This is a genomic window from Catenuloplanes sp. NPDC051500 (assembly GCF_044454585.1).
Lineage (GTDB): Bacteria > Actinomycetota > Actinomycetes > Mycobacteriales > Micromonosporaceae > Catenuloplanes.
Genome location: NZ_JBITDX010000002.1, coordinates 230,686 through 346,028, shown reverse-complemented (window position 1 = coordinate 346,028; position 115,343 = coordinate 230,686). Strand labels below are relative to the sequence as shown.

The 115,343-nt window shown below is 70.8% G+C and carries 98 protein-coding genes and 2 pseudogenes (2 of these 100 only partly in view); 66 read left to right on the top strand and 34 right to left on the bottom strand.

Annotated elements, in window-relative coordinates; all coding sequences use genetic code 11:
* Positions 1 to 671 carry the 5' portion of an elongation factor G-like protein EF-G2 gene (locus ACIA8K_RS04530; RefSeq protein WP_396054904.1) on the bottom strand. 1,474 nt of this gene lie to the left of the window's left edge, so only the first 671 of its 2,145 coding nucleotides appear in the window; it begins with the start codon at positions 669 to 671; its stop codon lies beyond the left edge, outside the window.
* 234 nt (positions 672 to 905) lie between these two features.
* Here ACIA8K_RS04530 and pgsA point away from each other — a divergent pair, with 234 nt between their 5' ends.
* The 21 genes and pseudogenes from pgsA (at position 906) to ACIA8K_RS04425 (ending at position 24,274) form a co-directional block, all read left to right on the top strand.
* Positions 906 to 1,538 (top strand): phosphatidylinositol phosphate synthase, encoded by a 633-nt coding sequence (pgsA, locus tag ACIA8K_RS04525; protein WP_396054902.1) that lies wholly within the window; start codon positions 906 to 908, stop codon positions 1,536 to 1,538.
* A complete protein-coding gene (locus ACIA8K_RS04520; RefSeq protein WP_396054900.1) occupies positions 1,535 to 2,434 on the top strand; it encodes a phosphatidylinositol mannoside acyltransferase in 900 nt (299 codons plus the stop codon). Before pgsA ends, ACIA8K_RS04520 begins: the two co-directional genes overlap by 4 nt.
* A gap of 10 nt (positions 2,435 to 2,444) precedes the next feature.
* Positions 2,445 to 3,587 carry a glycosyltransferase family 4 protein gene (locus ACIA8K_RS04515; RefSeq protein ID WP_396054898.1) on the top strand — a complete coding sequence of 381 codons (1,143 nt, stop codon included), beginning with the start codon at positions 2,445 to 2,447 and terminating at the stop codon, positions 3,585 to 3,587.
* 5 nt (positions 3,588 to 3,592) lie between these two features.
* Complete coding sequence (locus ACIA8K_RS04510; RefSeq protein ID WP_396055638.1) at positions 3,593 to 4,195, top strand: hypothetical protein; 603 nt, start codon at positions 3,593 to 3,595, stop codon at positions 4,193 to 4,195.
* Between the two features lie 190 nt (positions 4,196 to 4,385).
* The gene (gene pdxS / locus ACIA8K_RS04505; protein WP_396054896.1) at positions 4,386 to 5,294 is read left to right on the top strand and encodes a pyridoxal 5'-phosphate synthase lyase subunit PdxS; all 909 of its coding nucleotides are present in this window, start codon (positions 4,386 to 4,388) and stop codon (positions 5,292 to 5,294) included.
* On the top strand, positions 5,291 to 5,899 hold the full coding sequence (gene pdxT / locus ACIA8K_RS04500; RefSeq protein ID WP_396054894.1) for a pyridoxal 5'-phosphate synthase glutaminase subunit PdxT: 609 nt from the start codon (positions 5,291 to 5,293) through the stop codon (positions 5,897 to 5,899). Before pdxS ends, pdxT begins: the two co-directional genes overlap by 4 nt.
* Before the next feature lie 230 nt (positions 5,900 to 6,129).
* On the top strand, positions 6,130 to 6,888 hold the full coding sequence (locus tag ACIA8K_RS04495; protein ID WP_396054892.1) for a YebC/PmpR family DNA-binding transcriptional regulator: 759 nt from the start codon (positions 6,130 to 6,132) through the stop codon (positions 6,886 to 6,888).
* A gap of 1,028 nt (positions 6,889 to 7,916) precedes the next feature.
* On the top strand, positions 7,917 to 8,651 hold the full coding sequence (locus ACIA8K_RS04490) for a hypothetical protein (protein WP_396054890.1): 735 nt from the start codon (positions 7,917 to 7,919) through the stop codon (positions 8,649 to 8,651).
* 436 nt (positions 8,652 to 9,087) lie between these two features.
* The gene (locus tag ACIA8K_RS04485) at positions 9,088 to 10,269 is read left to right on the top strand and encodes a sensor histidine kinase (protein ID WP_396054888.1); all 1,182 of its coding nucleotides are present in this window, start codon (positions 9,088 to 9,090) and stop codon (positions 10,267 to 10,269) included.
* The gene (locus ACIA8K_RS04480; protein WP_396054886.1) at positions 10,266 to 10,931 is read left to right on the top strand and encodes a LuxR C-terminal-related transcriptional regulator; all 666 of its coding nucleotides are present in this window, start codon (positions 10,266 to 10,268) and stop codon (positions 10,929 to 10,931) included. The genes ACIA8K_RS04485 and ACIA8K_RS04480 overlap by 4 nt, the downstream gene beginning before the upstream one ends.
* 268 nt (positions 10,932 to 11,199) lie before the next feature.
* A complete protein-coding gene (locus tag ACIA8K_RS04475) occupies positions 11,200 to 12,279 on the top strand; it encodes a DUF1996 domain-containing protein (protein WP_396054884.1) in 1,080 nt (359 codons plus the stop codon).
* Positions 12,280 to 12,389: 110 nt separating this feature from the next.
* On the top strand, positions 12,390 to 13,991 hold the full coding sequence (locus tag ACIA8K_RS04470) for an MFS transporter (RefSeq protein ID WP_396054882.1): 1,602 nt from the start codon (positions 12,390 to 12,392) through the stop codon (positions 13,989 to 13,991).
* A 101-nt stretch (positions 13,992 to 14,092) separates the two neighbouring features.
* Positions 14,093 to 14,710: a TetR-like C-terminal domain-containing protein gene (locus ACIA8K_RS04465; RefSeq protein ID WP_396054880.1), complete on the top strand. Its 618-nt coding sequence runs from the start codon at positions 14,093 to 14,095 to the stop codon at positions 14,708 to 14,710.
* Between the two features lie 86 nt (positions 14,711 to 14,796).
* The gene (ruvC, locus tag ACIA8K_RS04460; RefSeq protein ID WP_396054878.1) at positions 14,797 to 15,372 is read left to right on the top strand and encodes a crossover junction endodeoxyribonuclease RuvC; all 576 of its coding nucleotides are present in this window, start codon (positions 14,797 to 14,799) and stop codon (positions 15,370 to 15,372) included.
* Positions 15,369 to 15,971 carry a Holliday junction branch migration protein RuvA gene (gene ruvA, locus ACIA8K_RS04455; protein ID WP_396054876.1) on the top strand — a complete coding sequence of 201 codons (603 nt, stop codon included), beginning with the start codon at positions 15,369 to 15,371 and terminating at the stop codon, positions 15,969 to 15,971. The genes ruvC and ruvA overlap by 4 nt, the downstream gene beginning before the upstream one ends.
* Positions 15,968 to 17,017, top strand: coding sequence for a Holliday junction branch migration DNA helicase RuvB (gene ruvB, locus ACIA8K_RS04450; RefSeq protein ID WP_396054874.1), 1,050 nt, complete (start codon positions 15,968 to 15,970; stop codon positions 17,015 to 17,017). Before ruvA ends, ruvB begins: the two co-directional genes overlap by 4 nt.
* 239 nt (positions 17,018 to 17,256) lie before the next feature.
* Positions 17,257 to 17,550: pseudogene (yajC, locus tag ACIA8K_RS04445) on the top strand (preprotein translocase subunit YajC); the annotation flags it as partial.
* Positions 17,551 to 17,790: 240 nt separating this feature from the next.
* The gene (secD, locus tag ACIA8K_RS04440; RefSeq protein ID WP_396054872.1) at positions 17,791 to 19,737 is read left to right on the top strand and encodes a protein translocase subunit SecD; all 1,947 of its coding nucleotides are present in this window, start codon (positions 17,791 to 17,793) and stop codon (positions 19,735 to 19,737) included.
* Between the two features lies 1 nt (position 19,738).
* Positions 19,739 to 20,896 (top strand): protein translocase subunit SecF, encoded by a 1,158-nt coding sequence (gene secF, locus ACIA8K_RS04435; RefSeq protein WP_396054870.1) that lies wholly within the window; start codon positions 19,739 to 19,741, stop codon positions 20,894 to 20,896.
* A 103-nt stretch (positions 20,897 to 20,999) separates the two neighbouring features.
* On the top strand, positions 21,000 to 21,557 hold the full coding sequence (locus ACIA8K_RS04430; RefSeq protein ID WP_396054868.1) for an adenine phosphoribosyltransferase: 558 nt from the start codon (positions 21,000 to 21,002) through the stop codon (positions 21,555 to 21,557).
* Positions 21,558 to 21,868: 311 nt separating this feature from the next.
* Complete coding sequence (locus ACIA8K_RS04425) at positions 21,869 to 24,274, top strand: RelA/SpoT family protein (RefSeq protein ID WP_396055636.1); 2,406 nt, start codon at positions 21,869 to 21,871, stop codon at positions 24,272 to 24,274.
* Between the two features lie 1,135 nt (positions 24,275 to 25,409).
* On the opposite strand, the gene ACIA8K_RS04420 is transcribed toward ACIA8K_RS04425, so the two are convergent.
* Together ACIA8K_RS04420 and ACIA8K_RS04415 are read right to left on the bottom strand one after the other, a co-directional pair.
* Complete coding sequence (locus tag ACIA8K_RS04420; RefSeq protein WP_396054866.1) at positions 25,410 to 26,237, bottom strand: peptidylprolyl isomerase; 828 nt, start codon at positions 26,235 to 26,237, stop codon at positions 25,410 to 25,412.
* Positions 26,238 to 26,289: 52 nt separating this feature from the next.
* A complete protein-coding gene (locus tag ACIA8K_RS04415; protein ID WP_396054864.1) occupies positions 26,290 to 27,150 on the bottom strand; it encodes a peptidylprolyl isomerase in 861 nt (286 codons plus the stop codon).
* A 248-nt stretch (positions 27,151 to 27,398) separates the two neighbouring features.
* On the opposite strand from ACIA8K_RS04415, the gene ACIA8K_RS04410 reads away from it, so the two are divergent.
* The 7 genes from ACIA8K_RS04410 (at position 27,399) to urtE (ending at position 34,220) form a co-directional block, all read left to right on the top strand.
* Complete coding sequence (locus tag ACIA8K_RS04410; protein WP_396054862.1) at positions 27,399 to 28,085, top strand: MBL fold metallo-hydrolase; 687 nt, start codon at positions 27,399 to 27,401, stop codon at positions 28,083 to 28,085.
* 39 nt (positions 28,086 to 28,124) lie between these two features.
* Positions 28,125 to 29,435 (top strand): histidine--tRNA ligase, encoded by a 1,311-nt coding sequence (gene hisS, locus ACIA8K_RS04405; RefSeq protein ID WP_396055634.1) that lies wholly within the window; start codon positions 28,125 to 28,127, stop codon positions 29,433 to 29,435.
* 184 nt (positions 29,436 to 29,619) lie between these two features.
* Positions 29,620 to 30,840 (top strand): urea ABC transporter substrate-binding protein, encoded by a 1,221-nt coding sequence (urtA, locus tag ACIA8K_RS04400; protein WP_396054860.1) that lies wholly within the window; start codon positions 29,620 to 29,622, stop codon positions 30,838 to 30,840.
* Positions 30,840 to 31,685, top strand: a complete 846-nt coding sequence (urtB, locus tag ACIA8K_RS04395; RefSeq protein ID WP_396054858.1) for an urea ABC transporter permease subunit UrtB — start codon at positions 30,840 to 30,842, stop codon at positions 31,683 to 31,685. The genes urtA and urtB overlap by 1 nt, the downstream gene beginning before the upstream one ends.
* Complete coding sequence (gene urtC / locus ACIA8K_RS04390) at positions 31,682 to 32,776, top strand: urea ABC transporter permease subunit UrtC (RefSeq protein WP_396054856.1); 1,095 nt, start codon at positions 31,682 to 31,684, stop codon at positions 32,774 to 32,776. Before urtB ends, urtC begins: the two co-directional genes overlap by 4 nt.
* Positions 32,773 to 33,525, top strand: a complete 753-nt coding sequence (urtD, locus tag ACIA8K_RS04385) for an urea ABC transporter ATP-binding protein UrtD (protein ID WP_396054854.1) — start codon at positions 32,773 to 32,775, stop codon at positions 33,523 to 33,525. The genes urtC and urtD overlap by 4 nt, the downstream gene beginning before the upstream one ends.
* Positions 33,522 to 34,220, top strand: a complete 699-nt coding sequence (gene urtE / locus ACIA8K_RS04380; RefSeq protein WP_396054853.1) for an urea ABC transporter ATP-binding subunit UrtE — start codon at positions 33,522 to 33,524, stop codon at positions 34,218 to 34,220. Before urtD ends, urtE begins: the two co-directional genes overlap by 4 nt.
* A 291-nt stretch (positions 34,221 to 34,511) precedes the next feature.
* Here urtE and ACIA8K_RS04375 read toward each other — a convergent pair whose 3' ends face one another.
* From ACIA8K_RS04375 to ACIA8K_RS04365, 3 genes are all read right to left on the bottom strand, one after another.
* The gene (locus tag ACIA8K_RS04375) at positions 34,512 to 36,131 is read right to left on the bottom strand and encodes a methyl-accepting chemotaxis protein (RefSeq protein WP_396054851.1); all 1,620 of its coding nucleotides are present in this window, start codon (positions 36,129 to 36,131) and stop codon (positions 34,512 to 34,514) included.
* A 91-nt stretch (positions 36,132 to 36,222) separates the two neighbouring features.
* Positions 36,223 to 38,514, bottom strand: coding sequence for a putative bifunctional diguanylate cyclase/phosphodiesterase (locus ACIA8K_RS04370; RefSeq protein ID WP_396054849.1), 2,292 nt, complete (start codon positions 38,512 to 38,514; stop codon positions 36,223 to 36,225).
* Between the two features lie 67 nt (positions 38,515 to 38,581).
* Complete coding sequence (locus ACIA8K_RS04365) at positions 38,582 to 39,082, bottom strand: PaaI family thioesterase (RefSeq protein WP_396054847.1); 501 nt, start codon at positions 39,080 to 39,082, stop codon at positions 38,582 to 38,584.
* Between the two features lie 62 nt (positions 39,083 to 39,144).
* Here ACIA8K_RS04365 and ACIA8K_RS04360 point away from each other — a divergent pair, with 62 nt between their 5' ends.
* Positions 39,145 to 40,899, top strand: a complete 1,755-nt coding sequence (locus ACIA8K_RS04360; protein ID WP_396054845.1) for an MFS transporter — start codon at positions 39,145 to 39,147, stop codon at positions 40,897 to 40,899.
* Between the two features lie 181 nt (positions 40,900 to 41,080).
* Here the strand turns inward: ACIA8K_RS04360 and ACIA8K_RS04355 are convergent, their stop codons facing one another.
* Complete coding sequence (locus tag ACIA8K_RS04355) at positions 41,081 to 41,917, bottom strand: SDR family oxidoreductase (RefSeq protein ID WP_396054843.1); 837 nt, start codon at positions 41,915 to 41,917, stop codon at positions 41,081 to 41,083.
* 12 nt (positions 41,918 to 41,929) lie between these two features.
* On the bottom strand, positions 41,930 to 42,409 hold the full coding sequence (locus ACIA8K_RS04350) for a hypothetical protein (protein WP_396054841.1): 480 nt from the start codon (positions 42,407 to 42,409) through the stop codon (positions 41,930 to 41,932).
* 162 nt (positions 42,410 to 42,571) lie between these two features.
* Between ACIA8K_RS04350 and ACIA8K_RS04345 the strand changes: the two genes are divergently transcribed.
* On the top strand, positions 42,572 to 43,384 hold the full coding sequence (locus tag ACIA8K_RS04345) for a hypothetical protein (protein ID WP_396054839.1): 813 nt from the start codon (positions 42,572 to 42,574) through the stop codon (positions 43,382 to 43,384).
* Between the two features lie 32 nt (positions 43,385 to 43,416).
* Here the strand turns inward: ACIA8K_RS04345 and ACIA8K_RS04340 are convergent, their stop codons facing one another.
* The 3 genes from ACIA8K_RS04340 to ACIA8K_RS04330 all read right to left on the bottom strand — a co-directional run bounded on the left by ACIA8K_RS04340 (position 43,417) and on the right by ACIA8K_RS04330 (position 45,668).
* On the bottom strand, positions 43,417 to 43,806 hold the full coding sequence (locus ACIA8K_RS04340) for a DUF6069 family protein (RefSeq protein WP_396054837.1): 390 nt from the start codon (positions 43,804 to 43,806) through the stop codon (positions 43,417 to 43,419).
* Entirely contained in the window at positions 43,803 to 44,561 is a 759-nt protein-coding gene (locus ACIA8K_RS04335; protein ID WP_396054835.1) for a TetR/AcrR family transcriptional regulator, read from the bottom strand. Before ACIA8K_RS04335 ends, ACIA8K_RS04340 begins: the two co-directional genes overlap by 4 nt.
* 84 nt (positions 44,562 to 44,645) lie before the next feature.
* Positions 44,646 to 45,668, bottom strand: a complete 1,023-nt coding sequence (locus tag ACIA8K_RS04330) for a 2-dehydropantoate 2-reductase (protein ID WP_396054834.1) — start codon at positions 45,666 to 45,668, stop codon at positions 44,646 to 44,648.
* Positions 45,669 to 45,779: 111 nt separating this feature from the next.
* Here ACIA8K_RS04330 and ACIA8K_RS04325 point away from each other — a divergent pair, with 111 nt between their 5' ends.
* Positions 45,780 to 46,451, top strand: a complete 672-nt coding sequence (locus ACIA8K_RS04325) for a TetR/AcrR family transcriptional regulator (RefSeq protein ID WP_396054832.1) — start codon at positions 45,780 to 45,782, stop codon at positions 46,449 to 46,451.
* Positions 46,452 to 46,520: 69 nt separating this feature from the next.
* Here the strand turns inward: ACIA8K_RS04325 and ACIA8K_RS04320 are convergent, their stop codons facing one another.
* The 9 genes from ACIA8K_RS04320 to ACIA8K_RS04280 form a co-directional block, all read right to left on the bottom strand.
* Positions 46,521 to 50,318, bottom strand: coding sequence for a hypothetical protein (locus tag ACIA8K_RS04320; RefSeq protein ID WP_396054830.1), 3,798 nt, complete (start codon positions 50,316 to 50,318; stop codon positions 46,521 to 46,523).
* Positions 50,319 to 50,631: 313 nt separating this feature from the next.
* Positions 50,632 to 51,402 carry an urease accessory protein UreD gene (locus tag ACIA8K_RS04315; RefSeq protein WP_396054828.1) on the bottom strand — a complete coding sequence of 257 codons (771 nt, stop codon included), beginning with the start codon at positions 51,400 to 51,402 and terminating at the stop codon, positions 50,632 to 50,634.
* A gap of 45 nt (positions 51,403 to 51,447) precedes the next feature.
* A complete protein-coding gene (ureG, locus tag ACIA8K_RS04310; RefSeq protein WP_396054826.1) occupies positions 51,448 to 52,152 on the bottom strand; it encodes an urease accessory protein UreG in 705 nt (234 codons plus the stop codon).
* Positions 52,142 to 52,990: an urease accessory protein UreF gene (locus tag ACIA8K_RS04305; protein WP_396054824.1), complete on the bottom strand. Its 849-nt coding sequence runs from the start codon at positions 52,988 to 52,990 to the stop codon at positions 52,142 to 52,144. The genes ureG and ACIA8K_RS04305 overlap by 11 nt, the downstream gene beginning before the upstream one ends.
* Before the next feature lie 9 nt (positions 52,991 to 52,999).
* A complete protein-coding gene (locus ACIA8K_RS04300) occupies positions 53,000 to 54,709 on the bottom strand; it encodes an urease subunit alpha (RefSeq protein ID WP_396054822.1) in 1,710 nt (569 codons plus the stop codon).
* The gene (locus ACIA8K_RS04295; RefSeq protein WP_396054820.1) at positions 54,706 to 55,029 is read right to left on the bottom strand and encodes an urease subunit beta; all 324 of its coding nucleotides are present in this window, start codon (positions 55,027 to 55,029) and stop codon (positions 54,706 to 54,708) included. Before ACIA8K_RS04295 ends, ACIA8K_RS04300 begins: the two co-directional genes overlap by 4 nt.
* An 8-nt stretch (positions 55,030 to 55,037) precedes the next feature.
* A complete protein-coding gene (locus ACIA8K_RS04290) occupies positions 55,038 to 55,340 on the bottom strand; it encodes an urease subunit gamma (protein WP_396054818.1) in 303 nt (100 codons plus the stop codon).
* 546 nt (positions 55,341 to 55,886) lie between these two features.
* On the bottom strand, positions 55,887 to 57,194 hold the full coding sequence (locus tag ACIA8K_RS04285; RefSeq protein ID WP_396054816.1) for an amidohydrolase family protein: 1,308 nt from the start codon (positions 57,192 to 57,194) through the stop codon (positions 55,887 to 55,889).
* A gap of 2 nt (positions 57,195 to 57,196) precedes the next feature.
* The gene (locus tag ACIA8K_RS04280; protein WP_396054814.1) at positions 57,197 to 57,748 is read right to left on the bottom strand and encodes an Atu4866 domain-containing protein; all 552 of its coding nucleotides are present in this window, start codon (positions 57,746 to 57,748) and stop codon (positions 57,197 to 57,199) included.
* A gap of 111 nt (positions 57,749 to 57,859) precedes the next feature.
* Here ACIA8K_RS04280 and ACIA8K_RS04275 point away from each other — a divergent pair, with 111 nt between their 5' ends.
* Positions 57,860 to 58,432 (top strand): TetR/AcrR family transcriptional regulator, encoded by a 573-nt coding sequence (locus tag ACIA8K_RS04275; RefSeq protein ID WP_396054812.1) that lies wholly within the window; start codon positions 57,860 to 57,862, stop codon positions 58,430 to 58,432.
* Positions 58,433 to 58,603: 171 nt separating this feature from the next.
* Here ACIA8K_RS04275 and ACIA8K_RS04270 read toward each other — a convergent pair whose 3' ends face one another.
* Positions 58,604 to 59,560 carry a LysR family transcriptional regulator gene (locus tag ACIA8K_RS04270; protein ID WP_396054810.1) on the bottom strand — a complete coding sequence of 319 codons (957 nt, stop codon included), beginning with the start codon at positions 59,558 to 59,560 and terminating at the stop codon, positions 58,604 to 58,606.
* A 149-nt stretch (positions 59,561 to 59,709) separates the two neighbouring features.
* Between ACIA8K_RS04270 and aspS the strand changes: the two genes are divergently transcribed.
* The 4 genes and pseudogenes from aspS to ACIA8K_RS04250 all read left to right on the top strand — a co-directional run.
* Entirely contained in the window at positions 59,710 to 61,512 is a 1,803-nt protein-coding gene (gene aspS / locus ACIA8K_RS04265) for an aspartate--tRNA ligase (protein WP_396054808.1), read from the top strand.
* A 104-nt stretch (positions 61,513 to 61,616) separates the two neighbouring features.
* Positions 61,617 to 62,957, top strand: a complete 1,341-nt coding sequence (locus ACIA8K_RS04260) for a sulfatase-like hydrolase/transferase (protein ID WP_396054806.1) — start codon at positions 61,617 to 61,619, stop codon at positions 62,955 to 62,957.
* 67 nt (positions 62,958 to 63,024) lie between these two features.
* The gene (locus ACIA8K_RS04255) at positions 63,025 to 63,246 is read left to right on the top strand and encodes a hypothetical protein (RefSeq protein ID WP_396054804.1); all 222 of its coding nucleotides are present in this window, start codon (positions 63,025 to 63,027) and stop codon (positions 63,244 to 63,246) included.
* A gap of 191 nt (positions 63,247 to 63,437) precedes the next feature.
* Positions 63,438 to 64,895 (top strand): annotated as a pseudogene (locus tag ACIA8K_RS04250) (replication-associated recombination protein A); the annotation flags it as partial.
* 949 nt (positions 64,896 to 65,844) lie between these two features.
* Here ACIA8K_RS04250 and ACIA8K_RS04245 read toward each other — a convergent pair.
* Together ACIA8K_RS04245 and ACIA8K_RS04240 are read right to left on the bottom strand one after the other, a co-directional pair.
* Positions 65,845 to 67,677 (bottom strand): hypothetical protein, encoded by a 1,833-nt coding sequence (locus ACIA8K_RS04245; protein WP_396054802.1) that lies wholly within the window; start codon positions 67,675 to 67,677, stop codon positions 65,845 to 65,847.
* An 18-nt stretch (positions 67,678 to 67,695) separates the two neighbouring features.
* Positions 67,696 to 69,510, bottom strand: coding sequence for a hypothetical protein (locus tag ACIA8K_RS04240; RefSeq protein ID WP_396054800.1), 1,815 nt, complete (start codon positions 69,508 to 69,510; stop codon positions 67,696 to 67,698).
* Between the two features lie 693 nt (positions 69,511 to 70,203).
* On the opposite strand from ACIA8K_RS04240, the gene ACIA8K_RS04235 reads away from it, so the two are divergent.
* From ACIA8K_RS04235 to ACIA8K_RS04205, 7 genes are all read left to right on the top strand, one after another.
* On the top strand, positions 70,204 to 71,151 hold the full coding sequence (locus ACIA8K_RS04235) for a hypothetical protein (protein WP_396054798.1): 948 nt from the start codon (positions 70,204 to 70,206) through the stop codon (positions 71,149 to 71,151).
* A 123-nt stretch (positions 71,152 to 71,274) separates the two neighbouring features.
* A complete protein-coding gene (locus ACIA8K_RS04230; protein ID WP_396054796.1) occupies positions 71,275 to 71,727 on the top strand; it encodes a DUF948 domain-containing protein in 453 nt (150 codons plus the stop codon).
* A gap of 42 nt (positions 71,728 to 71,769) precedes the next feature.
* Positions 71,770 to 72,066, top strand: coding sequence for a hypothetical protein (locus ACIA8K_RS04225; RefSeq protein WP_396054794.1), 297 nt, complete (start codon positions 71,770 to 71,772; stop codon positions 72,064 to 72,066).
* Positions 72,063 to 74,744, top strand: coding sequence for an alanine--tRNA ligase (gene alaS / locus ACIA8K_RS04220; protein WP_396054792.1), 2,682 nt, complete (start codon positions 72,063 to 72,065; stop codon positions 74,742 to 74,744). Before ACIA8K_RS04225 ends, alaS begins: the two co-directional genes overlap by 4 nt.
* Positions 74,745 to 74,833: 89 nt before the next feature.
* Positions 74,834 to 75,289: a Holliday junction resolvase RuvX gene (gene ruvX, locus ACIA8K_RS04215; protein ID WP_396054790.1), complete on the top strand. Its 456-nt coding sequence runs from the start codon at positions 74,834 to 74,836 to the stop codon at positions 75,287 to 75,289.
* Positions 75,289 to 76,482, top strand: a complete 1,194-nt coding sequence (mltG, locus tag ACIA8K_RS04210) for an endolytic transglycosylase MltG (RefSeq protein ID WP_396054788.1) — start codon at positions 75,289 to 75,291, stop codon at positions 76,480 to 76,482. Before ruvX ends, mltG begins: the two co-directional genes overlap by 1 nt.
* A complete protein-coding gene (locus tag ACIA8K_RS04205) occupies positions 76,479 to 77,300 on the top strand; it encodes a shikimate dehydrogenase (RefSeq protein ID WP_396054786.1) in 822 nt (273 codons plus the stop codon). The genes mltG and ACIA8K_RS04205 overlap by 4 nt, the downstream gene beginning before the upstream one ends.
* Positions 77,301 to 77,455: 155 nt before the next feature.
* Here the strand turns inward: ACIA8K_RS04205 and ACIA8K_RS04200 are convergent, their stop codons facing one another.
* The gene (locus tag ACIA8K_RS04200) at positions 77,456 to 78,295 is read right to left on the bottom strand and encodes an NAD(P)H-binding protein (RefSeq protein ID WP_396054784.1); all 840 of its coding nucleotides are present in this window, start codon (positions 78,293 to 78,295) and stop codon (positions 77,456 to 77,458) included.
* 89 nt (positions 78,296 to 78,384) lie between these two features.
* Between ACIA8K_RS04200 and ACIA8K_RS04195 the strand changes: the two genes are divergently transcribed.
* A complete protein-coding gene (locus ACIA8K_RS04195; protein ID WP_396054782.1) occupies positions 78,385 to 78,756 on the top strand; it encodes a winged helix-turn-helix transcriptional regulator in 372 nt (123 codons plus the stop codon).
* 677 nt (positions 78,757 to 79,433) lie between these two features.
* Positions 79,434 to 80,081, top strand: a complete 648-nt coding sequence (locus ACIA8K_RS04190; RefSeq protein ID WP_396054780.1) for an IS5/IS1182 family transposase — start codon at positions 79,434 to 79,436, stop codon at positions 80,079 to 80,081.
* 873 nt (positions 80,082 to 80,954) lie between these two features.
* On the opposite strand, the gene ACIA8K_RS04185 is transcribed toward ACIA8K_RS04190, so the two are convergent.
* Positions 80,955 to 82,004 carry a multidrug effflux MFS transporter gene (locus ACIA8K_RS04185; protein WP_396054778.1) on the bottom strand — a complete coding sequence of 350 codons (1,050 nt, stop codon included), beginning with the start codon at positions 82,002 to 82,004 and terminating at the stop codon, positions 80,955 to 80,957.
* A 69-nt stretch (positions 82,005 to 82,073) separates the two neighbouring features.
* On the opposite strand from ACIA8K_RS04185, the gene ACIA8K_RS04180 reads away from it, so the two are divergent.
* The 6 genes from ACIA8K_RS04180 to aroQ all read left to right on the top strand — a co-directional run bounded on the left by ACIA8K_RS04180 (position 82,074) and on the right by aroQ (position 86,742).
* The gene (locus tag ACIA8K_RS04180; RefSeq protein WP_396054776.1) at positions 82,074 to 82,727 is read left to right on the top strand and encodes a MarR family winged helix-turn-helix transcriptional regulator; all 654 of its coding nucleotides are present in this window, start codon (positions 82,074 to 82,076) and stop codon (positions 82,725 to 82,727) included.
* A gap of 13 nt (positions 82,728 to 82,740) precedes the next feature.
* Positions 82,741 to 83,919 carry a chorismate synthase gene (gene aroC / locus ACIA8K_RS04175; protein ID WP_396054774.1) on the top strand — a complete coding sequence of 393 codons (1,179 nt, stop codon included), beginning with the start codon at positions 82,741 to 82,743 and terminating at the stop codon, positions 83,917 to 83,919.
* Positions 83,916 to 84,419 carry a shikimate kinase gene (locus tag ACIA8K_RS04170; protein ID WP_396054772.1) on the top strand — a complete coding sequence of 168 codons (504 nt, stop codon included), beginning with the start codon at positions 83,916 to 83,918 and terminating at the stop codon, positions 84,417 to 84,419. The genes aroC and ACIA8K_RS04170 overlap by 4 nt, the downstream gene beginning before the upstream one ends.
* 139 nt (positions 84,420 to 84,558) lie before the next feature.
* The gene (locus ACIA8K_RS04165; RefSeq protein WP_396054770.1) at positions 84,559 to 85,131 is read left to right on the top strand and encodes a DUF3455 domain-containing protein; all 573 of its coding nucleotides are present in this window, start codon (positions 84,559 to 84,561) and stop codon (positions 85,129 to 85,131) included.
* Positions 85,132 to 85,240: 109 nt separating this feature from the next.
* Positions 85,241 to 86,317: a 3-dehydroquinate synthase gene (gene aroB, locus ACIA8K_RS04160; RefSeq protein ID WP_396055632.1), complete on the top strand. Its 1,077-nt coding sequence runs from the start codon at positions 85,241 to 85,243 to the stop codon at positions 86,315 to 86,317.
* Positions 86,317 to 86,742, top strand: coding sequence for a type II 3-dehydroquinate dehydratase (gene aroQ / locus ACIA8K_RS04155; RefSeq protein ID WP_396055630.1), 426 nt, complete (start codon positions 86,317 to 86,319; stop codon positions 86,740 to 86,742). Before aroB ends, aroQ begins: the two co-directional genes overlap by 1 nt.
* Positions 86,743 to 86,837: 95 nt before the next feature.
* Here the strand turns inward: aroQ and mptB are convergent, their stop codons facing one another.
* Complete coding sequence (gene mptB, locus ACIA8K_RS04150; RefSeq protein WP_396054768.1) at positions 86,838 to 88,349, bottom strand: polyprenol phosphomannose-dependent alpha 1,6 mannosyltransferase MptB; 1,512 nt, start codon at positions 88,347 to 88,349, stop codon at positions 86,838 to 86,840.
* 311 nt (positions 88,350 to 88,660) lie between these two features.
* On the opposite strand from mptB, the gene efp reads away from it, so the two are divergent.
* Positions 88,661 to 89,218, top strand: a complete 558-nt coding sequence (gene efp, locus ACIA8K_RS04145; RefSeq protein ID WP_396054766.1) for an elongation factor P — start codon at positions 88,661 to 88,663, stop codon at positions 89,216 to 89,218.
* A 23-nt stretch (positions 89,219 to 89,241) separates the two neighbouring features.
* A complete protein-coding gene (gene nusB, locus ACIA8K_RS04140; RefSeq protein ID WP_396054764.1) occupies positions 89,242 to 89,652 on the top strand; it encodes a transcription antitermination factor NusB in 411 nt (136 codons plus the stop codon).
* Positions 89,653 to 90,093: 441 nt separating this feature from the next.
* Here the strand turns inward: nusB and ACIA8K_RS04135 are convergent, their stop codons facing one another.
* Complete coding sequence (locus ACIA8K_RS04135; RefSeq protein WP_396054762.1) at positions 90,094 to 90,582, bottom strand: transcriptional regulator; 489 nt, start codon at positions 90,580 to 90,582, stop codon at positions 90,094 to 90,096.
* A 293-nt stretch (positions 90,583 to 90,875) separates the two neighbouring features.
* Between ACIA8K_RS04135 and pyrR the strand changes: the two genes are divergently transcribed.
* From pyrR to metK, 13 genes are all read left to right on the top strand, one after another.
* Complete coding sequence (gene pyrR / locus ACIA8K_RS04130; RefSeq protein WP_396055628.1) at positions 90,876 to 91,466, top strand: bifunctional pyr operon transcriptional regulator/uracil phosphoribosyltransferase PyrR; 591 nt, start codon at positions 90,876 to 90,878, stop codon at positions 91,464 to 91,466.
* The gene (locus tag ACIA8K_RS04125) at positions 91,463 to 92,374 is read left to right on the top strand and encodes an aspartate carbamoyltransferase catalytic subunit (protein WP_396054760.1); all 912 of its coding nucleotides are present in this window, start codon (positions 91,463 to 91,465) and stop codon (positions 92,372 to 92,374) included. Before pyrR ends, ACIA8K_RS04125 begins: the two co-directional genes overlap by 4 nt.
* A 2-nt stretch (positions 92,375 to 92,376) precedes the next feature.
* Positions 92,377 to 93,660 carry a dihydroorotase gene (locus ACIA8K_RS04120; protein WP_396054758.1) on the top strand — a complete coding sequence of 428 codons (1,284 nt, stop codon included), beginning with the start codon at positions 92,377 to 92,379 and terminating at the stop codon, positions 93,658 to 93,660.
* Complete coding sequence (carA, locus tag ACIA8K_RS04115; protein ID WP_396054756.1) at positions 93,657 to 94,775, top strand: glutamine-hydrolyzing carbamoyl-phosphate synthase small subunit; 1,119 nt, start codon at positions 93,657 to 93,659, stop codon at positions 94,773 to 94,775. The genes ACIA8K_RS04120 and carA overlap by 4 nt, the downstream gene beginning before the upstream one ends.
* Positions 94,768 to 98,103: a carbamoyl-phosphate synthase large subunit gene (gene carB, locus ACIA8K_RS04110; protein ID WP_396054754.1), complete on the top strand. Its 3,336-nt coding sequence runs from the start codon at positions 94,768 to 94,770 to the stop codon at positions 98,101 to 98,103. Before carA ends, carB begins: the two co-directional genes overlap by 8 nt.
* A 91-nt stretch (positions 98,104 to 98,194) precedes the next feature.
* A complete protein-coding gene (locus ACIA8K_RS04105) occupies positions 98,195 to 99,205 on the top strand; it encodes a quinone-dependent dihydroorotate dehydrogenase (RefSeq protein ID WP_396054752.1) in 1,011 nt (336 codons plus the stop codon).
* Positions 99,202 to 100,485 (top strand): adenosylmethionine--8-amino-7-oxononanoate transaminase, encoded by a 1,284-nt coding sequence (locus ACIA8K_RS04100; RefSeq protein WP_396054750.1) that lies wholly within the window; start codon positions 99,202 to 99,204, stop codon positions 100,483 to 100,485. Before ACIA8K_RS04105 ends, ACIA8K_RS04100 begins: the two co-directional genes overlap by 4 nt.
* Positions 100,486 to 100,681: 196 nt before the next feature.
* Positions 100,682 to 101,521 carry an orotidine-5'-phosphate decarboxylase gene (gene pyrF, locus ACIA8K_RS04095; protein WP_396054748.1) on the top strand — a complete coding sequence of 280 codons (840 nt, stop codon included), beginning with the start codon at positions 100,682 to 100,684 and terminating at the stop codon, positions 101,519 to 101,521.
* A gap of 173 nt (positions 101,522 to 101,694) precedes the next feature.
* The gene (gene mihF, locus ACIA8K_RS04090; protein ID WP_033341759.1) at positions 101,695 to 102,012 is read left to right on the top strand and encodes an integration host factor, actinobacterial type; all 318 of its coding nucleotides are present in this window, start codon (positions 101,695 to 101,697) and stop codon (positions 102,010 to 102,012) included.
* A gap of 119 nt (positions 102,013 to 102,131) precedes the next feature.
* Entirely contained in the window at positions 102,132 to 102,734 is a 603-nt protein-coding gene (gene gmk, locus ACIA8K_RS04085; protein WP_396054746.1) for a guanylate kinase, read from the top strand.
* Positions 102,735 to 102,823: 89 nt separating this feature from the next.
* Positions 102,824 to 103,087 (top strand): DNA-directed RNA polymerase subunit omega, encoded by a 264-nt coding sequence (gene rpoZ, locus ACIA8K_RS04080; RefSeq protein WP_033341757.1) that lies wholly within the window; start codon positions 102,824 to 102,826, stop codon positions 103,085 to 103,087.
* Between the two features lie 7 nt (positions 103,088 to 103,094).
* Positions 103,095 to 104,309, top strand: coding sequence for a bifunctional phosphopantothenoylcysteine decarboxylase/phosphopantothenate--cysteine ligase CoaBC (gene coaBC, locus ACIA8K_RS04075; RefSeq protein WP_396054744.1), 1,215 nt, complete (start codon positions 103,095 to 103,097; stop codon positions 104,307 to 104,309).
* Positions 104,310 to 104,389: 80 nt separating this feature from the next.
* Positions 104,390 to 105,583, top strand: coding sequence for a methionine adenosyltransferase (gene metK / locus ACIA8K_RS04070; protein ID WP_396054742.1), 1,194 nt, complete (start codon positions 104,390 to 104,392; stop codon positions 105,581 to 105,583).
* 155 nt (positions 105,584 to 105,738) lie between these two features.
* Here metK and ACIA8K_RS04065 read toward each other — a convergent pair whose 3' ends face one another.
* From ACIA8K_RS04065 to ACIA8K_RS04035, 7 genes are all read right to left on the bottom strand, one after another.
* Positions 105,739 to 106,593, bottom strand: coding sequence for an NAD(P)-dependent oxidoreductase (locus ACIA8K_RS04065; RefSeq protein WP_396054740.1), 855 nt, complete (start codon positions 106,591 to 106,593; stop codon positions 105,739 to 105,741).
* A gap of 74 nt (positions 106,594 to 106,667) precedes the next feature.
* Complete coding sequence (locus tag ACIA8K_RS04060) at positions 106,668 to 107,087, bottom strand: VOC family protein (RefSeq protein ID WP_396054738.1); 420 nt, start codon at positions 107,085 to 107,087, stop codon at positions 106,668 to 106,670.
* Between the two features lie 55 nt (positions 107,088 to 107,142).
* Entirely contained in the window at positions 107,143 to 109,869 is a 2,727-nt protein-coding gene (locus tag ACIA8K_RS04055; RefSeq protein WP_396054736.1) for an FtsX-like permease family protein, read from the bottom strand.
* Positions 109,866 to 110,585 (bottom strand): ABC transporter ATP-binding protein, encoded by a 720-nt coding sequence (locus ACIA8K_RS04050; protein WP_396054734.1) that lies wholly within the window; start codon positions 110,583 to 110,585, stop codon positions 109,866 to 109,868. Before ACIA8K_RS04050 ends, ACIA8K_RS04055 begins: the two co-directional genes overlap by 4 nt.
* Positions 110,582 to 111,226, bottom strand: a complete 645-nt coding sequence (locus ACIA8K_RS04045; RefSeq protein ID WP_396054733.1) for a PadR family transcriptional regulator — start codon at positions 111,224 to 111,226, stop codon at positions 110,582 to 110,584. The genes ACIA8K_RS04050 and ACIA8K_RS04045 overlap by 4 nt, the downstream gene beginning before the upstream one ends.
* A 2,181-nt stretch (positions 111,227 to 113,407) precedes the next feature.
* Entirely contained in the window at positions 113,408 to 114,124 is a 717-nt protein-coding gene (locus ACIA8K_RS04040; protein ID WP_396054731.1) for an aspartate/glutamate racemase family protein, read from the bottom strand.
* A 2-nt stretch (positions 114,125 to 114,126) separates the two neighbouring features.
* Positions 114,127 to 115,343, bottom strand: partial view of an NCS1 family nucleobase:cation symporter-1 gene (locus tag ACIA8K_RS04035; protein WP_396054730.1) — the 3' portion only. It continues 295 nt past the right edge of the window; only the last 1,217 of its 1,512 coding nucleotides appear in the window; the start codon falls outside the window, past its right edge — the gene reads right to left on this strand; it ends in the stop codon at positions 114,127 to 114,129.

Genomic DNA, 115,343 nt, shown 5'->3' with positions numbered 1-115,343 from the left:
ATCAACTCGTTCCGGGCCTCCTCGATCGCGCCGAAGTGCTCTGGGTCCGGCGCGCGGACCTCGGCCGGATACCCGTTCGTGTAGTCGTAGATCCGCTGGGTGATCAGGCCCATCAGGCCCGTCACGTTCTCGCCGTCGTCGTCGAGCATCGGCAGGTAGAGCGGCAGCACGTTGTCGCTGAAGACCCGCTGGCAGAGCGCCACGGTCTCGTCGAGGTCGGCGCGCGGGTGGTCGAGCCGGGTGACCGCGACCGCCCGGGGCATGCCGACGGCGGCGCACTCCGCCCACAGCGCGGCAGTGGCCGCGTCCATGCCGTCGACCGAGGAGACCACGAAGAGCGCGGCGTCGGCGGCGCGCAGCCCGGCGCGCAGCTCACCGACGAAGTCCGCGTACCCGGGCGTGTCGAGCAGGTTCACCTTGATGCCGTCGTGGATCAGCGGCGCGCAGGCGAGCGTGACGGAACGCTGCTGCCGTATCGCGGCCGGGTCCTGATCGCAGACCGTGGTGCCGTCGGTCACACTGCCGGTGCGGGTCACCGTGCCGGTCGCGGCAAGCAGCGCCTCGACAAGCGTGGTCTTGCCGGCGCCGGAGTGTCCGACGAGCACCACGTTGCGTACCCTGCCGGGCTCGTCCACCACCGGCGCAGTGCTTTCCTGTGTCTTCTGCGCCATGATCGGCGCACCTCCCTAGGGTCGTTTCGTGCCCCGTCGCGTAGAGGCGACGGCGATGATCCCCTAACAGGCATCCGTGCCGCCGCTAACAGCCTGCAGTTTCGCAAGGTGATACGGGTCACGTTGCCTGATGTGACAGGCCGGTGGCAACCCGTAGGCAAACGTCCGTCCATGCGTCGGCTATCCGCGCGTGCAGTGTCGCGCTGAGCGACGTGTCGCTATGGTGGGACGGCCATGGCAAAGATCCTCTCGGTCTCGGCGCGCGCCGGGATGGCTCACATCATCGAACCGATCAGTCGCGTCCTGCTGCGCGTGGGCGTCACGCCCAACGCGGTGACGGTCGCGGGCACGATCGGCGTGGTCTTCGGCTCCGTCTTCTTCGGCACCCGAGGCCACTTCATCATCGGTGGCATCTTCGTCACCGTCGCCTGCCTCACCGACATGATCGACGGCACGATGGCCCGGCTGCGCCCGGGGCCGAACGGGAAGTTCGGCGCCTTGCTCGACTCGAGCATGGACCGGGTCGCGGACGCCGCGATCTTCGGTTCGCTCGTCTACTGGTTCGGCGTGCACGACGACTGGACCACCGCGACGGTTGCGCTTGTCTGCCTTGTCGCGAGCGTCCTGGTCTCGTACGTGAAGGCGCGGGCCGAGGGCCTCGGTTTCACCTGCAACGTCGGCCTGGTGGAGCGGTCCGAGCGCCTGATCGGCATCGGCCTCGGCGCGGCGACCACAGGCTTCGGCGTGCTCTGGGGCCTGCAGGCGGTGATCTGGATCCTCGCGGTCCTGTCGATCGTCACGGCCTGGCAGCGCCTCCGCCATGTCTACAAGCAGGACCAAGCGGCGTTGAGCGAGACAGTCGCATGAGCGGTTTCGCCGAGTTCGGCTTCCGCGCCGGGTGGAAGGTCGTCTCCTGGCTGCCGGAGCGGGTCGCCGTCGCGGTCTTCCACGCGGGCGCGGATCGGGCCACCCGCAAACGCGGCAAGGGCGTCGAGCGGCTGCGCGCCAATCTGCGCCGGGTCAAGCCCGACATATCCGATTCAGAACTCGACGCGCTGGTCAAGCAGGGCATGCGGTCCTACGCCCGCTACTGGATGGACACGTTCCGGCTGCACACCTTCTCCCGGGCGGACCACCTGCGCCGATTCCGCTTCGACGGTGAGGACGTGCTGGCCCGGATCGCCGAGCAGGGCGGCGGCGTGATCCTGGCGCTGCCGCACGGCGGCAACTGGGAGGCGGCCGGCGCCTGGGCTGCCAACGGCCACGGCTGGAAGCTGATAACCGTCGCCGAGCGGCTCAAACCGGAGGGCGTCTACCAGCAGTTCCTGGCGTTCCGCCGTGCGCTCGGCATGGAGATCATCCCGACCAGCGGCGCCGAGCGGGCCCCGCTCGACCTGCTCGCCGAGAAGCTCCGCGACGGCTACATCGTGCCGCTGCTCGCCGACCGTGACCTCTCCAAGCGCGGCGTGGACGTGGAGTTCTTCGGCGGGCGTGCCCGCATGCCCGGCGGCCCCGCGCTGCTCGCGCTGCGCACCGGCGCCCCGCTCTACGCGGTGCCGATGTGGAACGATCCGGACGGCGTCGCCCACGGCCGGTTGGTCGGCCCGATCCCGGTGCCCGCGGAGGGCACCACTGAGGAGCGGGTGCGGCACCTGACCCAGGAGATCGCGGACCGGCTCGCGGCAGGCATCGCGGAGCACCCGGAAGACTGGCACATGCTGCAACGCGTGTGGGTCGACGAACCCGCGCAAGCGTCGGTCTGAGGGGGTACGAGTGCGGATCGGCATCGTGTGCCCGTACTCCTTCGACGTACCCGGCGGCGTGCAGAACCACGTGATGGACCTGGCCGAGGCGTTGATCAGCCTCGGGCACGAGGTGAGCGTGCTGGCCCCGGCGGACGAGGACTCCGCGCTGCCGCCCTACGTGGTGGCGGCCGGGCGGGCGGTGCCGTTGCCGTACAACGGGTCGGTCGCGCGCATCTCGTTCGGGCCGGTCTCCACGGCCCGGGTCCGGCGCTGGCTGGCCCGCGGCCACTTCGACGTGCTGCACGTGCACGAGCCGCTCACGCCGAGCCTGTCGCTGCTGGCCGTGCTCTCCGCGACCGGCCCGGTGGTGGCCACGTTCCATACCGCGATGACCAGGTCCCGCGCGCTCGCGGCCGTACAGAACGTGTTGCAGATCGTGCTTGAGCGGGTCACCGCGCGGATCGCGGTGAGCGCGCTGGCCCGCCGTGTGCAGGTCGAGCACCTGGACGGCGGCGCGGTCGAGATCCCGAACGGCGTGGCCGTGGCCAAGTTCGCCGACGCACGGCCGCTTGACGGCTGGCCCGGCGAGGGCGGCGCGATAGGTTTCCTGGGCCGGTTCACCGAGTCGCGCAAGGGGTTCCCGATCCTGCGCGAGGCGTGGGTGGCGCTGGCCCGCACGCGTCCCGGGCTGCGGCTACTCGTGGCCGGACCGGGCGACATGTCAGATTTAACAGCCGATATTCCGGCGGACCTACGAGACCGGGTCACGTTCCTCGGGCTGATCTCCGAGCAGGACAAACCTCGCATGTTACGCAGCGTGGATGTCTACGTGGCGCCGAACACCGGCGGCGAGTCGTTCGGCATGATCCTCACCGAGGCGATGGCCGCCGGCGCCGCAATCGTCGCCAGCGACCTCGACGCGTTCCGCCGGGTGGTCGACAACGGCCGGGCCGCGGTGCTCTTCCCGGTCGGCGACGCGACCGCGCTGGAGCACGCGCTGGCCGGCCTGCTCGACGACCCCGCCCGCCGCGCCGAGCTATCCGCGCACGCCCGCCGCGCGGTCGACGCGTTCGACTGGCCGTCCGTCGCCCGCCGCGTCCTCGAGGTCTACGAGACCGCGATCGAAGCCACCGGCGGACGCGTGCTGGAAGTCCCGCCGGTGATCGAGTGACCACGATGCCAAGCATGTGGTGGTGGGCCGGCCTCGCCACCTCGGTCATGCTCCTCGCCGTCTATCTCATCTGGACCGAGCGCCGGGTCGAGCGCCTGCACGCGCGCGCCGAGTCGGCCGCCGCCGCGCTCGACGCCCACCTGCTCCGCCGGGCCGCGGCCGCCGCCGTGCTCGCCGAGCAGCTCGACATGGTCGAGCTGTACGCGGCCGCGCACATCGCGATCGACGCCGGCTCCACGATCAAGGGCGCCGTCCAGGATCGGGACGCGGCCGCCGAGCTGGACGCGGACACCGGCGACCGGGAAGCCGCGGAGAACGACCTCACCCGCCAGCTCCGCCGCCTCCCGCCGGCCGCGGAGCTCGCGGTCCTCGAGCCGGTCATCGCGGCCAGCCGCCGCGTCGCGCTCGCCCGCCAGGTCTACACGGACTCGGTCCGCGACGCCCTGATCAACCGCGACCGCCCGCTGGTCCGGGTGCTCGGCATGGCCCGCGCCCACGAACGGCCGCGCTACTTCGACATCGACGAGCCGACGCTGACGCCGTCGCTGACCGAGCCGCCGCGCCAGCTCGCGCCGCAGGACACACCGACCCCGCGCGTGACTTTCTAAAAGGCAGATCTACCCACCTGGGCGGTTGGTGGCGACCCGCACGCTCCCGCGGGCCGCCGGTTCCGCCGCTGGTCGCGATCAGAGCCCTGGCGGTCTTGGCGCAGGCCACCGGGGGTCGAATTGGCCGTCGGTTCGGCAACCACTCGCGCGTACGCTTCCCGTGGTCAACCCGACTCCCGAGGAGCGTCCCGTGTCCGACACAGAAACCCCAGGTCAGCCCGGCACCGGCAGCGCCCGCGTGAAGCGCGGCATGGCCGAGATGCTCAAGGGCGGCGTGATCATGGACGTGGTCACGGCGGAGCAGGCCAAGATCGCGGAGGACGCCGGGGCCGTGGCGGTCATGGCACTGGAACGCGTGCCGGCCGACATCCGCGCCCAGGGCGGCGTGTCCCGGATGAGCGACCCTGACATGATCGAGAGCATCATCGCGACCGTGTCGATCCCGGTCATGGCGAAGGTGCGGATCGGCCACTTCGTCGAGGCGCAGGTGCTGCAGTCGCTCGGCGTCGACTACATCGACGAGTCCGAGGTGCTCACCCCGGCCGACTACGCGAACCACATCGACAAGTGGGCGTACACGGTGCCGTTCGTCTGCGGCGCGACAAACCTGGGCGAGGCGCTGCGCCGAATCACCGAGGGCGCCGCCATGATCCGCTCCAAGGGCGAGGCCGGCACCGGCGACGTCTCCAACGCGACCACGCACATGCGGAAGATCCGTGGCGAGATCAAGCGGCTCACCTCGCTGCCCGAGGACGAGCTCTACGTCGCCGCGAAGGAACTGCAGGCGCCGTACGACCTGGTCAAAGAGGTCGCCGAGACCGGCAAACTCCCGGTCGTGCTGTTCACCGCGGGCGGCATCGCCACGCCCGCCGACGCCGCGATGATGATGCAGCTCGGCGCGGAGGGCGTCTTCGTCGGCTCCGGCATCTTCAAGTCCGGCAACCCCGCACAACGCGCCGCCGCAGTGGTCAAGGCGACCACGTTCTACGACGACCCGGACGTGATCGCGAAGGTCTCCCGCGGCCTCGGCGAGGCAATGGTCGGCATCAACGTCGACGACATCCCGGTGCCGCACCGCCTCCAGGAGCGGGGCTGGTGAGCAGCGACCTGACGATCGGCGTCCTCGCCCTGCAGGGCGACGTCCGGGAGCACCTGTCCGCGCTCGCCGAGTGCGACGCGCTCGCCCGCCCGGTCCGCCGCCCCGCGGAACTCGACTCGGTCGACGCCCTGGTCATCCCGGGCGGCGAGTCCACCACCATCTCCAACCTGGCCGCCGAGTTCGGCCTCTTCAAGCCGCTGCAAAAAAGGATCAACGGCGGCATGCCGGTGTACGGGTCCTGCGCCGGCATGATCCTGCTGGCCGGGACCGTGCTCGACGGGCGCCCCGACCGCCCCTCGTTCGGCGGCATCGACATGACGGTGCGGCGCAACGCGTTCGGCAGGCAGATCGACTCGTTCGAGGCCGCGGTTCAGCTCGACGGCATCGACGGCGACCCGTTCCACGCGGTCTTCATCCGCGCGCCGTGGGTCGAGGAGGTCGGCCCGGACGCGCAGGTGCTGGGCCGCGTCACGTCCGGTGCGGCCGCCGGTAGGATTGTTGCGGTTCAGCAGGGGCACCTGCTCGCCACCGCCTTCCACCCTGAACTCACGGGTGATCTCCGGGTGCACAGGTACTTCGTTGAGCTTGCGAGACGGAGCGGCTAGCGCATCGTCGAGCTTGCTAGACGGGAGCGGCTAGCGCGGCGTCGGGCTTGCGAGACGGAGCGGCTAGCGCGGCGTCGGGCTTGCCAGACGAAGCGGCTAACTGCATCGTCGGGCTTGCTAGACGGAGCAGCTAGCGCAGCGTCGGGCTTGCGCGACGATGCGGCTGGCACGACGTCGAGATGGCGTGGGGCGGGCATTAGTTAGACAGACGCGACTACGGGAGGCATGTGATGTCCGGCCACTCCAAGTGGGCAACCACCAAGCACAAGAAGGCCGTCGTCGATGCCAAGCGTGGCAAGATGTTCGCCAAGCTAATCAAGAACGTGGAGGTCGCGGCCCGCACCGGCGGCGGCGACCCGGCCGGCAACCCGACGCTCTTCGACGCCATCCAGAAGGCGAAGAAGAGCTCGGTGCCGAACGACAACATCGACCGCGCGGTCAAGCGCGGCTCCGGCCTGGAGGCCGGCGGCGCCGACTGGCAGACGCTCATGTACGAGGGCTACGGCCCGAGCGGCGTCGCCCTCCTGATCGAGTGCCTGACCGACAACCGCAACCGCGCCGCGACAGAGGTGCGTACCGCGCTGACCCGCAACGGCGGCAACCTCGCCGACGCCGGCTCGGTGGCCTACATGTTCTCCCGCAAGGGCGTGGTCATCGTCCCGAAGACCGACGGTCTCACCGAGGACGACCTGCTCATGTACGTGATCGACGCCGGCGCCGAAGAGGTCAACGACATCGGCGAGGCCTTCGAGATCGTTTCCGAGCCCACCGACATGCCCGCCGTGCGCTCCGCCCTCCAGGACAACACAATCGAGTACGACTCGGCCGACTCCAACTTCGTCGCCTCGGTCAACGTCCCCCTCGACGAGGAGGGCGCCCGCAAGATCTTCAAACTGATCGACGTCCTCGAGGACTGTGACGACGTCCAGAACGTCTTCGGCAACTTCGACATCCCCGACGACGTCATGGCCGCCCTCGACGAGGAGTGACCGCCCGCCCCGCACGTAGCTGATCCCTCGGCCCACACGCCGGGGGATCATCCACATCCGGGCCCAGGCACATTCGCCCACTTCCCGCTTCCCGCTTCCCGCTTCCCGCTCGTGCGATTGAGTGATGCTGCGGCTGGCCGCTTCATCCGAGACCGGCGATCCGCGTGGCAGCCGCCAGATTCCGGGAGCTGAAGTCCACCTGATAGGACTCAAGATCCTTGCGGCTCTGGTGGCCCTTTCCGACTCCTTCAAAGGGCCACCATAGCCGCAAGGATCTTCAATCACTCCTGGCGATCTTGTGGTCATGAAGATTCATGCGGCAGCCGCCCGGACACAGTTTCCGCTGCCACACCTTTCGTGATGGTGTCTTGTCCGCGGTTCCGCCACGTGGTCTTGTCCGCGGCTTCGCCAGGGAGTCTTGTTCCGCGTTTCCGTCACGGGGTCTTGTTCCGCGGCTTCGCCAGGGGTTCTTGTTCCGGGTTTCCGCCAGGCGGCTCTTGCTCCGCGGCTCCGCCGGGCGGCTCTTGTTCTGCGGTTCCGTCGCGCGGCTCTTGTTCCGGGTTTCCGCCGGGCGGCTCTTGTTCCGGGTTTCCGCCGGGCGGCTCTTGTTCCGGGTTTCCGCCGGGCGGCTCTTGCTCCGCGGCTCCGCCGGGCGGCTCTTGCTCCGCGGCTCCGCCGGGCGGCTCTTGCTCCGCGGCTCCGCCGGGCCGCTCTTGTTCTGCGGTTCCGTCGCGCGGCTCTTGTTCCGCGGTTCCGCCAGGCGGCCCCTTGCTCTGCGGCTCCGCCAGGGGTTCTCGTTTCGCGTTTCCGTCACGTGGCCTTGCTCGGCGGTTCCGTCACGCGGCTTCCGGTGATGCGGCGGGTGGCGTTTGCACCGGAGTTCTTCGCCCGCGTGTGGAGGGCTGCGGGCCCAGCGCGCTGAGCTGCTGGAGAAGGCTCTCTCGGTGTGCCGGACGTAGGGTCGTTAAGATCCCGCTTTGACCCGGCGGGCTCGCGCCGGTGGCAACCCAGCGGTGAGGCGGCACAGCGTGCAGGCAGCAGCGGAGACGACCCGGCCCCGGTGGGGGCGCTATGCCGCGCTCGCCGTCGCGGTCGGCGTGGTCACCGTGGCCGTGCCGCCGCTGATCGCCCCACCCGACGAGCCGGCGCTCCCGGCCGCCGCGTCCCAGCCGCCATCGGTGGTCACGTCGCAGCCCGCGAGTCCCGGTCCGGTTCTGAGTTCGAGTCCCAGTCCCAGCCCGAGTGCGAGTGCACCCGCGTCGCCGAGTACGAGTTCCGGTCCGGCCGGATGCGTGGCGGCGGGTTCCTCCCCGCGGCCCGCGTGTGCCGCCTACACCACCGCACTCGGCTCCGGCTGGACGGCCGAGGGCGTCGGCGTCAAGGTGGTCCCGGCCGGCCTGGTACCTGGCACCGAGATCGTGGCGCTCCGGGTCGAACCCAAGGAGAAGACCGCGTCGGTTTCGCTGATTGCGTCCGAGCCGTTCACCGTCGCCGACGGCACCGTGCTTAAGCTGCGGATCTACGGCGGGCGCCTGCACGGTACGGTCGCCCGGCTCGCGCTCTCCCCGACGACGGCGTTTTCCCACGACCGCCCTGCCACGCTGAACGCGCCGGTCGACGAGTGGGTCTCGTTCACTGTCCCGGTCGCGGACCTGCTTCCCACCGGCGGCCCGATCCGGCGCATCGACCTGGAGATCGCCACCGAGGCCGTGCCCAACGCCTACCGCTTCTTCATCGACGATGTCGCCTTCACATCGCCATGACCAGGGCCGTCCTACGAAAGCGGCCAGGGCCGCGCCACGAAAACGGTCGGACCCGTGCGCACCGGTCGGCCCATGGGCCTGGACCGCGCTGCGAACGGGCCGGGTCGTGCAGCAGGGTCGCGTTGTATGGCGGGCCGCGCTGCGAACGGGCCGTGTCGTGCAGCGGGATCGCGTTGTATGGCGGGCCGCGCTGCGAACGGGCCGTGTCGTGCAGCAGGATCGCGTTGCATGGCGGGCCGCGTCGTGAATGGGCCACGTCGATCACGCGGCCGTGGCCGGCCGGTGGGCAGGATCGTGTCGTGAACGGGGCCACGTCGAAAGGGCTGCGGCGTGGCCTGGGCGCGCCGTGGGACGCAGGGTCGAACCGTGAACAGGGCTGCGCCGTGATCAGGGGCTGCGCCCTGATCAGGGGCTGCGCCGTGATCAGGACAGCGCCGTGAACAGGAACGACGGCCAGCTTGTCGCTCCCGCCGCGATCGCCCGCGCGGTGCTGCTCGGCCGCGCGGTCGTGACGGTGACCGCGGCCGCCGCCGGCGTGCTGCTGGTCGCGGAGCGCTGGCGGGTGGCTGCCGTGATCGTGCTGGTCGTGGTGTCGACCGCGGCGCAGGTCGCGGTGCTCACCCGGCGGCCTGGTGCGCTGGTCCGGCATCCGTGGCCGGCCCTGCTCGCCGACCTGCTGGTAGCCGGCGGCGTCCTCGCGCTGAGTCGTGGCGGCATGGCGTTCTTCTGCTACTCGGCGGGTGCGGCCGCGCTTGGCGGCGCGCTGCTCGGGATGCGGGCGCTGCCGCTCTGGGTGGGGCAGGCCGCGCTCGGGTTCGGGGCCGCCGCGGTCCTGCTGCGGCAGAGCCGCCCGTCGCCGGAGGTTACCGCGTTCGTGGCCGCGTTCCCGGTGCTCGGTCTGCTGGCCGGCGTCGGTGCGACAGTGGCGACCGCCGCCCTGGTCCGCTACGTGGAGTTGACCGTCGCGGTGGTCGCCTCCGCGCAGCGTTCCGCCGCCGCGTCCGAGCGGGCCCGGCTGGCCCGTGAGCTGCACGACTCGGTGGCGAAGACGTTGCGTGGCGTCTCGTTCGCCGCGGTCGCGCTGCCGCAGTCGCTGCGCCGCCACCCCGCGCTGGCCGAGCAGTTGGCCGACACGGTGTCCCGCGGTGCCGAGGTTGCGGCCCGGGAGGCGCGCGAGCTGATGGAGGGTCTGCGTGCCGACGATCCGGGCCAGGATTTCGGGTTCGGCGTGGCGCGTGCCTGCCGGGACTGGGAGCTTCGCACCGGCGTCCGGACCCAGGTCCGGATCGATGACGTCGACCCGCCGTTGGAGACCCGCTATGAGCTGCTTCGCATTCTGCGTGAGGGCCTGGTCAACGTGGAGCGTCACGCGCGGGCGTCCCGGGTGTGGGTGCAGGTCACCGCACATCCGGGCGAGGTCGAGCTGACTGTGGCCGACGACGGCATCGGATTCGCCGCCGGAGATCTGGACGCGCTGCGGGCCGCCGGACATCTCGGCCTGGTCGGCGTGCACGAGCGGGCCGGCGGCGTGGGTGGCGCGGCCGAGATGCTCTCGGCACCTGGCGAGGGCTCTCTTCTCCGCGTCCGTGCACCGCTGCCCACCGGGTTCACCGCATGATCCGGGTACTTGTGGTGGACGACAATCCGATCATCCGGGATGCGCTCCGGGCGCACCTGGATGCGTCAGGCGTCGCGCTTGTGGTGGGCGAGGCCGGTGATGGCAGGTCCGCGCTCGACGCGGCGCGCCGGTTGCGCCCGCATGTGACGTTGCTTGATTACCGCATGCCGATCGCCGACGGGCTGTCGATCGTGGCTGAGCTGGCCCGGCTGACCGCGGTCCTGACGCTGACGAGCGACGACAGCGACGTGGTGGTCCGGGAGATGTTGCGTGGCGGCGCCCGCGGCTATCTGGTGCACGGCGATTTCGACCCGGCCGAGCTGGTGCGGGCGGTGAGCGTGGTGGCGTCCGGGCGCAGTTGGCTGTCGCCGACCGCTGCCACAGTGGCCGCCGAGTCGCTGCGCCGGGCGCAGGAGGCGGCCGAGGCCGGGGCGCGCGCAGATCAACGGCATCAGGCGACCCGGCGGGGGTACGGGTTGACCCGCCGCGAACAGGACGTGCTGCACCTGGTCGCCGAGGGCCTGGCGAACGTGGTGATCGCGGAGCGTCTGGGCCTCACCGAGAAAACCGTCAAGAACCACCTGCACGCCGTCTTCGCCAAGCTCGGCGTCCGCAACCGCACCGAGGCCGTCCTTCGCTGGCAGGGCCGTCAGCACACCTGACGCCGCGCGAACTGTCAGTGGGTTTCGCTCTGGGCCGGCGCCGCGCGGGAGTGGAAGGGAGGAGCCCCTGGGCGACGACCGGTGCCCGCGGGAGCGTGCGGGCCGCAACCACCCGCAGAGCGGGAAAGCCGCTTTAAAGCCTGTGAACTTTCCTTGATTCTCGTCTGGGACTTTCGGCTCAGGAAATGGGGCTTCGCCGGATCTAGCGTGCTGGTGGCTGGATCCGTTGCCGGGTGCGGCCTCGATGCCCGTCTGCCGGAAGGAAGCCGTGATATCCCAACGCCTGAGCCGCCTGGTGCCGGTCGTGGCGCTTGCGCTGGCGGTGAGTGCCTGTGGCGTGACCACAGTTCCGACCGCGGGTGGATCGTCGGCGCCCGCGCTGGTGCTGCCGACCTGCGTGCCCGCGGGCTATGAGACGCCTGCGGCAGATGTCGGGTTCACGGCGCCGCCGTGTGTGCCGGCGACGACCGCCGCGCCGTCCGCGCCTGCCTCGACGACTCCTGGGGCGACCACTCCGGCGGCGCCCGCACCAGGGGGGACCGCGCCGACGGCGACCACTCCGGTGAGTGTGCCGACGTTCGCCGGTAAGCCGCCGCAGGCGCAGTATCGGGAGGTGGCGGCGAACTGCACGATGACGCATCGGCGCAGTGACGATCCGATCGTCTTCCCGGGGCTGCCGGGGGCGTCGCATGAGCACACGTTCGTCGGGAATCCCAGCACTGACGCGTCGTCCACGCCGGAGAAGCTGATCGGCGGGAAGACGTCGTGTCAGGATCCGAAGGACGCGTCGTCCTACTGGTTCCCGACGCTGCTGCTCAACGGCGCGCCGGTGACGCCGCAGCAGGTGACGGTCTACTACAAGTCGGGCGTCGACGACTACCGGACCGTGCAGCCGTTCCCGGCCGGGTTCCGGCTGCTTGTCGGCAACGCGAAGGCGCCGGCCGGTGAGCAGTTCGGCGGCACGTGGAGCTGTGGTGGGGAGACCGGGACGCAGATCCCGGCGTCGTGCCCGGACGGGTCGTCGCTGATCGTCAGGTACAAGGCGCCGAGCTGCTGGGACGGCGTGCATCTGGACACGGCGGACCACAAGTCGCACATGGCGTGGCCGGTGAAGGGGGTCTGCCCGGCGGACCACCCGGTGCCGCTGCCGATGTTCGAGATGAAGGTTCCCTACAAGCTGCCGGGTGGTGTGACGAAGGGGCTTGTGTACGCGTCCGGCGCGGCGAACACGTTCCACTTCGACTTCATGAACGGGTGGGATCCGGCGCGGCAGGCCGAGGTCATCAAGCATTGCGTGAACGGCGGCCGGCAGTGCAACGGGACGGGGTACGACCAGCACAAGCCGTGACCGGGACCACTTATGATACGGAACGGTTCCGTATCGCAAAGGGGCGGCGTAGTCTCCTCGTTGGGATACGGGACCGTTCCGTATCGTATTTAGTCCTTGGGGGGACGCGGATGGATCCGCAGACCAATACCGGTCACCCGCGGCGCTGGGCCATTCTCGGCGTCCTCGTGGTCAGCCTGCTCGTGGTCGTGCTCGACAACACGATCCTCAACGTGGCGATCCGGGTGCTCGCCGACCCGAATGAGGGCCTCGGCGCCACTCAGGCCCAGCTCGAGTGGGCCGTCAACTCGTACACCCTGGTCTTCGCCGCGCTGCTGTTCAGCTTCGGCATCCTCGGCGACAGGTGGGGGCGCAAGCGCTTCCTGCTGTTCGGCCTGGCGATCTTCGGCCTCAGCTCGCTTGCCTCCGCTTACGCGCAGAGCCCGGAGCAGCTGATCGCGATGCGCGCGCTGATGGGTCTCGGCGGCGCGGCGATCATGCCGGTCACGCTCTCCATCATCTCGGTCGTCTTCGACCCGCGTGAGCGCGCCAAGGCGATCGGTCTCTGGGCCGGCTCGGTCGGCCTCGCGGTCGCGATCGGCCCGATCCTCGGCGGCTTCCTGCTCGAGCACTTCTGGTGGGGCTCGGTCTTCCTGATCAACGTCCCGATCGTCGTGCTCGGCATGGTGCTGATCGCGGTGCTGGTCCCGGAGTCGCGCAACCCGCACCCCGGCAAGATCGACCTGGTCGGCGTGCTGCTCTCCGTGGTCGGCCTGACCTCGCTCGTCTACGGCATCATCGACGGCGGCGAGAACGGCTTCGACCAGCCCGAGGTGTGGGCGTTCATCGTGGCCGGCGTGGCGGTACTGACCGGGTTCATCTTCTGGGAGCGGCACTACGAGTTCCCCTCGCTCGACGTGAAGCTGTTCCGCAACGGCCAGTTCTCCGCCTCGATCGCGTCCATCGGCCTGACGTTCTTCGCAAGCATGGGAACGTTCTTCTTCATGGCCTTCTACCTGCAGCTGGTGCGCGGCTACACGCCGCTGCAGACCGGCCTGCTGCTTCTGCCGTTCGCGGTGGCGCAGCTGGCGTTCGCCCCGCGCAGCGCCGCGATGGTGCACCGCTTCGGCGGCAAGGCCGTCTCCGTCACCGGCCTGGTGCTTGTCGGCCTGTCGCTGGTCGGCTTCATGACCGTCGGCGTGGACACCCCGATCTGGGTGGTCGCGGTGCTCTTCTTCGTCCAGGGCGCCGGCATGGCCAACATCATGCCGCCGGCCATGGAGGCGATCATGTCGACGCTGCCGCGTGAGCGGGCCGGTGTCGGCTCCGCGATCAGCAACACGATCCGGCAGGTCGCGGCCGCGCTCGGCATCGCGGTGCTCGGCTCAGTCCTGGCCGCGGTCTACCGCGCCCAGGTCGACGACGCACTCACCGGGCTGCCGGACGCCGCTCGCGAGGCGGCCTCCGAGTCGATCGCCGGCGCGTACGCGGTGGCTGCCCAGGCCGGTCCGCAGGGCGGCGCGCTCATCACGGCCGCGAACAGCGCGTTCGTGAACGCGATGCACACCTCCGCGCTCGGTGCGGCAGTGATCGTGCTGATCGGCGCGCTGGTCTCGCTCACCTGGCTGCCCGGCCGCCCGACCCGCGCGCCGGAGTCCACGGTCGAGCGGGTCCGCGAAGAGGTCGCCGAGGCCGGGGGAGACCCGGCCCTGGTGGACGCCGACAACCGCTGATGTCGCAGTGCCGGCGCCCGGACCTCTCAGGAGATCCGGGCGCCGGCCGCATCCGCAGAGTGGCGCTGGCCGATGGAAACAAGATCAAGGAGAATGGGTCCATGACACTCACCGCGCCGGACGTGCCGCGATCTCCCGAGCCACGCGCGCCGGGCCGTCCGCGGAGCAACCGGGCGGACGAGGCGATCATCGAGGCCACGCTCGACCTGCTGGCCGAGGGCGGCAGCATCGAGGCGCTCGCGATCGAGGCGATCGCCGCGCGGGCCGGCGTCGGCAAGGCGACCATCTACCGGCGCTGGGCCGGCAAGGAGGCGCTGTTGCACGACGCGCTCGTCCGGCTGAAGGCGCCGCCGGCGATGCCGGACACCGGTGACGTCCGCGAGGACCTGCTGGTGCTCGCGCGCGCGATCGGCCACAGCCGGGACCCGCGGGCCGCGAAGATCATGCCCTGCCTGATGCCCGAGGCGATGCGCAGCCCGGAGCAGTACGCGGCGTACCAGCAGATAGTGGAACCCCGCCGCCAGGTGATGCGCGACGTGCTGAACCGGGGCGTCGCACGCGGGCAGCTCCGCGCCGACCTGGACGTCGAGCTGACGATGAGCGCGATCACCGGCCCGCTGCTGATGCAGAAGCTGTTGCGCTGGAGCCCTCGCTTCGACGGCGACGAGACCTACCCCGAGAAGATCGTCGACCACGTGATGCGGTCGATCAAGGCCTGAGCGAGGCGTGTCGCCGTCGGCCCCGACGCACCGCCCCGCTAAGGTGTCGAACGTATGTGCGGCCAAGCTCGGGGAGGGGTGGGCGCGTGCGTGTGCTCGGCATCGACCCGGGACTGACGCGGTGTGGTGTGGGCGTGGTCGAGGGCGTGCCCGGCCGGCCGTGCACGCTCGTGGCGTACCACGTGGTCCGCACCGACCCCGACGACGCCCTGCCGCTGCGGCTGCTGCGCCTGGAGACCGAGCTGAACGCGCTGGTCGGGCGGTATGAGCCGGAGAGCGTCGCGGTCGAGCGGGTCTTCGCCCAGCACAACGTGCGCACCGTGATGGGCACCGCGCAGGCCAGTGCCGTCGCCGTGCTCTCCGGCGCCCGCCGCGGGATAGCCGTCGAGACGTACACGCCGAGCGAGGTCAAGGCCGCCATCACCGGCTCCGGAACCGCCGACAAGGCCCAGATGATCACCATGGTCCAGCGCCTGCTCCGGCTGGACGCGCCGCCGAAGCCCGCGGACGCCGCGGACGCGCTCGCGCTCGCCATCTGCCACGTCTGGCGAGGTGGTACCCGGGCCCGGGTGGCCGCCGCCGCGGCGAAGGTGGAGGCCGCGGTGCAGAAGAGCAAGACCGAGCAAGCCGCACGGGTACGCCAACGAGGAGGGCCCCGATGATCGCCAGCGTCCGCGGGAAGGTGCTGGCCGTCGCGCCGCAGACCGCCGTGATCGAGGTCGGCGGCGTCGGCATGGCCGTCCAGTGCAGCCCGAACACGCTTGCCGGCCTGCGCGTCGGCGAGGAGGCCCGGCTCGCCACCTCGCTCGTGGTCCGGGAGGACTCGCTCACGCTCTTCGGTTTCGCCGACGACGACGAGAAGCACCTGTTCGAGCTGCTGCAGACCGCGACCGGCGTGGGACCGCGCCTGGCGCAGGCCGCGCTCGCGGTGCACACGCCGGAAGTGCTGCGCCGGGCGATCGGCGGAGGCGACACCGCCACGCTCACCCGGGTGCCAGGGGTCGGCAAGAAGGGCGCGGAACGCCTGGTCCTGGAGCTGCGCGACAAGATCGGGCCGCTGCCGATCGGCGCGGACGGCGTCACCGGCCCGGACTCCGGCGCCTGGCAGGGGCAGGTCGGGCAGGCGCTGACCGGCCTCGGCTGGACGCAGAGCCAGGCCGACCAGGCCGTGGCCATGGTCGCGGAGACCGTCGAGGGGCCGACGCCGCCGGTGCCGCAGCTGCTCAAGCAGGCGATCCGGCTACTCGGTAAGACCCGATGACCGACGACGACGCGGTCGTCTCGGCCTACGCGTTGCCGGCCGAGCGGGAGGCCGAGGTAAGCGTCCGGCCGAAGCGGCTGGACGAGTTCATCGCGCAGCACCGGGTGCGCGACCAGCTCGACCTGCTGCTGAAGGGCGCGCTCGGCCGCGGCGCCCCGCCGGACCACATCCTGCTCTCCGGGCCGCCCGGCCTCGGCAAGACAACGCTTGCCAACATCGTCGCGGCGGAGCTCGGTGTCGGCATCCGTACCACGAGCGGCCCGGTGATCGAGCGGTCCGGCGACCTGGCCGCGATCCTCACCAGCCTCTCCGAGGGCGACGTACTGTTCATCGACGAGATCCACCGCATCGCGCGCCCGGCCGAGGAACTGCTCTACAGCGCGATGGAGGACTTCCGGGTCGACGTGATCGTCGGCAAGGGACCGGGCGCCACCGCGATCCCGCTTGACGTGGAGCCGTTCACGCTTGTCGGCGCCACCACCCGGTCCGGCCTGCTGACCGGCCCGATGCGCGACAGGTTCGGCTTCGTCGCGCACCTGGACTTCTACGACCCGGCCGACCTGGAGGCGCTGATCCGCCGCTCGGCCGGCATCTTCGGCGTCCCGATCACGGACGACGGCGCCGCCGAGATCTCCCGCCGCTCCCGGGGCACACCCCGCATCGCGAACCGGCTGCTGCGCCGGGTGCGCGACTTCGCTGAGGTGCGCGCGGACGGCGTGGTCACCCGCGACGTGGCCCGGGCCGCGCTCAAGGTCTACGACGTCGACGAGCTGGGCCTGGACCGGCTGGACAAGGCAGTCGTGCACGCGCTTGTGACGTCGTTCCGCGGCGGGCCGGTCGGCCTGTCGACGCTTGCAGTGGCCGTGGGTGAGCAGCCGGACACGGTCGAGGAGGTGTGCGAGCCGTTCCTGGTCAGGGCCGGGCTGCTTGCACGCACGCCGCGCGGCCGGGTCGCGACCGAGGCTGCCTGGCGCCACCTCGGCAAGACGCCGCCGGGCCCGATATCGCCGGGTCAGCCGGATCTGTTCTCCCGGGGCGGAGAGTGAGTCCGTCCACCCGTCCCTGCTCGCCGGATCGAGAATTGCTCAGTAATCATGGATCAACAGAGTGCACGCCCCTACACCGAGTTTTCAGTCACAGGGGCTACACTCGCCGCGATCCGATAGACATTAATCTGCCTCCCCGCCTGCGCTAGGCGACGTGCGGGGCGGACCAGCTGGAAGGTCTCAGCGTGTTAGAAAACTACGCACAAGCCGCGAGCGGCGGCTCCGGCGGCGGCCTCACGATGATCCTGATGATGGCCGGTCTCATGGGCCTCATGTACTTCATGATGATCCGCCCGCAGCAGAAGCGCCGCAAAGAGGCCGAGCGGATGCAGAGTGAGATCGCGGTCGGCGACGAGGTCGTCACGATCGGCGGACTGCACGGCGTCGTGGCCGGTTACGACGACGACACCGTCACGATCGAGGCGCACCCGGAGGTCTTCCTGCGCTTCGCGCGCCCGGCGATCGCCCGCGTCGTCACGAAGACCGACACCGCCGAGACCATCGCGACCGCGGACACCACCACGGTGGACGACGCTGTCGTGCCGGCCGGCGACACGGTTGTCGACTCAAAGCGTGCCTCACTGGACAGCAAGGACGTTGTCAAGGAGTGACCCCTTCACAAGGGCTCATTGAAGTTGTTGGATAATCGCGCGAGGTGCTCCCGTTCGCGGGCGTGTCTCGTTGCACCATCACGCTCCTCGCCGGTTCGCGTCGGCGCTCCACCCAAGCCGCCCCACCGGCGGCCACCAGGCCCGTAAAGGAACTCAACAGCCGTGGCACCACCTCAGGGACAGATGCGCCCCGGGCGGCAACTCGCCGTGCTCGGCCTGATCTTCGTCGTCCTCTTCCTCATGGTCTTCTTCGTCGGCGTTCCCGGCAAGTCGAGCTTCGCCGATCGTCTGGAGCCCAAGCTGGGCCTGGACCTGATCGGCGGCACCCGGGTCACGTACACCGCCACCACCATGGACGGATCGGATCCGCCGGCGGAGCAGCTCGAAGAGGCCCGAGAGATCATCCAGAGCCGGGTCAACGCGCTCGGCGTCTCCGAGGCCGAGGTGGTGGTGGAGGGCAACCGGAACATCGTCATCTCGCTGGCCGGTGAGAACCGCGACGATCTCAAGCAGGTCGGCGACGCCGCCCAGCTGCGCTTCCGGAAGGTGCTGAAGGCCGCGGACGGCAGCGGTGTCGCGCCGCAGGCAAGCGTCTCGGCCGAGCCGGCACCGTCCGGGTCGCCCGGCGCCAGCCCGTCCGCGGGCGCGAGCCCGACCGGCGCCGCGGTGACCTCCAGCCCGTCCGCAAGCGGCGGCACCGGCGGCGGCACGGGTGGCCAGGGCGGCGGCGCACAGGCGTCGGCCACGCCCACCCCGTCCGCGTCCGCCGCGCCGTCCGCGACCGCGACGCCTGCCGCAAGCGCCTCCGCGGCCCCGGCACCTGTCAGCACGGACGTGGCCGCGGTCCGCACCGAGATCCAGAAGAAGGTCGGTGACGCCGCCTGGGCGGCCGCCACCGGCCTGACCGCTGTCGCGGACCTCACCACCGATCCGACGCTTGCCGAGACGCTGGCGCCGTTCAGCACGCTGAACCCGGAGACCGAGGTCTGGGCGCTCGATCCGGCCATGCAGTTCAACGTCCCGCAGATCACCTGCGCGATGCTTGACGGCCGCCGGCCCGGCTCGATCGTCGACGAGACCAAGCAGGCCGTGGCGTGCGAGTCCGGCGCGAAGTACCTGCTTGACGTGGCGAAGGTGCTCGGCACCGACGTCGGCAGCGCCAGCGGCGTGCTCGACCAGCAGCGCGGCGACTGGGTGGTCAGCCTCGACTTCACCGGCGAGGGCCAGGCGAAGTGGACCGCGCTCACCCGCGAGGCCTACAACAACGAGGGCTCGGCGTGTGACCAGACCGCGCTCGGTGACGGCAGCCGCTGCCGCGTCGCGGTGGTGCTCGACAACCAGGTCATCTCCTCGCCGGAGATCCAGGCTGTGCTCACCGGTGACTCGCAGATCACCGGCAGCTTCACAAGCGCCTCGGCGAACGAGCTGGCTTCGAAGCTGCGCTACGGCGCGCTGCCGCTGACCTTCGTGGCCGACGAGGCGCAGAACGTGTCTGCCACGCTCGGCGCGGAGCAGCTGCGCGCCGGTCTGCTGGCGGCCGGCCTTGGCATGCTGCTGGTCGCGATCTACGCGTTCTTCTACTACCGCCTGCTCGGCACCGTGATCTTCCTGAGCCTGATCCTCTCGGCGCTGCTCACCTACGGCGCCCTGGTCGTGCTCGGCCGGCAGATCGGCTTCACGCTGACGCTCGCCGGCATCGCGGGCTTCATCGTGTCACTCGGCGTCGCGGCCGACTCGTTCATCATCTACTTCGAGCGGTTGAAGGACGAGATCCGCGAGGGCCGCAGCCCGCGCAGTGCGGTCGGCCGGGCCTGGACCCGTGCCCGCCGCACGATCATCTCGGCCAACGCGATCTCGCTGATGGCCGCGGTCGTGCTCTACATCGTCTCGGTCGGCCAGGTGAAGGGCTTCGCGTTCGCGCTGGGTCTGGCCACGGTGCTCGACCTCGTGGTCGTGTTCCTGTTCCGGCACCCGGTGATGACCATGTTCGCCCGGACCCGGGCGTTCCTGTCGCCGCGGGTCAGCGGTCTGGGCCGGGTCCTGTCCCAGAAGCCGACCGTCGCCGACCCCACCGTCAAGCCGCGCTCGTCGCGCGTGAAGGAGGCCTGACATGGCCAAGGAAGGTCTTGCCAGTCGCCTCTATCGGGGCGACGCCGGCCTCAACATCATCGGCCGCCGCAAGATGTGGTTCACGGTTGCCCTGATCGGCGTCCTGATCGCGCTCGGCAGCTTCGCGCTGCGCGGCTTCACGCTCGGCATCGAGTTCACCGGCGGCACCGAGTTCACGGTGCCGGCCGCGGGCCGCACCATCGACCAGGTGTCGGACGCGGTGACCAAGGGCATCGAGGCCGTGAACGAGGAGGGCGTCAAGGTCGAGTCCGCGCAGCAGGTCGGTGACGACACCACCGGGCAGATCCTGGTCAAGACCGGCGAGGTCACGCCGGAGGACTCGATCACGATCAAGAACTCGATCGCGGAGACACTCAGCGCGGACCCGGCCACGATCTCCGGCAGCAACGTCTCCGGCGCGTGGGGCGCTTCGGTCACCGAGCGGGCGATCCTGGCGCTGCTGGTCTTCGTCGCGGTGGTCTCGCTCTACCTGGTCATCCGGTTCGAGTGGCGGATGGCGGTCGCGGCCGTGGTCTCGCTGCTGCTCGACCTGATCCTGACCGCGGGCGTCTACTCGATCGTCGGCTTCGAGGTCTCGCCGTCGACTGTCATCGGCTTCCTGACGATCCTCGGCTACGCGCTCTACGACGTGGTGGTGGTCTTCGACAAGGTCCAGGAGAACACCCGCGGCATCACCTCGGGCAGTGGCCAGACCTACGCGGAGGCGGCGAACCTGGCCATCAACCAGACGCTGATGCGCTCGATCAACACCTCGCTCGTGGCGCTGCTGCCGGTCGGCGGCCTGCTCTTCATCGGCGCCGGCGTCTTCGGCGCCCGCACGCTCGAGGACCTGGGCCTGGTGCTGTTCGTCGGCATGGCGCTGGCGATCTACTCCTCGCTGTTCTTCGCCACACCGGTGCTCGTCGCGCTCAAGGATTACGAGCCGCGGATCCGGGTGCACAACCAGCGGGTGCTGGCCCGCCGGCAGTCGCTTGCGAACCGCGCGGCAGAGACCGGCGGCGCCGAGCCGGTGATCTCCGACTCGGACCACGCGCTGGCCGGCTCCACGCCGCGCGTCGGCGCGCGGCCGACCACGAAGCGGCCGGCCACCGGCAACCGTGGCGGGCGTCCCGGCCCCACCGGGACGAAGCGCCGCTAGGCATCGCAGGTGAGGGCCCGTCCGGCGTTGCCGGGCGGGCCCTCGTCGTTCCACGGGTGGCCCCGGTGTAGAGCGTGCGGCAGATGTCGCGAAGAATGGGCCGGTGACCTCCACCCCTCCTGCCGGTGACCTCGGCGCCGACGTGGCCACGCTGGTCGCGAGCCGCACGCTCGACGTGCCGGACTTTCCGAAGCCGGGCATCCTCTTCAAGGACCTGATGCCGCTGTTCTCCGACGGCCTGGTGTTCAAGGAGACCATCGACGCGATCGCCGCCCATCACGGGCCTGATTCGTTCGACGTGATCGTCGGTGTGGAGGCGCGTGGCTTCGTGATCGCGGCCGCGCTTGCCTACGCGACGGGCGTCGGCGTGGTCCCGATCCGCAAGGCCGGCAAGCTGCCCCGCAAGGTGCACTCCGAGTCGTACGCGCTGGAGTACGGCGAGGCCACGCTCGAGGTGCACGAGGACGCGTTCGTGGCCGGCCAGCGCGTGCTGATCGTGGACGACGTGCTGGCCACCGGCGGTACCGCGAAGGCGACGCTCGACCTGGTGGAGAAAGCGGGCGGCACCGTCGCCGGCTTCACCGTGCTGCTTGAGCTGTCGTTCCTGGAGGGCCGCCGCCGACTCGCCGACCGTACCGTTGATGCGCTTTTGACCGTCTGAGCGGCCCCTGGGTGCGGCGTCCCGAAACGGTAGTGGTGGGATAGCCGAGCGTAGGGTGGCCCCGCTGACCGGACGGGTACGATTGGCGTCCGGGCTGCGGGGGACGTGACGCTCAGGTAGCGCGCGGATGGACCGGGCGGATACGGTCAGGTCTTGCAGGACGGCGACCGGAGTGGTGGAGAGAGGCTATGTCCAGTCACGTCGCCCCTCCGGGCGAGGCTTCAGATGAGGGCGCAGTGGCGACGAACGACGTGGAGCGGCTTGCGGACATCGTCTCGGCCGTCGAGGCCGAACGGCTGCCGGAGATCCCGATGAACGATCTGGCGGACCCTACGCCACCGGCCACCTACCCGACGGACGACGGTGAGAGCGGCGAGGGCGTGGTGCTGCCGTTCCCCGGCGCCCCGAGCGTGGCGGACCAGATCGCGGCCGGTGAGCAGGAGGACCCCACCTTCCTGACCGGTGTGGCGTCCGGCCGCCGCGTGCGCGCCCGGCTGGCCCGGTTCAACGCGCCCTGGCAGACCCCGCAGGTCGCGGAGGTGCTGGAGCCGCTGATCTCGATCCACCGCGCCAGCCACCCGAAGGCGGATGTGCGGCTGCTGCAGCGCGCGTTCGACATGGCGGCGAAGTGGCACCTCGGGCAGTACCGCAAGTCCGGCGATCCGTACATCACGCATCCGCTCGCGGTCGCCACCATCCTGGCGAACCTGGGGATGGACACGACCACGCTTGTCGCGGCGCTGCTGCACGACACGATCGAGGACACGGACTACAGCCTCGACACCATGCGTACGGACTTCGGCGGCGAGGTCGCGCTGCTTGTCGACGGCGTCACCAAGCTGGACAAGGTCAAGCTGGGCGACGCGGCCAAGGCGGAGACGATCCGCAAGATGGTCGTGGCGATGGCGAAGGACCCGCGCGTCCTGGTCATCAAGCTCGCGGACCGGCTGCACAACATGCGCACCCTCACCTTCCTGCCCCGCGCCAAGCAGGAGCAGAAGGCCAAGGAGACGCTTGAGATCCTCGCCCCGCTGGCCCACCGGCTGGGTATGAACACGATCAAGTGGGAGCTGGAGGACCTGTCGTTCGGGTTCCTGTTTCCCAAGCGGTTCGAGGAGATCAACCGGCTGATCGGCGAGCACCAGCCGCAGCGCGACACGCTGCTGCGCCAGGTGACGCAGAAGGTCCAGGTGGACCTCAAGTCCGCGAAGATCAAGGCCGAGACGACCGGCCGCCCGAAGCACCTGTACTCGATCTACCAGAAGATGATCGTGCGGGGCCGGGACTTCAACGACATCTACGACCTGGTCGGCGTGCGCATCCTGGTGGACACCGTGCGCGACTGCTACGCGGCCCTCGGCGTGATCCACGCGAACTGGCAGCCCGTCCCGGGCCGGTTCAAGGACTACATCGCCATGCCGAAGTTCAACATGTACCAGTCGCTGCACACCACGGTGATCGGCCCGTCCGGCAAGCCTGTCGAAATGCAGATCCGGACGTACGCGATGCACCGCACCGCGGAGTTCGGCATCGCCGCGCACTGGAAGTACAAGGAGCAGAAGGGCGCGACAGTCGTCGGCCCGCCCGCGCACATCGACGAGATGACCTGGCTGCGGCAGCTGCTCGACTGGCAGCGCGAGGCGAGCGACCCGAGCGAGTTCCTTGACGCGCTCCGCTTCGACCTCTCCAGCCAGGAGGTCTACGTCTTCACGCCGAAGGGCGACGTGATCCCGCTGCCCACCGGCTCGACGCCTGTGGACTTCGCCTACGCGGTGCACACCGAGGTCGGGCACAAGTGCATCGGCGCGCGGGTCAACGGCAAGCTGGTGCCGCTCGAGTCGACGCTCTCCAACGGCGACGTGATCGAGATCTTCACGTCCAAGTCCGACTCGGCCGGTCCGTCGCAGGACTGGCTCGGCTTCGTCAAGTCGCCGCGGGCGCGTACCAAGATCAGGCAGTACTTCAACAAGGAGCGGCGCGAGGAGGCGATCGAGGCCGGCAAGGAGGCCATGGTCAAGGCCATGCGCAAGCAGGGCCTGCCACTCCAGCGCCTGCTCACCTCCGAGGCGCTGCTCGCGATCGCCCGCGACCTGCACCTCACCGACGTCGCCGCGCTCTACGCGGCCGTGGGGGAGAACCAGGTCTCCGCCCAGTCCGTGGTCCAGCGGCTGGTGGCCGGTTACGGCGGCGAGGAGGGCGCGGTCGAGGACATCGCCGAGACCGCCGTCCCGACCCGCCCGCCGAGGGCCCGGCAGACCTCGCACGACCCGGGCGTCGAGGTCCGCGGCGTCTCCGACGTGTGGATCAAGCTGGCCCGGTGCTGCACCCCGGTCCCCGGCGACGCCGTGTTCGGCTTCGTCACCCGCTCCGGCGGCGTGAGCGTGCACCGCGACGACTGCGCGAACGCGGAGGACCTGAAGGTCCAGGAGGACCGGATCGTCATCGTCACCTGGAAGCCGACAAGCGCGTCCACGTTCCTTGTCGCCATCCAGGTCGAGGCGCTCGACCGGCACAAGCTGCTTGCCGACGTCACCCGGGTCCTCTCCGACGAGCGCGTCAACATCCTCTCCGCGACCGTCACCACCACCCGCGACCGGGTGGCGGTGAGCCGTTTCAGCTTCGAGATGGCCGACCCGAAACACCTCGGCCACCTGCTGGCCGCAGTCCGCAAGGTCGACGGCGTCTTCGACGCGTACCGCGTCACGTCTGGTGCGTGACGGGCGCGGGCGCGAGGCTCGTTGACCTCTGACTGCGGTCTCGCGAGCGGGTTGGCGGCGAAGGGTGCCTTATTCAGGCGGTCAGGTGTGATCCCTCAGTAGCGTCGTAGAGGACGGCCGCGCTGTCCCGTCGTCTTGCTCGCCGAGTGCCGTGACTCACTGAGGTTTCGTGGTAGGGGTGCGAGTCGGGCACTCCGCGCCCGAAATTTCGTTATATAGAAGCCCCTGACGCGCCTTACCCTGACCGCGGAAGGTCAGTAGGTTCGCCGCTGGGAGTCGACTCTGTTGCCCATGCCGGTCCGGCTCCACTATCACCTGATCAAACCCAACACCTGCCCGAAATACCTAGATAAATCCCCCGCTGCCGGTACGTGGGCACCGCCATCAATGAGCAACGGTCGATAGATCGACCGCCAGGTGAGGCACGAGCACGTCATTCGCGCCGAATAGCGTGCACACGCCTCACCTGACGCCCTCCACCCTCGACTCTTCTCCGCATTTCACCCATATCCCGCCGCACCGCCTGTCTTTGACCTTGGTGTGGTGTGCGCAGCACACAAAGGTGACCGCCTGGCTGCCCCGTCTGCCATCGACCCGCCCTACGGGGAGCAGATCATCGGCAGGGCCGCCACCAACGAACAGATACCAACACCCCGCAGCGTCACCAGAAACACGCGCCCACCCACGAGACCGCAGCCCGGCGAACCCAGCGCGACCAGCAGACTCGTAAGACCGGATCAAGACGGCGCCAACACCACCCAGCCTGGCGGCCCTGCCGATGATCTGCTCGGCTCTGCCCGGGTCGATGGCAGACGGGGCAGACAGGCCACACGAAACCCGACCACCGACAAGGCTCTACCAGCGAAGCTGACCTGCGCTTGCGGTTGCCCCGGAGCCGGAGCGCTCCCCCCGGAGGGCCGCCGGAGGCAAACCGCAGCCAACCCGCTCACGTCACCAACAGATTGAATTGTCGGCTAAGCGCGCACCGCCACCGAGCAGCACATAGCAAGACCCCGGGCCGCACAGCGCCCCGATGCTGAACCTGACCAAGCGAGAGTGACTGCCTGTACAAAAACGACCCCCACCGCGAGGCGATGGGGGTCGTGATGCGACGAGAGCCGCGATGCGATGCAGGTCAGGCTGCCGCGACCGCGACCGTCTGGATGTTGATGTCGTTCTTCGGGTGCCCGCCACCCGGGTTCGGGTCGAACGCGCCGTCGTGCCCGGCCGCGGTCGCCTTCTTCAGCACCTCGAGGCCGGCCGTAGAGACCTTGCCGATGATCGTGTAGTCCGGCGACAGCTGGACGTCCTCGTAGATGAAGAAGAACTGGCTGCCGTTCGTGCCGTCCGAGCCGCTGTTGGCGAGCGCCACCACACCGGCCGGGTACGGCGGCAGGTCGGTCGTGGGCAGGTACTCGTTGCTGTAGCGGTACGCCGGGCCGCCGGTGCCGTCGGACTCGCGGTACCCGTCACCCTTGGCGCTCGGGTCGCCGCACTGAAGCATGCCCGGGAACATCCGGTGGCACTTGGTGCCGTCGAAGAACTGCTTACCGGCCAGGAACGTGAACGACTCGATCGCGCAGGGCGACTTCGTCTTGTCCATCGACACGTCGACCGCGCCGAAGTTCGTGGTGACGGTCATGACCGACTTGCCCACGTTGGACGCGCTGGCCGGCGGCATGCCGACGTCGACGGTGGTGCCCTGCCCCTGGTCCGGCGCCGCGGTCCAGCTGCAGACCGTGGTGTCCGCGGCCGGGGCCGCGGTGGTCTCCGAGTCGTCGTCGCGCAGCACCGTGACCGCGATCAGCACGCCGGCCGCGACGATGAGGACCGCCGCGCTCGCGGACGCCACGATCCAGAGGTTCTTGCGCTTGCGCGCGGCGGCTTCCCTGCGGGCGGCCATGTCCCGCTCGAGGCGGGCCCGTGCTGCGGCTCGCTGCTGCCGCTCCTTGATGGACGACACGGTCTTCCTCCTGGGTGAATGTGCTGGCAGCTGGTGTGAAGGTCAGAGTAGGTCAGGAAGCTGTGGATGCGGACGCGTTGGGCGCGGCCGGTGCCGCGGTGGCGCCCACCTCGCCGACCGTCAGCGAGGTGATCAGCACGTCGGACTTCGGCACCACGGTCTTGCCGGCGTCGTTCGCGACCTTCTCCATCGCGCCGATCTCCTGCACCGTCTCCAGTCCGGTGGCCACCGACCCGATGATCGGGTACTGCGGCTTTTCCGGGTTGAAGTCCTTGAAGAAGATCAGGAACTGGCTGCCGTTGCTGCCCGGGGTCGGGGAGGTCAGCGCGATCGTGCCGGCCGGGTACGCCGGCGGGACGTCACCTGACGGCGGGGCTGACGGGTTCGTCGCGGCCGGGATGTTCTCGTCGAAGTACGTGTAGGTCGGCCCGCCCAGCCCGTCACCGGAGATGTCGCCGCAGTGCAGCGCGCCCTCCTCGGTGATCTCGGTGCACTTCGTGTTGTCGAAGTAGTTGCGGCTCGCCAGGTAGGTGAAGCTGGCCACCGAGCAGGGCGCGTCAGTGATGTTCAGCGAGGCGGTGACCGGCGCGAGCGCGTTGAACGTGAGCGTCGCCGGCCGGGTGCCCTCGGACGGGATGTTCTCCGTCGACGGCTGGCCGACGTCCTTGCTGGAGTCGGCCGCCGACTGCGTGGTCCACGCGCACGCCTCGCCGCTCGCCTCGGTCGTGTCCGGCTTGGAGTCGAAGACGCCCAGCGCCCACATCGTCAGGCCCGCGCCGAGCACGAGCACGAGGCCGATGGCGGTGGCCGCTCCGACCTGGCGTCTGCGGCGCTCCCTGGCCGCCCGACGTGCCATCTGCCGATCGAGCTTCGCGCGCGCGAGCTTGCGCTGCCGAGACTTGCTGGAAGCCACGAGTCCTATCTCCCTGTCACCCCTGCTGCCGCTCACCCCCGATTGGAGTGAACGCGGCTCTATGGTGCGTTCGCACTGTGAGTGCGGCACGCCACACGAGGGCGTAGTGTACGGCCCACCGCTGGGAAAGTGACGCCCAGGTCGCAGCGACACGCCATCAAAGATCATCGACGTGCCACGTGTCCCGCGGGTTTACGTTTGCGGCTGCCGATAGGCTGGCCCTGAATCCCGAGGACCATGGAGGGCACGTGCTCGTCGACGGCTTTGCGGCCGAGGCCTTCGGCACCAACTGCTACGTGGTGGCCACCGGCCCCGGTGAGCAGTGCGTGGTCGTGGACCCGGGCATCGGCGTCGTCGACCGGCTCGAGGAGCTGCTGGCCAAGCACCGCCTGCAGCCCGCCGCCGTGCTGCTCACCCACGGGCACCTGGACCACACGTTCTCGGTCACGCCGGTCTGTGGCGCGCGCGGCATCCCGGCCTACGTGCACCCGGCCGACCGGGAGATGCTTGCCGACCCGTCCAAGGGCCTGTCTCAGGACTACCGGCAGCTGTTCGGCGGCCGCCTGGAGTACACCGAGCCCGACGACGTGGTGGCGATGATTGACGGCGCCGTTCTGGACCTGGTCGGCCTGGAGATCGCGGTCGACCATGCGCCGGGCCATACCGGCGGGTCGGTGCTGTTCCGGCTCCCGGGGACCGCGGACGAGGAGATCTGTTTCTCCGGCGACGTGCTCTTCGCGGGGTCGATCGGGCGCACCGACCTGCCGGGCGGCAGCATGGATGCCATGCGGACGAGCCTGCGGACCCGGGTCCTGCCGCTCGCCGACGAGACGATCGTCCTGCCCGGCCATGGCCCCGCCACGACCATCGGGCGCGAGCGCGCCACCAATCCTTACCTTCGCGAGTTCGGCCAGGCGCCCGCTCGCGGACTGTAAGACAGACTTTCGTTAAGGATCGCCGTGAGTAGCAAGATCATGCCTCTGTCCGGGTTTCCCGAGTGGCTGCCGTCGCAGCGCCTCATCGAGCAGGACATCCTGAGCCGCATTCAGCGCACGTTCGAGCTCTACGGCTTCGCGCCGCTGGAGACCCGGGCCGTCGAGCCGCTGGACCAGCTGCTGCGCAAGGGGGAGACCTCCAAGGAGGTCTATGTCCTGCGGAGGCTGCAAGCGGACGAGAAGGACACGTCCGACGACGCGCTCGGCCTGCACTTCGACCTGACCGTACCCTTTGCGCGGTTTGTCCTTGAGAATGCGGGCAAGCTGCAGTTCCCGTTCCGCCGCTACCAGATCCAGAAGGTGTGGCGGGGCGAGCGGCCGCAGGAGGGCCGGTACCGCGAGTTCTACCAGGCGGACATCGACATCGTGGACCGGGACACGCTTCCGGCGCACTACGAGGCCGAGATCCCGCTGGTGATCGGCGACGCGCTCGGCGGCCTGCCAATCCCGAAGGTCACCATCCAGGTCAACAACCGCAAGGTCCTGGAGGGCTTCTACCGCGGCCTCGGCATCGGGAACACGGAGGACGTGCTCCGCCAGGTCGACAAGCTCGACAAGATCGGCCCGGCAAAGGTGACCGAGCTGCTGACGACGCAGGGCCTCTCCGGCGCGCAGGCCGCCAAGATCCTGGAACTCGCCGAGATCACGGCGGCCGACAGCGGCTTCGCGGACCGGGTGAAGCAGCTCGGCGTGAGCGACCCGCTGCTCGACGAGGGCCTTGAGGAACTGGTCCGGGTGGTCGACACCGCTGTCGCGCAGGCGCCCGGCCTGGTCGTGGCGGACCTGCGCATCGCCCGCGGCCTGGACTACTACACCGGCACCGTCTACGAGACGGTGCTGGAGGGCTACGAGCGGTTCGGCTCGATCAGCTCCGGCGGCCGCTACGACAACCTGGCCACCTCCGGCCGGGACGTCTTCCCCGGCGTCGGCATCTCGATCGGTGTCACCCGGCTGCTCGCCATCCTGTTCGGCCGGGACGCGCTGACCGCGTCCCGCTCCGTGCCGACCTGCGTGCTTGTCGCGGTGACAAGCGAGGAGGAGCGCCCGGCAAGCGTCTCGGCCGCTGCCGCGCTGCGCCGTAACGGCATCCCGGCCGAGGTGGCGCCGACCGCGGCGAAGTTCGGCAAGCAGATCCGGTACGCCGAGCGCCGCGGCATCCCGTACGTCTGGTTCCCCGGCGAGCAGGACTCGGTGAAGGACATCCGCTCCGGCGATCAGGTCGACGCGGACGCCGCCACGTGGGCACCGCCGCAGGAGGATCTGCGGCCGATCGTCACCGGCGCCGTCTGATACACAGGCGAAATGGCGCGGCAGAGGAGATCTGCCGCGCCACCACGCTATGTGTCCAACTCCTCACAAGTGGCGACCGTCCTGTGTGAGGTGTCCTTAATCGCGAGGACATCCAGGTCAATGGATCCACGAAATCGCCCGGCCATACCTTCCTCTGCACCTGTACCAGCAGAGAGGGAGTCGGATGCCACGAGGTCTGCGGGGTTCATTCGTCACGCTGGGTCTTGCCGTCACGCTCGCCGTCACGTCCGCCTGTGTCGGCGAGGAGCCGTCCGGTGGCACGTCGTCCGGTGACACGATCAAGGTTGGTGTGCTCCACTCGCTCAGCGGCACCATGGCGATCAGCGAGGTCACGGTCCGGGACGCGGAACTGCTCGCGATCGAGGAGATCAACGCGGCCGGCGGCGTGCTCGGCAAGAAGCTTGAGCCGGTCGTCGAGGACGGCGCCTCCGACTGGCCCACCTTCGCCGAGAAGGCGCAGAAGCTGATCAGCCAGGACCGGGTGGCCACGGTCTTCGGCGGGTGGACGTCCGCCAGCCGCAAGGCCATGCTGCCGGTCTTCGAGCGCAACAAGTCGCTGCTCTGGTACCCGGTGCAGTACGAGGGCCTGGAGAGCTCGCCCTACATCTTCTACACCGGCGCCACCACGAACCAGCAGATCGTCCCCGGCCTGGACTATCTCAAGGAGCAGGGGAAGAAGAAGGTCTTCCTGGTCGGCAGCGACTACGTGTTCCCGCGTACCGCAAACAAGATCATCAAGGCGTACGCGGCAGCGAACGGTATGGAGATCGTCGGCGAGGAGTACACGCCGCTCGGCCACACCGAGTACAGCACCGTGGTCAACAAGCTCCAGCAGGCCAAGCCGGACGCGGTCTTCAACACGCTCAACGGCGACTCCAACGTGGCGTTCTTCAAGTCGCTCCGCGGCGCGGGCATCACGGCCGGGACCATGCCGACGGTGAGCGTGAGCGTGGCCGAGGAGGAGGTCGCCGGCATCGGCGCGGACAACATCGCCGGCCACCTGGTCGCCTGGAACTACTACCAGACCACCGCGGGCGCGACGAACGAGTCGTTCGTGAAGGCGTTCAAGGCTAGGTACGGCGCGAACAAGGTGACCTCAGACCCGATGGAGGCCGGCTACAACGCGGTCAAGCTCTGGGCCGCGGCGGTCACCAAGGCCGGCAGCACCGACGTCGAGCCGGTCAAGGCCGCGGCCAAGGGCATCGCGCTCGACCTGCCCGAGGGCACTGTCACGATCGACGGCGAGAACCAGCACGTCTTCAAGACCGCGCGGATCGGCCTGGTGCAGCCGGACGGCCAGATCAAGGAAGTGTGGAACTCGGGCGCGCCGATCAAGCCCGACCCGTACCTCAAGGGTTACACCTGGGCGTCGGGGCTGAGCTGATGGCCGCGCTCACGCAACTCTTCATCGGCGCGAGCATGGGCGCGGTGCTGCTGCTCATCGCGCTCGGCCTGACGTTCACGTTCGGCCAGATGGGCGTGATCAACATGGCCCACGGCGAGTTCCTGCTCGTCGGCGCGTACACCGCGTTCGTGCTGCAGAACGTGGTGCTTGCGCTCCCGGTCGCGTTCCTCATCGCGGGCGCGCTCGGCCTGGTCCTCGAACGCCTGCTGATCCGCCGCTTCTACGGCCGCCCGCTGGACACGCTGCTGCTCACGTTCGGCGTCAGCCTGATCCTGCAGCAGCTGGCCCGGGACGTCTTCGGCGCGCCGAACGTCGGCGTCACCGCACCGTCCTGGCTCACCGGCGGGATCGGCGGGCTCCCGTACAGCCGAATCTTCATCCTGGTCCTGGCCCTGGCCTGTGTCGCCGCGATCTCGCTCTACCTGACCCGGATGAAGCAGGGCCGCCGCATGCGCGCGGTCATGCAGAACCGGCAGCTCGCGGCGATCAGCGGCGTCGCCACCGAGCGCGTCGACCAGCTCACCTTCTTCATCGGCTCCGGGCTGGCCGGCGTCGCCGGGGTGGCGCTCACGCTGATCGGCCCGGTCGGCCCGTCCCTCGGCACCTACTACATCGTGGACGCGTTCCTGATCGTGGTCGCCGGCGGCCTCGGCCAGCTGCGCGGCGCCGTGATCGCCGCGTTCGTGCTCGGCGTGCTGAACAGCTTCGTCGAGTTCTGGACCGATGCAAGCCTGGCCAAGGTGGTGGTCTTCGCGGTGATCGTCGCGTTCCTCCAGTTCCGCCCGCAGGGCCTGTTCGTCCTCCGCAGCCGGGCACTGACATGAAACATTCAAAATCCTTCGTGGGTACGGGCGCCGGCCTCCTCGTCGTGGCATTGCTGCTGCTCGCCGCGCCGGCGCTGCTGCCCGCCTTCCGGCTGGAGCTGCTTGCCAAGTGGCTCTGCTACGCGATCGTCGCGGTCGGCATCCACCTGGCCTGGGGTCGCGGCGGCATGCTCACGCTCGGCCAGGGCGTCTTCTTCGGCCTCGGCGGCTACGCGATGGGCATGCACCTCAAGCTGACCGACGCCGGCCCCGGCGCGCTGCCCGACTTCATGGTGTGGAGCGGCGTCGAGTCGCTGCCCGCGCTCTGGGCGCCGTTCCGCAACCCCGCCTTCGCGCTGGCCATGGTGATCGTGCTGCCCACGCTCACCGCAGTGCTGCTCGGCACGCTGATCTTCCGGCAGCGGGTGCGCGGCGCCTACTTCGCCGTGCTCTCCCAGGCGCTTGCCGCCGCGTTCGTCATTCTGCTTGTCGGCCGGCAGGGCCTGACCGGCGGCACGAACGGGCTGACGAACGTGCGGTTCTTCTTCGGGCTCGACCTCTACGAGCCGGCCCAGAAGCGGATCGTCTACTACCTGGTGCTCGGCGCGCTGCTGCTGGTCTTCCTGGCCGCCTGGCAGCTGTCCCGCAGTCGCCTCGGCAAGCTGCTCGTCGCGATCCGGGACGGCGAGGACCGGGTGCGCTTCCTCGGCTACGACCCCGCGCTCGTCAAGACAGTGGTCTACGCGGTCTCGGCGGCCATGGCCGGGATCGCGGGCGCGCTGTTCGTGCCGGTCGTCGGCATCCTCGGCCCGGCCGACCTGGGCGTGGTGCCGTCGCTGGAGATGCTCGTGGCGGTCGCGATCGGCGGGCGGTTCTCACTCGGCGGCGCGATCGGCGGTGCGGTGCTCTACAACTACGCCAGCACCGGGCTGAGCGAGACGTTCCCGTCCGGCTGGACGTACCTGCAGGGCGCCATGTTCATCGCGGTCATGCTGTGGGCGCCGCGCGGCCTGGCCGGCCTGTTCTCCGACGGGATGTCCCTGCTCAGACGCCGCCGAGAACCCGCGCGACAGGTGGCGCCGGAGCCGGTGCGGGAGGAGGTGCCCGCATGACCGGACAACTCGAGGTACGGGGACTCAACGTCGTCTTCGACGGGTTCCGGGCCATCACCGACCTGGACTTCACTGTGCAGCCCGGTGAGCTGCGCTTTCTCATCGGGCCGAACGGCGCCGGGAAAACCACGCTCATCGACGTGGTCACCGGCCGCACCCGGCCCACCTCCGGCTCGATCCGGTTCAACGGCACGGAACTCCGCGGACGCCGCGAGCACGCGATCGTCCGGCTCGGCGTCGGCCGGACCTTCCAGACCTCGGTCGTCTTCGAGGAGCTGACAGTGCTTGAGAACCTGGATCTCGCCGCGTCCTTCCGCCGCCGCCTGCCGAGCCTGCTGCGCGCCCGCCGCGGCACCTCCGCCGAGGTAGCCGAGGTGCTGGAGACCATCGCGCTGACCCCGCTTGCCGACCGGCCCGCCGGAGTCCTCTCGCACGGGCAGCGGCAATGGCTGGAGATCGGCATGCTGATCATCCAGCGCCCGAGCCTGCTGCTTCTCGACGAGCCGGTCGCCGGCATGAGCCGTGGCGAACGCGAACGCACCGGCGAACTGCTGCGGGCGGTCGCGAAGGACCACACGGTCGTGGTCATCGAGCACGACATGGAGTTCCTGCGCCGGTTCGCAAGCCAGGTGACGGTGCTGCACGAGGGCCGCCTGCTCTGCGAGGGCACTGTCGCGGAGGTGCAGGCCGACCCGCACGTCCAGGAGGTCTATCTGGGACGGTCATCGACCCGGGAGGCGGCCGCATGACACTCGTGGTGGAAGGGCTCGATGCGGCGTACGGCCGCGCGCAGGTGCTCTTCGGGGTTGATCTGCACGCACCGGCCGGCCAGCTGGTCTGCGTGATGGGCCGCAACGGCGTCGGAAAGTCCACGCTACTCAAGGCCATCATGGGCGTGCTGCCCACGCGCGCCGGCACGATCACGTTCGAGGGCGAGGACCTCTCCCGACTCAAGACCCACGAGAGGGTACGCCGCGGCCTCGGCTACGTCCCGCAGGGCCACGAGACGTTCCCGCAGCTCACCGTGGCAGAGAACCTGCAGGTGACGCTGGAGGCCGCGCCGGCGCCCGACCGCACCGCGCTCGACGAGGCACTCGACCTCTTCCCCGCCCTGCGCGGCCTGCTCAAACGCCGCGCCGGTTTCCTCTCCGGTGGCCAGCAACAGCAGCTCGCGATGGCCCGCGCGCTTGTCACCCGCCCGCGCCTGCTGCTGCTCGACGAGCCCACCGAGGGCATCCAGCCGTCGATCATCGTCGAGATCGAGGAGGCCATCGCCCACCTGCACACTGAGGCCGGACTCACCATCCTCCTCATCGAGCAGTACCTCGACACCGCCCTCCGCCTGGCCGACGAGTTCGTCGTCCTCGACGCCGGCGAGGTCGTCCGCTCCGGCCCCCGCACTGCCCTCCACGACGCCTCCCTCCGCGCCCTCCTCTCCGTCTGACAATTCAGCCTCCCAATCTCTCGGAAGTCTCACCCGCCCCGCCGCTTGCGGACCACATCGTGACGCGCGGACGCCCAAGTAGCGCCGGTGAGCGCGTCTCACCCCCGACGTTCTTGGTCTGCAGTTTCTCCGGACCCGTCGCTTGCTTGACCACGTCGTGAGGCGCGGACGACCGAGGAACGTCGGTGTCAGTCAGACACGCTTTTCGTCTGCCTGACACCGCCGTCCGCAGGCCGTGGCGTCGAGCCTGGAGGAGCGAAGCGACGACCAGCTAGCAGAGCGACGACCAAACTAGTACCTGAACCGGGAGACGGTGGTCTGGAGTTCGATTGACATGCGGGAGAGTTCGGAGGCGGAGCGCTGGGCGTCGGCGACTGACTCGGCAGTGATCCGGGCGTTCTCCGCCACGTTGTCGATGCTGGCGCTGATCTGGCCGGTCGCGCTGGCCGCCTCGGCGACGTTGCGGTTCATCTCGGCCGTGGTGGCGGACTGCTCCTCGACGGCGGACGCGATTGTGGTGGTGTAGTCGTTGATCCGGCCGATGACCTCGGCGATCTCCTGGATCGCGGTGACCGCCTGGTTGCTGTCGGCCTGGATCGCCTCGACGCGGCGGGAGATGTCCTCGGTGGCCCGCGCGGTCTCCTGCGCCAGGTCCTTGACCTCGGTCGCGACGACCGCGAAGCCCTTGCCCGCCTCGCCGGCCCGGGCCGCCTCGATCGTGGCGTTCAGCGCGAGCAGGTTGGTCTGCTCGGCGATCGCGGTGATCACCTTGACCACGTCGCCGATCTGGCGGGACGACTCGCCAAGCGTGGCGATGGTCTGGTTCGTGGTCTCCGCGACCGCGACGGCCTGCCCGGCGACCTCTGCAGCGTTGTTGGCGCTCTGCGCGATCTCACCGATCGCGGCGCCCATCTCCTCGGAGCCGGCCGCGACGGTGGTCACGCCCTGGGACACCTCCTCGGACGCGGCCGAGACGACCTTCGCCTGGGTGGACGCCTCCTCCGCGTTCTTGGCGATCTGGTTCGCGATGACCGAGGTCTCCTCCGCGGCCGCGGCCAGGCTGTGCGAGGCGGACCCGACGGACGAGACGACCTCGCGCGTCTGCCGTAGCGCGCGGGTCAGCGCCTCGGCCATCTGGCCGACCTCGTCGCGGCCGTCGACGTCCGGCTCGAGGGTCAGGTCGCCGTCGGCCATGTGCAGCAGCGACCGCCGGACCGTGGCGAGCGGGCCGACGATCTGCCGGGCCACCCAGATGCCGAGCGCCAGCGCGAGCAGGATGCCGAGCCCGCCGACGATCAGCAGTGTGCGCTTGCCTGAGGACGCGGTCGCGGCGCCGTCGTCAGCGCGCGACTTCGCCTGCGCGGCCTCGGCGGCGGCCTCCGTGTCGATCGCGTCGCTTGCCGCGGTCATCGGCGGCAGCAGCTTCGTGCGGTAGTCCGCGGAGAACTGCACGCTCTCGCCCCGGTCGGCCAGCGGGAGCAGCGAACCCTCGGCGAGCGTGACCAGTTCCTCGTAGCGTGCGCGGAACTCCGCCATGGCCTCCGGGTCGACCTCGAACGGCTCGTACTCCTCCAGGCCGGCCTTGATGCTCGCCTCCCGCCCGTCGATCTCGGTGAGCAGCGTGGTGCGAGTCTCCGTACTGGCTCCGCCGTACTCCAGGACGCGGGCGCGCCAGGACTGGAAGTCGCGCACCAGGGTGGAGAGCGTGGTCAGCGGCTGGACATTGTCCGAGTAGAGCGTCTGGGCCTTGTCCGACACGGAGTCCAGCTGCACGAAGCCGGTCACCCCGATCGTCCCCGCGGCGATCGCGGCCACTGCCACGGCCGAGAGGATCTTCGAGTTAACGCCCCGATCGGTGAACCAGCGTGCCGGGCCGCCGCGCCGCGCGGCCGAGGAGGCCTCAGTGCTCATCTGTCATCTCCCGCATCGGAAACCGACTACACCGTGCAATCGACCGGGTACGGCGCCGTCTTACCATTTCGGGTGCTTTCTCGGTGCGGTGCTACTGCGGCCCGGGCGCCGGGGTGGTGTGGATCAGCTCTTCCAGCGCCTCCGCGGGCATCGGGCGGGCGTAGTGGAAACCTTGGCCGGTGCGGCAGCCGAGCAGCGTCAGCTCGGTGGCCTGCGCGGGCGTCTCGATCCCCTCGGCCACGGTGTCCAGGTGCAGGATCTGGCCAAGCCGGATCACCGCCTCGGCCACGGCGGAGCCCGCCGCCTCGCCGTTCAGTTCGGACACGAAGCAGCGGTCCAGCTTGAGGATGTCCACCGGCAGCCGGGTCAGGTACCGCAGCGACGAGTAGCCGGTGCCGAAGTCGTCGAGCGCGATCCGGATGCCGAGCCCGCGCAGCGCCTCCAGCCGCGCCACGTACGAGCCGTCGTCGACAAGCGCGCTCTCGGTCAGCTCGAGCACCAGGTCGCGCGGGCTCAGGCCGGTGCGCGCAAGCACTGCGGCGACCCGCTCCACCAGGTCCGGCTGGGCCAGTTGGCGCGGTGAGACGTTCACATTGGCGTGCAGGTGCTGCCGGCCGGGGAGCCGCTGCCACGCCGCCACCTGCCGGCACGCCTCCTCAAGCACGTACAGGCCGATCTTCTCGATCGCTCCGGTCTGCTCGGCCAGCGGGATGAACAGGTCCGGCGAGACCAGGCCGCGCTCCGGGTGCTGCCAGCGGACCAGCGCCTCGACCGCGGTGACCGCACCTGTCTCAAGCGTCACGATCGGCTGGTAGAAGACGCGCAGCTGGCCGGAGCCGACCGCGCCGCCGAGCTCCTCGGCCAGCGCGTTCTCGGCCGCGGCCAGGTCCTCGAAGCCGTCGGTGTAGAGCTCGAAGCGGTGGCCGCCGCGGCGCTTCGCCTGGTACATCGCCATGTCGGCGCGGTGCAGTACCACGGTGGCCGGGTCGGTGGCGGTGGTCAGCGCGATGCCGATGCTGGCGCCGACCCGGGCCGGCGCGCCGTCGATCGTGAGCTCCCGGGCGGTCGCGTCAAGGATGCGCCGCGCGACCACTGCCGCCTGGTCCGCGTCGCCGATCCTGTGCAACACCACCGCGAACTCGTCGCCGCCGAGCCGGCCGGCCGTGTCCGACTGCCGCACACACTGCCGCAGCACGTCCGAGAACGCGCAGAGCAGCGCGTCGCCGGTCTCGTGTCCGCGCACGTCGTTTACCTGCTTGAACCCGTCCAGATCGATGACCAGGACGGCGGAGACCTCGCCGTGCGTGGCCGACCGGCGGACGGCCGTGTCCAGGCTCCCGCGCAGCCGCACCCGGTTCGCCAGCCCGGTGAGCGCGTCGCTTACCAAGAGTTCATGGTTCTCCCGTACGGCGATGATCTGCCGGGCCGCCACCGCGGCGGTCATCACGATCACGCCCGCCGCCAGCCCACCCCACGGGTAGAGCCAGCCCTCCTCGGCCGTGGCGGCCAGCAGCAGCGCGTACCCGATGGAGAGCGCGAGGTAGGGAAGCTGCGTGGCGGCGCGCATCAGCCGGTCGCCGGCCGGCGGGCGGGCCTCGGCGGAGCGGGCGACCTGTGCCGCGGCCGCTCCCGCCATCAGGAACACGCCTGTGACAAGCAGCAGCGTGGGGAACAGGCGCCATCCGCCGACCACGTCGATCGTCGCGTTTACCGCGTCGTAGCTCCAGTACAGGTCGCCGGCGAGGAACACGACAAGCCCGGCCGGCAGCGCGGTCAGCGGATGCCAGGCCACCGTGACACCGCTCCGCAGCAGCAGCGCGCACACGCCGAACAGCAATGCCAGGTCGCTGAGCGGCAGGCCGATGCCGATCAGCCCGTCCACCCCGATGTCGCCGGTGGCGAGCATCGGGCCGATCAGGAAGTACCACATGAGCATGAAGCCGCCGCCCACCACGGTGGTCATGTCGGCGGCGAACTTCAGCCGCTCCCGCCCGGAGAGCGGGCGCATCGGCAGCGACAGCACACCGGCAAGCATCAGCGGCACCCACAGCAGGCGGCAGATCTGGATTGCGGTGCCGCCCCAGGACGGCGCCACACCGAGCACCTCGGCGACCGCGTACCAGGCCATCGATCCGGCCAGCACGGTCCAACCGGCCGCCATCCACCACCAGGCGCGGCGTGCCCCGCCGGCCGCCCGTGCGGCGGCGAGCGCACTGCAGAACGCGCCAAGCACCGCGCCGAGCAGCAGGCCCTGCCGGAACAGCAGCCCGGAGTCCGCGACCTGCCCGAACGCCTGCCGGCCCACAAGCGACGCCCACACCCCGACCACGACGATCAGCGGGAGCAGCGCAGGCCGGACGCGTACACCGGCATGAAGGGCCATCTGTCGTCGCTCCTGGTCGGCGGGTCAGCGACAGATCATTCGGCCCGGAACCGGCGCGGTTGAGTGTTCACCCCGGCATGTCGAAGATCAGGCAGCTCGAGGTGGCATGGGCCAGCAGCTTCCCGGCCCCGTCGGTGAGCCGGGATTCGGCAAGCGCGGTACGCCGCCCGCGGTTGAGCACCGTGCCCTCGCACCGGACCCGGCCGGTGGCGATCGTGACCGGACGGACGAACTTCACGTTCAGATCCAGCGACGTGTACCCGACGCCGGCCGGCAACGTGGTGTGCACCGCGCACGCGGCCGCCGTGTCGAGCAACGTCGAGATGACGCCACCGTGCACGCTGCCCAGCGGGTTGTAGTGGAACTCCCGCGGGTCCAGATCGAGGCCGACCCAGCCGTCCTTCGCCTCCAGATCGCCGAACCCGATGGTCGAGAAGATCGGCGGGGCCGGCAGCTCACCCGCGGACATCGCCCGGAGCATCTCCAGACCGCTGAGGCGGCCGAGGTGGGCGGCGACGGAGGCCGGATCCGACCAGGTGTACGTACGGCTGCGTGAGATCTCTTCCATGAACGCCAGCCTGGCACCCGCTGGGCGGATATGTCACCGCCGGGCGGGGCATACACTTCGACGTGTCGATCACCGCGCCGCTGCGCATCGCGGTCTACCGCAACCTCTGGCTCGCCGTCCTGGTCAGCAACATCGGCCTGTGGATGCAGACCGTCGGCGCCCAGTGGCTGCTGGTCTCCGAGCCGAACGCGTCGACGCTCGTCGCGCTCGTGCAGACCGCAAGCCTGCTGCCGGTCTTCCTGCTCGCGCTGCCGTCCGGCGCGCTCGCCGACAGTCTGGACCGGCGGCGCCTGCTGCTCGCCGTGCAGACCGGGCTCGCGGTGGTCGGCGGGCTGCTCACGCTGTTCACCGCGATCGGCGACCTCCACCCGGCGCTGCTGCTCACGTTCACGTTCGCGCTCGGCGCCGGGCAGGCGCTCACGCTCCCGGCCTGGCAGGCACTCATCCCGGACCTGGTGCCGCGCCCGCAGCTCGTCTCCGCATCCGCGCTCGGCTCGATCAGCATCAATGTGGCCCGCGCGGTCGGCCCGGCCGTCGCCGGTCTGCTCATCGCCCAGGCCGGTGCGGCAGTCGTCTTCGGCATCAACGCGCTGACGTTCGTGCTGTTCGCGGCCGTGCTGGCCCGCTGGCGCCCGGCCACGTCAAGCGCGCCCCGGACGCCCGAGCCGTTCACCGCAGCGGTCCGAGCCGGCAGCCGGTACGTGCGCCACTCGCCCGTCGTCCGCCGCATCCTGCTGCGCGCCGTGCTGTTCATCGCGCCCGGCAACGCGCTCTGGGCGCTGCTACCGCTTGTCGCAAGCAAACGGCTGGGCTTCGGATCCGGCGGGTACGGCCTGATGCTCACGGTGCTCGGCGCCGGCGCGGTCGCCGGCGCGTTCCTGCTCGGCCCGATCCGCGCCCGCGTCTCCAACAACCGGATGCTCTTCGTGGCCGGCGTGCTCTACGCGGCCGCGCTTGCCGTGCTCGGCCTGGTCCAGGTCCCGGCGCTGGTGATGATCGCGCTGCTCCCGGCCGGGCTCGCCTGGGTCGCGGTGCTGTCCACGATCAACGCGTCCATGCAGCTGTTCCTGCCCGGCTGGGTACGTGCCCGCGGCCTGTCGATCTACCAGATCGTCATCTCCGGCGCACAGGCACTGCCCGCACTCGCCTGGGGCCTGCTCGCGGACGCGGCCGGGCTGCCGGTCGCGCTCGCCGCCTCGGCCGCGCTGATGCTGGCCGGCACGCTGTCGCTTCGCTTCTGGGGGCTGATCGACACCGGGAACATGGACCGGCAGCCGGTCGTCTTCTGGCCGGAGCCGCACCTGACGCTTGAGCCGGACCCGCGCACCGGACCGGTCCTGGTCACGGCCCGGTACCGGGTGCGGCCGGAGAACGAGGCCGCGTTCATCGACGCGATGCAGGGCGTGCGCAGGTCCGTGCAGCGCACCGGCGCGTACCGCTGGGGGCTGTTCCGGGACGGCGTGCAGGGCGGCACGTTCGTCGCGGTCTACCTGGTCGCGTCCTGGGAGGAACACCTGCGCCAGCACGAAGGCCGGTTCACCGGGTCGGACCAGGCGGCGGAGGAGCGGGCCCGGGCGCTTGCCGACGGGCCACCCGAGGTCAGCCACCTGCTGCCGGCCACGCGGCCGCAGCCTCCGGCCGACGCGCCGGAGCCTGCCGAGCCGGGGTCCGTCGTGCCGGAGGCTGCTACGCGGGAGTCCGTCGTGCCGGAGACTGTCGCGCCCGGTGAGCCGGTCGCCGGCCAGGGCACGGTGCCGGCGGAGATCGTCGAGCCGAATCCGGCAGCGGCGGGCCGGCCGGGTCACGTCGCCGGCTGAGGACGGAGGCGCCAAGGCCGCGGAGTGAACAGCCGGTCCGGGTCGGCCGCATCAGGTCCCACCGCGGCCGGCCGGCCCCGCTCAGGCGTGGTGGGCCCGGCGGCGGCGTCGCCGGGCGGCCGGGCGAGAGCGGGCCTGTCCGCCCCAGGCCCGGCGGCGTCCCGGTGTGGCAGGGGCTTGCTCAGGCGCGCTTCACCAGGTCCCGCAGCGGCGTCGCGGGACGGCCGGTCAGCAGCGGCACGTCGCCGGTCACCTCGGCCAGTTCGCCGGCCGCGATCGCGGTGTAGGTGGACACCCACGCGTCCACCTGCCAGTCCGGCGCGCCGTACCCGGCGCGCGACGCGTAGGCCTCCGCCACCGTCTCCGGCAGGTAGGTGACAGTGCGCCCGGACCGTTCCGACACGATCGCGGCCACCTCGGCGAGTGTGAGCGCCTCCGGCCCCGTCAGGCCGTAGACCCGGTTCTCGTGCTGCTCCGGCGCGCGAAGCACGGTCACGGCGCTTGCGACCACGTCGTCCCGGGCCACGGCCGCCACCCGCCCGTCGCCGGCCGGGCCGCGGATCACGCCGTCAGGTCCGGCCAGCTCCGCGAGGAAGTCCGCGTAGAGGTTGTCCCGCAGAGCGGTGAAGGCCATCCCGGACGCGCGCAGGTGTTCCTCGGTCGCGTGGTGGTCCCGGGCCAGCGTGAACGTCGCGTCCGCGGCCGCGCCGAAGAACGAGACATAGACCAGATGGTGTACGCCGGCAGCCGCGGCCGCGTCGATGAACGTGCGGTGCCGGGCCAGCCGGTCCGGTGCCTCGGCGGCGGAGACCATCAGCGCGGTCCGCACGCCGCGCAGCGCCCGCTCGGATGCGTCCCGGTCGCCGTACTCCGCGGTGGCGACAGTGGCGTGCGGCAGATCCGGGGCGCGTCCAGGATCACGGACGATCAGGCGCAGGGGTACGCCGTGCGCGGCCAGCCGCCGGGCCACCCCGCCGCCGATGTGACCTGTCGCGCCGGTCACCGCAATGTCGGTCATGCTCCGATGATGTCACTCTTCGGAGTCGTCGGTGCGCTCACGGCGTACCCATGAATCGTCCTGGTCTGTGGGGGTTCGTGATTCTTCCCGAGGGCCGCGCAGCGGGTCGAAGAACACGTCCTCGGCCGACTCCGGTGCGCCGCGGAACCAGGCCTTGACGCTCGGCATGCTCACCAGCGCGGCGTAGATGATCGCCCAGCCGAGGCCGCGCATGCCGGCCAGCACGCCGTTCTGCACCATCTGTGCCACGGCCAGGCCGGCGCCGGCCGCGCAGAGGAGGAGCAGCACCACCCGCCCCCAGCCGTGCCCGCGGAGGACGGTCCAGGCCAGCACCAGGTAGAGCGCGCCGTAGGGGACGAGCAGCCAGGGTGGGAGCACGCTGCCCATCGCGTCGCCGGAGAGGCCGAACGCGAGGGTGAGGCCGCCACCGGCGCAGAGCAGCACCGTGGTGGCCAGGACCGCGGCCGGTGGGAGACCGCGAGGCTGGACCATGGGCGGATTCAACCATGAGTATCGTTCGTGAATCCGGCGCCGCCCGGTCGGCCGCCCGGCGTTCATCCGAACGGGGCCGGCGCGGTCGCGCTCCGCGTAACCGGCGGTGACTGAGGATCATGGCAATCGTCCGTCAACCGGGTGCGGGTAGCGTCCGTGCGCATGGTTGACGATCTTGTAGTGGCCGCGGAGAGCGCGGAGGCGCACGCGTTGATGTCCCTCGTCGACGGCGCCTCCCCGGAGACCACGGCGCGGCTGCGACTCACCGGCACCCGGATCGGCGGCGCGACCGTCACCTCGGCCCCCGGCGCGGCGCAGACGTTCTGGACCCGGGTACTCGGGCTCGGCATCAGCGAACCGGTCACTGGTGAGCTGATCGGCGAGATCATCCGCTACTACCTGGCGCACGGCACCGGGCGGACCGTGTTCCAGATCGCGCCCTCGCTGCTACCGCCGGACTGGGACGCGATCCGCGCCGAGCACGGGCTGACACCGGGGGCGACCTGGTACAAGATGGCGCGTCCGGCGGCCGAGACGCCGCCGCCGGCCACCTCGCTGTCGATCTCCCGGGTGGAGCCGGACGAGGTGGCCGAGGCGATGGCGGTGCTGGCCACCGGCTTCGACTGGAGCGTGGCGGACATGACCGGGCTGATGGGCGGCGCGATCACGTCCGGTCTCGCCGACGGGTACGTGGCCCGGGACGGCGACACGATCGTGTCGAGCGCGCTGCTTGTCGTGTCAGAGCACGGCGGTGCGATGTACGGCGCGGGCACGCTGCCCGGTTTCCGGGGGCGGGGCGGGCAGACCGCGCTACTCGCCGCGCGGGTGTCGGCGGCGGCACGGGCCGGGTGCGGGACGGTGTTCGCCGAGACGTGGGTGCCGGGGGAGGGCGGGCGGAACCCGTCGTTCGAGAACATGCGGGCGGGCGGATTCGAGGTGCTGTACGAGCGGCCGGGCTGGGTCTGGGAGGCCTGACCGGCCCGCTCGTGCGCGCGCCTCCCGGGGCTTTACGGGGCTGGTGCCGGTGGTGTGCGGCGGGGGAGCCAGGCGAGGAGCGGGGCGGCGACAAGCAGGTGTGCGAGGCCGAGCGTGAGGCGGGTGCCGGTGGACATCTCGCCGGCGAGCGGCACGATCGAGAGCAGCAGCAGGGACACGGCCACGATGGTCCAGACGAGCGCGGCACGGCGGGGGAACAGGCGCTCCAGGACGGCGAGGAACGCCCAGCCGAGCAGCGCGAAGACCAGTGCGACGAGCGCGATGAAGCTTGTGGTCAGCTCGATGGTCTCGCCCTGGGGTGAGGTGACGGCGAGCGGGTGATCGGCGAGGCCGGCCACGATCAGGCAGAGCAGTGCGGGGCCGAGCACGGCGGCCGCGATCGCTGTCAGACGCTTTCTCATGATTTTTCGTGCCTTTCCAGGGCGCCGTAGAGGAACAGGTCGACGAGGTCCGCGGCGGACGGGGGGCCGTCGCCGAGACCGGAGAGGTCGCCGCGCTGGGCGACGGTGAGCATGCCGAAGAACGCGGCGGCCAGCTCCGGCGCGGGGCGTCGCAGGGTGCCGGCCGTCGCCTCCGGGGCGAACAGGTCGGCCAGCACGGCTGTGGTTTCGGCCATCACCCGCGCCCGGCCGCCCTCGATGAGGCGCCGGCCGTCGTCGCCTCCGTCGTCCGGACCGGCAGCGGAGCTGCTCTCGGCGGTTCGCTTATGGGCCGCTTGGTTCTGGGCCGCTTGGTTCTGGGCATCGTTGCGGTCGGTGGCGGGGGCCGGGCGGGCCGTCGCGCGGCGTCCGGATCGGAAGCCGGTCGCCTGCAGTGCGCCGGTGATCGTGCCGATCCGCTGGACGTAGGCGCCGAGCGCCTCCGCCGCCTCGACCAGGCGGTCCGCGAGCGGCTGCTCCAGGTCGACGGCCGCGATGTCCGCGTGCACGGAGTCCGGCCGCAGCGCCTCCGCCATGACGGCGCAGAGCAGGTCCTCCTTGTCGGCGAAGACCCGGAAGATGGTGCCCTCGGCGATCCCGGCAGCGCGGGCCACCTGTGCGGTGGTCACCGTCGCGCCGAACTCCGCGACCAGCGGCATGGTCGTTGTGATGATCATTTCGCGGCGTTGCTCCGGGCTCATCGCCGGTGCACGCCGCCGTTCACCTGATGGCGTCATGCCGCACAGCATATGAGTGAGTGCTCACTCATTCAAGAGGGCAGAGAAAAGCCGCGCACCCACAGCTGGGTACGCGGCCGGAAGCTACTTGTGGTTGAGGCCCCGCATCAGCGCGAGGATCGCCCGGTTCAGCGGCACATCCACGCCGTGCTGGTCGCCGAGCCGTACCACCGCGCCGGTGATCAGTTCGTGCTCGGTCGCCCGGCCGCCCGCGCGGTCGTACAGCATCGAGGTGCCGTCCTCCGGCGCGAACGCGTCGTACATCTCGAACGTGCGCGCCACGTCGTCGTCGGTCAGTGCCGCACCCGCGGCCACGCCGACCGCCACGGCCTCGTGCAGCAGCGCGCGGGTGAGCGAGCGGACCGCGTCCTCCTGCTGGATCACGGCCATCCGGCGCATGGTGAGCGCGGTGACCGGGTTCGCACCCGCGTTGGTGAGCAGCTTGCGCCAGGCCGCGGTGCGGAAGTCCGCCACCTGATCGACAATCAGCCCGGACCCGGCCAGCAGTGCGGCGAAACGCTCACCGGGCACCTCACTGGGCGCTCGCACGGCCGTGGCCTGCTCGGTGTTCGTGGCCTGCTCAGTGTTCGTGGCCGGCTTCGTGATCGTGGCCGGCTTCGCGTCGAACGAGGCGAACGAGGCCGGGCCTGACGTGTCCGGGCAGCCCTGGACCGTCAGCCGCGCGCCCTTGCGGTGCAGCACGTGGCCGCGCTCAAGCAGTTCGGCGGCGACGTAGACCAGTGCGGGCAGCAGCGTGACGCCGGCCGGCAGCAGCGGGCCGACGCGCTCCGCGTGGTCGACGCCGTTCTGCAGCACGACCACCGTGGTCTCCGGGCCGATCAGCCCGTCGAACCAGGCGGCGGCGCCCGCGACGTCCTGCGCCTTCGTGGCCAGCAGCACCCAGTCGGCGGTGCGGGCCTCGCTCGGGTCGACAAGTACCGGCACGTCGAGCTCGCGGATGCTGTCGGATCGTTCTATGACCAGCCGCTCGGGCCGGGTGCGCGCGCACAGCACGACGTCGTGGCCGGCGTTGTGCGCCGCCTCCGCGACTACCAGGCCGACCGCGCCGGCGCCGATCACCGCGACGCGGGTGTGTCTCGTGGACATGGACCTGCCTCCCGTACAAGTGAGAAGGTTTTCTCACTTACGCGAGTGTGCCTGATCTTGTTTGCGATCTGATTACGGGGACGTGGCTACCCCGCGCGTAGAATCCCGGACATGTCGCTGCCAACGGGACGAGTCCGGTCAGCTTCGGCTCCGGGAACGGCCGACGACGACGAGCGGCCCCGCCGCAGTGACGCCCGGCAACGCCGGTCCGCGCTGCTCACCGCCGTGGGCGAGCTGATCGCCGAGCGTGGGACCGAGTTCCCGCTCGCCGAGGCCGCGGAACGGGCCGGGATCTCCACCGCCACCGCGTACCGCAACTTCTCCGACACCGGCAGCGCTGTCGACGCGTACTTCGCCGAGCTGATGGGTGACCTGCTGGACGCGTTCGACAGGCTGCCGGTCGGCGACGACCCGATCTCCGACATCCGCGTGCTCTGCCACGAATGGGTCGCCCAGGCCACCCGATGGGGTGCGGCAGCCGTACACATGCGATCGCCGCGCGGGCTGCTGGCCAGGCGCAACGTGGAAGACCCGTTCATCGGCGGGCTCTACGACCGGCTGGCCCGGCTTGTCGAGACCGCGATGACCCGGGGGCGGCTGCCGCAGCAGGACGTCCGGTTCGCGGTGCTGATGTGGGTGACGATCTTCGACGAGCGCGTGGTGATCGACCTCACCGGCTCGCTCGGCTGGAGCGAGAAGACCGCGGCCGACCACCTGACCGAGGCGCTGCTGCGCACGTTCGGCGTACCCGCGGCGGTCATTCCGCGCGCGATCTTCGGCTGACCGCTGCGCGGAGAGGACCGCTGACCGCTGCGCGGAAAGGGCCCGGCCCTCTCCGCGCAGCGGGTCAGATCACTCCGGGAACGCCTCCGGGTCGACGCCGCTCGTGCTGGCGTTGCCGCCGGCCGACGCCTGCAGGCTGATCGTCCACGTCGTGTACTGCGACGACGTCGTGGTGAACTCGATCGTGTCATCGAACTTGCTGAAGTCGCAGTCCCGGTTGAACCGCTTGCCGTCGAAGTCCCGGCCGCCGGTCACGAAGATCGTGTACGTACCGTCGTAGATCTGGTCGACAGTGAACTTGTTCTTGCCGTGGATGTACACCGAGATCTGCGGCGTGTCCTCGCCGTTCTTCACGATCGTGACAAGCGCGTCCAGGTCCCCGCCGTTGTCCACTGTGAGTTCGCCGAGACCGCCCCGCACGCTCTTGATGAACTTGCCGTTCGCCGGCCTGCGGTTCTCCTCCGCGAGCGGCTTCGACAGCCAGGCACCGACCACGAGGCTCGGGTCCTTCGCCGACAGCGCCGCGGTCGCCGTCCGCATCTTGCCCGCGCCGTTCGACCGGGACACCACGCTGTTCGCCGAGGACCCGGTGCACAGCTCCGCACCCTCCGCGGACAGACTCGCGTCGAGCACGTCCGAGCTCAGCGAGGTCAGCGCCTCGACGAGCGCCGCATGCTCCGCCGCGACCGGCGCCGGCGGCGTCACCCGGGCCAGCGAATACGCCTGCGCGCTCAACTTCTCGCCCAGATCGTCAGCGGCCTCGGTGAGCGTGGTCGGGTTGGTGGTGCCGGTCAACGCCTCGAAGCTCGGCTTGATGTCGCCGTCCAGCGCGCTGAGCATCGCCTGGTACTCGGTGATCGTCACCGGCTCCGGCGGCGCGCTCTCCGTTGGCGCCGCCTGCCCGCCGTTCTCCTCCACCGCGGCCTGGTCACGGTCCCCCTGGAACAACATCACCGGCACCGCACACAGCCCCGCGCAGAGCAGCACGGCCAGCACCGCACCCACCACGATCAGCGCGGTATTGCGCTTCGGCTTCGGCGGCGAGGCAAAACCACCAGGAGCACCGAGTGGGTACGCCCCCGGCGGATAAGCCGCCCCCTGCTGCCCCCACTGCGGCTGCCCTCCCTGCGGCGGCGCACCCCAGACCTGCGCACCCGGCGCGGGCGCGTTCGGATCCGGCATGCCCGACGAGGGCACGGCGGAGGTGGGATAACCGGCCGGATAGCCGGGAGCCCCGGGCGCCGGGTAACCGGGCGGCGGCGGGTAGCCGGCCGCACCGGAGACCGGCGGGTAGCCAGGTGTGCCCGGCGCGGGAGCGCCGGAGACCGGCGGGTATCCGGGCGTGCCCGGGGCCGGGACGCCGGAGACGGGCGGGTAGCCAGGTGTGCCCGGGGCCGGGATGCCGGAGACGGGCGGGTATCCGGGCATGCCCGAGGCGGGAGCGCCGGAAACCGGCGGGTATCCGGGCGGCGGGTATCCGGGCGTGCCCGAGGCCGGGACGCCGGAGACCGGCGGGTAGCCAGGCGTTCCGGGCGTTCCGGCACCGGACACCTGCGGATAGCCAGGGGCGCCCGAGGCCGGGATGCCCGAGACCGGCGGATAGCCGGGCGTTCCCGGTGCCGAAGCGCCGGGGATCGGCGGGTACCCGGGTGTGCTGTCGCCCGAAGCGCCGGGGATCGGCGGGTACCCGGGTGTGCTGTCGCCCGAAGCGCCGGGGATCGGCGGGTACCCGGGTGTGCTGTCACCCGGAGCGCCGGGGATCGGCGGGTAGCCGGGCGGCGGCTGGTAGCCGGATGTGCCTCCGGCCGGGGCACCGGAAACCGGCGGATAGCCGGGCGTGCCGGGTGCAGGCACACCGGAGACCGGCGGCGGCGGGTAACCGCCCGGACCGCCGGGAATCGGCGGGTAGGCCGGCGCCGGAGCACCCGGGTCAGGCTGGTAGCTCGAACCAGGCACCGGCGGGTACGCGGTCGAAGGCGCGGCCGACGTCGGCGGAATCCCGGGCGTGGCCGCCTCACCCGACGTGTCCGCGGTGCTCGTCGGCATCGTGTAACCGGGCGGGGGCGTGGCGTCGGCCGCGGGCACGTGCTGCGTGCTCTCCGCCTGGAACGGCCGGTCAGCCGCCTCCGGCGAATCATCCCCGGACCGTGTTTTCGCCGCCACCGCAGCTGCGGCAAGCCCTGCAGCTCCGGCAGCGACCACCGCCGGCACGATGATCGACGTCTTGTCGCCCTCATCCTCAGCGTGGCTCTGCCCCGCGCCGGGGGTCTGACCAGCCGCGGCCGGAGTGAGATCCGCAGCGGTGAAGACCGAGGTCTTGTCGCTGTCGTCGTCAGCGGCCGCCGGCCCCTCGTCCGCATTGGACGCGGTCCGGGTGAAGTCCGCGGTGCTGATGACCGACGTCTTGTCGCTGTCGTCGTCGGCTGCGGCAAAGGTCTCGTCCGTACCTGATGCGGCTGGGCCGAATCCGGTGGCGCTGAAGGCCGAGGTCTTGTCGTCGTCGACCGTCGTAGAGGTCTCATCCGCACCGGACGCATCCGAGCCGAACCCAGCTGTGCTGATGACCGAGGTCTTGTCGCTGTCTTCGGCAGGCGCCGCCGGGGTCTCGTCTGCGTCGGAAGCAGCGGGGGTGACATCGGCGGCGCTTATGACGGCGGTCTCGTCGGCGGTCTCGACCGTGTCGGTCGTGGCCGGGCTCGCGTCGGCGTCTGTCTCGTCGGCGGCGGCGGGCACGGCAGGAGCGGTGAAAATGACCGAGGTCCGGTCCTGCTCGTCGTCTGCCGGGACCCGCTGCGTGGTCTCCGCGTCCGGCGCGGTGTCCACCGCGCTGAAGATCGATGTCTTCTCATCGTCCGCCGTCACCGGCGCCGTGTCCGCGCCGGCGGCCGGCTCGGACTCGGCAGCCGGCTGCGTGGCACCATCCGTCGCGTCGCCGGTGGCGAATACGGTGGCCCGCTCGTCGGCGTCGCTGTCCGGCGCCGGAATGACCGCCGCGCGGTCCTGGTCCGCCCCGCTCGGCGTGACAGCCTCATCGGCGCTGTCCGGCGCGGCGACCACATCCGTCTCACCGGCCGAGTCGTCACGGTCTCCATCGGTGACCGTAGCGGCCGGGATGACCCGGTCCCCGTCGGTCACGTCCCCGTCCGGGATCGCTGTCGTCCGGTCGCCGTCGGTCAGGCCGCTCGCCCGGTCGCCCCCGGTGACCGGTTCGGCCGTGTCGGTTGTCTGGTCGTCGCCCGTGACGCTGCTCGTGGTCGACTCGTTCGCTGCGGAAGAGGCCGGCGGGATGACCGAGGTCCGGTCATCGTCGGCGGCGATCGAGCCTGACGGGATGACAGAGGTCCGGTCATCGTCGTCGGCGGACGGGCCCGCCTGAATCACCGAGGTGCGGTCGTCGTCCTCGGCGGCCGAGGGTGCCGGGATGACTGAGGTGTGGTCGTCGTCGGCGGGCGGCGTCGGGATGACGGCGGTCGCGTCGGAGTCGGCTGACGGTGACGTGCCGGACGGGACGTTGAGCGGCGTCGTGTCGTCGTAGGGGGTCGGGAGCGGGATGATCGACGTCGTGTTGTCGCCGGGGACGGGCGGGGGCGGGGGGAGTGGGATCGCCGCTGTCGCATCCTCGTCGGCGGTGACCCGGACGTGGATGGTCAGCTCCGGTGGCCCGTCCGCGGACGAGCTGTCGTTTCGGGGGAGCCGGAGGATCGCGCCGTCGCCGATGCCCGCCGGCAGGTTGATTGCTATGAGCCGCCCGTCGGGCGGCAGCGCGATGGTCTTCGTCGTGCCCGCGGCCGCCTCTGTGGCGGTCAGCTCGACCGTTACCACGCCGGACTCGCCGCTCGGCGGTCCGCTCTCCGATTCCCGTGCCATGCCTGGATTATGCAAGTGCGTGTCACCCCCGCGTCCAGCAGGGAGATCACCGGACGCGGGTACCGGGACGTTTCGACGGATCTGCACTCTCCGAAGTCGCGGTCTGTCACCGGGTAGTGATCGTTTTGGGCGGCCGTGCACCTCAGGCACATTCACCTACAAGCGGACGTTCGTCATAAAGACCGCAGCGTGCGGGTCCGGCCGGTCACCTCGGGGTCGGCAGCACGCGGTTGCGGCCGGTCGCGAACCCGGTCGCGGGATGAGCGACGAGACGGTTCGGCAGCGGCTCACCGGGACGAGCGCGCGGAAGCCTTCAGCGCACGCCCACCGGCGTGAGCTGCATGGCCTTGTCCAGCGGTCCCCGGACCGCCCGGAGATCCTCGCCTACCGCGGTGGCCAGCATCGCCGGGCCGGGGAGCGGCATGGCGGCGGCCGTGTCGCCGAGCGTGGTGGCCGGGGGAGTGCCGGCGTCCGCCCAGGCCGGGTCGATGACGATCAGTGAGCCGGTTGCGCGTCCACCGAGCACCGCGGGGCCGGACCAGCCGGGCGCGGCCGGGCCCACGGACAGGTCGTGGCGGTAGATCGTGTGGCCCGCGTACCGGACGGTGGTGTGCAGGCGCACGTCGCCGGACTCCTCGCCGTGCCGCCCGCAGACCAGCTCGTCGCGCCAGACAAGCGTGCCGCCGTCCGCGACCTCGACAAGCGTGACCGCTTCGTGGTCGCAGCCGGCCGCGCCGATCAGCGGTTCGGGCAGCCAGTGCAGCAGGGCGCCGCGCGCGACCCTGGCGTGCACCTCGACCAGCGAGGTGTCCGGGCGGCCGTGCGCGCGGGGGGTGGGCAGCGCGATCGACGCCGCGACCGTGCGCATCACCAGCGCGGCGCCGGCCTCCACAGTGATCTCGATGCGCAGCCGGTCGCCGCCGAGCGGGCCGGCCGCGCCGCCGACCAGGTGCACGTCCGCGGGTACGCCGGGTTGCCGCGTACCGGTGCGCCGGACCAGCAGCGGCGGCTCACCGGCCAGCGTGGGAAGGCTGGTGCCGCCCCGGCCGTCAGGCGTGGCGACGATTCGTGCGACGGCCCGCATCAGCGTGACCCTCGCGCGCTCATCCTCGTACCCCCGTGGTGCTTCTCAAGCGACCACGGCGCGTGCCGCGACCAGGCCGCGGACCCACGCGGCCACCTGCGACGCCCCCTTGTCCTCCGCGATCGACTGGAAGATCGTCGGGAGGTCGCCGCGTCTGGCGCGGGCGTCGCGGTCCATCACGGACAGGTCGGCGCCGACCAGGGGAGCCAGGTCGGTCTTGTTGATGACCAGCAGGTCGGCGGTGGTGACGCCGGGGCCGCCCTTGCGGGGGACCTTGTCGCCGCCGGCTACATCGACGACGAAGATCTGCGCGTCGATCAGGCCCTTGCTGAACGTGGCGGTGAGGTTGTCGCCGCCGCTCTCGACAAGGATCAGGTCGAGCGGGCCGAGCTGGGCCTCTAGGTCCTCGACCGCGTCCAGGTTGGCGGAGATGTCGTCGCGGATCGCGGTGTGCGGGCAGCAGCCGGTCTCCACGGCCCGCACGTGCGAGGCCGGGAGTACGCCGTTGCGCAGCAGGAAGTCGGCGTCCTCGGTGGTGTAGATGTCATTGGTGACGACGGCCAGCCGCAGCTCCGCGGCAAGCGACCGGCACAGTGCGGCGACAAGCGCGGTCTTGCCGGAGCCGACCGGGCCGCCGATGCCGATCCGCAGCGCGCGGCGGTTCTCGGTCAGGGGCGCGTGCGGGTCGGGTCCGGGATCCGTCGGCCCGTGGCCGTGCGGGACCGTTCCGTCCGTGTCCTTATGAGGCAAAGAGACGCACCTCCCAGGTGGCGTGGTGTTCGGCGCCGATGTCAAGCAGCGGAGCACCGTCCGCCGGCAGGTCATCGAGGGATTTTTCCAGATATGTCATGGCGCGGGCGGCGATGGCGTCGCAGTCGGACGCGAGGCGGGCCAGCAGCGCGTGCACGCCGTAGGGGTCCAGGCCGAGCAACCGCACGGCCGCGCTCGCCGGGCCGCTGATCGTGCCCCAGGCGGCGGCGACCGCGGCCTGCTCCGGCGCGAGCCCGGCGGCGGCCGCGACCACCCCGAGCGCGACCGGCTGATGCACGTCCGCCCGGTGGAGCGCGGGGACCGGCCACATCGCGCGACCGGCCCGGAGCAGCGCTTTCCCCTGCGCGCGCGAGGCGTGGCGCAGCGCGGGCGACGGCGTCCGGACCTCAAAGGCACGATCAAGATCTTCGACCGCGTGGGTACGGGTACAGGCCGCGAACGCCGAGGCCACCAGCCCGCCCGTGGCCAGCCGTCCGCGCAGGAAGGCCTCCAGGTCCGGCAATCCGCGGATCCGGCCGACGCTGACCTGCGCCTCCAGCCCGGACGAGTGCGCGTGCCCGCCCGCCGGCAGCCGCCCGTCCGCGAGGACGAGCAGCGTGGCGACCGACCCGGCGGCGGCTGGCCCTGCGGCGACTGACGCTGCGGCGGCTGGCCCTCTAGCGACCGGCCCTCCGGCGGCCGGCTCGGCGGCGGCCGGCTCGGCGGCGACCGGCCCTGCGGCGACCGACCCTCTGGCGGCCGGCTCGGCGGCGTCCAGCCCGGCGGCGATCACCGGGCGGCCCTCGGAAGCGGTCCCCGGACGGTCATCGGTGGTCATCGGTGGTCATCAGAACAGGAAGTAGCGCTGGGTCATCGGAAGCGAGTCGACCGGCTGCGGCTCGACCACCTCGCCGTCGATGCGGACCGTGAACGTGTCCGGTTCCACCTCGATCCGCGGCGTGGCGTCGTTCAGTGGCAGGTCGGCCTTGCCCACGTTCCGGGTGCTCGCCACCGGGGCGAGGCGGCGCTTCACGTCCAGCCGGCCGGCAAGCCCGTCCTCGATCGCGGTCCCGGAGACGAACGCCAGGCTGGTCGCGGCCGGCGCGTTGCCGTAGGCGCCGAACATCGGCCGGGGCAGCATCGGCTGCGGCGTGGGGATTGACGCGTTGGCGTCGCCCATCTGCGCCCAGGCGATCATGCCGCCCTTGATCACCAGCGACGGCCGGACGCCGAAGAACGCCGGGTCCCAGAGCACCAGGTCGGCGAGCTTGCCCGGCTCGACGGAGCCCACCTCGCCGTCGATGCCGTGTGCCACGGCCGGGGCGATTGTGTACTTCGCGACGTACCGCCGCGCCCTGAGGTTGTCCTTTCCGCCGTCGCCGGGCAGCGCGCCGCGGCGCTCCTTCATCACGTGCGCGGTCTGCCAGGTGCGCAGGATGACCTCGCCGACCCGGCCCATCGCCTGCGAGTCGGACCCGATCATCGAGATCGCGCCGAGGTCGTGCAGCACGTCCTCCGCGGCCATCGTGGTCGGGCGGATGCGCGACTCCGCGAACGCCAGATCCTCCGGGATGGACGGCTTCAGGTGGTGGCAGACCATCAGCATGTCGATGTGCTCGGAGAGCGTGTTTCGCGTGTACGGCCGGGTCGGGTTCGTCGAGGAGGGCAGCACGTTCGGCTCGGAGGCGACGGTGATGATGTCCGGCGCGTGCCCGCCGCCCGCGCCCTCGGTGTGGTACGCGTGGATCGACCGGCCGCCGATCGCCGCGAGCGTGCTCTGCACGTAACCGGCCTCGTTGAGCGTGTCCGTGTGGATCGCCGCCTGCACGCCTGACGCGTCGCACACCCGCAGGCACGCGTCGATCGCCGCGGGCGTGGTGCCCCAGTCCTCGTGCAGTTTGAAGCCGCCCACGCCGCCGCGCAGCTGCTCCCACATGGACTCCTCGGAGACCGTGTTGCCCTTGCCGAGCAGCAGCACGTTCACCGGCCAGACGTCGAGCGCCTCGAACATCCGGGAGAGGTACCAGGCGTTCGGCGTGACGGTGGTGGCCTTGGTGCCCTCGGCCGGGCCGGTGCCGCCACCCATGATCGTGGTGATGCCGGAGGCGATCGCCTCCTCAAGGATGCCCGGCGCGATCAGGTGCACGTGGGAGTCGATCGCGCCCGCGGTCAGGATCCTGCCGTTGCCCGCGATCACCTCGGTGCCCGGGCCGATGACCAGGTCCGGGTGTACGCCGTCCATCGTGTCCGGGTTGCCGGCCTTGCCGAGCGCGACGATCCGGCCGTCCAGGATGCCGACGTCCGCCTTGATGATCCCCCAGTGGTCGAGCACGACCGCGCCGGTGATCACGGTGTCCAGCGCGTTCTCCGCGCGGGTCGCAAGCGACTGGCCCATCGACTCGCGGATCACCTTGCCGCCGCCGAAGACCGCCTCGTCGCCGCCGCCGGCCCGATCCTCCTCGACCTCGATCAGGATGTTCGTGTCGGCCAGCCGGATGCGGTCACCTGTGGTGGGGCCGTAGAGCGCGGCGTACCGGCGCCGGTCCAGGAAGCTCATGCGGTCTCGTCCTTGTCGAGCGGGCCCGCCGCCTCACCGCGGAGGCCGGGAACGATGCGGCGCCCACCGAGCGGCACCAGGTCCACCTCACGCGGCACACCCGGCTCGAACCGCACGGACGTCCCGGCCGGCACCGCAAGCCGATGGCCCCACGCCTCCCGCCTGTCGAATTCAAGCGCCGGATTGGCCTCCGCGAAGTGGTAGTGCGAGCCCACCTGGATCGGCCGGTCACCGGTATTCGCCACCGGGAGCGTCAGCACCGGCTTACCGGCGTTGATCTCGATCTCCCCGTCGCCGGGCAGGATCTCTCCGGGAATCATGCTGCCCCCTACGGGATCGGCTCGTGCACTGTGACGAGCTTGGTGCCGTCCGGGAACGTGGCCTCCACCTGCACCTCGGCGAGCATCTCCGGCACGCCGTCCTGCACGTCCGCCCGGCTCAGCACGGTCCGCCCGGCCTCCATCAGCTCCGCCACGGTCCGGCCGTCACGTGCCGCCTCCAGGATGTAGGCGGTGATGATCGCGGTCGCCTCCGGATAATTCAGGCGTAAACCGCGCGCGCGGCGCTTCTCCGCCACGTCGGCGGCGACGTGGATAAGCAGACGATCCTGCTCATGCCGGCTGAGGAACAAGAGTCGACCTCCATGTCTGCTCCGGGCTACCGATGCTGGCACCGGGACGTTTCGGCTCTGTTAAGGCCTTGCTGCGGGTGATCACTACGCTACTGGGGTGGGGGTGGTTGCGTTTCGGTCTCTGCGGTTTCGCGGGGGTGGGGGTTGGGGGGGGGGGGGGGGGGGCCCCGGGGGGGGGCCCGGGGGGGGGGGGGGGGGGGGGGGCGGGGGGGGGGGCGGGGGCGGCCGGGGGGGGAGCCGGCGGCCGGCCGGGGCTGCCCCGCGGGGGCCCGGGGCGCCCCGCGCCCCCCCCCCTCCCGTGCCGGCGCTATCCGGCTCGCCGCCCCCCCCCCCCCCCCCCGAAACCCCCCGGTGGTCACCTTGGGGGGGTCGGCGGCAGTTTCCAATGTGGGATGGGTGTAGCCGCTGAGCAGTAGTTATACGGAGCGCAGTCGCGGGGTTTGAGCGCTTGTGTAGATCAAGAGTTTTTGGCTCCGTCGCACCGGCGGTGCTGTTGCGTCGTGGTCGGCAAATTTTCGGGTCCGGATTTAGGGAATTTCCGGGAGGTTAGGAAGTGGCGGCCTGGATGGCGTTGCGGGAGGTGGTGACCTGGTGGTTGAGGGCGGGTAGGTCGATGTTGAGCAGGTGGCCGTTGGATTTGAGGGTGTGGCCTGCGACGAGGACTGTGGTGATGTTGCGGGGGTCGGCGCCGAGGACCAGTGTGCCGATCGCGTCGTTGAGGGGCATCGTGTTGATGGCTTCGGCGTCGACGACTATGAGGTCGGCCTGACGGCCGGGGGTGAGTGTGCCGGTTACCGCGCCGAGGCCGATTGTGTGGGCGCCGTCGGTGGTGGCGAAGCCGAGGACGTCGCGGGTGGTGATTCGGGAGGACGGGCGGTCGACGGCCCGCATGCGCTGTACGGCGAGCAGCACCCGCATCTGGGTGAACATGTCGCTGGCCAGCGCCACCTCCACGTCGATGCTCAGGCCGGGGCGCACCCCGGCCGCGAGTGCCTCGTCGATCGCGGGGATCGCGGTCTCCAGGCCGATCTGGGTGTCGGAGCTGGGGGCGAGCGAGATCGTCGTGCCGGTGTCGCCGATCGCGCGCCACGCGTCGGGCGTCAGCCCGGTCGCGTGGATCAGCTCCAGGTCCGGGCCGAGCAGGTTCTGCTTCTCCCAGGCCAGGATCGCCTCGGAGGAGGCCGTGCCGAAGACCGCGTCGATGCTTACCGCGATGTCCAGGTCGCGGGCGACCGCGGCGAGTGACGGGCCGTAGACCAGGTCCGGCCCCACGATGTCGGTGGCGAGCGCGGCCAGGCGCAACGTGATCAGGCCGCCGGGCGGCAGCTGGGCGCGCAGGCGGGTCAGGTCGGCCGGCCACTGCCGGTCCCAGGTGCCGAAATGCGGGCCCATCGACGCGTGTACGCCGCGGATACCGGTGGACGCGAGGCCGTTGATCGCGGCGTCCGAGTGGGCGGCGGTCCGGGAGTTGTGCGAGAAGTCGAGCATCGTGGTGATGCCCGCGTCGAGCGCGGTGAGCGCGGCCAGGCGGGTGCCGACGTACATGTCGTCCGGGGTGTAGACCGGAGCCACGCCGGCGAGCGTGGTGGACAGGTATTCGCCCAGGTCGCCGACGTCCGGGATGGTGCGGCGCAGCTGCGCCTGCCACGCGTGCCGGTGCGTGTCGACGAAGCCGGGCGCGACGATCCGCCCGGTCGTGTCGATCACGGTCGCGTCCCGTGCTTCGGGGTGGTCGCGGAGGTCCGGGCCGACCGCGACGATCTCGGTGCCGGAAATCAGCACGTCGCCGCGCGGCAGGTCGCCGAGCGTGGGATCCATGGTGACGACGGCGCCACCTGTGAACAGCGTTGACATGGTCAGGAGTCCTTTCGGGTGAAGGTGTAGCCGCCGTGGTGGAGCACGCCGCCGTCGAATCGGCCGTAGGCCCAGAAGCCCAGGTCGTCGCGGTAGACGATGCGGTCGCCGTCGATCCGGAACGCACCCTGGTACGCATGCCGGCGGCCTCCGCGCGTCTCGTCGTAGCGGCCGTCCGCGGTCAGGTGCTGAGTGATATAGCCGGTCGAGTCGATCCACGTCCCGAGGTGCGGAGACGAGGACCGGCCGGGTGCGGTCTCGACGGCGGGCACCACGACCCCGTCCGTGACGAGCGTCAGGTTCTGTGACGGCCAGAGCACGAGCGTCTCCAGCTCGCCGTCCGGCACCAGCGCGAACGTGGCGGGTCCGCCCACGGTGAGCGGCCCGGCGAAGAGCGGCGCGATCATTCGGCCACCGCAGTCGACGATCGTCGTTCCGGCGGCCCGCAGGCCCGGACCGGCCTCGATGATCCGGCCGTCGCCGACCAGCAGGTCCAGGCCGGGCACCGGGTCCGGCAGGAAGACTGTGGCGTTGACGAACAGCTGCGTGCTCACGGCGGACCCCCTCGGTGGTTGTTGCTTTTGAATCTCGGCCCTCGGGGCGGGGTGAGCCAGGGTGCGACCCACCCACGCAGCGTTGTAACTACTGGTATGTACACTCGCCTGATGGACACCCGGGAACGACTGATCGAGGCGACGCGGGAGCTGCTCTGGGACCGGGGATACGTGGGGACAAGCCCGCGCGACATCCTGGCCAGGGCCGGTGTCGGGCAGGGCAGCATGTATCACCACTTCCGCGGCAAGGCCGACCTCGCGGCTGCCGCGCTGCAGCGGAACGCGGACCAGATGCGCGCCAACGGCGAAAAGGTCTTCGACGCCGAGACCGGGGTGTACGACCGCCTGGTCACCTACCTGATGCGGCCCCGCGAGGCGCTCAAGGGGTGCCGGATCGGCCGGATGTCCGAGGACCCGGACATCGTCGCCGACCCGGTGCTGCGGAAGCCGCTTGACGAGACGCTCGGCTGGTACCGCGCGCGGTTGACCTCGCTGCTTGCCGAGGGGCAGGCGAGTGGGGAGCTGCGGGCCGGCTTCGTGCCTCGCGAAGTCGCGGCGACCGTCGTTGCCGTCGTCCAGGGTGGATATGTGCTCGCCAAGGCCGCGCAGTCCACCGAGCCGTACGACGACGCCGTCGCGGGCGCCGTCTCCCTTCTGTCTTCTCTGCGTGAGGACGTTCGATGATCGCCCTGCAGTACCAGCTCAACCTGCCGTCCGACTACGACGTGGCGCCGCTCGCCGTCCGAGGCGGACCTCTGAGCTGGGCGGCGTCGTGTGCTCGTGGTGACCACCCGCGGATCCCCAGGCCGCGGGAGCGCGCGAGAAGTGACCACGCCGGAAGCGGGACAGGTGGTTTCAGGGTCTCCAAGGCCGCAAGGCCGCCTCTTTGAGCAGTTCAAGGACCTGTCGCGTGCTCGGGTGCAGGCTGGCGCCCGCCGGAACCAGGGCGGAGACGGTACGGGTGACCGGGACCTTGAGGCGGTGCAGGCTGACGCCTTCGATGTCGGCGGGGAGCGCCATCCGCGGGATGAGCGCGACCCCCGCGTCCGCCGCCGCGAGCGCGGTGAGCACGGAAAAGTCGGTGGCGGTGGCGACCGGGGCGGGGATGAAGCCGGCGGCGCCGCACGCGCGGAGGGTGAGTTCGTGGGCGGTGGTGCCGGGCGTGGGGAGGAGCCAGTTCTCGTCGGCGAAGCGTTCGAGGTCGGCGGCGCTGCCGCGGGTGAGTTTGTGGACGGCGGCCAGGTCGGGGTGGAGGGCGAGAACGACCGGGTCATCGAGGAGGTGGATCTGTTCGGTGGCGGTGGGCAGGTCGCGGGGGAGCAGGTTGTAGGAGTGGATGATCGCGAGGTCGGCCTGCCGCTGGCGGAGCGCTTCGATTGCCGCGTCCGGCTCGTGGTCGGCGATGCGGAGGGCGATGTCGCGCGCGGACGACTCGGTGAGGTGCCGCCAGACGTAGGGGAGCAGCACCCGCGCGGCGGAGGGGAACGCGGCGATGTGGATGACGCCTGTGGTGCCGCCGCGCAGGGACTCGAGGTCGGCCTCGGCGGCGAGCAGTCCACCGAGGATGACGTCGGCGTGGCCGACGAGGCGGCGCCCGGCCTCGGTGAGTTGCAGGCCGCGTCCGTGTTTCTCGAGCAGTGGCACGCCGGCCTCGCGTTCGAGCGCGGCGAGTTGCTGGGACACGGCGGGGCCGGAGAGCTGGGCGGACTCGGCGGTGGCGGCGATGGTGCCGAACGCGGCGAAGTCGCGCAGCAGGCTGAGGCGCCGGACGTCGAGCAGTTTGCCCTTGTCTGTGCTCGCCTTGTTTGACACGAAAGGCTTCCTAACGTGTTGAAGGCAGAAACCTAAATCAACCTTCTGGATGGTACGGGTGCCAGCGCGCCGCGCGAAAGCCCGCCCGACCCGCCTGACAGAATGCGAGGCTGACGACACCTGACAGCAACGACGAGGAGTTCACTGTCGTGATCCGTACTCATGACGCCGGCAGCCTGCGCGCGACGGACGCCGGCGCTACCGTGACGCTGGCCGGCTGGGTGGCCCGCCGCCGCGACCACGGCGGGGTCATCTTCGTGGATCTCCGCGACGGCTCCGGCGTGGTCCAGGTGGTCTTCCGCGAGGACATGGACGCCGCCCACGCGCTCCGTAACGAGTACTGCGTGAAGGTCGTCGGCGAGGTCAACGCCCGCCCGGCCGGTAACGAGAACCCAGAGCTGCCGACCGGCGCGATCGAGGTCATCGTGTCCGAACTGGAGGTGCTCTCCGAGGCCGCGCCGCTGCCGATCCCGGTCGACGACGACGTGAACGCGGGCGACGACATCCGCCTCCGCTACCGCTACCTGGACCTGCGCCGCAGCGGGCCGTCCAAGGCGCTGCGGCTGCGGTCCAAGGCAAGCCAGATCGCCCGGACCGTGCTTCACGAGCGCGACTTCCTGGAGATCGAGACGCCGACGCTCACCCGGTCCACGCCGGAGGGCGCGCGCGACTTCCTGGTCCCGGTCCGTCTGCAGCCCGGCAGCTGGTACGCGCTCCCGCAGTCCCCGCAGCTGTTCAAGCAGCTGCTGATGGTGGGCGGCATGGAGCGGTACTACCAGATCGCCCGCTGCTACCGCGACGAGGACTTCCGCGCGGACCGCCAGCCGGAGTTCACCCAGCTCGACATCGAGATGTCCTTCGTGACCCAGGAGGACGTGATCGACCTCGGTGAGGCGATCGTCAAGAACCTGTGGAAAGAGCTGGCCGGGCACGAGATCACCGGGCCGATCCCGCACATCACCTACCTGGACGCGATGGCCCGGTACGGCTCCGACAAGCCCGACCTGCGCTACGGCGTCGAGCTGACCGAGCTGACCGAGTACCTGCGCGGCACCGAGTTCCGGGTGTTCGCCGGCGCGATCGCGGACGGCGGCTACGTCGGCGCCGTTGTCATGCCGGGCGGTGCGTCGCAGACCCGCAAGGAGCTGGACGGCTGGCAGGACTGGGCCAAGGCGCGCGGCGCCCGCGGCCTGGCCTACGTGGTGCTCGACGCGGAGACCGGCGAGCCGCGCGGCCCGGTCGCCAAGAACCTGAACGAGGCGCACCTGTCCGGCCTGGCCGACGCGGTCGGCGCGAAGCCGGGCGACGCGATCTTCTTCGCCGCCGCGGCCGAGAAGCGCGAGGCGCAGGAGCTGCTCGGCGCCGCGCGCGTCGAGATCGCCAAGCGGGCGAACCTGATCGACGAGTCCGCCTGGGCGTTCTGCTGGGTGGTCGACGCGCCGATGTTCGAGAAGACGGACGATGGCGGCTGGACCGCTGTGCACCACCCGTTCACCTCGCCGAACGCGGAGTGGCTTGACAACTTCGAGTCCGCCCCGGACCGTGCGCTCGCCTACGCCTACGACATCGTCTGCAACGGCAACGAGATCGGTGGCGGCTCCGTCCGTATCCACCGCGGCGACGTGCAGCGGCGCGTCTTCGACTTGCTCGGCATCACGCCGGACGAGGCGCAGGACAAGTTCGGCTTCCTGCTGGAGGCGTTCAAGTACGGCCCGCCGCCGCACGCCGGCATCGCGTTCGGCTGGGACCGCGTCTGCATGCTGCTCTCCGGTGCGGAGTCGATCCGTGAGGTCATCGCGTTCCCGAAGACCCGCGGCGGCTTCGACCCGCTGACCAGCGCCCCGACCCCGATCACGGCCCAGCAGCGCAAGGAGGCCGGCGTCGACGCGAAGCCGGCCGCGCCCGCCGCCGGGACCGCGGGTGTGGGCGCGCCTGTCGAGAGCAGGTCGTAAGCGCACCGTGCCACCCGGTCGCCGCCGGGTGGCACGGCTCCCCGCTGGGGTGATTTAACATTTCATTGCCCGATTTATTGCTATATCGGGTTGACTATGGTGCCATGACGCTGAACTGCCGCGCGCTGGTAGGTGCCCTGCTCACGGGCCTGATGCTGGCCCCGGCCGCACCCGCCGAGGCCGCGCCGACTCCGCGGCGGCCGAACGTGCTGCTCGTCGTGCTCGACGATGCCGGGATCGGTCAGACGGACGTGATGACGCGGACCCGGGCCTGGCTGGGCGCCGGCGGGCGGGACTACACGCACGCGGTCACGACCACGCCGTCCTGCTGCCCGAGCCGCTCGTCGATCTTCTCGGGGCGCTACGTGCACAACACAGGCGTCACCCAGCAGTCCAAGATCGATGTGTTCGATCACGACCGGACACTTCAACACGAGCTGAAGCGGGCCGGGTACGCCACGGCCGCGGCCGGGAAGCTGTTCAACGGGTGGGAGCTCGCGGAGAAGCCGCCGTACGTCGACCACTGGGCGCTTCAGCACGGCGGATATGTGAAGGCGCACTTCAACGTGGACGGGACGGACGTGTATCCGCCGTACTCGACCACGTTCACCGGGGCGAAGGTGGTCGACTACATCGACAGGTTCGAGCGGGAGGACGACGGGCGGCCGTGGTTCATCTACGCCGGGTTCGTCGCGCCGCACTCGCCGTACACCGCGGAGGCGAAGTACGCGAAGACGCCGTTGACCTGGCACTCCAACCCGGCAACCCGCGAGCGGGACCGCTCTGACAAGCCAGCGTATGTACGGAAATTTCGTGTTAATGGGCGAGAAGGGGCGCAGACCTCGATCGCGCAGATGCGCACGCTGCTCTCCGTCGACGATCAGATGGAGCTGATCCGGCGACGGCTCACTGCCAACGGCGAGATCGACAACACGCTCGTCGTCTTCGTCTCCGACAACGGGAAATCGCTCGGCGAGCACGGGCTGCCGACCAAGTTCGTGCCATACCAGGGCTCGATCCGGGTGCCGCTGATGCTGTGGTGGCCGGGCAGGGTGCCGGCCGGGCGCGACGACCGCCTCGCCCCGCTGATCGACCTCGCGCCCACAGTGCTCGAACTCGCCGGCCTCACCCCCGGGTACCAGGTGGACGGCCGCAGCCTGCTCACCGGCGCGCGCCGGGACCGGGTGCTGCTCGAGTACTGGCACGACGCGGTCAACGGCGGCTATCCGACCTGGGCGTCCACCTATGCGCCCGGCGACTACCAGTACATCGAGAACCAGGTCGGCGACTCGGTCTACCGCGAGTTCTACGACCTGCGCCGCGACCCCTGGCAGCTGAACAATCTCTTCGCCGTCCGGGGCCCCGCGGGCGTACCGCGCCCCGGCGTGCTCGCGGCCGCGCTCGCCCGCGCCCGAACCTGTGCGGGAGCGCACGACTGCCCGTGAGTGGAATCTTGCGGAGGTGGGTACACGGAGGTCAATACCTCTTAGACACCCCTCCCGGAGGATCGACATGCTGGCTCTCATCGCCGCCGGAGTCTTCGGCTTCGCGCTTCTGCTCGACCTGCTCAACACCGACTTCGGCGCGCCCGACCTGTTCAACTGGAACACGCTGGTCCTGATCGGCCTGTTCCTGCTGGCGCTCTACCTGGGCGGCGTGGGCTCCGGGCCGCGCTCCGGCACGGGCACCGGCGGTGGGCGGCGTTACTTCGGCCGCCGCCCGGGTCGTGGCTGACACATAGACATCAGAAGCATCAGCGGGTACGACGAGGGCCCGCCCCTCCGCTCGACCGGGGTTCCCGGCCGGATGGCACGGAGGGGCGGGCCCTCACCCGTACCCCCGCGACAGGCCCTTGATCTGGATCTTCAGGCGCGGTGGGGTCCGGCGTGCGAGCGCGAGGAGCACCGGGCGGTATCGTTCGTCACGTGGAGGTCGAAGGGCTTTTTGCCGTCACCGAAACGGGAGGTGTCGACCTGACGCCGGACCGGGCCGGAGTCGGGCCCGCCTCCGATGCGCAGGGTGCGAGCTTCGTCGCGCCAGGTGAGGATTCGCCGCTCGCGGTGCGCATGCGACCGCGCGGCATCGACGAGCTCGTCGGCCAGCAGCACCTGCTCGCGCCGGGCGCGCCGCTCCGCCAGCTGGTCGGCGGCGACACCCCGATGTCAGTGATCCTCTGGGGCCCGCCCGGCAGCGGCAAGACCACAATCGCCCACCTCGTCGCCGGCGCCACCAACCGCCGCTTCGTCGCGATGTCCGCGCTCTCCGCAGGCGTCAAGGACGTGCGCGCCGTGATCGACACCGCGCGCCGCGAACGCCGCTACGGCGGGCCACCGACAGTGCTCTTCATCGACGAGGTGCACAGGTTCAGCAAGACCCAGCAGGACTCCCTGCTCGCGGCCGTCGAGGACCGCACGGTCACGCTCCTGGCCGCCACCACGGAGAACCCGTACTTCTCGGTCATCTCGCCGCTGCTGTCCCGCTGCGTGCTGCTCACGCTGCGCCCACTCACCGACGACGACGTCCGCGACCTGGTCCGCCGCGCGCTTGACGACCCCCGCGGCCTGAACGGTGCGCTGGCCCTCGCCGCCGACGCGCTTGAACACCTGGTCCGGCTGGCCAGTGGCGACGTGCGCAAGGCGCTCACCGCGCTCGAGGCGGCGGCCTCGTCCGCGCTCGCCCAGGGCGCCGCCGAGATCGACCTAGCCACCGCGGAACAGGCAGTCGACGTGGCCGCCGTCAGGTACGACCGCGACGGCGACGCGCACTACGACGTGACGAGCGCGTTCATCAAGAGCATGCGCGGCTCCGACCCGGACGCGGCGCTGCACTGGCTGGCCCGGATGCTTGTCGCAGGAGAGGACGCCCGGTTCATCGCCCGGCGGCTGGTGATCTTCGCGTCCGAGGACGTGGGGATGGCCGACCCGACGGCACTGCAGGTCGCGACCGCGGCGGCGCAGGCCGTGCAGCTGATCGGGCTGCCGGAGGCCGGGCTCAACCTGTCCCAGGCCGTGATCCACCTCGCGACCGCGCCGAAGAGCAACAGTGCCACGATCGCACTCGGCGCCGCGATGGCGGACGTACGTGCGGGACGCGGCGGTGCGGTGCCGAAACACCTGCGAGACGCCCACTACCAGGGCTCGAAGGGCCTCGGACACGGCGCGGGATATCAATACCCGCACGACGACGGGCGGGGCGTGGTCCGGCAGCAGTACGCGCCGGACGACCTCGCGACAGTCGAGTACTACCAGCCGACCGATCGAGGGTACGAACGTGAGGTGGCCGAGCGGCTGCCCAAGCTGCGGCGCGTGGTGCGCGGGACGCCGATGCCACCACGGCGGGAGACACGCCCGGCCGGGGCTGTGGCTTCGGCGGGCCGGGACCCCTCGGCCGTACCCCCGGCGGCTGTTGTCTCTGGGTCTTTTGGCGTTGTCTCTGGGTCTTTTGGCGTTGTCTCTGGGTCTTCTGGCGTTGTCCCTGAGTCTTCTGGCGTTGTCCCTGAGTCTTCTGGCGTTGTCTCCGAGGCTTCCGCCGCGGTGGGGGAGGCGGGGGCCGCTGAGGCCGCGTCCTCCGGGGCGTCCGGCGTCGCGCCGGGGGAGGCCGGGCAGGTCTCCGGTGGGGGAGCTGGTGTGGTCACGTCGGCCGGTGAAGCGGGAGCAGTTGCGCCGGTCGTGGTCGCGCCGGCCGCGGTCGTGGTCGCGCCGGCCGCGGTCGTGGTCGCGCCGGCCGCGGTCACGGTCGCGCCGGTCGCGGCCGAGGGGGACGACTCGGCCGGCGTCGCCGAGGAGATCGCAGGCAAGGCTGGCGGCGGCGACATGTCGGATATTCCTGGTGTCGCCGTCGAGGCGGGTGTTTCGGGCGTCGTAGCGGGTGAGGCGGGTGTTTCGGGCGTCTTAGCGGGCGAGGCGGCCGGCGGCGAGGTGCCGGGCGGATCGGCAGGGGGCCCGGAGGGTGCCGGCGGTGGGAATGGCGCCGCCGACGACGCGGCCGGCCGTGGCGAGCAGGGCGGGAAGGTTCGCGGGCGGCGGAAGAGCGGCGCGCCGCGACGTGCGCAGGAGCCACAGGCGGAGGCGGGCACGTGAGCCGCGCGGCGACCCGGGGAGCAGCCCCGGTGACGGGCCGTCCTCCGTACGGTGGTGGCGAAAACCGGCGAAGTGGCGCACCCTCGCTACAGGGCTTGGGAGCGTGGCCACCCGCGAACGTGACCTCGCTCACCGCCGGAGATCGCGGCGAGCGCGTGGCCTGCGAGGGCATCAACCACGCGCCACGCGACATTCCCGGCGGCGGGCGGGCGGTTTGTAGCTTGGGGGGTCACGCCCCCGTGCCGGCGCAGGGTCAGCCCGAGCGCTGTCCGGCCGATCGGTACGGGACGCGCGCGAGCCATGCCGCGCATGGGTACGGGACGGGATCCCGCCGGTCCGGGCACGACCTGGCGGGGGACGAGGCGCACGGCGGCACCGCCGTGGCCGGCAGAACTTCGGTAGCTGACCGCGTGTCGGTGAGGACAGAGAGAGTGGTTGCGTGAGGGCACGGGGTACGGACGGAGCGGACGACGGCCAGGAGGCCGGCGGCCAGAAGCGCGGCCGCAGGTGGGGCCGGGGCCGCTCCGGCACGCCCGACGGGCAGTCGCCGCCCCCGGCGGAGGAAGTGGTCCCCGGTGAGGAGATCGGCTGGCTCGACGACCTCCGCACGGCCAAGCAGGCGAACGTCGACCTGAGCGACGGGGCTCCCGCGCTCCCGGCCGGCACCGGCTTCCCCACGGCACCCGACCTGGCGCCGGACGAGGACGCCGGCGGTGTGCCGGACGGCGGGCCTGGCTTCCCCGGCGGTCCCGGTGTCTCCGGTCCGGGTGCGCCCGGCGCCGGCGGACCGTGGCCCGAGCAGGGCGGACCGGACGCGGGCCGTGGTGAGAACCCGGCCGGGCGCTTCGGTGCCGGCGCACCAGCACCGCGGCCGCGGCCCGGCGAGGGCGCGCCCACCGGTCCCTTCGGCGGCCCCGACGGCCCGCCCGGTCCCGGTGGCCGGCGTGCGGCCGGGTCCGACGGCGGCCCGCCCTACGGCGCGGCAGGCCCTGGTGGCGTTCCGTTCGGCGGCCCGGACGGAGGCCCGGGTGGACCCGGTGTCCCCGGCGGCCGGCGTGCGGCGGGCCCGGACGGTGGCGTGCCCTTCGGTGGCGAACCGGTCAGTGGTGACATCCGGGGCGGGCGTGCCGCGGCCGGGATGGGCGCTCAGGGCGGTCAGTTCGGTGGCGAACCCGGCGGCAGGCGTGCGGCAGGACCGCAGGCCGCGCCCTTCGGTGGTGGCCCGGACGCCCCCTACGACGAGGCCGGTGGCGGACGCCGCGCGGCCGGTCCGTTCGGCGATCCGGCCGGTGGCGGTCGTCCCGCCGTGGGCCCGGACGGTCCTTACGGTGCTGAGCCCGGCGGCCGTCGTGCCGCCGCGGAGCCGCGCGGCCCGTTCGGTGGTGAGCCGGCGAGCGGTGAGATTCGTGGTCGTCGTGCCGCCGGGCCCGATGGTGCTTACGGTGCGGAGCCGGGCGGTCGTCGTGCCGCCGGGCCCGATGGTGCTTACGGTGTGGAACCTGGTGGTCGTCGTGCCGCGGGTGAGCCTGCCGGTCCGTTCGGTGGTGAGCCGGCGAGCGGTGAGATTCGTGGTCGTCGTGCCGCGGGTCCCGATGGTCCTTACGGCGCCGAGCCGGGTGGCCGTCGTGCCGCCGGGCCCGATGGCGCGCCCAGCGGTCCCTACGGCGCCGAGCCCGGTGGCCGCCGTGCCGCCGTGGAGCCGCGCGGCCCGTTCGGTGGTGAGCCTGGTGGTCGTCGTGCGGCGGGTCCCGATGGCGCTTACGGTGTGGAGCCGGGCGGCCGTCGTGCGGCGGCTGAGCCTGCCGGTCCGTTCGGTGGTGAGCCGGCGAGCGGTGAGATCCGTGGTCGTCGTGCCGCGGCGCCGGACGGTCCTTACGGTGCCGAGCCGGGCGGTCGTCGTGCGGCGGCTGAGCCTGCCGGCCCGTTCGGTGGCGAGCCGACCAGCGGAGAGATCCGTACCGGGCGGCGCCGTGCGGCGGAGCCCGGTGCTCCAGAGCAGCTCAGCGGCGGGTACCCGATGCCGCGGCGCGGAGACGAGCAGCCCGGTTCCGGACCGGCCGACCGGCGTCCCAGCCCGGGCGGCCATGCGGCTGGCCCGCCCGCGTCACGCCACTCGGGTCCCGGCGAGAACCCGGGTGGTGGGCCGCGCTCCCTCGCCTCCGCGAACGAGGAGATGGGGGCCGGCAACCCGAACTCGTGGGCGTTCACGCCGTCCCGGCAGAACCCCGAGATCAGCCATCGCGGCGGCGCGACCGGTTCGCGGTCCCGCTTCACCGGCGTCCCCGGACAGCCGGGCGAGCCACCGGCCTCCGGCAACGCCCCAAGCCTTCCGCCGGGCGCGGTCGCACCGGTGTCCGGTGGACGGTCCGGCCCGGTCGGCGGCCGTCCCGACCACGGCGGCGGCGCCCACAGCAGCGGCGGTGCGGGTGGCACCGGCGCGGTCCGCGACCGCTTCGGCGGCCCCGGCGCGCCCGGCGGTCCTGACGGCTTCCGCGGCCCTGGTGGTCCGGGGCGTCCCGGGCCGGACGGCGGCCCGCAGACCGGGGTGACCGGGATCGACGGACTGGCGGGCGGGCGCCACGGCGGGCCGGACGGCGGACGTGGTGGACGACCCGGCTTCGACGGTCCCCAGAGCGGGCGTCCTGGTTTCGACGGTCCGCAGGGTGGTCGGCCGGGCTTCGACGGTCCGCAGGGCGATCGTCCTGGGTTCGACGGTTCCCGGGGTGGCCGGCCTGGGTTTGATGGTCCGCAGGGTGGTCGTCCGGGTTTTGACGGTGCTCAGGGTGGGCGTCCGGGCTTCGACGGTCCGCAGGGTTTTGATGGTCCGCAGGGCGGTCGGCCTGGGTTCGATGGTCCGCAGGGCGGTCGTCCAGGTTTTGACGGTGCCCAGGGTGGGCGTCCGGGTTTTGATGGTCCGCAGGGTTTTGATGGTCCGCAGGGTGGCCGGCCTGGGTTCGACGGTCCGCAGGGCGGTCGTCCCGGCTTCGACGGTCCGCAGGGTGGGCAGCCCGGCTTCGACGGTGCCCCGGATGGACGGGGCGGCGGGCGGGCGAGCGCGCCCATGCCGCCGGTCATGCCGGGACGTCCCGGTGCGACCCCGCCGCCCTCGCTGCCGTCGTCGGCGCCGAGCCTTCCGCCGGGTGTGGAGCCGGTGTCGGGCGCTCCGGGCAGTCCCGCCGGACCGCGTGTGCCGGGCCCGGGCACGACCACGGGTGCCGTGTCGGGCCGCGACCGCTTCCGTGCGCCGCAGCAGCCCGCGGACGGCAACGGCCCGCCGACCGGCTCCGGCCGTGTGGTGCCCGGCCAGCCCACCGGCCCCGGCCGTGCGGCAGGCATGGCGGGTGCCGCCGGAGCCGCGGGCCTCTCCGGCCTGCCCGGCGCGCCGAGGCGTCCCGGTGACGACGAGCCCGGACGCGGCGGCCCACGTGGCCCGCGTCCTGGCGAGGATTTCGCACGCCCCGGTGACGGCGGACGTTACGGCGCCGACGAGTTCGGTCGTGGCGGCATGGACGGGCGCGGCGGATCGCCCGGTCGTGGCGACGAGTTCGGCCGTGGCGGCACGGACGGCCGTGGCGGCGATGGTCGTGGCGGCGAGTTCGGTCGTGGCGGCACGGACGGTCGTGGCGGCGATGGCCGTGGGCCCGGCAGTGGCGAGTTTCGGCAGGTAGGGCGACGTGGCCGGGATGCGGGCAGCCCTGGCCGTACCGGCAGCGGCGAGTTCGGTCAGGTCGGCATGCGTGGCGGTGACGGCCCTGGTCGTGGCGGCCGTACCGGCAGTGGCGAGTTCGGCCAGGTCGGTATGCGTGGTGGTGGCGATCCCGGTGGTCGCGGCGGCGGCCGTACCGGCAGCGGTGAATTCGGTCAGGTCGGCCAGCGCGGCGAAGGCGGCCGGCATGGTCGTGGCGCGGCGCCCGGTCACGGCGACGGCGGCCCGGCCGGGTTCCAGGAGCCCGGGTACGGTCCCGGCGGCCCAAACGGCCCGGATGATCGCGAATACGGCTCGGGAGAACCCGGTGACCGGGATTTTGGACGAGGCCGCGAGGGTGGCCCGAGCGGCCCTGGCGGCCGTGACCTCGGTTCGGACCGCGACGGCGGCCCCAGCGTTCCCGGCACTCCCGTTCTTCGCACACCCGGTCCGGTAGTTTCCGACGGCCCTGGCGGCCGCGGCAGCGTCGCGGCCCCCGCCGGTGCCGGTCTTCGCGAACTGGGTCCGGGCGGTCCCGGGCCTCGCGAACTCGGCCCCAGTGGTCCCAGGGGCCTCGGTAGTCCTGCAGACCCGGCAGGTCCCGGCGCCCCCGGAGGCCCCGGAGGTCTTGGTGCTGCCGGCGCCCCCGGTGGTCCGGGCGGTCTTGGTGCTGCCGGCAGTCCCGGTGGCCTCGGTGGTCCTGGCGGTCTTGGTGCTGCCGGCAGTCCCGGAGGCCTCGGTAGTCCCGGCGGTCCCGGAGTCCTCGGTGGTCCTGGCGGTCCTGGCGGTCCCGGCGGTCCCGGTAGTCCCGGTGGCCTCGGTGGTCCTGGCGGTCCCGGCGGTCCCGGTAGTCCCGGCGGTCCCGGTGCTGCCGGAAGCCCTGGCGCCCCCGGGGGCCTCCGGGAGATCGGCGCCGCCCGTGCCGCCGTGCGCCCACCCGGCATCGACGCCCCCGCAGAGCCGGGCCCGACCCCGGTTCCCGGCCAGGCGATGGTCCGTCGTGGCCCGCTGCCCGAGGAGGGGAGCCTCGACGCCGCCGCCCGTGCGGTGGCCCGTGGCCCCCGCACAATCCCGGCCGAGATGAACGCGCTGCCGGGCAGGGCGGCCATTGCGGCGCTCCCGGCCGGCAACGGCGAGGGTGGCCCGCTCGACAGTGGTGCCGTGCGCCAGGCGTCCGGCCTCGACGGCGTACCAGATGAGGCTCTGGAGAAGCGGCAGCGGGAACAGCGTCAGCTGCGGCTGGGTGCGCTTGTCCTGGTCACGCTGCTGGTACTCGGCGCGTTGCCGCTGTATTTCGGCATCCGGGCCGCGACGCGCGATCCGGTGTTCAACACGCTTGATGAGCTGGGCGTGCCCACCTGGGCCGCGCAGGAGCCGGACGATCAGATCACCGGCTCGCGGTGGTGCTTCATCGAGTGCCGGCTGCGGGAGCGGACGGCCACGTCGGAGAAGGCGCCGGAGGAGACGACCCGGGTCTATCAGACCGCGCTTGACGACGCCGGATGGCAGCGGTGGCAGGTCGACGGGTGCCCGGATCAGCCGGTGGACCAGGGCGACTACTCGTGCTGGCGGCGGGACGAGCTGACGCTTGACCTGTGGATCAGGCCACCGGCCTGTGCGGACGGCGCGCTGGCGCAGCGTCCGGCGGGCGAGTCGGAGGTCGCGCCGCCGGAGGGCGCCGCACCCGCGGCGGACTGCCCGGGCGCGGCCGTTTCGATCAAGGTCAACAACGCGATCGGGGACGGCCGTACGCAGCCGCAGCCGAGCGTACCGCCCGAGTTCCTGGGTGAGACGCCGGACGCGACGTTCGACTACTCGACAGACATCCCGACCGATCTGCCGACGGACCTTCCGCTGCCGGAGCCGACGCAGTAACACCTCGGGGATCTCCGGCGCGCGGCGGCGTGTCACTGAGGGTAGGGTGCGCAGGTTGGCGCAGAGTGGACGGTGTCGCCTGCCCACATACATTGAGCAGGGGATAGATAGAGGGGAACACGCGTGGACGGTGGAGAGATCGCAGCTCTGATCGGGGCCGGGGCGTTCGCGATGCTGGTGCTGGTGCTGGCCGTGCCGATTCTGAGGCTGCGGCACACGATCGATGCAGCGACCCGCACGATCAACGACCTGAACGACCGCACGGAGCCGTTGCTGCGGAACGTGAACCTCACCATCGAGGGTGTGAACACCACGCTGGACCAGGTGCACACCTCGCTTGACGGGGTGAACATCCAGCTGGCGAAGGTGGACACGATCACCGGGCATGTGCAGAACGTGAGCGCCAACGTGGCGAACCTGACCACCGTGGTCTCGGCAGCCGCCGCGAACCCGCTGGTGAAGGTGGCCGCGTTCGGGTACGGCGTGCGCAAGGCGGCCTCGGCCCGCCGTGGCGCCGAGCAGGAGCGCGAGATCAAGACCGAGCTGAAGGCACGCCGGCGCGCCGGCAGTCGCTGACCCCGGAACTGCACCGCGCAACCCGCACGGAAGGATGTCCTCATGAAGCGTCTGCTCTGGCTCGGGATCGGCCTCGGTGTCGGTGTTCTCGTGGTCCGTCAGGTGACGAAGATGGCGCACGCGTACACGCCGCAGGGTCTCGCCGCGTCGGCCCAGGAATCGGCCGGCGGTCTGCTGGAGTCCGTGCGTAGCTTCGTCGACGACGTCCGGGAGGCGATGGCCGAGCGTGAGCAGGAGATTCACGCCGCCTTCGCCGAGGGCGTGCTGTACGACGACCAGTTCGCCGAGGAGCGGGGCTACCCGCTGGACGGCATCGACACTCAGGAAGGCCGCAGATGAAGACCGCGGAGATCAAGCGACGATACCTGGCGCACTTCGAGGCCAACGGCCACGCCGTGGTGCCGTCCGCTCCGCTGCCGGCCATTGACGACCCGAACCTGTTGTTCGTCAACGCCGGCATGGTGCAGTTCGTGCCGTACTTCCTGGGTCAGCGGAAGCAGCCGTGGCCGCGCGCGGTCTCGGTGCAGAAGTGCATCCGGACGCCGGACATCGACGAGGTCGGCAAGACCTCGCGGCACGGCACGTTCTTCCAGATGAACGGCAACTTCTCGTTCGGGGACTACTTCAAGGACGGCGCTATCCCGCTGGCCTGGGACCTGATCACGAAGTCGGTCGACGACGGCGGTTTCGGCCTGGACCCGGAGCGGATCTGGGCGACCGTCTACCTCGACGACGACGAGGCCATCGAGATCTGGAAGAAGACCGGAATGCCGTCCGAGCGGATCGTGCGCCGGGGCAAGAAGGACAACTACTGGTCGATGGGAATCCCGGGCCCCGCCGGTCCGTGCTCCGAGCTGTACTACGACCGCGGCCCGGCGTACGGCCCGGACGGCGGCCCCGAGGTGGACGAGGACCGCTACCTCGAGTTCTGGAACCTCGTCTTCATGCAGTACGAGATCACGAACGTACGCAGCAAGGAAGAGTTCGACATCGTCGGCGAGCTGCCGGCCAAGAACATCGACACCGGCATGGGCCTGGAGCGGATGGCCTCCATCCTGCAGGGCGTCGACAACATGTACGAGATCGACGAGATCCGGCCGGTGCTCGACAAGGCCGCCGCGCTCACCGGCAAGACCTACGGGGTGAACTCCGGGCATGCCGCCTCCGAGTCGCACCCGGACGACGTGCGCCTGCGGGTGATCGCGGACCACGTCCGTACCTCCCTGATGTTGATCGGTGACGGTGTCACGCCGTCGAACGAGGGCCGCGGCTACGTGCTGCGCCGCATCATGCGCCGCGCGATCCGGTCGGTTCGGCTGCTCGGCTGGCAGGACAAGGCGCTGCCGGAGCTGCTGCCGGTGGCCCGGGACTGCATGGCGCCGTCCTACCCGGAGCTGGCGGAGGAGTTCGACCGCATCTCCACGTACGCGTACGCGGAGGAGGACGCGTTCCTCGCCACGCTGCGGTCCGGCACGACGATTCTGGACACCGCGATCGCCGAGACGAAGAAGGCCGGGGGAGCCAAGCTCACCGGTGACAAGGCGTTCCAGCTGCACGACACGTACGGCTTCCCGATCGACCTGACCCTGGAGATCGCGGCCGAGCAGGGCCTGGCCGTCGACGACGAGGGCTTCCGCCGCCTGATGACCGAGCAGCGGACGCGGGCCAAGGAGGACGCGCGGGCGCGCAAGACCGGCCACACCGACGTGTCGGCCTACCGCAGCGTGCTCGAGGACGGCGGCGCGGTGGAGTTCACCGGCTACGCCGAGACCTCACGGGAATCCCGTGTACGGGCGCTGCTCAGCAAGGGTGAGCGACTGCAGTCCGCAGGCGAGGGCGACACGATCGAGCTGGTGCTCGACACCACCCCGTTCTACGCCGAGGGCGGTGGCCAGCAGCCGGACAACGGCCTGATCACGGTCGGCGGCGGCCAGGTCGAGGTCTTCGACGTACAGCAGCCGGTGCCGGGCCTGATCGTGCACAAGGCGCGGGTGGTCCGTGGCGAGGTGCGCCCCGGCGAGTCCGGATTCGCCGAGATCGACACGAACCGGCGCCGGGCGATCTCCCGCTCGCACACCGCCACGCACCTGGTGCACCAGACGATCCGCAACTTCCTCGGCGAGTCCGCGACCCAGGCCGGTTCGATGAACGCGCCGGGCCGGCTGCGGTTCGACTTCAACACGCCGGGGGCGGTGCCGCCAGCCGTGCTTCAGGACGTGGAGCAGCAGGTCAACGAGGTGCTGCTGGCCGACCACGAGGTGCACGCGTTCGTCACCTCGCAGGAGGAGGCGCGGCGTCTCGGCGCGATGGCGCTGTTCGGCGAGAAGTACGGCGACGAGGTCCGGGTCGTCGAGGTCGGCGACTACGCCCGTGAGCTGTGCGGTGGCACGCACGTGGCGCGCTCCGGCCAGCTTGGCCTGGTGAAGATCCTGTCCGAGTCGTCGATCGGCTCCGGCGTCCGCCGGGTCGAGGCGCTGGTCGGCATCGACGCGTTCGGCTTCCTGGCCAAGGAGCATCTGCTGGTGTCCCGCCTGGCCGACATCTTCCGGATTCCGGCGGACCAGGTCGGGGACCGGGTCGAGCAGACCGTCGCCGCGCTGCGCGACGCGGAGAAGGAGCTGGAGAAGCTGCGTGCCCAGGCGGTGCTCGGCGGCGCCGGTGCGATCGCGGACGCGGCCCGGGACCTGAACGGCATCGCGTACGTCGGGGCGGAGGCGCCGGAGGGCGCGGCCGGCAACGACGTACGGACGCTGGCGATGGAGATCCGCGGGAAGATCGGCCAGAGCCGTCCCGCAGTGGTCGCGGTGGCCGCGAAGTCCAACGGCAAAGCGTCACTCATCGTAGCGACCAATGCGGCAGCCCGCGATCGTGGCGTGTCCGCGTCGGACCTGGTGAAGGGCGCGCTCGGCGGTCGCGGTGGCGGTAATGCTGAGCTTGCGCAGGGCGGCGGCGTGCCCGCAGGGGAGACCGTTAAGCTTCTGACCGCTGTGGAGAAGGCAATTTCCGACGTCGGCTGATGGCGTCAACGCCCGATCGGCCATTACTCTTCGCAGCGTGGCCCGATCGACGGCAGGAGGCGCGTGTTCAAGCTTGGCAGGGTGATCGCATGACGCTCACTCGCGGTGTTCGTCTGGGTGTGGACGTGGGATCGGTGCGCGTCGGGGTCGCGGTGTGCGATCCCGACGGCATCCTCGCCAGCCCGGTCGCCACCGTCCCCCGTGACCAAAATGCCGCTGATGATGCCGTTCCGGGCGATATGGCGGAAGTTTCGCGGCTTGCTACGGAGTACGAAGCGGTGACTATCGTCGTGGGTCTGCCCGTCGCTCTCAACGGGCGCGAGGGACCTGCCGCCATCTCGGTCCGCGCGTACGCGGAGCGGCTGGAGCGGGTGATCTCCCCCGTGCCGGTCGTTCTGGCGGACGAGCGTATGTCGACGGTGGTGGCTACCCGTAGGCTGTCCGAGCGGGGCGTTCGTGGGCGGCGTCAGCGAGCGGTCGTCGATCAGGCGGCCGCCGTGGAAATCCTGCAAGGCTGGCTGGACGCGCAGCGGAGGCGGAACTGATGCTCGACGACTTGGAAGCTGTGTTCGACGAGGAGCAACCCCAGAAGGGGCGGCCGCTCCACCGACGCAAGAAGAAGCGCGGCGGCGGTGGCAAATCAGTCATCGCGCTGGTCATGGTGCTGCTCATCTTCGGCGGACTCGCCGGGGCGGGCTACTACGGCTTCGACCGTGCACGTAACTACTTCACCACCCCCGATTACGACGGGCCGGGTGCGGGCGAGGCGCTGATAGAGGTGAAGAACGGCGACTCCGCCACCTCGATCGGCAACACGCTCTACAAGGTGGACGTGGTCAAGTCGGCCAAGGCCTTCATCAACGCCGCGAACGAGAATCCGGACAGTAAGAACATCCAAACTGGATTCTACAAGCTGAAGAAGCAGATGAAGGCGTCCGACGCGCTTCTCGCGCTTCTCAACTTGGAAAACAGGGTCTCGACCAAGGTCACCATCAACGAGGGCCTGACGTCGTTCCAGATCTACGACGAGTTGTCGAAGGTGACGAACATACCCGTCGACGACTTCAAGGAAGCGGCGAAGGACCCGATCGCGCTCGGCGTGCCGGACTTCTGGTTCAACCGCAGCGACGGCAAGAAGACCGACAGGTCGATCGAGGGCTTCCTCTTCCCGGACACGTACAACTTCGACCCGGGCCTGAACGCCAAGCAGACGCTGCAGGTCATGGTCAAGCGTTTCCTGACGGTCGCCGAAGAGGTCGACTTCGTCAACAAGGTCGAGAGCAAGCTCGACATCACGCCGTACGACGCGCTGATGGTCGCCTCGCTCTCCCAGGCCGAGGCCGGCATCGCCACCGACCTGCCCAAGGTCTCCCGGGTCGTCTACAACACGCTCTTCAAGCCGAGCACCGAGATCGGCAGCAAGGCGGTCCTGCGGCTGGACGTGACAATCAACTACGGTCACCAGGTCGAGGGGCGCGACGCCAAGGAGTCGAAGAACATCACGGCCGCCGAGCTCGCCGACGCGTCCAACCCGTGGAACTCGCACCTCAACGAGGGCTTGCCGCCGTCCCCGATCAACAACCCGGGCAAGGCCGCGCTCGAGGGCGCGGAGTCCCCGGCCGACGGTAACTGGTACTTCTTCGTCGCCATCGACAAGCAGGGCAACTCGGCCTTCGCGGAGACCTACGCCGAGCAGCAGCGCAACGAGCAGAAGGCCAGGGAGGCCGGGGTTCTGTGACGTCCGCCTACCGGGCAGCCGTTCTCGGCAAGCCGATCGCGCACTCGCTCTCGCCCGTGCTGCACAACGCCGGTTACACGGCCGCGGGCCTCACCGGGTGGGCGTACTCAGCGATCGAATGCGCCGAGTCCGAGCTGCCCGGCCTGGTGGACACCCTCGGCCCGGAGTGGCGCGGCCTGTCCGTGACCATGCCGCTCAAAGAGGTCGCGCTCACCGTCGCCGCCCAGGCATCACCTGCCGCCACCGCGCTCGGCGTGGCGAACACGCTGGTCCGCCGCACTGACGGCTCCTGGTTCGCGGACAACACCGACGTCACCGGCATGGTCTCGGTGCTCCGCGGCGCCGGCCTCGCGGACGGCCCGGCGATCGCGCTGCTCGGCGGCGGCGGCACGGCCCGCGCCGCGATCGGTGCCGCGGCCCGCCTCGGCCACGCCCCGGTCACCGTCTTCGTCCGGCGCCCCGAGGCCGGTGCGGAGCTGGCCCCGGTCGCCGCCGCACTCGGCGTTCCGTTCCGCGTCGCACCCTGGTCCGAGGCGACCACGCTCGGCGGCTACGACCTGGTCGTCTCCACCGTCCCGAAGGGCGCCGCGGACCACCTCGCCGCCGGCCCGCCCTGGCCCGCGACCACCGTCTACTTCGACGTGGTCTACGACCCGTGGCCCACCCCGCTCGCCGCCTGGGCCGCCGCCGGCGGCTGCCCGGTCCTCTCCGGCCTTGACCTCCTCCACGCCCAGGCCCTTGGCCAGTTCGCCCAGTTCACCGGCGTGCCGGCCCCCGCCGACGCGATGCGCGAGGCCCTGGACAAAGCCACAGCCTGACCAGGGCCCAGACGCTGTCTCGACGGGGGATGACGGGCTCAGACGTAGCCTGGCCGCACGCCGTAGGGCGTCCGTGCCGCGTACCCAGCGGGCCGGTGGCATTCGGCTGGTTTCACGGTTTGTGACGTACGGCAGCCGCTGGCCTGGCCGGTTTTCTAGCGAAACATGGCGATATTTCGGGAGACCCAGTCGGCGAACGTGCGCGGGGGGCGGCCGAGAACCCGCTCGACATCCGGGCTGATCTCCAGTTCGGAAGCGTTCGGCGAACCGAGGATGTCAAGGGTGTCGTCGGCCAGTTCGGGGGGCATGGCCTGCGTCATGGCGGCCTTGGCCTCCTCGCGGGTGAGCTCGTGGAACCGCACCGGCTCGCCGAGCGCGGACGCGATGACCTCCACCTGCCGTCGTGGGGAGATCGGGTCCGGGCCGGTAAGGGCGTACACGCCGCCGATGTGCCGGTCCTCAAGCAGTGCGGCCGCGGCGACCTCGGCGATGTCGGCCGGGTCCAGGATCGGCACCGCGACGTCCCCGAACGGCGCCGCTACGACCCGTTGCGTGCGCACGGACTCGGCCCACCACTGCGCGTTGGATGCGAAGCCGCCCGGGCGCAGGATCACCCAGTCCAGGCCGGACGCCTGAAGCGTGTCCTCCAGCTCGCGCATTGCGATCCGGGTCCGGCCGAACGGCCGCGTCACCACGCCAAGCGTGGAGAGCAGGACGACCCGCCGGACCCCGCTCGCCGCGGCGCGCTCGATGACGGCGGCCGAATCGGCATCCGCCGCGTGCAGGTCGCCGGAGAGCAGCAGGAACAGCGCCTTCGCGCCGGCCAGCGCGGGCTCCAGACTCGCCGGGTCGGTCAGGTCGGCCGCCACGTGCCGCACGCCGTCCGGTACCGGCCCAGGACGTCGCGACACGGCCGTCACCTGCGCGCCCGCGTCGGCCAGCGCCTGGGTCAACGGCCGTCCGATGTTGCCGGTGGCTCCGGTTACTACGATCATTTCTCGGCTCCTCGCCAGTGGGTTCTGGTGCAGACGCTAGGAGCCGGGCTTACTTATGGTAAGGACATACCTGTAGGTAAGCTCCGGACATGAGGGAAGGCCTGCAGCTCGACCCGCCCGGCAACGCGAAGCGGTATGAGGTCTTTCACACCGACTGCCCTGCCCGCGACGTGGTCGACCACGTGACCAGCCGCTGGGGCATCTGGGTACTGATCGCCCTGCTCCGCCACGACCTGCGCTTCTTCGAGCTGCGCGACAGCATCCGCGGCATCAGCGAGAAGATGCTCGCCCAGACCCTTCGCGGCCTCGTCGCGGACGGCCTGGTCAGCCGCACGGTCGAGCCCACCACCCCGCCCCAGGTCACCTACGCCCTGACCGACTTCGGCCGCCACGTCGGAGAACCGCTTTCCGACCTCTTCGCCCGCATCACCCAGGGCCTCCCACCTCGCCCCGAGAGCTGATCCGCCCACCGCCGCCCAAGGCTCGAGGCGCCGAGCGCCGTTCTGTGCGACCCGCCTACCAGGCCGCACACCTTCACCGCACCCTCCGGCCCGACGCACCGACCACGCGGGAGGCGGTCGACTACGCGGGATCTGGTCGACTGCGCGGGATGCGGTCGACTGCGTGGGACCTGGCCGACTGCGTGGGATCTGGTCGACTGCGCGGGATGCGGTCGAGTGCGCGGAACCTGGCCGACTGCGCGGAACCGGCCGATCACGCGGGACTTGGCCGATCACGCGGGACTTGGCCGATCACGCGGGACCTGGCCGATCACGCGGGACCTGGCCGACCATGCGGAAACCGGCCCACCACGCGGAAATCCGAGCGGTCGATGCCGCGGCCAGCGCGCCTGGCGCTGGCGGCTGCCGTCTCGGGGAGTGTCGCGATAAGCCGAAATCTCGGGCGCAACGCGCCCTCTTCCGAGCTGTGCCCCAGTGGCACGGCTTCTCGCGTCGTGACTTCTCGCGCTCCGGTTCCTTGCGCCGTGGTTCCTTGGTTGCGGTTGGTGTAAGTCATCGGCAGTAAGAGCGACCGGCAGTAGGTGGTCGCTCAGTCGTCTGGGCAACCCCGGTAGCGGGGGCGGGCACGGGCCTGTCGATCATCGGAGTTCTCTACGCTTCGTGATCTCTGGAGTCCCGTGCCTGCGCTGCCATCATCGTTGTTCGAGCCTGTCTGGGTCCGGTTCGCCGCGTTGCTGCCTGACCGGCCCCGGGTCCATCCGGGACATCCGCTGGGCTGTCACCGCCCGCACGTCCCGGACCGGATCGTGTTCGAGCACGTCATCGCCGCCCTCGTACACGGCTCCGGCTACGAACGCATCGCCTCGCCAGGCTGCTCGGACCGCACCATCCGCCGTCGCCTGGTGATCTGGGCGCAGGCCGGTATCGGCGAGGAAGTCCACGAACTCGCCCTCGACGCCTACGACCACATGATCGGCCTGGACCTGGCCGATGTCAGCGCCGACGGCGCGATCACCAAAGCACCCTGCGGCGGCGACAAAGCAGGCCGATCCCCGGTCGACCGCGGCAAGCAAGGCCTGAAACGCTCCACCGGCGTCGACGCCACCGGGATCCCCCTCGGGATCGTCTCCGCCGCCGCGAACCGGCACGACTCACCACTACTACGCGACACCTTCGCCGCCTACGACGCCCAGATCGGCCACTTCTGGCCGGCCCAGATCAACGCCCACCTCGACGCCGCCATCGTCACCATCCGTCAACTCATCCGCCGCGCCAGAACCCTCTACCGCTGCGACACCCGACCCACCACCCGCAGACTCAAGTAGCGCCTATCGCCGGTCGTGGTCCCCGCAGCGGCTTGATCGCAACCGGCGCGAGCTGGATCCATCCGCGTGCTCCCGCGGATTTCGGACCACACTCAACCTCACCGTCGCCTTAAGGATCATTCAGTGGTACGAAAGATAGGTCCACTTCGCCGATGACCATGCTTTTCGTACCACTGAATGATCCCTAAGGCAGACGACGGCGTGGTTTGTCCTGTTTGCCCTGATGGGAGTAGCGCTCGGCGCCGGGCAGCCCACCCGACGTTCCCCGGGGCGACCGGCAGTGGTCCGGTTCGCTGATCATGTCGGGACGCCCGTACCGACCGCGGAGCGGATCGGACCGATATCTCATGACACAAGCGCCCGGCGTCCATCGCAAGTCGTGGCGCGTTGCCACACCCCAGTGAGCCTGCACCCAATCGCCCGCAATGACTCCTACCTGCAACTTCGAGCCCAGCGATACCCCGCCGACGCGGGCTACCGGTCGGGCACTCCGCCTGACATGTGCGCTAAGCCCAGGTCAGAGCCCATGATCAACTTAAGCTAAGTGGCATTGGGTGCGGTGCCCCGCGGTGTGGTGCCGGTGGGTGGTGCGCGCGGTGTGGTGCCGGTGGGTGGTGCCCGCGGTGCGGTGCCGGTGGGTGGTGCCCGCGGTGTGGTGCCGGTGGGTGGTGCGCGCGGTGTGGTGCCGGTGGGTGGTGTCCGTGATGCGGTGCCGGAGGGTGGTGGGCCGGTGGTGTCGTTTGCGGTGGGGTTTGGGGGTGGGCCGGCCGGCGCGGGGCCGGAAGGGAGGCCCCCTGGGGGCCGACCGGTGCCCGCGGGAGCGTGCGGGCCGCAACCAGCCGCAGAGTGGGAAAGCGTGGTTGTGGGGGTGGGTCAGGGGCGGGCCAGGGTGAGGACGGTGAGGAGGGAGAGGGTGGCGCTGTTGGGGTTGACCATGCCGAGGGTGGCCAGGTACCAGAAGAGGAGGGCGACTACGCCGATCATGCTGGAGAGGAAGGCCATGCCGAGGAGGGTGGCGCCGACGACGGCACCGGCGGCCAGTGATGTGATCAGCAGGTGGCGCGGGGTGAAGCGGTCGAGGAGGCGGCCGTTGAGTTGGCTGGCGGCGACCAGGGCGACGGCGTTGACGCCGAACAGGATGCCGTAGACGGCTGTGGAGAGGCCGAAGACGTCCTGCAGGACGAACGAGGAGCCGGAGAGGTACGCGAAGAGGCCGGCCATGGCGAGGCCGCCGGAGACCGCGTAGCCGATGAAGATCCGGTCGGCGGCCAGGACGCGGGTGGTGTCGGCGACGTCGGCGAGGCCGCGGGTGCTGCGGCGGGACGGGGGCAGCGTCTCCGGCAGGATCCTGATGACCGCGACGGCGATCAGTGTGGCGACGGCGGCGAGGACGACGAAGATGCCGCGCCAGTCGGTGACCGTGAGGACCGCGCTGCCCAGGCTGGGGGCGAGCACCGGGGCGACGCCGAAGACCAGGGCGAGCCGGGAGAAGTACTTGGCGGCGGCCCTGCCGGTGAACAGGTCACCGACGACGGCGCGGGCGACCACAGTGCCCATGCCGCCGGCGAAACCCTGCGCGAAGCGGATCGCGGCAAGCGTGCCGGTGGACGGGGCGAACGCGCAGAGCAGGGAGAGTAGCGCGTACGCGACCATGCCGACGATCACCGGGGTACGGCGGCCGAGGCGGTCGCTGAGCGGGCCGGTGACGAGTTGGCCGACGGCCATGCCGACAAGCAGCGTGGTGAGGGAGAGCTGCACCTCGGACGGTGCGGCGCCGAGGTCGTCCGCGATCTGGGGGAACGCGGGCAGGTACATGTCGATGGAGAGCGGGCCGATCGCGGTAAGCGTGCCGAGCAGTGCGACCAGGGCCACGGCGGCCTTTCCGCGTGGCGGCGCGACCGTATCCACGGCGGTCTCAGACACGGTATTTTCCCTTCACCGGACCAATAGCTCTGACCACAGACTAGTTGCATGGCGTAGTAGAAAGAGGCAATGAATTCGCGGTTGGAGATCAGCGACACGCTCGGCCGGCTGCATCAGGTGTTGCGCCGCGCCGCTGCCCGGCGCAACGGCGCAGGCCTTCTGCCAGACGCGCAGATCGCCGTGTTGCGCCTGGTGGAGGGGCGGCCGGGCATCCGGGTCCGGGACGTGGCGGAGGCGTTGCGCGCGGCGCCGAACACGGTGAGCACGCTTGTCGGGGACCTTGCGAACGCCGGACTGCTGGCCCGCGAGCGCGCGCCGGAGAACCGCCGTCAGGTCCGGCTCACGCTCACCGGCCAGGCCCGCGACCGGATCGACGCCTATCACGCGCAGCGCCGTGAGGTGGTCGCGGACGCGCTCGACCGACTCGGCCCCGAGGCCCGCGACCGGATCACGGCGGCCCTGCCGGACCTGCACCGCCTCGCCGAGCTGATCGACGCCGGTCCCGAGCGCGAGACGCCTGCCGGTCCCGAGCGCGAGACGCCTGCCGGCCCCGAGCGCGAGACGCCTGCCGGCCCCGAGCGCGAGACGCCTGCCGGTCCCGAGCGCGAGACGCCTGCCGGTCCCGAGCGCGAGACGTCTGCCGGTCGGGAGGAGGGAGAGACGCCTGCCGGCCCGGAACATGGGACGCCGCGGCCACCACGTGAGACCGGAAACGGCTCATGACAGACTGGGCGGCGTGTTGCGCTGGCTGACCGCAGGTGAATCCCATGGACCCGCTCTCGTCGCTCTGCTGGAGGGGGTCCCCGCCGGCGTGCGGGTGACGAGCTCCGACATCGGTGCGGAGCTGGCCCGCCGCCGCCTCGGCTACGGTCGTGGCGCCCGCATGGCGTTCGAGCAGGACGAGATCGAGATCATCGGGGGTGTCCGGCACGGCGTCACGCTGGGCAGTCCGGTCGCGATCCGGATCGGCAACTCCGAGTGGCCGAAGTGGCAGACCGTGATGGCCGCCGACCCGGTCGATCCGGAGGAGCTGGCGAAGCAGGCCCGTAATGCGCCGCTGACCCGCCCTCGGCCGGGTCACGCCGACCTGGCCGGCATGCAGAAGTACGGGCACACCGACGCCCGGCCGATCCTGGAGCGCGCGTCCGCGCGGGAGACGGCCGCGCGCGTCGCGGTCGGCACCGTCGCGAAGGCGATCGTGCACCAGACGCTCGGCGTCCAGATCGTGTCGCACGTGGTCGAGCTGGGTTCGGTCGCGGCCGAGCCCGGCCTGCAGCCCCGGCCGGAGGACTTCGACCGGATCGACGCGGACCCGCTGCGCTGCCTCGACCCGGAGGCCAGCGCGCGGATGGTGGCGGAGGTCGACGCCGCGAAGAAGGACGCGGACACGCTCGGCGGCATCGTCGAGGTGCTGGCGTACGAGGTGCCCCCGGGCCTCGGCTCGCACGTGCAGTGGGACCGCAAGCTGGACGCCCGGCTGGCCACCGCGCTGATGTCGATCCAGGCGATCAAGGGTGTGGAGATCGGTGACGCCTGGCTGCAGGCCCGGTCCCGCGGCTCGGTCGCGCACGACGAGATCGCGCCCACCGCGACCGGCGTGAAGCGGCTCACCGACCGGGCCGGCGGCCTGGAGGGCGGCATGACCACCGGCGAGCCGCTGCGCGTCCGGGCGGCGATGAAGCCGATCTCGTCGCTCAACCGCGCGCTCTCCACTGTCGACGTGCTCACCGGCGAGGTCGCCACCGCGATCAACCAGCGTTCGGACGTGTGCGCGGTCCCGGCCGCCGCGGTCGTGGCGGAGGCGATGGTCGCGCTTGTGCTGGCCGAGGCCGCGACGGAGAAGTTCGGCGGCGACTCCGCGGACGAGATCCGCCGGAACCTGGCCGGGTACCTCGAGAACCTGATCATCAAGTGAGGCCCGCCTGCGTGCTCGTCGGCCTGATGGGCGCGGGGAAGACCACTGTCGGCACCGCGCTTGCCGAGCGGCTCGGCGTCGGGTTCCGCGACACCGACCACGACGTCGAGGCCATCGCCGGCAAACCGGTGTCGGACATCTTCATCGACGACGGTGAGGACCACTTCCGCGCGCTTGAGCGGCAGGCGGTCGCGGCCGCGCTTGACAGCTTCGACGGCGTGCTGGCACTCGGCGGCGGCGCGGTCCTGGCCGAGGAGACGCGCGCGGTACTGGCCGGGCACACGGTGGTCTTCCTCTCGGTGGAGCTGGGGGACGCGGTCAAGCGCGTCGGGCTCGGCGCGGGGCGGCCGCTGCTGGCGCTCAACCCGCGGGCGACGTTGCGGCACCTGATGCAGCAGCGGGCGCCGCTCTACCGGGAGGTCGCCTCGCACGTGGTGGTCACTGACGGCCGGGAGCCGGACGAGGTCACCGACGAGATCCTCACGCTGCTCAAACGCTGAGAAACCGAGATCGCGCAAGCGCTGAGAAACCGACAATCCGTAAAGATCCTTCTTTTTCATCGATCTCTTCGCGCGGGACTCCCGTACTACTCCACGAACGGCGTGACCGACACGTCGTAGGAGACGGAAGAAGAGTTCAATGCGCATGACCCGTTCGAAGATCCGCACGCTGGCGGTCGTCGGTATGGCCGGCGTCGTTGCCACCCTCGGGACCGTCGCCTTCCAGGCGAACGCGGCCGAGGTCCCGGTCGCTCCCGCCGCCGTCGGGCCGGGCGCCCAGTCGGTGGGCATCCCGCGCATTCCCGCCGCGATCAAGCCGCCGAAGGGCGCCAAGCCGATCGGTGCGTACGTGGTCACCACCGGCACCCAGACGTACACGTGCGCGGGCGGCGTCTACCCCGCCGCGTCCGTCCCGGAGGCCACGCTGATCGGCACCGGCGGCAAGGTGCACCACTTCAAGGGCCCCAGCTGGCAGTCGGAGCGGGACGGCTCGCTCGTCACCGCGACCAAGACCGCGGAGAGCCCGAAGGCCGGCACCATCGCCGAGCTGCTGCTGACTGTGAACAGCACCTCCGGCACGGGTGTGCTGAGCAAGGCCGCGTACATCAGCCGGCTGGCCACCTCCGGCGGCGTCGCACCGGCCGAGGCGTGCACCGACGGCGCCACCAAGGCTGTTCCGTACAAGGCCGTCTACGTCTTCTGGTCCAAGTAGTCGCCGGGGGTGCCCGCCGGGCCGGTGGGCACCCGGCGCGCCGTGCCGGAACCACGGACCTCCGGACCCGGCGCGCGTACTAGGCTCAGCGCCGATGACTGAGCTGATGATGACCGGGCCGACGCGCATCGACGTGAGCGGCGACACCCCCTATCAGGTGCTGGTCGGCCGCGGGCTGCTCGACGAGCTGCCCGGCCTGCTCACCGGCGCCGAGCAGGCCGCGTTGCTCTATGCCGGGCCGCTCGCGTCCCACGCGGAGCAGCTGGCGGATCTGCTCGGCCGGGCAGGCATCCGGACGCTCCCGATCGAGGTCCCGGACGCGGAGGACGGCAAGAGCATCGGCGTCGCGGCCGGCTGCTGGGACGCGCTCGGCGCGAACGGCTTCACCCGCAGCGACGTGGTGGTCGGGCTAGGCGGCGGCGCGGTCACCGACCTCGCCGGCTTCGTGGCCGCGGCCTGGCTGCGCGGCGTGCGCTGGGTGCCGGTCTCCACCTCGCTGCTCGGCATGGTCGACGCCGCGGTCGGCGGCAAGACCGGCGTCAACACGTCCGCGGGCAAGAACCTGGTCGGTGCGTTCCATCCGCCGGCCGGCGTGCTCTGCGACCTGGCGATGCTCGACACGCTCCCGCACGCGGACCTGGTCGCAGGCCTGGCCGAGGTGGTCAAGTGCGGCTTCATCGCGGACCCGGCCATCCTCGACCTGATCGAGGCGGATCCGCGCGCGGCCCAGGACCCGGCGGACCCGGCGGTCCGCGAGCTGGTCGAGCGCGCGATCCGGGTCAAGGCGCACGTGGTCTCCGGCGACCTGCGCGAGTCCGGGCTGCGCGAGATCCTGAACTACGGGCACACGCTCGCGCATGCGATCGAGAAGCACGAGCACTACCGCTGGCGGCACGGGCACGCGGTCTCGGTCGGGCTGATCTACGCGGCCGCGCTCTCGGTGGGCGCCGGCCGCCTGGCGCCGGACGTCGCGGCCCGCCACCGGGCCGTGCTGACCTCGCTCGGCCTGCCGGTCACCTACGAGGCCGACGCCTGGCCGGCGTTGCTCGCCGCGATGCGGGTGGACAAGAAGGCGCGCGGCAGCCAGCTGCGGTTCGTGGTGCTCGACGGGCTCGGCACGCCGTCGATCCTGGCCGGTCCGTCCGAGGAACTGCTTGCGGCGGCGTACCGCGAGGTGCTGTCGTGATCTTCGTGTTGAACGGGCCGAACCTCGGCCGGCTCGGCACCCGGCAGCCGGAGATCTACGGGAAGACCACGCACGCGGACCTGGTGCGCTTCTGCGAGGACGCCGGCCGCGAGCTCGGGCTGGACGTGACGGTCCGGCAGACGGACGCGGAGCACGAGATGCTGGCCTGGCTCTACGAGGCGGCGGACGGCGGTATTCCCGTGGTGCTCAACGCGGGCGCCTGGACGCACTACAACATCGCTGTGCGGGACGCCTGCGCGCTGCTCACCGCGCCCCTGGTCGAGGTGCACATCTCCAACGTCCACAAGCGCGAGGAGTTCCGCCACCACTCGGTGCTCTCCGCGGTCGCCACCGGCGTCATCGCCGGCCTCGGCATCGAGGGTTACCGGCTCGCGCTCCGCTACCTGGCCGCGGCCACCTCCTAAAAAGATCATCCGGGGGTACGACCCGGAGCGCCTGACGGCCCGCGCGCATGCCCACGCGGCCGGCCGTCAGGCGCGGGCGCCCACGCCCGGCCGGGTCAGACCACCGACTCGGCCGGGAGCGCGCGCTCCCGGAACGCCCGGTCGTCCGCGCCGAGCTCCAGACGCTCCTCGGCCGCGCCACGCCGGGGCAGCCACCACAACGTCACCGCGGCCGTCACGGCAAGCGTCAGCACACCGCCCAGCACCGCCTGCAGCACCTGCGCCGGTGAGACCGGGGAGCCGGTCGGCAGCACAAGCACGGAGAGCGCGGCGCAGCCCATCGCCACCCAGCCGCGCACCGGGCTGTCCGCCTCACCGGGCGCGCCGGCCGCGACCAGGACCACGCCCCACAGCACGTACCAGGGGTGCACGATCGGGCCGAGCAGCACGAGCGCGAGCAGTCCCAGGCCGAGCGCGTAGACCGGGCCGAGCACCCGGGCGCGCACCCAGACGAGCAGGCCGCAGCCGACCGCGGCCGCCACGCCCACGCCGCGCCAGAACGGGACCGCGTGGTGGGCCAGGCCGGTGCCGATCGCGTCCATCAGGAACTCGGTGGTCACGCCGGCGTCGGTGCTCACCGACATCCAGTTGTGCACCACCGCGGGCGTGTCGAGCGCGCCGACCCAGCCGTACCCGGTGCCGGCCAGCGCGTGCACCACGATCGCGACCGCGGCCGCGGCAAGCAGCGTCAACGACGCGGTCCAGCAGAACGTGAGCAGCGGCCACCTGTCGTCGACCGCCCGCCGGGAGCGCCGCACCCGCAGCGCCCAGAGCAGTGCGCAGAACGGCAGCGCCAGCGCGGCCGGCGCCTTGACCAGCGCGGCCATCGTCACAAGCGTCACGCCCAGCACCGGCGCGTACGGCCCGAGCCGCCGGGACACCACCACGGCCAGGCCTGCCACAAGCAGCCCGAGCATCAGCGCGTCGTTGTGCGCGCCCGCGACCAGGTGCGTGAGGACCAGCGGGTTGAGCACGCCGAGCCAGAGCGCGGAGCCGGGGGAGACGCCCAGGCGGCGGGCCAGCACCGGCACCGCGAACGCCATCAGTGCCACGCCGGCGACCGCGACCAGGCGCATGCCGAGCACGCCGGCGACGATGTGCGTGCCGGTGACAGTGGTGACGAGCGCGGCCACGGCCAGGAACAGCGGGCCGTACGGCGCGGGCGTGTGCTGCCAGATCTCCGGCACCTCGGCCGCGAGCGGGCCGCCGAGGCTTGACGGCCCGTAGAGGTAGACGTCCATCCCCGTGGCGAACATCGTGCCTTGCGCCAGGTAGCTGTAGACGTCCCGGCTGAACAGCGGCGGGCAGATCAGCAGCGGCGCGGCCCAGAGCCCGAGCGTGATCTGCAGGGACCTGGTGGCGGGTCCGGCGGCGCCCAGCCGCCACCAGGCGACCACGAGCAACGTCAGGCCGGCGTACGCGACCGCCATGCCCAGCCCGGCGAGGTCGCGCAGCGCCGTCTGTTGATAGGGCAGCGCTCCGGACGTGGTTCCGCCGGCCGCGAGCATCACCGACCCGGCGACCCCCAGCCACCGCGGCGTCCCGCTGAATCTGGCCAGGCGCACCATGGGCGATCGCCCCAGGGCCTGGCGAGAGGAAAATCGGACATTCGGCAGGCTGTAGGCAGTCGGCACGGTCGCACGCTGCCAGCAACGGGTGTCGATTCGGCGACGAGAAGGTAACGAATGATTGATCGTCACGCGTCGGCGGTGCGGGTCGCAGGGCGATGACCAGCCCGGCAGGCGCAAGCCCGGGGTGCGCCGGTAGACTGGGCTATCGTCCGCAACGTAGTGCCGGTTTCACAGCGTCTCGATGAATTCAGCGTCTCTACGAATTCAGCGCCTTGTGTGAACCTGGCCCGGCTTCACAAAGGCAGGGTATGGCCTCCACCAACGATCTCAAGAACGGCCTGGTCCTCAACCTCGACAAGGAGCTGTGGTCCGTCGTCGAGTTCCAGCACGTGAAGCCCGGCAAGGGCCCGGCTTTCGTGCGCACCAAGCTGAAGAGCGTGCTCTCCGGCAAGGTGGTCGACAAGACGTTCAACGCCGGCACCAAGGTGGAGACGGCCACCGTCGACAAGCGGACGATGCAGTTCCTGTACAAGGACGGCGAAGACTTCGTCTTCATGGACCTCGACACCTACGAGCAGATCAACGTCTCCGGTGCGACGGTCGGCGACAACGCCAACTACCTGCTTCCGGAGGCTGAGGCCACGGTCGCGACGCACGAGGGTGTGCCGCTCTACGTCGAGATGGCCACCTCGGTCATGCTCGAGGTGACGTACACCGAGCCGGGCCTGCAGGGCGACCGCTCCACCGGCGGCACCAAGCCCGCCACCGTGGAGACCGGCGCGACGGTGCAGGTGCCGCTGTTCATCACCACCGGTGAGAAGATCAAGGTCGACACCCGCGACGGCCGTTACCTCGGCCGCAGCTAATGGCGGAGGGCCCGAAACAATCGATGCCCGCGCGCCGCAAGTCGCGCAAGCGGGCGCTCGACGTCCTCTACGAGGCCGACCTTCGTAATCTGCCCCCGGTCGAGGTGCTTGCGAACTATCTTCAGCGCATCGAGCAGCCCCGGCCCGAGCACATCGGCTACACGATCCGGATCGTCGAGGGCGCGGCCGCGCACCTCGACCGGATCGACGAGCTGCTGGCCAGCTACGCCGAGGGCTGGACGATAGACCGCATGCCGGTCGTCGACCGGAACCTGGCCCGCATCGCGGTCTACGAGCTGCTCTACGCGGACGACATCGACGACGCGGTCGCTATCTCCGAGGCCGTGGAGCTGGCCCGGCAGATGTCGACCGACGACTCACCCCGGTTCCTCAACGGCATCCTCGGCCGCATCGCCGAGTTCGCCACCCGCTGACCCGGCACGCAGTCAGCTCCGAGAGCCCGCCCGGCCCCGGCCCGGCGGGCTTTTCGCGTACCCGCGGAGGGGTTTTTGTGGGGTTTTGCGCGCTTCGACAAGCCGACCTTGACTGCGCTGCGTGGCCGTCCATTCGTGCTGATCACCGTCTTGGTGCGGCAACGGGACCGGCGGGTTGCCGATAGGCCGGACATGTCGGAATCGACGCACCGCCGGCGAGCCCGGAAACGCGAAAACCGCGCAGCGGGAGCTGCGCGGTCCGGTGCGCGAGGCCGAGGCGCTCTGCGTAGCGATGCGCGGCGCGGCGGGCCAAGCGTGAGGGGATGGAGTATGCGGCCGGCAGAGGGGGCCGGCCGGTTGTGGCGGGTCAACCGCGGGCGGGCCGTGCTGGGTCGGGGGCACGGACCGCCCGGTCAGGGCCGGGGACGGCCCTGGGACGCCTTAGGACGCGAAGAACGCGCGCGGGTCGGCGACCAGCACGTTCGCTTCGGTGAGGCGCTCGATCAGGCCGGAGGGGGAGATGTCGTAGACGATGGCGAGCGCGCGCAGGTCGTCGGCCCTTATGGAGAGGACCCGGCCGTTGTAGTCGCCGCGCTGCTGCTGGATGGCGCGGGCGTAACGGGCGACGTACGCGAGGTCCTCGCCGGCCTCGTCGTAGAGCTTCTCGAGGTCGAGGACGATCTTGTTGGTCGGCTCGTGCCGGATGCCGCTGCCGTCGGGCAGCAGCTCGGAGACCGGCACCCGGTAGAAGTCGGCCAGCTCGGCCAGACGGGAGACGGTCACCGCGCGGTCACCGCGCTCGTAGGAGCCGACGACGACGGCCTTCCAGCGCCCGTTCGACTTCTCCTCCACACCCTGCAGGGAAAGGCCCTGCTGCTGGCGGATAGAGCGCAGTCGGGCGCCCAAAGACTTGGCGTACTCAGAGGGCATCAGGACACTCCAGTGCTGGCGTGGGCTTGGACCCACCGCGCGATCGCTACGCTGCGTGACGGTACGTCGCGAACGACACGCGGTCAAGTGGCGATTACGGTCCAGTTGGCGAGATCATAGGACTTGACCGGTTTTTCGCTTTCCTGAGTCGGTAGTCAGCCACGTCACCCGCATGTCAGCGGAGTGGCTGGTGGGGACGCTGGTAACGTAGCGTGCAGCCACCGGTCGGCTGACCGGCGCAGACATCCTTTAACGACCCGTCCAGTGAGGCGGGGAAGGAGGTCCGAGTGGCGTTGCACGACGCTGCCCCGGAGACATCGCCCGAGACCGTCCCGGCCCAGACCGGAAACGGCAAGGTCATCCTTGCCGAGACCGACGTCCAGCGGGTCGTGGACCGGATCGCACATCAGATCCTCGAGAAGACCGAGGGTGCGCGAGACACCGTGCTCTTCGGCATCCCCACCCGGGGCGCCCCGCTTGCGAAGCGGCTTTCCGCCCGAATTCACGCTTTCGAGGGTATCGCCGTTCCGGTCGGCACGCTCGATGTCACGCTTTACCGCGACGATCTCCGGCTGAAGGCGGCCCGCGCGCTCGGGCCCACTGACGTGCCCCCGGGCGGCGTCGACGGCCTCCGGGTGATCCTGGTGGACGACGTGCTCTTCTCCGGCCGCACGGTCCGGGCCGCGCTTGACGCGCTCGCCGACCTCGGCCGGCCCTCCTCGGTGCAGCTCGCGGTGCTTGTCGACCGTGGTCACCGGGAGCTGCCGATCCGCGCCGATTACGTCGGCAAGAACATCCCGACCGCGCTGAGCGAGAGCGTGAAGGTCGCGCTCGCCGAGATCGACGGTCTGGACGAGGTCAAGCTGTACGGGAGCGACGCATGATCAAGCACCTGCGCGACGCCAGCGACCTGGACGCGGCCAACGCCACGCTGATCCTGGACACCGCGCGCGAACTGGCCCGGCTGACCGGCGGCCGCGAGGTGAAGAAGCTGCCCACGCTGCGCGGCCGGACCGTGGTGAACCTGTTCTACGAGGACTCCACGCGTACCCGGATCAGTTTCGAAGCGGCCGCGAAGCGGCTCTCCGCCGACGTGATCAACTTTTCCGCCAAGGGCTCAAGCGTCTCCAAGGGCGAGAGCCTGAAGGACACCGCGCTGACGCTTCAGGCGATGGGCGCGGACGCGGTGGTGATCCGGCACGGCGCGTCCGGCGCCCCCCACCGGCTGGCGAACTGGGTGGACGGCTCGGTGGTCAACGCCGGCGACGGCACCCACGAGCACCCGACCCAGGCGCTTCTCGACGCGTTCACCATGCGCGAGCGGCTGGGCCGGCTGGCCGGGCTGAACGTGACGATCGTCGGCGACGTGCTGCACAGCCGCGTCGCCAGGTCGAACGTGGTGCTGCTCGCCACGCTCGGCGCGAAGGTGACGCTCGTGGGCCCGCCGACGCTGATCCCTGTCGACATCAGCGCGACGGCGCAGGTCTCCTACGACCTGGACTCCGTTTTGCCGGACAGCGACGTGGTGATGATGTTGCGTGTGCAGCACGAGCGGATGAACGCGTCCTACTTCCCGTCGGCCCGCGAGTACAGCCGCCGCTACGGGATGGACGGCGCGCGCATGGCCCGGCTGCCGGAGCACGCGATCGTCATGCACCCCGGCCCGATGAACCGGGGCATGGAGATCTCGCCCGAGGTGGCCGACTCGCCCCGCTCCACGATCGTCGAACAGGTCGCCAACGGCGTGAGCGTCCGGATGGCCGTCCTCTATCTCCTGCTCGGAGGCAAGTAACAGTGGCGTACCTGATCACCAACGTCAGCGTCCTGGGCGGCGCGCCGCGTGATCTTCTGATCGAAGACGGCGTCGTCAAAGAGCCAGGATCGGACAAACCAGACAACATCCTCGACGGTACGGGTCTGGTCGCGCTTCCCGGCCTCGTGGACCTGCACACGCACCTGCGCGAGCCCGGCCGTGAGGACGCGGAGACGGTGGAGACCGGCTCCCGGGCCGCCGCGCTCGGTGGCTACACCGCCGTCTGCGCGATGGCGAACACCTCGCCGGTCGCGGACACGGCAGGCGTGGTCGAGCAGGTCTGGCGGCTCGGCCGGGAGGCGGGCCTGGTCGACGTGCAGCCGATCGGCGCGGTCACCGTGGGCCTGGCCGGCGAGCGCCTGGCCGAGCTCGGCGCGATGGCCGACTCCGCCGCCACCGTGCGGATCTTCTCCGACGACGGCCACTGCGTCGCGGACCCGCGCCTGATGCGCCGCGCGCTCGAATACGTCAAGGCGTTCGACGGCGTGGTCGCCCAGCACGCGGAGGAGCCGCGGCTCACCGAGGGCGCGCAGATGCACGAGGGCGAGGTGGCCACCCGGCTCGGCCTGACCGGCTGGCCCGCGGTCGCCGAGGAGGCGATCATCGCGCGGGACGTGCTGCTTGCCGAGCACGTCGGCTCCCGCCTGCACGTCTGCCACCTCTCCACGGCCGGCAGCGTCGAGGTGGTCCGGCAGGCGAAGGCGCGCGGCGTACGGGTGACGGCCGAGGTCACGCCGCATCACCTGGTGCTGACCCACGAGCGGGCGGAGAGCTACGACCCGGTCTTCAAGGTCAACCCGCCGCTGCGTACCCCCGATGACGTGAAGGCTCTTCGCGCCGCGCTTGCGGAAGGCATCATCGACATCGTGGCCACCGATCACGCGCCGCACGCCGTGGAGGACAAGGAGTGCGAGTGGGCGTATGCCCGCCCCGGCATGGTCGGCCTGGAGACCGCGCTCTCGGTGGTGCTCAGCACCGGCTCGCTCGAAAAGGACGGCGAGATCGACTGGGACCTGGTCGCGGAGCGGATGTCGCGCACGCCGGCCCGGATCGCCGGTCTCACCGACCACGGACATGACCCGCTGCCCGGCGCGCCGGCCACGTTCACCCTCGTGGACCCGGCCGCGACCCGGACCGTCGACCCGATGGAGACGGCCAGCCGCAGCAAGAACAACCCCTACGCCGGTATGAGCCTGCCCGGGCGGATCGTCGCGACGTTCCTGCGCGGCGAGCCGACGGTTCTGGACGGAAAGGCAGTGAAGTGAGGAAGCCCGCCATATTGGTCCTGGAGGACGGCCGTGCGTTCCGCGGTGAGTCCTACGGCGCGGAGGGGGAGACGTTCGGCGAGGCCGTCTTCACCACGAGCATGACCGGCTACCAGGAGACGCTTACCGACCCGTCCTTCCACCGCCAGGTCGTGGTGCAGACCGCGCCGCACATCGGCAACACAGGCGTGAACGGCGAGGACGACGAGTCGTCGAAGATCTGGGTCGCCGGGTACGTGGTCCGCGACCCCGCCCGGATCGGCTCCAACTGGCGCGCGACCGGCGGTCTGGGCGAGCGGCTGACCGAGGAGGGCGTGGTCGGGATCAGCGGCATCGACACCCGCGCGCTCACCCGGCACCTGCGCGACCGCGGCGCGATGCGGGTCGGCATCTCCACGGTCGACCTCGACCCGGCGTCGTTGCAGGCGCGGGTGCAGGCCCAGCCGGAGATGCTCGGCGCCGACCTCTCGGCGCAGGTGTCCACCTCCGCCGCCTACACGGTCGAGGCGGAGGGCGAGCACCGGTACACGGTCGCCGCGCTGGACCTGGGCATCAAGGCGAACGTCGCCCGCCGGCTCGCGGCCCGCGGCGTCACCACGCACATCCTGCCGGCCACCTCGTCGCTTGAGGAGCTGCTTGCGGTCTCGCCGGACGCGGTCTTCTTCTCGCCCGGCCCCGGCGACCCGGCCACCGCGGACCACCCGGTCGCGCTTGCCCGCGCGGTGATGGCGAAGAAGGTGCCGCTCTTCGGCATCTGCTTCGGCAGCCAGATCCTCGGGCGCGCGCTCGGCTTCGAGACCTACAAGCTGGGGTACGGCCACCGCGGCATCAACCAGCCGGTGCTCGACAAGACCACCGGCAAGGTCGAGGTGACCTCGCACAACCACGGGTTCGCGGTGAAGGCGCCGCTCAACACCGTGATCGACACCGACTTCGGCGGCGTCGAGGTCTCGCATGTCTGCCTGAACGACGACGTGGTCGAGGGGCTGCGGGCGCTTGAGGTGCCCGCTTTCACTGTCCAGTACCACCCCGAGGCGGCGGCCGGCACGCACGATGCCGACTACCTGTTCGACCGCTTCGTCGAGCTTGTCGAAGGGCGTAAGGCCAATGCCTAAAAGGGACGATCTCAAGCACATCCTGGTCATCGGCTCCGGCCCGATCGTCATCGGCCAGGCCTGCGAGTTCGACTACTCCGGCACCCAGGCCTGCCGCGTGCTGCGCAGCGAGGGCATCCGGGTCAGCCTGGTCAACTCGAACCCGGCGACGATCATGACGGACCCGGAGTTCGCCGACGCCACCTACGTCGAGCCGATCACGCCGGAGTTCGTCGAGCTGGTCATCGCGAAGGAGCGGCCGGACGCGATCCTGGCCACGCTCGGCGGCCAGACCGCGCTGAACACCGCCGTCGCGCTGCACGAGAACGGCGTGCTGGAGAAGTACGGCGTGGAGCTGATCGGCGCGAACATCGACGCCATCCAGCGCGGCGAGGACCGGCAGCTGTTCAAGGAGATCGTCGCCAAGGCCGGCGCCGACACCCCGCGCTCGCGCGTCTGCAAGTCGATGGACGAGGTCCGCGCCACTGTCGCCGAGCTGGGCCTGCCGGTCGTCGTGCGCCCGTCGTTCACCATGGGCGGCCTCGGCTCCGGCATGCCGCACACCATGGAGGACCTGGAGCGCATCGCCGGCGCCGGCCTCTCGTACTCCCCGGTGCACGAGGTGCTGATCGAGGAGAGCGTGCTCGGCTGGAAGGAGTACGAGCTCGAGCTGATGCGCGACCGCCACGACAACGTGGTGGTGGTCTGCTCGATCGAGAACATCGACCCGATGGGCGTGCACACCGGCGACTCGGTCACGGTGGCTCCGGCCATGACGCTCACCGACCGCGAGTACCAGACGCTTCGCGACGTCGGCATCGCGGTGCTGCGCGAGGTCGGCGTGGACACCGGCGGCTGCAACATCCAGTTCGCGATCAACCCGAAGGACGGCCGCCTGGTCGTCATCGAGATGAACCCGCGCGTGTCCCGGTCGTCCGCGCTCGCCTCCAAGGCGACAGGCTTCCCGATCGCGAAGATCGCCGCCAAGCTGGCGATCGGCTACACGCTCGACGAGATCCCGAACGACATCACCAAGGAGACGCCGGCCGCGTTCGAGCCCGCGCTCGACTACGTGGTCGTCAAGATCCCGCGCTTCGCGTTCGAGAAGTTCCCCGGCGCGGACGCGGAGCTGACCACCACGATGAAGTCGGTGGGCGAGGCGATGAGCCTGGGCCGCAACTTCACCGAGGCGCTGAACAAGGCGATGCGCTCGATGGAGACGAAGGCCGGCGGCTTCTGGACCACGCCGGACCCCGCCGATGCCACTGTGGAGAACACGCTCGAGGCGCTGAAGATCCCGCACGACGGCCGTCTCTACACGGTCGAGCGGGCGCTGCGGCTCGGCGCGACGATCGAGCAGGTGCACCTGGCCAGCGGCGGCATCGACCCCTGGTTCCTTGACCAGATCGTCTCGCTTCTGGAACTGCGCGCGGAGATCGAGGCCGCGCCGGTGCTCGATCTCGACCTGCTCAGGGCCGCCAAGCGGGCCGGTCTCTCCGACCGGCAGATCGCCGCGATCCGGCCCGAGCTCGCGGGCGAGGACGGCGTGCGCGTGCTTCGCCACCGCCTCGCGCTGCGGCCGGTCTACAAGACCGTGGACACCTGCGCGGCCGAGTTCGACGCGAAGACGCCGTACCACTACTCGACCTACGACGAGGAGACCGAGGTCGAGCCGTCGGACCGGCCGAAGGTGCTGATCCTCGGCTCCGGCCCGAACCGGATCGGCCAGGGCATCGAGTTCGACTACTCGTGCGTGCACGCGGTGATGGCGCTGCGCGGGGGGGGTCCCCTCGGGGGTGTCAGCTATGAGACCGTCATGGTCAACTGCAACCCGGAGACGGTCTCCACCGACTACGACACCGCGGACCGGCTCTACTTCGAGCCGCTCACGTTCGAGGACGTGCTTGAGGTCTTCCACTCCGAGGACACCTCAGGCAAGGCCGCGGGCGGGCCCGGCGTGATCGGCGTGGTCGTGCAGCTCGGCGGCCAGACGCCGCTCGGCCTGGCCCAGCGCCTCAAGGACGCGGGCGTGCCGATCGTCGGCACCAGCCCGGAGTCGATCCACCTGGCCGAGCACCGGGGCGCGTTCGGCGCGGTGCTGGCCAAGGCGGGGCTGCGCGCGCCGGACCACGGCACCGCTGTCAGCTTCGAGGACGCCAAGGCGATCGCGGACGAGATCGGCTACCCGGTGCTGGTCCGGCCGTCGTACGTGCTCGGCGGCCGCGGTATGGAGATCGTCTATGACGAGCCCACGCTCGCCGACTACATCGGACGCGCGACGGAGATCTCCGAGAGCCACCCGGTGCTCGTCGACAGGTTCCTTGACGACGCGATCGAGATCGACGTGGACGCGCTCTGCGACGCGGACGGCGAGGTCTACCTCGGCGGCGTCATGGAGCACATCGAGGAGGCCGGCATCCACTCCGGCGACTCCTCCTGCGTGCTGCCGCCGATGACGCTGGCCGGCCCGCACCTGGAGCAGGTCCGCCGGTACACGGTGGAGATCGCGCGCGGCGTCGGCGTCCGCGGGCTGCTCAACGTGCAGTACGCACTCAAGGACGACATCCTCTACGTGCTCGAGGCGAACCCGCGCGCGTCCCGGACCGTGCCGTTCGTGTCCAAGGCGACAGCGGTCCCGCTTGCCAAGGCCGCTGCCCGGATCATGCTCGGCGCCACAATCGCCGAGCTGCGCACCGAGGGCATCCTGCCGGCCGAGGGCGACGGCGGGCACCTGCCGGACAACGCGCCGATCGCGGTCAAGGAGGCGGTACTGCCGTTCAAGCGGTTCCGCACGCCGGCCGGCAAGGGCGTCGACAGCCTGCTCGGGCCGGAGATGAAGTCCACAGGCGAGGTGATGGGCATCGACACCGGATTCGGCCAGGCGTTCGCGAAGTCGCAGGCCGCCGCGTACGGTTCGCTGCCCACCTCCGGCAGGGTGTTCGTCTCCGTCGCCAACCGGGACAAGCGCGGCATGATCTTCCCGATCAAGCGGCTGGCCGACCTCGGCTTCGAGATCGTCACCACCGCCGGGACCGGCGAGGTGCTGCGGCGGTACGGCATCCCGTGCGAGATCGTGCCGAAGCACTACGAGGGGCCTGGCACCAACGCGGTCGAGCTGATCGTGCGGGGCGAGATCAGCCTGGTGATCAACACGCCGCAGGGCTCCGGGGCACACGCGCGCTCGGACGGCTACGAGATCCGCAGTGCGGCAGTGACCGCTGACATCCCGTGCATCACCACGGTGCCGGGCGCGTCCGCCGCGGTGATGGGCATCGAGGCCACGATCAACGGGCAGATGCAGGTCCGGCCGCTGCAGGATCTGCACGCGGCGATGAAGGCGGCTCAGTGAACCCCCTTCCTCGCGGCACGGGCCGCTCAGGCGAGGCCGATGTCCACGCGTTCCGCGTGATCAGGGCCGGGACCGCGATGAAGGGCGTCAAGTGATCTGGGAGCAGTTCGCCCGCCCGGCGCTGTTCCGGGTCGGGGGCGGGGATGCGGAGCGGGCGCACGAGTGGACACTGCAGCGGCTGGCGCAGCTCTCGGGCGTACCCTCGGCGCTGTCGATCTTGTCTGGAAAGTACGGGACCGATAACCCGGTCGACGTGTTCGGCGTGCGGTTCCCGAACCCGGTGGGGCTCGCGGCCGGCATGGACAAGAACGGGGTCGCGCTTGCCGCGTGGCCGGCGCTCGGCTTCGGGTTCGTGGAGGCGGGCACTGTCACCGCGCTCGCGCAACCGGGCAACGAGAAGCCGCGCGTGTTCCGGCTGCGGCAGTCCGCCGCCGTGATCAACCGGATGGGGTTCAACAACGAGGGCGCGGCCGCGCTGGCGGAGCGGCTGGGGCAGAAGCTCCCGGTTCCGCTCGGCATCAGCCTCGGGAAGTCCAAGGTCACGCCGCTGGAGGACGCGGTCGAGGATTATCTGACCTCGCTGCGGCTGCTCAAGGCGCACGCGGACTACATCGCGGTGAATGTCTCCTCGCCGAACACGCCGGGGCTGCGGCAGTTGCAGGGGCGTGAGCACCTGAGTGAGCTGCTCGGCGCGCTGGTCAAGGAGGCGGACGGGCTGCCGGTGCTTGTGAAGATCGCGCCGGACCTGACTGACGCCGCGATCGGCGAGGCGCTTGAGGTCTGCGCGGACACCGGTGTGGCCGGGATCATCGCGACCAACACCACGCTGGCCCGTGACGGTCTCGCGCCCGCGGATCTCTCCACATCGGAGCAGGTAGGCGGCCTGTCCGGGCGCCCGCTCACCCGGCGGGCGCGCGAGGTGGTCTCGTTCGTGCACCGGGAGACCGACGGGAACCTGCCGATCATCGGCGTCGGCGGGATCATGACGCCGGACGACGCGGCCCGGATGTTCGACGCGGGCGCCGCGCTGATCCAGCTCTACACCGGATTCATCTACGGCGGGCCCGCGCTGGTGCGGGCCGCGGCCTCGGTCCGGCGATGACCGCGCCGGACGAGCTGCTGCGGCTGGACCGGGCGCACGTCTGGCACCCCTACGGCCCGATGCCCGGCCGCTCCGAGCCCTTCGTGGTCTCGGAAGCGGCCGGCGCGGTGCTCACGCTCGCGGACGGCCGCGAGCTGATCGACGGCATGTCCAGCTGGTGGGCGGCGATCCACGGCTACCGGCACCCGGTGCTGGACGAGGCGGTCCGCGACCAGCTCGGCCGGATGAGCCACGTGATGTTCGGCGGGCTCACCCACGAGCCGGCCGTCACGCTGGCCCGGACGCTCGTCGAGCTGACGCCGGACGGCCTGGAGCACGTGTTCCTCTGCGACTCCGGCTCGGTGAGTGTCGAGGTCGCGTTCAAGATGGCGTTGCAGTACCAGCGCGCTGTCGGGCGTCCGGAGCGGCAGCGGCTCGCCACCTGGCGCGGCGGCTACCACGGCGACACCTGGAACCCGATGAGCGTGACCGATCCGGACGGCGGGATGCACGCGCTCTGGACCGGCGTGCTGCCCCGGCAGGTCTTCGCGCCGCCCCCGCCCGGGGACTTCGACTCGCCGCTCGACGGGTCCTACGTGGACACGCTGGTGCGGACCGTGGCGGAGAACGCGGACACGCTTGCCGCGGTGATCGTGGAGCCGGTGGTGCAGGGGGCGGGCGGCATGCGCTTCCACAACCCCGGCTATCTCCGGATTTTGCGGGATATCACCGCACAGCACGGGATTCTGCTGATTTTTGACGAGATCGCGACCGGGTTCGGGCGGACCGGCGAGTTCTTCGCGGCCGATCACGCCGGCGTCGTGCCGGACGTGATGTGCGTGGGCAAGGCGCTGACCGGCGGTTACCTGACGCTGGCTGCCGCACTGTGCACGAGCGAGGTGGCGCGGGCCGTCTCGGACGGGGAGGGCGGCGGGCTGGCGCACGGGCCGACGTTCATGGGCAACCCGCTGGCCTGCGCGGTCGCGAACGCCTCCATCGCGCTCCTGCGGGGTCAGGACTGGTCCGGGCGGGTTCGCGGGCTGGAAAAGGGACTTCGAGTGGTTCTGGAGCCTCTCAGCGGGTTTGCGGGCGTTCGTGACGTGCGCGTGCTTGGCGGGATCGGCGTGGTGCAGCTTGACCACCCGGTCGACATGCGGGCGGCGACGGAGGCGGCGGCCGGCGAGGGCGTCTGGCTGCGGCCGTTCCGGGACCTGATCTACACGATGCCGCCGTACATCACGACCGACGAGCAGATCGTCCGCATCGGACGCGGCATCGCCGCCGCGGCCGCCGCCGGCTAGATCCCCTCTGCTCCGCAGGCAGCGCCGCCTGTTCTGTTCCGCAGGCAGTGATACCTGTTCTGCTCCGCAGAAAGTCAAGACCCCTGATCGGGGGTACGACGGCAGAGTTGTCTGTCGGGTACCGGACTAAAACACGATTTAGCGGTAGGAACACGACGTGGCCGCCCCCGGGTGGCCCGAGGAAAGGGCGTGTCCGATGGAGAGCTTCGGGGTCCGGCTGAACCGGATGACGGCCGCGCGCGGCCCACTGTGCGTCGGAATCGACCCGCACGCGGGTCTGCTGGAGCGATGGGGTCTGAGCAACGACATCGAGGGCCTCACGCGGTTCAGCGAGACGGTCGTGGAGGCCCTCGCGGACAGGGTCGCGGTGTTCAAGCCACAATCGGCCTTTTACGAACAATTCGGATCTAAGGGACTGGCGGTCCTTGAGTCAATTATCCGACAGTTACGGGAGGCCGGAGCGCTTGTCCTGCTGGACGTGAAGCGGGGCGACATCGGCTCGACTGTGGCCGCGTACGCGACCGCGTACCTTGATCCATCCAGCCCGCTGTATGTCGACGCGATCACCGCCAGCCCGTTCCTCGGGGTCGGATCGCTGGCTCCGATGTTCGACCTGGCGACGAAGAATGGCGGCGGCGTTTTCGTTCTCGCGCTCACGTCAAATCCGGAAGGGCGTTCCGTTCAGCACGCGGTCGCCGCGGACGGCCGAACTGTCGCGCAAACGGTGATTGACGAGATTTCCCAGGTCAACGCGGGTGTGACGCCGATCGGAAGCATGGGTCTCGTCGTGGGCGCCACGGTGGGTGACACCGGACATGATCTTTCTAAGGTCAACGGTCCGCTGCTCGCGCCGGGTCTTGGGGCCCAGGGTGGTACCGCTCGGGACCTACGCACCGTGTTCGGCTCCGCGATCGGCTCGGTGCTTCCGACGTACTCCCGCGAAGTTCTCGGAAAGGGTCCGGAAATTGCCGGGCTGAGGGCCGCCGCGGACCGTGCGCTGGACGACGTCAGGGCGGCATTGTCCGCCGTGAGCTGAGTAATTGCCTAGTCACGCTTAGTCGATCATGGTGTGGCCACGTTGCCGAAAGCCGCGCTGACCGCTAGTTTTCCCGGCGCTGGGAACCACATGCCCCTTTGGTTCCTGGTCACACCACGTTTCACAGAGCGCCGGCAGTGAACGCCGGCGCGTAAGGGACCTGAGGAGAACTGGTGCCGCTCCCGTCACTGAGCCCCGAACAGCGTGCAGCCGCGCTGGAGAAGGCTGCTGAGATCCGTAAGGCTCGTGCTCAGCTCAAGGAGGAGCTCAAGCAGGGTAAGACGACCCTCGCCTCCGTGCTCGACCGCGCTGAGGGCGACGACGTCGTCGGCAAGCTGAAGGTTTCGGCCGTCCTCCAGGCGCTGCCGGGCATCGGCAAGATCCGGGCCACCCAGATCATGGAGAAGCTCAAGATCGCCGAGAGCCGTCGCCTTCGTGGCCTCGGCGAGCAGCAGCGCAAGGCTCTGCTCGCGGAGTTCGCGACCAACTGAGCCCTTTCAAGGCTCTGTCCACGGTCGGACACGCTCCGTGCGGGTCTGTGGCGAACACCGGGAATCCGGGGTTCGCTGCAGGCCCGTGCGGGGCACCGTGTAGGAATTAGCTTGTGAGCATGAGTGACGACGCCCGCCCGCCAGCCCGGCTCACCGTCCTCTCCGGCCCCTCAGGGGTCGGCAAGGACAGCGTGATCGAGCTGATCCGCCTGCGTTCGCCGTGGATCTGGCTGTCAGTTTCGGCCACCACCCGGCGAATGCGTGACTACGAGGTCGAGGGCGAGCACTACTTCTTCGTCGACCGCGCCGAGTTCGAGCGCCTGCGCGCCGGTGACCAGCTGCTTGAGTGGGCCGAGTTCGCAGGCAACCTCTACGGCACGCCCCGTGGCCCGGTCGAGGCCCGGCTGCGCGAGGGTGCGCCGGTGCTTCTGAAGATCGACCTCCAGGGCGCCCGGCAGGTCAAGGCCGCCATGCCCGAGGCCCAGCTGGTGTTCCTGGCCCCGCCCTCGGTCGAGGAGCTGCGCCGCCGCCTGATCGGCCGTGGCACCGACGACGAGGAGACCATCCGCCGGCGCCTGGCGCACGCGGACGAGGAGCTGGCCGCGCAGTCGCTCTTCGACCAGACGATCGTCAACGACTACGTCGAGCGGGCCGCTGACGAGCTGGTAGGGTTGCTCAGTTCGCCATTATTGACACCGGCGCAACCGCAGCCTCAGACTTGATCATTTGGTTGCACTCCGGTGCGGCAGTGCTGTACTCCGGTGCAGCCGCACCACTTCCGCCGTCGACCGATGTAGGGGTTTGACACACCGTGGGAATCATCGCTGACCCGCAAGGCATCACCAGCCCGCCCATCGACGAGCTGCTGGAGAAGACCACCTCCAAGTACGCGCTCGTGATCTTCGCCGCCAAGCGTGCCCGCCAGGTCAACGCGTACTACAGCCAGCTCGGCGAGGGCCTGCTGGAGTACGTCGGCCCGCTTGTCGAGACCACGCCGCAGGAGAAGCCGCTCTCCATCGCCATGCGCGAGATCAACTCCGGCCTGCTCACGGCAGAGCCGACCGACGCGCCGTAATGCCACGATGAGCCCGCAGGTCGTCCTCGGAGTCGGGGGCGGAATCGCCGCCTACAAGGCGTGTGAGCTTCTGCGGTTGCTCACCGAGTCCGGTCACCGGGTCCGGGTGGTGCCCACCGCCGCCGCGTTGCGGTTCGTGGGCGCCCCGACCTGGGCCGCGCTCTCCGGCCAGCCCGTCTCCGACGAGGTCTGGGACGGCGTGCACGAGGTCCCGCACGTGCGGATCGGCAAGAGCGCCGACCTCGTCCTGGTCGCGCCCGCCACCGCGGATCTGATGGCCCGGGCCGCGCACGGCCTGGCCGATGATCTGTTGACGAACACGCTGCTCACCGCGCGCTGTCCGGTGATCTTCGCCCCGGCCATGCACACCGAGATGTGGGAGCACCCGGCCACGGTCGCCAACGTGGCGCTGCTGCGTGAGCGGGGCAACCTGGTGATCGAGCCCGCCTCCGGCCGTCTGACCGGCGCTGACACCGGCAAGGGCCGGCTTCCCGACCCGGCGGCGATCTTCGCGTTCGCGCGGCGGGTGCTGGCGCGAGGCGTACCCCCGCAGGCACCTGATCTTGCTGGGAAGCACGTCGTCGTCACCGCCGGCGGCACGCGCGAGCCGCTCGACCCGGTCCGGTTCCTCGGGAACCGGTCGTCCGGCAAGCAGGGGTACGCGTTCGCGACCGCTGCCGCCGCACGTGGCGCCCGGGTGACGCTCGTCTCAGCGAACGTGTCGCTCGGTGACCCGCCCGGCGCCGACGTGATCCGCGTCGGCACCACCGAGGAGCTGCGCAAGGCCGTGGTCGAGGCCGCGGACGGCGCGGACGTGGTGGTGATGGCCGCCGCCCCGGCCGACTTCCGGCCCGCCGCGGTCGCCGGTCAGAAGATCAAGAAATCGGACGACGGGGCCGCGCCGGTCATCGAGCTGGTCACCAATCCGGACATCGCTGCCGAACTCGGCGCGCGCAAGCGGCCCGGGCAGGTGCTTGTCGCGTTCGCCGCCGAGACGCACGACGCGATCGAGAACGCGCGCGGCAAGCTTGTCCGCAAACGCGCCGACCTGATCGTCGTCAACGAGGTCGGCGTGGACAAGGTCTTCGGCTCCGACTCGAACGCAGCTACGGTTTTAGCAGCTGACGGCTCCGCGACAGAGTTCGGCGAGCGCCCCAAGGAAGATCTGGCGGACGCCGTGCTCGATCTGGTAGTCAGACAGCTAAGCTCGACCACCGCCTAGGGCTTCCCTTCCTACCCCATGGATTTGGTAGACAACTAGGCTGCACTGCAGTTCTCATTCGACTTACCTAGAGGAGCACCGTGGCACGCCGTCTGTTCACCTCCGAATCGGTCACGGAGGGCCACCCAGACAAGATCGCTGACCAGATCAGCGACGGCATTCTGGACGCGCTCCTCGCGCAGGACCCGGCCAGCCGGGTCGCCGTGGAGACGCTCATCACCACCGGCCAGGTCCACGTCGCCGGCGAGGTGACCACGAAGGCGTACGCCGACATCCCCACGATCGTCCGCGACACGATCCTGGCCATCGGCTACGACTCCTCGAAGAAGGGCTTCGACGGCGCGTCCTGCGGCGTCAGCATCTCGATCGGCGCGCAGTCCCCGGACATCGCGCAGGGCGTCGACACCGCGCTCGAGGCCCGCGAGGGCGAGTCCGACCACCTGCTCGACTCGCAGGGCGCCGGCGACCAGGGCATGATGTTCGGCTTCGCCTGCTCGGAGACGCCCGAGCTGATGCCGCTGCCGATCGCGCTCGCGCACCGCCTGGCCCGCCGCCTGTCCCAGGTCCGCAAGGACGGCACCGTGCCGTACCTGCGCCCGGACGGCAAGACCCAGGTCACCATCGAGTACGACGGCCTGCGCCCGGTCCGCCTGGACACCGTCGTGGTCTCCACCCAGCACGCCGCGGACATCTCGCTCGAGTCGCTGCTCACGCCGGACATCCGCGAGCACGTGATCGCGCCGGAGCTGGAGGGCCTCGGCATCGAGACCGACGGCTACCGCCTGCTTGTGAACCCGACCGGCCGCTTCGAGATCGGCGGCCCGATGGGCGACGCCGGCCTCACCGGTCGCAAGATCATCGTCGACACGTACGGCGGCTACGCCCGGCACGGCGGCGGCGCGTTCTCCGGCAAGGACCCGTCGAAGGTCGACCGCTCCGCCGCCTACGCCATGCGCTGGGTCGCGAAGAACGTCGTCGCCGCCGGCCTCGCGGAGCGCTGCGAGACCCAGGTCGCCTACGCCATCGGCAAGGCGCACCCGGTCAGCCTCTTCGTCGAGACCTTCGGCACCGAGAACGTGCCGGTCGAGCGCATCGAGAAGGCGATCAACGAGGTCTTCGACCTCCGCCCCGCCGCCATCGTCCGCGACCTGGACCTGAAGCGCCCGATCTACCAGCAGACCGCCGCCTACGGCCACTTCGGCCGCGAGCTGCCCGACCTGCGCTGGGAGTCCACCGACCGCGCCGCCGACCTGAAGTCGGCCGCGGGCGCCTGATCCCACTCTCAGAAGGCCCGGAAAGCGTCTCGGCGCTCTCCGGGCCTTCTTGCGTCCAGACACCGGTCTGCCGTGTATGCCCCGGCGGGCTCAGCTCGTCCTGGACGAGATTTTCGGGGTCGAGTGAGCCTCCGGGGCGGTCGGGCGAGGCGGCCCTAGCTGTCGCGGGCTTCCAGGACCTGGAGGAGGGCGATGAAGTCGTCGAGGCCGTGGCCCTGGACGACGGTCTCCTCGATCAGGCGGGTCAGGGTTTCGGTGAGCGGGGTGGAGGCGCCGGCGGCACGTGCGGCGCCGGCCACCAGCTGGAGGTTCTTCAGAACGTCGGCGGTGCCGGCCTGGCGGGAGAAGTCGCGGGTGGCGAGCTTGGCGGACTTGACGCGGGAGATGCCGCTGGCCATCTGGCTGTTGTCGACGACGGAACGAAGCGTGCCCAGGTCGAGCCCGTGGCGGGCGGCGAAGTGGAACGACTCGACAAGGCCGACGACGCTTGACAGCATGAAGATGTTTGTGGCCAGCTTCATGGTGAGCGCGTCCGGCACCGGGCCGCACAGGACCGTTTCGCGGCACATCGGCGCCAGCAGCGGGCGGACCGTCTCCACCGCGGCCGGGTCGCCGGCCAGCATCGCGACCAGCTCGCCCTTCTCGGCGGGGATGCGGGAGCCGGAGACCGGCGCCTCGACGTAGGTGCCGCCGGCGGCCCGGACGGCCGACTCCAGCCGGGACGAGTCCTCCGGCGCGATGGTGCCCATGTGGACCACGATGCGGCCGGTCAGGTCGATGCCGTCGAGGACCGTGTCCGCGGCGGCGGCGTCGGCAAGCATCAGGATGACGACCTCGGCCTGCGCGAAGACGTCGGCGGCGGTCGACGCGACGCATGCGCCGGCCGCTCGCACCGGCTCGGTGCGGGAGACGGTGCGGTTCCACACGACGAGGTCGGCGCCGGAACGCGCGAGATTGAGTGCCATGGGCTGGCCGATCGTGCCCAGGCCGATGAAACCAACTGATGTCACAGTGTCCTCCGGAGCCGTCGCCGTGCTGGCTTCTCCAAGACGTGCGGGCGATCGCGGGGTTCGGCGGATATGGCTCAGCTCACGAAGATGCAGAACGGATGCCCGGACGGGTCCGCATAGACCCGCAAGGGCTCGTCGGGGTCGTCGAGGCGCTCCAGCAGCAGCGTGGCGCCGAGGCCGAGCACGCGTGGATGCTGAGCGTCCAGCTCGGCGACGCTGTCCACGGTGAGGTCCAGGTGCAGCTGCTGCGGGACGTCGTGGCCGGCCGGCCAGGTGGGGCGGGTCAGCTCGGGCACGTGCTGGAACGCGATCCTCGGCGGGCCGCCGGGCTCGCACAGCACAAGCCAGTCGCGCCCGAGCGGGTCGTCGGCGCCGGGTGGGGGCGGCGCGTCGCCCGGACGGTACTCCAGCGCGAGCAGCTCGCGGTAGAACTCGGCGAGCCCGCGCGGATCGGTGGTGTCCAGCACCACCTGGCGCATTCTCGGAACGGTCATGCGGTCCATCTTCGCCCATCGCGCCGCCGCCCGGGGTGGGCGGCGGCGCGATCGGTCACGTAGGCCGGCGGCGTTCGATCGGCAGCCGCGACCGGGTCAGCAGACCCGCACCGAGCATCGCCACCAACGGCACAATCAAGATCAACATCAAACTCAGCCACGGTACGGCGAGCGGGTACGGCGTCGGGATCGGCCACCGGTCCATCCGGCTCTCGTTCGTGGCGGCCAGCGCCGCGAACGCCGACCCGATGCCGGCCGCGATGCCGAGCAGTGATCCGAGCCCGGCGATCACCCCGGACTGGCTCAGCGACAGCCGCCGCCGCACGCCCGGAGCCGCACCGATCACGGCAAGCGTGGACAGGTCGGCCCGCCCGTCCGCCGCGGCCAGACCGGTGGCGATGGCGGCCGCGCCAAGCGTGATCAGCGCGGACGCGGCCGCCAGGATGTAGAGGAACACGTCCGTGTTGTTCACCGGCCCTCTCTCCACGAACGGGTCGCCGAGCCCGGCCTCGGCCAGGTCCGCGGTGAGCCGGTCGATCGTGGTGATCTCCGGCTCGCCGCTTGTCAGCGCGACCAGGCCTGTTGCGGCGACGTCCATGCCCGCCTGCTTCGCGACAGCGGGGGACACGACGCCGAGCGTGGCATGCCGGCCGGTCCGCAGCAGGTAGCCGGGCACGGTCATCGGACTCTCCGTCACCTCGCCGGTGACCTGGCCGTCCGGGGCCGGTGGTGGTGCGGTGACGGCGTCGAGCAGGACGGTGCCGTTGTCGATCAGGAACGGATCGGTGACGACCGCGCCGCCCCGGTCAAGCACGGCCACGGCCTGAGCCAGGTCGTCGCCGGACGCGCCGGTCAGTGCGACAAGCGTGTCCCGGTTCCCGACCACGGACACGAACGGTGTGAACGCGTACCCCTCCGTGATGTGCTCCCGTGCGCATCGGGGGTCCGCGGCGAGCGCGTCGATCTCGGCCCGGGAGGTCGGCGGATCGTCAGTGCCCGGGCAGGTCTGGGCGGCCGCGCGCTTCGGGTAGATGCCGCACTGCCCCGACCCCGGGTAGTCCGGGCAGACCGTCTCGGAGATCTCGACAAGCGCGGTGCCCGGGAACGCGGCGGCGAGCGCGGCTCGAGCCCGGCTCGGCGTATCCGACCGGTAGGAGTTCCGGCCGAGTTCGTAGTCGACGCTCACGTACCCGTCGGGAAGTGTGGGGGTGTAGCTCTGGGTCTGCTGGGTGGTGAGGCTGGACAGGTAGACGCCGATCGCGACGCTGCCGGCCACCGCGGCCATCACGGCGGAGATGGCAGGTGCGGAGGAGGCCCGGTTGCGGGCGGTGTCGCGCAGCGCGATCCGCGGCGTCAGCGGCAGCACGCCGCCGGCCCGGGCGATCAGTCCGACGAGCGACGGCGTGCACAGCACCAGGCCGATCTGCGCGATCACCAGGCCGATCACGATCATGTCCGGCCCGATCAGGATGGTGCCCGCGGTGGCGATGCCGGCACCGGCCGCGGTGAGCACCAGGCCGAGGATCAGCCAGCGGCGCTTGGAGCGGACCACGCCGCGACGCCCGGTCAGCGCGGCCACCACGTTCAGCCGGGCCGCGGTGAACGCGGGCACGGCCGCGGCAAGCAGCCCGGTCAGCACGGCCAGCACCACGATGCCGGCCAGCATCGGCGGGTTGAACCGGTAGCCGCCCGCCCGGTAGCCGACCAGCAGCTCCTCGGCCAGCGGGCGGCCGATCAGGATCAGCGGCACGGCCAGCACGAGCCCGAGGGTGGCGCCGATCAGGCCGAGCACCAGACCGTCCGCGAGCACGATGCGGCGCAGCTGGGCGCGGGTGCCGCCGTTCGCGGCGATCAGCGCGAGCGAGCGCTGCCGACGCCGGGCGCCGACCGCGAACGCCGGGCCGGCCAGCAGCACGATCTCCAGCATGGCGAGCCCGAGCACCAACGGCATCAGAGTCAGCCGGCCGCCATCGGGCTGCGGGTCGTCGCTGGTGATCGGCGTTTCGGACGGGTCCGGCGGGTCGAGGCCCACGGCCCGGGACGTCACCACCATGCCGGACGCGTTGATCTCCTGTACCTGCGCCCAGCTGACCGGCGCGGGCGTGTCGGCCAGCCACTCCCAGGCCGTGCCGGCCGGGGCGGCCTCCGGCTGGCGGGGCAGCGTGCCGGGCGCGAAGACAAGCACCTCGCCCAGCTCGGCCGGGAACTCGACGGTGCCGACCGACGTCCACGACGTGCTGCCGTCCCGGGACCGGATGGTGTCGCCAAGCCGTTCGCGGGCGGCCTCGGTCATGACCACCTCGCCGGCGGCGGGGGTACGGCCGTCGAGCAGCTCCGCGATGCCGCGGTAGATCGGGTCGGTCAGGTCCATCTCGGTCGTCGGGATCCGGGCCAGGCCACCGGCCGCGGTCCGGAACTCCAGGCCACCGGAGAACACCGGGACCACCCGGCTGCCCGGCGGCAGCACGGCCAGCACCTCGGCCTCGGTCAGCGGCCCCACGTCCGCGATCTGCTCGTGCTCCGGCGCGACCGTGCGCCATCTGGAGCCGTCCGCGTGCTGCATGATCGGCTCGTCCGCGCCCCGCCGGACGGACGCGTCGGCCGCGCCCAGCTCCCGGTCGAGCGTCTCGGCCGGGGTGAGGGTGAACATGTCGTACGAGGCGGCCGCGTAGCCGAGCGCGCACACCGGCAGCGCGATCATCGCGATCACCAGCGCGGAGCGGCCCTTCGCGCGGCGGATCTCGCGGCGGGAGATGCGCAGCGCGGTCAGCCAGGACCTCATGAGGTGCGCTCCAGCAGATCGTCCGCGGAGTCGAGCGGGCCCGACGAGTCGATGATGACGCCGTCGCGCAGGAAGATCACCCGGTCGGCCCAGCCCGCGTGCCGGGCCTCATGCGTGACGAGCAGGCCGGCCGCGCCCGCGTCGACCCGCTCGCGCAGCACCCGCAGCACCGCCTCGCCGGTCTGCGAGTCGAGCGCGCCGGTCGGCTCGTCCGCAAGCACCAGCCGCCGGTCGCCGACCAGGGCGCGGGCAATCGCGACGCGCTGCTGCTGGCCGCCGGACATCTCGTCCGGGAACCTGGCTGCCAGCTCGGTCAGGCCGACCTCACCGAGCGCGGTGAGCGCGGCGCTGCGGGCGGCGCGGAGGCCCTTGCCGTCCAGCTCCAGCGGCAGCGCCACGTTCTCCGCGGCGGTGAGGCTGGGAAGCAGGTTGAAGTCCTGGAAGACGTAGCCGATGGTGCGGCGGCGTACCGCGGAGAGGTGGCGGTTGCTCAGCGTGCCAAGCGACGCGCCCTCGACCAGCACCTCACCGGTGTCGGGACGGTCCAGGCCGCCGGCCAGGTTGAGCAGCGTGGACTTGCCGGAGCCGGACGGCCCCATGATCGCGACGAGCTCACCGGCCCGGACGGTAAGCGTGACGCCGCGCAGCGCCTGCACCGCGTTCGGGCCGTCGCCGTGGGTGCGGTGGACGTCGCGGAGCTCAAGTATGCCGGTCATCTGCCCGCCCCTTCGCGGTGGTCGGTGTCCCGCGTCGCCGCTACCGGTGTCGCGGCGGGCTGCTTGACGGCTGGCGGCTTGACGGCTGGCGGCTTCGCGGCTGGCGGCGTCGCGGCGGGCGGCTTGCGGCGCAGGATCGTCGCCTCGCAGTGGTCCAGCCAGCGGATCTCCGCCTCGCACTGGAAGATCATCGCGTCCAGGACCAGCAGCCACGACAGATCGCCCGCGTCCTGCCGGTCCTGGCGCGACTTCAACCGGGTGTACTCCTGCAGCGCCCTGATCCCGGCGGTCCGCTGGCTCTGCACGACCGCTGTCACGTCCACGCCCGGCGTGGTCATCGCGAGCGCGAGCTTGATGGCAAGCTCGTCGCGGGGCCGGTCGGTGCGCTCGATAGGTGTGGCGAACCATCGGGCCAGTTCCCGGCGGCCGTTCTCGGTGATGTCATACGGCCGCTGCCCCCCGTCATTCTCCGGGAGCGGAAGCACGAACTCGTCGCGTTCGAGCCGCGACAGCGTGGTGTAGACCTGCCCGATGTTAAGCGACCAGGTGCCGCCGACGCTCTCCTCGAACGCGGCACGCAGCTGATAGCCGTACATCGGACCGCGCTCCAGGAGCGCGAGCAGGCCATGGCGAATGGACATACCTACGGAGTATGCATACCGAGTATGTGTCGCGCAAGAAAGCCTGGTCAGCGCCGGTGAGCGGGTGCGGCACATGGATCCGCCGTCGGCGCCGGTCAGCCGGGCGGTTGCCGGAGAGGGGGGCGGTTCCGCTCGAACGCGGCACCGCCGGCGATGTCAAGGCCACAGATTACGGTCGCGGGGGTACGGCCCGCCGGCACCTTGCAGGATGGTGGCGTCGATGAGCCACGTATTGTCGGCTGCCAATGTCTGGATTTGTGCGTGAGCGATGCGGCAAGTCGTGTGAATCAGTCGCCCGCGGCACCTGCTCCGCCGCGAGTGGTAAGCGGAGTCCTTAGGCGGACGGCGAGGTTTGTCTGCGGGAGCGACTCTCTTGCCTATTCGCGTTCGGCGGTAGGGGCCCGCAGCCCGACGATCGAAGGGCTGGCATCGAGGCCAGAAATCGGCGGGTCGTTCCGGCTGGTCGGCGGCCTCGCGGCTGGCGGGGGCGGCGCGGCCATTGTCTACGCGGCGGTTGGTCAGGGCGGCTGCGGTCTGGGTGGTCGCAAGGGCCGGCGCCGAGGCGGTGGGTGTGGCGGGAGGCTGGTTGGTTTCGGCTTGGGTGGTTGCAAGGCTCGCACCGAAGCCGGGAGCTTGCCGAAGGTCAGTCGATCTTGGCTCTCGTGTGTCGCCGCGCCAGGGCCGCGGCAGCTCGGGCGCTCCGCGTCGAGATTGGTTCGCTATTCGGGATCCCGCGTCCATCTGACGGGATGCAAGATCCTTGCGGCTCTGGTGGCCCCTATCGCGCGCCGATAGGGGCCGCCACCAGAGCCGCAAGGATCTTGAAGTGGGCCTTACTGATCTTTCGGCGTCAGGGTGACCGCGCTGGGCGCCGTCTATATAACGAAATGTCGGGTGCGCAGCACTCGAATCTGGACACCCGCTGCGGGCCTCCATGAGGCACGTCGTGAGTGACCCGTGTTCTGACGTATCGGGTGCGGTGTGGCTCCGCGCTGGTGTCCGGCCCTGTCGCCTGCCGAAGTGCCGCGCCCGCCCCGCGCACCTGCGTCCCGGTGCAGGTCCTTGCTGCCCGCCCGGGCCGCACCCGCCTCGACCCGCGGCCGCTGAGACGCCGGCCGGCCTGCACCCGCCCTCCGCAACCGCAACGACCAGCGGAATCCAATCACTGCGCCCCAGCTTTTTCGATTGTGGTTCCCCGGACGGCCGGACGCGAATGAGTAATAGAGCCGGGAGCGACTCTATTGCCAGCCTCGGGGTGGGGCGGCTTGGCTACCGCTTTATCAGAAACAGCCTTCACCGGAAATGCGGAGATGATCCTTTTTCGCTGGTACGCCGCCGCTGCCATCGATAACCAACGGTCGATAGATTAACGGTCAGGTGAGGCGTGTACACGTCATTCGCCGCGAATAGCGTGCTCACGCCTCACCTGACGCCTTCGACCCTCGCCATTTTCCGCATTTCACCCATATCCCCGCCGCGCTGCTCAGCTCAGTCGCGCTGCTCGGCCTTTGATCTTGTGTCGTGTGCGCAGTACACAAAGGTGACCGCCTGGCTGCCCCGTCTGCCATCGACCCGCCCTTCGGGGAGCAGATCATCGGCAGGGCCGCCACCAACGAACCGCACCAAGACCACCCGGCGCGACCCGAGGCACGCGCCCCCACGAGACCGCAGCCCGGCGCACCCAGCGCGACCAGCAGACTCGCGAGAACCGATCAAGCCGCCGCCAACACCACCCAGGCTGGCAGCCCTGCCGATGATCTGCTCGGCTCTGCCCGGGTCGATGGCAGACGGGGCAGCCAGGCCGCACGAAACCCAGCCACAGACAAAGCTCTTGCAGCGAAGCTGACCTGCGCTTGCGGTTGCCCCGGAGCCGGAGCGCTCCCCCGGAGGGCCGCCGGAGGCAAAGAACCGCCGCCAACACCACCCAGCCCAAGCCGCCAGACCGCGAAATACCGGCAGTCTCGACCTATGCCTCCGCGAGGAGAGCGCGACCGGCGGACCTAACACTCAGGCCACACGAAACCCGACTACCGACAAGGCTCTACCACCGAAAGCTGACATGGACTTGCGGTCGCCCCGGAGCCGGAGGGCCGCCGAAGGCGAAAGCACCGCACCCAACCCGCCTCACGCCACCAACCGAAAAGAAGCATGCGGCCACGTACCCCCGCGGTGGTAGGAATGTCATCGGGCGAAGCCCGCTAATGGTCCTCTATAGGTTTTCGGCGGCGGGAATGCGTATTCGTCGCGGGTGGACGTGCTCAGGCCGAGGCGGACGAGTGTTTCGGCGAGGCCCACGGCGGCGGCGACCCCGTCGATGACCGGTACCCCGAGTTCGGCGGTGGCGGCGGCGCAGAGGTCGGCCATGCCGGCGCAGCCGAGCACGATCGCGTCGGAGCCGTCGTGGTCGAGGGCGTGCCGGGCGAGCGCGACCACACTCTTCAACGATGACGGGGACAGGTCGAGGACCGGGATGTCGGTGGCGTGCACGCCGAGGCAGGCCCGGGGTGGGCAGTAGCGGGCGGCGAGGTCCCAGGCGCGGCCGCGGGTCCGGGAGAGTGTCGTGATCACGCTGAATCCGCGACCGAGCATCATGGCCAGGTGCATGGCGGCTTCTGCGATGCCGATCACCGGGCCGGGGGCGATCTCGCGGGCGGCGTCCAGGCCGGGGTCGCCGAAGCAGGCGATGACGTAGGCGTCGGCGGGCTCGGTGGACGTGATCGTGTGCAGCAGGCCGGGTACGGACAGCGCCTCGTCGTAGTGGCTCTCGATCGAGGCCGGGCCCATGACCGGCGTGATCGCCTCGATGAGCGTGCCCGGGCCGGCGGCGGCCCGGGCACTGCTCTCGATCGTGGCGGTCATCGCGTCCGTGGTGTTGGGGTTGATGACCTTGATCAGCATGGTCAGGCCTTCACCGTCGGCCGGTTTGACGAGGCGACGTCGAAGACCGAGGCCAGCAGCAGGTACGAGAGGAAGCCGAGCCCCATCCCGATGAACCAGGAGTACTGGGCAACCTCGGTCATGGTGAGCAGCACCGGGATCACCGCGACGACCGCGCCCACAGCGGTGGCGATGATCGCCGCCGGGTTGTAGCCGCCTGTGTAGTGGTAGCGGCCCTCCGGTGAGAGCGTGAACATGTCGTCCACGTCGACCTGCTGGCGGCGGATCAGGTAGTAGTCGGCGATCAGCACGCCGAACAGCGGGCCGATGAACGCGCCCAGCACCTCGAGGGTGTAGTGGATGACGTCCGGGTTGTTGTAGAGGTTCCACGGCGTGATCAGCACCGAGCCGACCGCGGCGATCATGCCGCCGGCCCGCCAGGAGATGCGCTGCGGGCTGACGTTGGAGAAGTCGAACGCGGGGGAGATGAAGTTCGCGACGATGTTGATGCCGATGGTGGCGATGGTGAAGGTGAGCGCGCCGAGCACGATCGCGAACGTGTTGTCGATCCGGGCCACTGTCGCGACCGGGTCGGTGATCAGCTCACCGAAGACCGGGATGGTCAGCGACGCCGTGACCACGGTGAGGATCGAGAAGACCAGGAAGTTGACGGGCAGGCCGAGCAGGTTGCCGGTCTTGACCGCGCGGAACGACTTTCCGTACCGGGAGAAGTCGCCGAAGTTGAGCATCGGGCCGGAGAAGTAGGAGACGACGAGCGCGATCGCGCCGAGCATGATCGGCAGCGCGTCCCAGCCGTGGTATTTCACGTCGCCGAGCGTCAGGTTGATCGCGCCCCAGCCGGCCTCGGAGATCAGGTAGCCGGTGAGCGCGAACATGACGACGTAGACGGCCGGGCCGCAGAAGTCGATGAACCGCCGGATCGTCTCCATGCCGGTCCAGAACACCGCGGCCTGCAGCACCCAGAGCAGCGCGTAGGAGCACCAGCCGAGCAGTGGCAGGCCCAGGAAGCCGTACTGGTTCACGTCCGCGTAGGGGGCCAGGCTCGGCCACAGCTTGAGGACGACCACGTCGAGCGCGGCGCTGGCCAGGTAGGTCTGGATGCCGTACCAGGCGACCGCGATCAGGCCGCGGATGATCGCCGGCACGTTCGCGCCGAGCACGCCGAAGACCGAACGGCAGATGACGGGGTACGGCACGCCGGTGACCTGCGACGGTTTGG

Coding starts and splice junctions, on each gene's coding strand:
- pgsA (WP_396054902.1), top strand. CDS start 906: ATGGCAAAGATCCTCTCGGTCTCGGCGCGCGCCGGGATGGCTCACATC.
- ACIA8K_RS04520 (WP_396054900.1), top strand. CDS start 1,535: ATGAGCGGTTTCGCCGAGTTCGGCTTCCGCGCCGGGTGGAAGGTCGTC.
- ACIA8K_RS04510 (WP_396055638.1), top strand. CDS start 3,593: ATGCCAAGCATGTGGTGGTGGGCCGGCCTCGCCACCTCGGTCATGCTC.
- ACIA8K_RS04495 (WP_396054892.1), top strand. CDS start 6,130: ATGTCCGGCCACTCCAAGTGGGCAACCACCAAGCACAAGAAGGCCGTC.
- ACIA8K_RS04480 (WP_396054886.1), top strand. CDS start 10,266: ATGATCCGGGTACTTGTGGTGGACGACAATCCGATCATCCGGGATGCG.
- ACIA8K_RS04470 (WP_396054882.1), top strand. CDS start 12,390: ATGGATCCGCAGACCAATACCGGTCACCCGCGGCGCTGGGCCATTCTC.
- ACIA8K_RS04465 (WP_396054880.1), top strand. CDS start 14,093: ATGACACTCACCGCGCCGGACGTGCCGCGATCTCCCGAGCCACGCGCG.
- ruvA (WP_396054876.1), top strand. CDS start 15,369: ATGATCGCCAGCGTCCGCGGGAAGGTGCTGGCCGTCGCGCCGCAGACC.
- ruvB (WP_396054874.1), top strand. CDS start 15,968: ATGACCGACGACGACGCGGTCGTCTCGGCCTACGCGTTGCCGGCCGAG.
- secF (WP_396054870.1), top strand. CDS start 19,739: ATGGCCAAGGAAGGTCTTGCCAGTCGCCTCTATCGGGGCGACGCCGGC.
- ACIA8K_RS04425 (WP_396055636.1), top strand. CDS start 21,869: ATGAACGATCTGGCGGACCCTACGCCACCGGCCACCTACCCGACGGAC.
- hisS (WP_396055634.1), top strand. CDS start 28,125: ATGCCTCTGTCCGGGTTTCCCGAGTGGCTGCCGTCGCAGCGCCTCATC.
- urtA (WP_396054860.1), top strand. CDS start 29,620: ATGCCACGAGGTCTGCGGGGTTCATTCGTCACGCTGGGTCTTGCCGTC.
- urtB (WP_396054858.1), top strand. CDS start 30,840: ATGGCCGCGCTCACGCAACTCTTCATCGGCGCGAGCATGGGCGCGGTG.
- urtC (WP_396054856.1), top strand. CDS start 31,682: ATGAAACATTCAAAATCCTTCGTGGGTACGGGCGCCGGCCTCCTCGTC.
- urtD (WP_396054854.1), top strand. CDS start 32,773: ATGACCGGACAACTCGAGGTACGGGGACTCAACGTCGTCTTCGACGGG.
- urtE (WP_396054853.1), top strand. CDS start 33,522: ATGACACTCGTGGTGGAAGGGCTCGATGCGGCGTACGGCCGCGCGCAG.
- ACIA8K_RS04375 (WP_396054851.1), bottom strand. CDS start 36,131: ATGAGCACTGAGGCCTCCTCGGCCGCGCGGCGCGGCGGCCCGGCACGC.
- ACIA8K_RS04370 (WP_396054849.1), bottom strand. CDS start 38,514: ATGGCCCTTCATGCCGGTGTACGCGTCCGGCCTGCGCTGCTCCCGCTG.
- ACIA8K_RS04365 (WP_396054847.1), bottom strand. CDS start 39,082: ATGGAAGAGATCTCACGCAGCCGTACGTACACCTGGTCGGATCCGGCC.
- ACIA8K_RS04355 (WP_396054843.1), bottom strand. CDS start 41,917: ATGACCGACATTGCGGTGACCGGCGCGACAGGTCACATCGGCGGCGGG.
- ACIA8K_RS04350 (WP_396054841.1), bottom strand. CDS start 42,409: ATGGTCCAGCCTCGCGGTCTCCCACCGGCCGCGGTCCTGGCCACCACG.
- ACIA8K_RS04345 (WP_396054839.1), top strand. CDS start 42,572: ATGGTTGACGATCTTGTAGTGGCCGCGGAGAGCGCGGAGGCGCACGCG.
- ACIA8K_RS04340 (WP_396054837.1), bottom strand. CDS start 43,806: ATGAGAAAGCGTCTGACAGCGATCGCGGCCGCCGTGCTCGGCCCCGCA.
- ACIA8K_RS04335 (WP_396054835.1), bottom strand. CDS start 44,561: ATGACGCCATCAGGTGAACGGCGGCGTGCACCGGCGATGAGCCCGGAG.
- ACIA8K_RS04330 (WP_396054834.1), bottom strand. CDS start 45,668: ATGTCCACGAGACACACCCGCGTCGCGGTGATCGGCGCCGGCGCGGTC.
- ACIA8K_RS04325 (WP_396054832.1), top strand. CDS start 45,780: ATGTCGCTGCCAACGGGACGAGTCCGGTCAGCTTCGGCTCCGGGAACG.
- ACIA8K_RS04320 (WP_396054830.1), bottom strand. CDS start 50,318: ATGGCACGGGAATCGGAGAGCGGACCGCCGAGCGGCGAGTCCGGCGTG.
- ACIA8K_RS04315 (WP_396054828.1), bottom strand. CDS start 51,402: ATGCGGGCCGTCGCACGAATCGTCGCCACGCCTGACGGCCGGGGCGGC.
- ACIA8K_RS04305 (WP_396054824.1), bottom strand. CDS start 52,990: ATGACCACCGATGACCGTCCGGGGACCGCTTCCGAGGGCCGCCCGGTG.
- ACIA8K_RS04300 (WP_396054822.1), bottom strand. CDS start 54,709: ATGAGCTTCCTGGACCGGCGCCGGTACGCCGCGCTCTACGGCCCCACC.
- ACIA8K_RS04295 (WP_396054820.1), bottom strand. CDS start 55,029: ATGATTCCCGGAGAGATCCTGCCCGGCGACGGGGAGATCGAGATCAAC.
- ACIA8K_RS04285 (WP_396054816.1), bottom strand. CDS start 57,194: ATGTCAACGCTGTTCACAGGTGGCGCCGTCGTCACCATGGATCCCACG.
- ACIA8K_RS04275 (WP_396054812.1), top strand. CDS start 57,860: ATGGACACCCGGGAACGACTGATCGAGGCGACGCGGGAGCTGCTCTGG.
- ACIA8K_RS04260 (WP_396054806.1), top strand. CDS start 61,617: ATGACGCTGAACTGCCGCGCGCTGGTAGGTGCCCTGCTCACGGGCCTG.
- ACIA8K_RS04255 (WP_396054804.1), top strand. CDS start 63,025: ATGCTGGCTCTCATCGCCGCCGGAGTCTTCGGCTTCGCGCTTCTGCTC.
- ACIA8K_RS04245 (WP_396054802.1), bottom strand. CDS start 67,677: ATGGCCGCCCGGGCTGGGACGCCGGTCGGCCGGTCCGGAACCGGGCTG.
- ACIA8K_RS04225 (WP_396054794.1), top strand. CDS start 71,770: ATGAAGCGTCTGCTCTGGCTCGGGATCGGCCTCGGTGTCGGTGTTCTC.
- alaS (WP_396054792.1), top strand. CDS start 72,063: ATGAAGACCGCGGAGATCAAGCGACGATACCTGGCGCACTTCGAGGCC.
- ruvX (WP_396054790.1), top strand. CDS start 74,834: ATGACGCTCACTCGCGGTGTTCGTCTGGGTGTGGACGTGGGATCGGTG.
- mltG (WP_396054788.1), top strand. CDS start 75,289: ATGCTCGACGACTTGGAAGCTGTGTTCGACGAGGAGCAACCCCAGAAG.
- ACIA8K_RS04200 (WP_396054784.1), bottom strand. CDS start 78,295: ATGATCGTAGTAACCGGAGCCACCGGCAACATCGGACGGCCGTTGACC.
- ACIA8K_RS04195 (WP_396054782.1), top strand. CDS start 78,385: ATGAGGGAAGGCCTGCAGCTCGACCCGCCCGGCAACGCGAAGCGGTAT.
- ACIA8K_RS04180 (WP_396054776.1), top strand. CDS start 82,074: ATGAATTCGCGGTTGGAGATCAGCGACACGCTCGGCCGGCTGCATCAG.
- ACIA8K_RS04165 (WP_396054770.1), top strand. CDS start 84,559: ATGCGCATGACCCGTTCGAAGATCCGCACGCTGGCGGTCGTCGGTATG.
- aroB (WP_396055632.1), top strand. CDS start 85,241: ATGACCGGGCCGACGCGCATCGACGTGAGCGGCGACACCCCCTATCAG.
- mptB (WP_396054768.1), bottom strand. CDS start 88,349: ATGGTGCGCCTGGCCAGATTCAGCGGGACGCCGCGGTGGCTGGGGGTC.
- efp (WP_396054766.1), top strand. CDS start 88,661: ATGGCCTCCACCAACGATCTCAAGAACGGCCTGGTCCTCAACCTCGAC.
- nusB (WP_396054764.1), top strand. CDS start 89,242: ATGCCCGCGCGCCGCAAGTCGCGCAAGCGGGCGCTCGACGTCCTCTAC.
- ACIA8K_RS04135 (WP_396054762.1), bottom strand. CDS start 90,582: ATGCCCTCTGAGTACGCCAAGTCTTTGGGCGCCCGACTGCGCTCTATC.
- ACIA8K_RS04125 (WP_396054760.1), top strand. CDS start 91,463: ATGATCAAGCACCTGCGCGACGCCAGCGACCTGGACGCGGCCAACGCC.
- carB (WP_396054754.1), top strand. CDS start 94,768: ATGCCTAAAAGGGACGATCTCAAGCACATCCTGGTCATCGGCTCCGGC.
- ACIA8K_RS04100 (WP_396054750.1), top strand. CDS start 99,202: ATGACCGCGCCGGACGAGCTGCTGCGGCTGGACCGGGCGCACGTCTGG.
- pyrF (WP_396054748.1), top strand. CDS start 100,682: ATGGAGAGCTTCGGGGTCCGGCTGAACCGGATGACGGCCGCGCGCGGC.
- gmk (WP_396054746.1), top strand. CDS start 102,132: ATGAGTGACGACGCCCGCCCGCCAGCCCGGCTCACCGTCCTCTCCGGC.
- coaBC (WP_396054744.1), top strand. CDS start 103,095: ATGAGCCCGCAGGTCGTCCTCGGAGTCGGGGGCGGAATCGCCGCCTAC.
- ACIA8K_RS04060 (WP_396054738.1), bottom strand. CDS start 107,087: ATGACCGTTCCGAGAATGCGCCAGGTGGTGCTGGACACCACCGATCCG.
- ACIA8K_RS04055 (WP_396054736.1), bottom strand. CDS start 109,869: ATGAGGTCCTGGCTGACCGCGCTGCGCATCTCCCGCCGCGAGATCCGC.
- ACIA8K_RS04050 (WP_396054734.1), bottom strand. CDS start 110,585: ATGACCGGCATACTTGAGCTCCGCGACGTCCACCGCACCCACGGCGAC.
- ACIA8K_RS04045 (WP_396054733.1), bottom strand. CDS start 111,226: ATGTCCATTCGCCATGGCCTGCTCGCGCTCCTGGAGCGCGGTCCGATG.
- ACIA8K_RS04040 (WP_396054731.1), bottom strand. CDS start 114,124: ATGCTGATCAAGGTCATCAACCCCAACACCACGGACGCGATGACCGCC.